Source organism: Ewingella allii, from assembly GCF_044430645.1.
Taxonomy (GTDB): Bacteria; Pseudomonadota; Gammaproteobacteria; order Enterobacterales; family Enterobacteriaceae; genus Ewingella; species Ewingella allii.
This window is the reverse complement of sequence record NZ_JAWUDN010000001.1, coordinates 346,029-458,369: the sequence shown is the minus strand read 5'-3', so window position 1 is coordinate 458,369 and position 112,341 is coordinate 346,029. Positions and strand designations below refer to the sequence as shown.

At 53.9% G+C, this 112,341-nt stretch carries 113 protein-coding genes, 4 tRNA genes and 1 riboswitch (1 of these 118 cut by a window edge); of the genes, 56 read left to right on the top strand and 61 right to left on the bottom strand.

The features are described from left to right. Window positions 1-1,000, top strand: the 3' portion of a protein-coding gene (gene mdoC / locus SBO83_RS02235) for a glucans biosynthesis protein MdoC (protein WP_396130320.1). Its footprint begins 185 nt before the window's first position; 1,000 of the gene's 1,185 nt are visible here — the last part of the coding sequence; the start codon falls outside the window, past its left edge; it ends in the stop codon at window positions 998-1,000. 92 nt (window positions 1,001-1,092) lie between these two features. Here mdoC and SBO83_RS02230 read toward each other — a convergent pair whose 3' ends face one another. Next, window positions 1,093-2,130: an efflux RND transporter periplasmic adaptor subunit gene (locus SBO83_RS02230; RefSeq protein ID WP_396130319.1), complete on the bottom strand. Its 1,038-nt coding sequence runs from the start codon at window positions 2,128-2,130 to the stop codon at window positions 1,093-1,095. 61 nt (window positions 2,131-2,191) lie between these two features. Then, complete coding sequence (locus tag SBO83_RS02225) at window positions 2,192-3,814, bottom strand: MFS transporter (RefSeq protein WP_396130318.1); 1,623 nt, start codon at window positions 3,812-3,814, stop codon at window positions 2,192-2,194. 288 nt (window positions 3,815-4,102) lie between these two features. Here SBO83_RS02225 and SBO83_RS02220 point away from each other — a divergent pair, with 288 nt between their 5' ends. Beyond that, window positions 4,103-4,867 (top strand): IclR family transcriptional regulator domain-containing protein, encoded by a 765-nt coding sequence (locus SBO83_RS02220; RefSeq protein WP_396130317.1) that lies wholly within the window; start codon window positions 4,103-4,105, stop codon window positions 4,865-4,867. A gap of 39 nt (window positions 4,868-4,906) precedes the next feature. Next, a complete protein-coding gene (locus SBO83_RS02215; protein WP_396130316.1) occupies window positions 4,907-5,359 on the top strand; it encodes a universal stress protein in 453 nt (150 codons plus the stop codon). A gap of 64 nt (window positions 5,360-5,423) precedes the next feature. Here SBO83_RS02215 and SBO83_RS02210 read toward each other — a convergent pair whose 3' ends face one another. The 3 genes from SBO83_RS02210 to SBO83_RS02200 form a co-directional block, all read right to left on the bottom strand. Further along, complete coding sequence (locus SBO83_RS02210; RefSeq protein ID WP_396130315.1) at window positions 5,424-5,681, bottom strand: hypothetical protein; 258 nt, start codon at window positions 5,679-5,681, stop codon at window positions 5,424-5,426. A gap of 359 nt (window positions 5,682-6,040) precedes the next feature. Next, entirely contained in the window at window positions 6,041-6,382 is a 342-nt protein-coding gene (locus tag SBO83_RS02205) for a DUF2502 domain-containing protein (RefSeq protein WP_396130314.1), read from the bottom strand. Window positions 6,383-6,642: 260 nt separating this feature from the next. Continuing rightward, the gene (locus SBO83_RS02200; protein ID WP_256594519.1) at window positions 6,643-6,774 is read right to left on the bottom strand and encodes a hypothetical protein; all 132 of its coding nucleotides are present in this window, start codon (window positions 6,772-6,774) and stop codon (window positions 6,643-6,645) included. Window positions 6,775-7,002: 228 nt separating this feature from the next. Between SBO83_RS02200 and SBO83_RS02195 the strand changes: the two genes are divergently transcribed. Beyond that, window positions 7,003-7,215 (top strand): YccJ family protein, encoded by a 213-nt coding sequence (locus SBO83_RS02195; protein ID WP_034791438.1) that lies wholly within the window; start codon window positions 7,003-7,005, stop codon window positions 7,213-7,215. 59 nt (window positions 7,216-7,274) lie between these two features. Here the strand turns inward: SBO83_RS02195 and SBO83_RS02190 are convergent, their stop codons facing one another. Together SBO83_RS02190 and SBO83_RS02185 are read right to left on the bottom strand one after the other, a co-directional pair. After that, window positions 7,275-7,538 carry a hypothetical protein gene (locus tag SBO83_RS02190; protein WP_353502579.1) on the bottom strand — a complete coding sequence of 88 codons (264 nt, stop codon included), beginning with the start codon at window positions 7,536-7,538 and terminating at the stop codon, window positions 7,275-7,277. 228 nt (window positions 7,539-7,766) lie between these two features. Next, window positions 7,767-8,273 carry a YlaC family protein gene (locus SBO83_RS02185; protein WP_353502580.1) on the bottom strand — a complete coding sequence of 169 codons (507 nt, stop codon included), beginning with the start codon at window positions 8,271-8,273 and terminating at the stop codon, window positions 7,767-7,769. Window positions 8,274-8,443: 170 nt separating this feature from the next. Between SBO83_RS02185 and SBO83_RS02180 the strand changes: the two genes are divergently transcribed. Beyond that, entirely contained in the window at window positions 8,444-8,920 is a 477-nt protein-coding gene (locus SBO83_RS02180) for a GyrI-like domain-containing protein (RefSeq protein WP_353502581.1), read from the top strand. A 6-nt stretch (window positions 8,921-8,926) separates the two neighbouring features. Here the strand turns inward: SBO83_RS02180 and deoR are convergent, their stop codons facing one another. Together deoR and SBO83_RS02170 are read right to left on the bottom strand one after the other, a co-directional pair. Next, entirely contained in the window at window positions 8,927-9,691 is a 765-nt protein-coding gene (deoR, locus tag SBO83_RS02175; RefSeq protein ID WP_396130313.1) for a DNA-binding transcriptional repressor DeoR, read from the bottom strand. Between the two features lie 95 nt (window positions 9,692-9,786). Further along, window positions 9,787-10,443, bottom strand: a complete 657-nt coding sequence (locus tag SBO83_RS02170) for a metallophosphoesterase (protein WP_396130917.1) — start codon at window positions 10,441-10,443, stop codon at window positions 9,787-9,789. A 283-nt stretch (window positions 10,444-10,726) separates the two neighbouring features. On the opposite strand from SBO83_RS02170, the gene SBO83_RS02165 reads away from it, so the two are divergent. The 3 genes from SBO83_RS02165 to SBO83_RS02155 all read left to right on the top strand — a co-directional run bounded on the left by SBO83_RS02165 (window position 10,727) and on the right by SBO83_RS02155 (window position 13,067). After that, window positions 10,727-10,993 carry a hypothetical protein gene (locus tag SBO83_RS02165; RefSeq protein ID WP_396130312.1) on the top strand — a complete coding sequence of 89 codons (267 nt, stop codon included), beginning with the start codon at window positions 10,727-10,729 and terminating at the stop codon, window positions 10,991-10,993. A gap of 222 nt (window positions 10,994-11,215) precedes the next feature. Next, entirely contained in the window at window positions 11,216-12,718 is a 1,503-nt protein-coding gene (proP, locus tag SBO83_RS02160) for a glycine betaine/L-proline transporter ProP (protein ID WP_353502583.1), read from the top strand. A gap of 169 nt (window positions 12,719-12,887) precedes the next feature. Then, the gene (locus SBO83_RS02155; protein WP_353502584.1) at window positions 12,888-13,067 is read left to right on the top strand and encodes a DUF2158 domain-containing protein; all 180 of its coding nucleotides are present in this window, start codon (window positions 12,888-12,890) and stop codon (window positions 13,065-13,067) included. 149 nt (window positions 13,068-13,216) lie between these two features. On the opposite strand, the gene SBO83_RS02150 is transcribed toward SBO83_RS02155, so the two are convergent. From SBO83_RS02150 to uvrY, 6 genes are all read right to left on the bottom strand, one after another. Continuing rightward, a tRNA-Leu gene (locus SBO83_RS02150) sits at window positions 13,217-13,302 on the bottom strand. Between the two features lie 11 nt (window positions 13,303-13,313). Further along, window positions 13,314-13,387: transfer RNA gene (locus SBO83_RS02145), tRNA-Cys, on the bottom strand. 58 nt (window positions 13,388-13,445) lie between these two features. Further along, window positions 13,446-13,521 (bottom strand) — tRNA-Gly (locus SBO83_RS02140). Window positions 13,522-13,668: 147 nt separating this feature from the next. Then, window positions 13,669-14,217 carry a CDP-diacylglycerol--glycerol-3-phosphate 3-phosphatidyltransferase gene (gene pgsA / locus SBO83_RS02135; protein WP_353502585.1) on the bottom strand — a complete coding sequence of 183 codons (549 nt, stop codon included), beginning with the start codon at window positions 14,215-14,217 and terminating at the stop codon, window positions 13,669-13,671. Window positions 14,218-14,273: 56 nt separating this feature from the next. Then, the gene (gene uvrC, locus SBO83_RS02130; protein ID WP_353502586.1) at window positions 14,274-16,109 is read right to left on the bottom strand and encodes an excinuclease ABC subunit UvrC; all 1,836 of its coding nucleotides are present in this window, start codon (window positions 16,107-16,109) and stop codon (window positions 14,274-14,276) included. Next, a complete protein-coding gene (uvrY, locus tag SBO83_RS02125) occupies window positions 16,102-16,758 on the bottom strand; it encodes a UvrY/SirA/GacA family response regulator transcription factor (RefSeq protein ID WP_034791453.1) in 657 nt (218 codons plus the stop codon). The genes uvrC and uvrY overlap by 8 nt, the downstream gene beginning before the upstream one ends. A gap of 749 nt (window positions 16,759-17,507) precedes the next feature. On the opposite strand from uvrY, the gene SBO83_RS02120 reads away from it, so the two are divergent. From SBO83_RS02120 to SBO83_RS02110, 3 genes are all read left to right on the top strand, one after another. After that, window positions 17,508-17,732 carry a DUF2594 family protein gene (locus tag SBO83_RS02120; protein ID WP_034791456.1) on the top strand — a complete coding sequence of 75 codons (225 nt, stop codon included), beginning with the start codon at window positions 17,508-17,510 and terminating at the stop codon, window positions 17,730-17,732. Window positions 17,733-17,891: 159 nt separating this feature from the next. Then, window positions 17,892-18,062: a hypothetical protein gene (locus tag SBO83_RS02115; RefSeq protein ID WP_353502587.1), complete on the top strand. Its 171-nt coding sequence runs from the start codon at window positions 17,892-17,894 to the stop codon at window positions 18,060-18,062. A gap of 112 nt (window positions 18,063-18,174) precedes the next feature. Beyond that, entirely contained in the window at window positions 18,175-18,954 is a 780-nt protein-coding gene (locus tag SBO83_RS02110) for a helix-turn-helix domain-containing protein (RefSeq protein WP_396130311.1), read from the top strand. On the opposite strand, the gene leuA is transcribed toward SBO83_RS02110, so the two are convergent. Both leuA and iraP read right to left on the bottom strand, forming a co-directional pair. Continuing rightward, window positions 18,951-20,618: a 2-isopropylmalate synthase gene (leuA, locus tag SBO83_RS02105; protein WP_396130310.1), complete on the bottom strand. Its 1,668-nt coding sequence runs from the start codon at window positions 20,616-20,618 to the stop codon at window positions 18,951-18,953. The genes SBO83_RS02110 and leuA overlap by 4 nt on opposite strands. 184 nt (window positions 20,619-20,802) lie before the next feature. Continuing rightward, window positions 20,803-21,087 carry an anti-adapter protein IraP gene (iraP, locus tag SBO83_RS02100; protein WP_396130309.1) on the bottom strand — a complete coding sequence of 95 codons (285 nt, stop codon included), beginning with the start codon at window positions 21,085-21,087 and terminating at the stop codon, window positions 20,803-20,805. 182 nt (window positions 21,088-21,269) lie between these two features. Between iraP and SBO83_RS02095 the strand changes: the two genes are divergently transcribed. Together SBO83_RS02095 and fabV are read left to right on the top strand one after the other, a co-directional pair. Next, the gene (locus tag SBO83_RS02095) at window positions 21,270-21,506 is read left to right on the top strand and encodes a hypothetical protein (protein WP_396130308.1); all 237 of its coding nucleotides are present in this window, start codon (window positions 21,270-21,272) and stop codon (window positions 21,504-21,506) included. A 56-nt stretch (window positions 21,507-21,562) separates the two neighbouring features. After that, window positions 21,563-22,762, top strand: a complete 1,200-nt coding sequence (gene fabV / locus SBO83_RS02090; protein WP_396130307.1) for an enoyl-ACP reductase FabV — start codon at window positions 21,563-21,565, stop codon at window positions 22,760-22,762. A 132-nt stretch (window positions 22,763-22,894) separates the two neighbouring features. Here the strand turns inward: fabV and SBO83_RS02085 are convergent, their stop codons facing one another. Continuing rightward, window positions 22,895-23,278 carry a hypothetical protein gene (locus SBO83_RS02085; protein ID WP_396130306.1) on the bottom strand — a complete coding sequence of 128 codons (384 nt, stop codon included), beginning with the start codon at window positions 23,276-23,278 and terminating at the stop codon, window positions 22,895-22,897. 788 nt (window positions 23,279-24,066) lie between these two features. Here SBO83_RS02085 and SBO83_RS02080 point away from each other — a divergent pair. Together SBO83_RS02080 and cycA are read left to right on the top strand one after the other, a co-directional pair. After that, window positions 24,067-25,104, top strand: coding sequence for an acyltransferase family protein (locus SBO83_RS02080; RefSeq protein WP_396130305.1), 1,038 nt, complete (start codon window positions 24,067-24,069; stop codon window positions 25,102-25,104). 470 nt (window positions 25,105-25,574) lie between these two features. Next, window positions 25,575-26,975, top strand: coding sequence for a D-serine/D-alanine/glycine transporter (gene cycA, locus SBO83_RS02075; protein ID WP_396130304.1), 1,401 nt, complete (start codon window positions 25,575-25,577; stop codon window positions 26,973-26,975). 104 nt (window positions 26,976-27,079) lie between these two features. Here the strand turns inward: cycA and rutR are convergent, their stop codons facing one another. Beyond that, the gene (rutR, locus tag SBO83_RS02070; RefSeq protein ID WP_396130303.1) at window positions 27,080-27,724 is read right to left on the bottom strand and encodes an HTH-type transcriptional regulator RutR; all 645 of its coding nucleotides are present in this window, start codon (window positions 27,722-27,724) and stop codon (window positions 27,080-27,082) included. A 373-nt stretch (window positions 27,725-28,097) separates the two neighbouring features. Here rutR and rutA point away from each other — a divergent pair, with 373 nt between their 5' ends. The 7 genes from rutA to rutG all read left to right on the top strand — a co-directional run bounded on the left by rutA (window position 28,098) and on the right by rutG (window position 33,762). Beyond that, the gene (rutA, locus tag SBO83_RS02065; protein ID WP_396130302.1) at window positions 28,098-29,198 is read left to right on the top strand and encodes a pyrimidine utilization protein A; all 1,101 of its coding nucleotides are present in this window, start codon (window positions 28,098-28,100) and stop codon (window positions 29,196-29,198) included. After that, a complete protein-coding gene (rutB, locus tag SBO83_RS02060) occupies window positions 29,198-29,962 on the top strand; it encodes a pyrimidine utilization protein B (RefSeq protein ID WP_396130301.1) in 765 nt (254 codons plus the stop codon). Before rutA ends, rutB begins: the two co-directional genes overlap by 1 nt. A gap of 20 nt (window positions 29,963-29,982) precedes the next feature. Next, window positions 29,983-30,369, top strand: a complete 387-nt coding sequence (gene rutC, locus SBO83_RS02055) for a pyrimidine utilization protein C (protein ID WP_353502598.1) — start codon at window positions 29,983-29,985, stop codon at window positions 30,367-30,369. Between the two features lie 29 nt (window positions 30,370-30,398). Beyond that, window positions 30,399-31,238 carry a pyrimidine utilization protein D gene (gene rutD / locus SBO83_RS02050; protein ID WP_396130300.1) on the top strand — a complete coding sequence of 280 codons (840 nt, stop codon included), beginning with the start codon at window positions 30,399-30,401 and terminating at the stop codon, window positions 31,236-31,238. Beyond that, window positions 31,223-31,813 (top strand): malonic semialdehyde reductase, encoded by a 591-nt coding sequence (locus SBO83_RS02045; protein WP_396130299.1) that lies wholly within the window; start codon window positions 31,223-31,225, stop codon window positions 31,811-31,813. Before rutD ends, SBO83_RS02045 begins: the two co-directional genes overlap by 16 nt. A gap of 15 nt (window positions 31,814-31,828) precedes the next feature. Next, entirely contained in the window at window positions 31,829-32,359 is a 531-nt protein-coding gene (gene rutF / locus SBO83_RS02040) for an NADH-dependent FMN reductase RutF (RefSeq protein WP_396130298.1), read from the top strand. A 74-nt stretch (window positions 32,360-32,433) separates the two neighbouring features. Beyond that, window positions 32,434-33,762 (top strand): pyrimidine utilization transport protein G, encoded by a 1,329-nt coding sequence (rutG, locus tag SBO83_RS02035; protein ID WP_396130297.1) that lies wholly within the window; start codon window positions 32,434-32,436, stop codon window positions 33,760-33,762. A gap of 94 nt (window positions 33,763-33,856) precedes the next feature. Here the strand turns inward: rutG and SBO83_RS02030 are convergent, their stop codons facing one another. Together SBO83_RS02030 and SBO83_RS02025 are read right to left on the bottom strand one after the other, a co-directional pair. Then, complete coding sequence (locus SBO83_RS02030) at window positions 33,857-34,159, bottom strand: helix-turn-helix domain-containing protein (protein ID WP_034791537.1); 303 nt, start codon at window positions 34,157-34,159, stop codon at window positions 33,857-33,859. An 11-nt stretch (window positions 34,160-34,170) separates the two neighbouring features. Beyond that, the gene (locus tag SBO83_RS02025) at window positions 34,171-34,512 is read right to left on the bottom strand and encodes a type II toxin-antitoxin system RelE/ParE family toxin (protein ID WP_353502603.1); all 342 of its coding nucleotides are present in this window, start codon (window positions 34,510-34,512) and stop codon (window positions 34,171-34,173) included. A 231-nt stretch (window positions 34,513-34,743) separates the two neighbouring features. On the opposite strand from SBO83_RS02025, the gene SBO83_RS02020 reads away from it, so the two are divergent. After that, window positions 34,744-34,819: transfer RNA gene (locus tag SBO83_RS02020), tRNA-Asn, on the top strand. Window positions 34,820-34,941: 122 nt separating this feature from the next. Continuing rightward, a complete protein-coding gene (locus SBO83_RS02015; protein ID WP_396130296.1) occupies window positions 34,942-35,640 on the top strand; it encodes a pseudouridine synthase in 699 nt (232 codons plus the stop codon). A 27-nt stretch (window positions 35,641-35,667) separates the two neighbouring features. Here the strand turns inward: SBO83_RS02015 and SBO83_RS02010 are convergent, their stop codons facing one another. After that, window positions 35,668-36,207, bottom strand: coding sequence for a DUF2058 domain-containing protein (locus SBO83_RS02010; RefSeq protein WP_396130295.1), 540 nt, complete (start codon window positions 36,205-36,207; stop codon window positions 35,668-35,670). 130 nt (window positions 36,208-36,337) lie between these two features. On the opposite strand from SBO83_RS02010, the gene SBO83_RS02005 reads away from it, so the two are divergent. Then, entirely contained in the window at window positions 36,338-38,803 is a 2,466-nt protein-coding gene (locus tag SBO83_RS02005; RefSeq protein ID WP_396130294.1) for a type III effector HrpK domain-containing protein, read from the top strand. A gap of 63 nt (window positions 38,804-38,866) precedes the next feature. On the opposite strand, the gene SBO83_RS02000 is transcribed toward SBO83_RS02005, so the two are convergent. After that, entirely contained in the window at window positions 38,867-39,340 is a 474-nt protein-coding gene (locus SBO83_RS02000) for a DUF805 domain-containing protein (protein ID WP_353502609.1), read from the bottom strand. 219 nt (window positions 39,341-39,559) lie between these two features. Here SBO83_RS02000 and SBO83_RS01995 point away from each other — a divergent pair, with 219 nt between their 5' ends. The 9 genes from SBO83_RS01995 (at window position 39,560) to SBO83_RS01955 (ending at window position 51,405) form a co-directional block, all read left to right on the top strand. Next, window positions 39,560-40,528 (top strand): D-2-hydroxyacid dehydrogenase family protein, encoded by a 969-nt coding sequence (locus SBO83_RS01995; protein WP_396130293.1) that lies wholly within the window; start codon window positions 39,560-39,562, stop codon window positions 40,526-40,528. A 79-nt stretch (window positions 40,529-40,607) separates the two neighbouring features. Beyond that, window positions 40,608-41,705: a hypothetical protein gene (locus tag SBO83_RS01990; protein WP_396130292.1), complete on the top strand. Its 1,098-nt coding sequence runs from the start codon at window positions 40,608-40,610 to the stop codon at window positions 41,703-41,705. A 136-nt stretch (window positions 41,706-41,841) separates the two neighbouring features. Then, the gene (locus SBO83_RS01985) at window positions 41,842-42,465 is read left to right on the top strand and encodes a response regulator transcription factor (protein ID WP_353503995.1); all 624 of its coding nucleotides are present in this window, start codon (window positions 41,842-41,844) and stop codon (window positions 42,463-42,465) included. Next, window positions 42,465-43,994 carry an MASE1 domain-containing sensor histidine kinase gene (locus SBO83_RS01980; RefSeq protein ID WP_396130291.1) on the top strand — a complete coding sequence of 510 codons (1,530 nt, stop codon included), beginning with the start codon at window positions 42,465-42,467 and terminating at the stop codon, window positions 43,992-43,994. The genes SBO83_RS01985 and SBO83_RS01980 overlap by 1 nt, the downstream gene beginning before the upstream one ends. Before the next feature lie 90 nt (window positions 43,995-44,084). Then, window positions 44,085-45,395, top strand: a complete 1,311-nt coding sequence (uhpC, locus tag SBO83_RS01975; protein ID WP_034791557.1) for an MFS transporter family glucose-6-phosphate receptor UhpC — start codon at window positions 44,085-44,087, stop codon at window positions 45,393-45,395. Between the two features lie 42 nt (window positions 45,396-45,437). After that, window positions 45,438-46,493, top strand: a complete 1,056-nt coding sequence (locus tag SBO83_RS01970; RefSeq protein WP_396130290.1) for an ABC transporter substrate-binding protein — start codon at window positions 45,438-45,440, stop codon at window positions 46,491-46,493. Between the two features lie 205 nt (window positions 46,494-46,698). Then, a complete protein-coding gene (locus SBO83_RS01965; RefSeq protein ID WP_396130289.1) occupies window positions 46,699-48,777 on the top strand; it encodes an ABC transporter permease subunit in 2,079 nt (692 codons plus the stop codon). Window positions 48,778-48,794: 17 nt separating this feature from the next. Continuing rightward, window positions 48,795-49,874, top strand: a complete 1,080-nt coding sequence (gene fbpC / locus SBO83_RS01960; protein WP_396130288.1) for a ferric ABC transporter ATP-binding protein — start codon at window positions 48,795-48,797, stop codon at window positions 49,872-49,874. A gap of 265 nt (window positions 49,875-50,139) precedes the next feature. Next, on the top strand, window positions 50,140-51,405 hold the full coding sequence (locus SBO83_RS01955; RefSeq protein ID WP_396130287.1) for an MFS transporter: 1,266 nt from the start codon (window positions 50,140-50,142) through the stop codon (window positions 51,403-51,405). A 73-nt stretch (window positions 51,406-51,478) separates the two neighbouring features. Here the strand turns inward: SBO83_RS01955 and tmaR are convergent, their stop codons facing one another. Further along, window positions 51,479-51,811 carry a PTS system regulator TmaR gene (tmaR, locus tag SBO83_RS01950; protein ID WP_034791570.1) on the bottom strand — a complete coding sequence of 111 codons (333 nt, stop codon included), beginning with the start codon at window positions 51,809-51,811 and terminating at the stop codon, window positions 51,479-51,481. 144 nt (window positions 51,812-51,955) lie between these two features. Then, window positions 51,956-53,053 (bottom strand): FUSC family protein, encoded by a 1,098-nt coding sequence (locus SBO83_RS01945; RefSeq protein WP_034791571.1) that lies wholly within the window; start codon window positions 53,051-53,053, stop codon window positions 51,956-51,958. 228 nt (window positions 53,054-53,281) lie between these two features. Here SBO83_RS01945 and sbcB point away from each other — a divergent pair, with 228 nt between their 5' ends. Then, entirely contained in the window at window positions 53,282-54,709 is a 1,428-nt protein-coding gene (gene sbcB, locus SBO83_RS01940; protein ID WP_396130286.1) for an exodeoxyribonuclease I, read from the top strand. 728 nt (window positions 54,710-55,437) lie between these two features. On the opposite strand, the gene SBO83_RS01935 is transcribed toward sbcB, so the two are convergent. Next, window positions 55,438-56,817, bottom strand: a complete 1,380-nt coding sequence (locus tag SBO83_RS01935; RefSeq protein ID WP_353502691.1) for an APC family permease — start codon at window positions 56,815-56,817, stop codon at window positions 55,438-55,440. 484 nt (window positions 56,818-57,301) lie between these two features. Then, a complete protein-coding gene (locus SBO83_RS01930; protein ID WP_353502692.1) occupies window positions 57,302-58,735 on the bottom strand; it encodes a glutamine synthetase family protein in 1,434 nt (477 codons plus the stop codon). 338 nt (window positions 58,736-59,073) lie between these two features. Between SBO83_RS01930 and puuD the strand changes: the two genes are divergently transcribed. Continuing rightward, window positions 59,074-59,859, top strand: coding sequence for a gamma-glutamyl-gamma-aminobutyrate hydrolase (gene puuD / locus SBO83_RS01925; protein ID WP_396130285.1), 786 nt, complete (start codon window positions 59,074-59,076; stop codon window positions 59,857-59,859). A gap of 473 nt (window positions 59,860-60,332) precedes the next feature. Here the strand turns inward: puuD and yedA are convergent, their stop codons facing one another. Further along, entirely contained in the window at window positions 60,333-61,256 is a 924-nt protein-coding gene (gene yedA / locus SBO83_RS01920) for a drug/metabolite exporter YedA (protein WP_396130284.1), read from the bottom strand. A gap of 224 nt (window positions 61,257-61,480) precedes the next feature. Between yedA and SBO83_RS01915 the strand changes: the two genes are divergently transcribed. After that, a complete protein-coding gene (locus SBO83_RS01915) occupies window positions 61,481-61,654 on the top strand; it encodes a hypothetical protein (protein ID WP_185688239.1) in 174 nt (57 codons plus the stop codon). 40 nt (window positions 61,655-61,694) lie between these two features. Here the strand turns inward: SBO83_RS01915 and SBO83_RS01910 are convergent, their stop codons facing one another. The 4 genes from SBO83_RS01910 to osmF all read right to left on the bottom strand — a co-directional run bounded on the left by SBO83_RS01910 (window position 61,695) and on the right by osmF (window position 65,578). Then, a complete protein-coding gene (locus SBO83_RS01910) occupies window positions 61,695-62,447 on the bottom strand; it encodes an ABC transporter permease subunit (protein WP_396130283.1) in 753 nt (250 codons plus the stop codon). Beyond that, a complete protein-coding gene (locus SBO83_RS01905) occupies window positions 62,444-63,388 on the bottom strand; it encodes an ATP-binding cassette domain-containing protein (RefSeq protein WP_396130282.1) in 945 nt (314 codons plus the stop codon). Before SBO83_RS01905 ends, SBO83_RS01910 begins: the two co-directional genes overlap by 4 nt. Next, window positions 63,385-64,551: an ABC transporter permease subunit gene (locus tag SBO83_RS01900; RefSeq protein ID WP_396130281.1), complete on the bottom strand. Its 1,167-nt coding sequence runs from the start codon at window positions 64,549-64,551 to the stop codon at window positions 63,385-63,387. The genes SBO83_RS01905 and SBO83_RS01900 overlap by 4 nt, the downstream gene beginning before the upstream one ends. Before the next feature lie 82 nt (window positions 64,552-64,633). Further along, window positions 64,634-65,578 (bottom strand): glycine betaine ABC transporter substrate-binding protein OsmF, encoded by a 945-nt coding sequence (gene osmF, locus SBO83_RS01895; RefSeq protein ID WP_396130280.1) that lies wholly within the window; start codon window positions 65,576-65,578, stop codon window positions 64,634-64,636. A 346-nt stretch (window positions 65,579-65,924) separates the two neighbouring features. Between osmF and SBO83_RS01890 the strand changes: the two genes are divergently transcribed. Further along, window positions 65,925-67,403: an MFS transporter gene (locus SBO83_RS01890; RefSeq protein WP_396130279.1), complete on the top strand. Its 1,479-nt coding sequence runs from the start codon at window positions 65,925-65,927 to the stop codon at window positions 67,401-67,403. Between the two features lie 247 nt (window positions 67,404-67,650). On the opposite strand, the gene SBO83_RS01885 is transcribed toward SBO83_RS01890, so the two are convergent. From SBO83_RS01885 to SBO83_RS01875, 3 genes are all read right to left on the bottom strand, one after another. Further along, window positions 67,651-68,571, bottom strand: coding sequence for a chitinase (locus SBO83_RS01885; protein WP_353501436.1), 921 nt, complete (start codon window positions 68,569-68,571; stop codon window positions 67,651-67,653). A 171-nt stretch (window positions 68,572-68,742) separates the two neighbouring features. Beyond that, the gene (locus SBO83_RS01880) at window positions 68,743-69,852 is read right to left on the bottom strand and encodes a suppressor of fused domain protein (protein ID WP_353501435.1); all 1,110 of its coding nucleotides are present in this window, start codon (window positions 69,850-69,852) and stop codon (window positions 68,743-68,745) included. Between the two features lie 235 nt (window positions 69,853-70,087). Continuing rightward, on the bottom strand, window positions 70,088-70,747 hold the full coding sequence (locus tag SBO83_RS01875) for a TetR family transcriptional regulator (RefSeq protein WP_396130278.1): 660 nt from the start codon (window positions 70,745-70,747) through the stop codon (window positions 70,088-70,090). A 156-nt stretch (window positions 70,748-70,903) separates the two neighbouring features. On the opposite strand from SBO83_RS01875, the gene SBO83_RS01870 reads away from it, so the two are divergent. The 6 genes from SBO83_RS01870 (at window position 70,904) to SBO83_RS01845 (ending at window position 73,378) form a co-directional block, all read left to right on the top strand. Next, window positions 70,904-71,158, top strand: a complete 255-nt coding sequence (locus tag SBO83_RS01870) for a hypothetical protein (protein WP_353501433.1) — start codon at window positions 70,904-70,906, stop codon at window positions 71,156-71,158. A 454-nt stretch (window positions 71,159-71,612) separates the two neighbouring features. Continuing rightward, a complete protein-coding gene (bhsA, locus tag SBO83_RS01865) occupies window positions 71,613-71,870 on the top strand; it encodes a multiple stress resistance protein BhsA (protein WP_353501432.1) in 258 nt (85 codons plus the stop codon). 80 nt (window positions 71,871-71,950) lie between these two features. After that, entirely contained in the window at window positions 71,951-72,208 is a 258-nt protein-coding gene (gene bhsA / locus SBO83_RS01860; RefSeq protein WP_353501431.1) for a multiple stress resistance protein BhsA, read from the top strand. A gap of 128 nt (window positions 72,209-72,336) precedes the next feature. Continuing rightward, window positions 72,337-72,594: a multiple stress resistance protein BhsA gene (bhsA, locus tag SBO83_RS01855; RefSeq protein WP_353501430.1), complete on the top strand. Its 258-nt coding sequence runs from the start codon at window positions 72,337-72,339 to the stop codon at window positions 72,592-72,594. 37 nt (window positions 72,595-72,631) lie between these two features. Beyond that, complete coding sequence (bhsA, locus tag SBO83_RS01850; RefSeq protein WP_396130277.1) at window positions 72,632-72,895, top strand: multiple stress resistance protein BhsA; 264 nt, start codon at window positions 72,632-72,634, stop codon at window positions 72,893-72,895. Between the two features lie 186 nt (window positions 72,896-73,081). Further along, window positions 73,082-73,378, top strand: a complete 297-nt coding sequence (locus SBO83_RS01845) for a TM2 domain-containing protein (protein ID WP_396130276.1) — start codon at window positions 73,082-73,084, stop codon at window positions 73,376-73,378. Window positions 73,379-73,573: 195 nt separating this feature from the next. Here the strand turns inward: SBO83_RS01845 and ddlA are convergent, their stop codons facing one another. Both ddlA and SBO83_RS01835 read right to left on the bottom strand, forming a co-directional pair. Beyond that, window positions 73,574-74,671: a D-alanine--D-alanine ligase gene (ddlA, locus tag SBO83_RS01840; protein WP_396130275.1), complete on the bottom strand. Its 1,098-nt coding sequence runs from the start codon at window positions 74,669-74,671 to the stop codon at window positions 73,574-73,576. A 47-nt stretch (window positions 74,672-74,718) separates the two neighbouring features. Continuing rightward, on the bottom strand, window positions 74,719-75,048 hold the full coding sequence (locus tag SBO83_RS01835; protein ID WP_100937941.1) for a DHCW motif cupin fold protein: 330 nt from the start codon (window positions 75,046-75,048) through the stop codon (window positions 74,719-74,721). Between the two features lie 320 nt (window positions 75,049-75,368). Here SBO83_RS01835 and SBO83_RS01830 point away from each other — a divergent pair, with 320 nt between their 5' ends. Further along, entirely contained in the window at window positions 75,369-76,748 is a 1,380-nt protein-coding gene (locus SBO83_RS01830) for an NAD-dependent succinate-semialdehyde dehydrogenase (protein WP_353501425.1), read from the top strand. A gap of 82 nt (window positions 76,749-76,830) precedes the next feature. On the opposite strand, the gene phnE (SBO83_RS01825) is transcribed toward SBO83_RS01830, so the two are convergent. The 4 genes from phnE (SBO83_RS01825) to phnC all read right to left on the bottom strand — a co-directional run bounded on the left by phnE (SBO83_RS01825) (window position 76,831) and on the right by phnC (window position 80,634). Next, window positions 76,831-77,751 carry a phosphonate ABC transporter, permease protein PhnE gene (gene phnE, locus SBO83_RS01825; RefSeq protein WP_396130274.1) on the bottom strand — a complete coding sequence of 307 codons (921 nt, stop codon included), beginning with the start codon at window positions 77,749-77,751 and terminating at the stop codon, window positions 76,831-76,833. Further along, window positions 77,751-78,614, bottom strand: coding sequence for a phosphonate ABC transporter, permease protein PhnE (gene phnE, locus SBO83_RS01820; protein ID WP_100937705.1), 864 nt, complete (start codon window positions 78,612-78,614; stop codon window positions 77,751-77,753). The genes phnE (SBO83_RS01825) and phnE (SBO83_RS01820) overlap by 1 nt, the downstream gene beginning before the upstream one ends. A gap of 163 nt (window positions 78,615-78,777) precedes the next feature. After that, on the bottom strand, window positions 78,778-79,710 hold the full coding sequence (gene phnD / locus SBO83_RS01815) for a phosphonate ABC transporter substrate-binding protein (protein ID WP_396130273.1): 933 nt from the start codon (window positions 79,708-79,710) through the stop codon (window positions 78,778-78,780). Window positions 79,711-79,800: 90 nt separating this feature from the next. Further along, window positions 79,801-80,634 carry a phosphonate ABC transporter ATP-binding protein gene (phnC, locus tag SBO83_RS01810; protein WP_034788717.1) on the bottom strand — a complete coding sequence of 278 codons (834 nt, stop codon included), beginning with the start codon at window positions 80,632-80,634 and terminating at the stop codon, window positions 79,801-79,803. Window positions 80,635-80,819: 185 nt separating this feature from the next. Here phnC and dld point away from each other — a divergent pair, with 185 nt between their 5' ends. Then, entirely contained in the window at window positions 80,820-82,523 is a 1,704-nt protein-coding gene (dld, locus tag SBO83_RS01805; RefSeq protein ID WP_396130272.1) for a D-lactate dehydrogenase, read from the top strand. Between the two features lie 69 nt (window positions 82,524-82,592). On the opposite strand, the gene SBO83_RS01800 is transcribed toward dld, so the two are convergent. Continuing rightward, a complete protein-coding gene (locus tag SBO83_RS01800) occupies window positions 82,593-83,183 on the bottom strand; it encodes a YIP1 family protein (protein WP_396130271.1) in 591 nt (196 codons plus the stop codon). Between the two features lie 288 nt (window positions 83,184-83,471). On the opposite strand from SBO83_RS01800, the gene SBO83_RS01795 reads away from it, so the two are divergent. The 3 genes from SBO83_RS01795 to SBO83_RS21410 all read left to right on the top strand — a co-directional run bounded on the left by SBO83_RS01795 (window position 83,472) and on the right by SBO83_RS21410 (window position 85,408). Next, window positions 83,472-84,512, top strand: coding sequence for an aldo/keto reductase (locus SBO83_RS01795; protein WP_396130270.1), 1,041 nt, complete (start codon window positions 83,472-83,474; stop codon window positions 84,510-84,512). Between the two features lie 73 nt (window positions 84,513-84,585). Beyond that, the gene (locus tag SBO83_RS01790; protein ID WP_396130269.1) at window positions 84,586-85,248 is read left to right on the top strand and encodes an aspartate/glutamate racemase family protein; all 663 of its coding nucleotides are present in this window, start codon (window positions 84,586-84,588) and stop codon (window positions 85,246-85,248) included. 76 nt (window positions 85,249-85,324) lie between these two features. Continuing rightward, window positions 85,325-85,408: a small membrane protein YohP gene (locus SBO83_RS21410; protein ID WP_019105993.1), complete on the top strand. Its 84-nt coding sequence runs from the start codon at window positions 85,325-85,327 to the stop codon at window positions 85,406-85,408. A 90-nt stretch (window positions 85,409-85,498) separates the two neighbouring features. On the opposite strand, the gene pbpG is transcribed toward SBO83_RS21410, so the two are convergent. From pbpG to SBO83_RS01770, 4 genes are all read right to left on the bottom strand, one after another. Further along, on the bottom strand, window positions 85,499-86,440 hold the full coding sequence (gene pbpG / locus SBO83_RS01785; protein WP_353501418.1) for a D-alanyl-D-alanine endopeptidase: 942 nt from the start codon (window positions 86,438-86,440) through the stop codon (window positions 85,499-85,501). A gap of 268 nt (window positions 86,441-86,708) precedes the next feature. Beyond that, window positions 86,709-87,134, bottom strand: coding sequence for a VOC family protein (locus SBO83_RS01780; protein WP_396130268.1), 426 nt, complete (start codon window positions 87,132-87,134; stop codon window positions 86,709-86,711). A 60-nt stretch (window positions 87,135-87,194) separates the two neighbouring features. Continuing rightward, a complete protein-coding gene (gene dusC, locus SBO83_RS01775; protein WP_396130267.1) occupies window positions 87,195-88,124 on the bottom strand; it encodes a tRNA dihydrouridine(16) synthase DusC in 930 nt (309 codons plus the stop codon). Window positions 88,125-88,188: 64 nt separating this feature from the next. Further along, window positions 88,189-89,619 (bottom strand): MFS transporter, encoded by a 1,431-nt coding sequence (locus SBO83_RS01770; RefSeq protein ID WP_396130266.1) that lies wholly within the window; start codon window positions 89,617-89,619, stop codon window positions 88,189-88,191. A 107-nt stretch (window positions 89,620-89,726) separates the two neighbouring features. Here SBO83_RS01770 and SBO83_RS01765 point away from each other — a divergent pair, with 107 nt between their 5' ends. Then, window positions 89,727-90,377 (top strand): helix-turn-helix transcriptional regulator, encoded by a 651-nt coding sequence (locus SBO83_RS01765; RefSeq protein ID WP_396130265.1) that lies wholly within the window; start codon window positions 89,727-89,729, stop codon window positions 90,375-90,377. A gap of 70 nt (window positions 90,378-90,447) precedes the next feature. On the opposite strand, the gene rhlE is transcribed toward SBO83_RS01765, so the two are convergent. Next, window positions 90,448-91,878, bottom strand: a complete 1,431-nt coding sequence (gene rhlE, locus SBO83_RS01760) for an ATP-dependent RNA helicase RhlE (RefSeq protein WP_353501414.1) — start codon at window positions 91,876-91,878, stop codon at window positions 90,448-90,450. Between the two features lie 393 nt (window positions 91,879-92,271). On the opposite strand from rhlE, the gene SBO83_RS01755 reads away from it, so the two are divergent. Next, complete coding sequence (locus tag SBO83_RS01755) at window positions 92,272-93,474, top strand: multidrug efflux MFS transporter (protein ID WP_396130264.1); 1,203 nt, start codon at window positions 92,272-92,274, stop codon at window positions 93,472-93,474. 339 nt (window positions 93,475-93,813) lie between these two features. Here the strand turns inward: SBO83_RS01755 and SBO83_RS01750 are convergent, their stop codons facing one another. From SBO83_RS01750 to moaA, 6 genes are all read right to left on the bottom strand, one after another. After that, window positions 93,814-94,524 carry a Bax inhibitor-1 family protein gene (locus SBO83_RS01750; RefSeq protein WP_396130263.1) on the bottom strand — a complete coding sequence of 237 codons (711 nt, stop codon included), beginning with the start codon at window positions 94,522-94,524 and terminating at the stop codon, window positions 93,814-93,816. 119 nt (window positions 94,525-94,643) lie between these two features. Next, window positions 94,644-95,096, bottom strand: a complete 453-nt coding sequence (moaE, locus tag SBO83_RS01745; RefSeq protein ID WP_353501411.1) for a molybdopterin synthase catalytic subunit MoaE — start codon at window positions 95,094-95,096, stop codon at window positions 94,644-94,646. 1 nt (window position 95,097) lies between these two features. Continuing rightward, complete coding sequence (gene moaD / locus SBO83_RS01740) at window positions 95,098-95,343, bottom strand: molybdopterin synthase sulfur carrier subunit (protein ID WP_396130262.1); 246 nt, start codon at window positions 95,341-95,343, stop codon at window positions 95,098-95,100. Beyond that, window positions 95,340-95,819 (bottom strand): cyclic pyranopterin monophosphate synthase MoaC, encoded by a 480-nt coding sequence (gene moaC, locus SBO83_RS01735; RefSeq protein ID WP_034788614.1) that lies wholly within the window; start codon window positions 95,817-95,819, stop codon window positions 95,340-95,342. Before moaC ends, moaD begins: the two co-directional genes overlap by 4 nt. A 7-nt stretch (window positions 95,820-95,826) precedes the next feature. After that, window positions 95,827-96,339, bottom strand: a complete 513-nt coding sequence (moaB, locus tag SBO83_RS01730) for a molybdenum cofactor biosynthesis protein B (RefSeq protein WP_396130261.1) — start codon at window positions 96,337-96,339, stop codon at window positions 95,827-95,829. A 21-nt stretch (window positions 96,340-96,360) separates the two neighbouring features. Next, window positions 96,361-97,347 carry a GTP 3',8-cyclase MoaA gene (gene moaA, locus SBO83_RS01725; RefSeq protein ID WP_396130260.1) on the bottom strand — a complete coding sequence of 329 codons (987 nt, stop codon included), beginning with the start codon at window positions 97,345-97,347 and terminating at the stop codon, window positions 96,361-96,363. After that, window positions 97,337-97,506: riboswitch (molybdenum cofactor riboswitch) on the bottom strand. It overlaps the preceding gene by 11 nt. A 302-nt stretch (window positions 97,507-97,808) precedes the next feature. Between moaA and yvcK the strand changes: the two genes are divergently transcribed. Then, window positions 97,809-98,717, top strand: a complete 909-nt coding sequence (gene yvcK, locus SBO83_RS01720; RefSeq protein WP_353501406.1) for a uridine diphosphate-N-acetylglucosamine-binding protein YvcK — start codon at window positions 97,809-97,811, stop codon at window positions 98,715-98,717. On the opposite strand, the gene SBO83_RS01715 is transcribed toward yvcK, so the two are convergent. Both SBO83_RS01715 and uvrB read right to left on the bottom strand, forming a co-directional pair. Next, window positions 98,714-99,091, bottom strand: coding sequence for a VF530 family protein (locus SBO83_RS01715; protein WP_353501405.1), 378 nt, complete (start codon window positions 99,089-99,091; stop codon window positions 98,714-98,716). The genes yvcK and SBO83_RS01715 overlap by 4 nt on opposite strands. Window positions 99,092-99,174: 83 nt before the next feature. Continuing rightward, entirely contained in the window at window positions 99,175-101,181 is a 2,007-nt protein-coding gene (uvrB, locus tag SBO83_RS01710) for an excinuclease ABC subunit UvrB (RefSeq protein WP_396130259.1), read from the bottom strand. Between the two features lie 1,149 nt (window positions 101,182-102,330). On the opposite strand from uvrB, the gene SBO83_RS01705 reads away from it, so the two are divergent. Continuing rightward, window positions 102,331-103,041 carry an ABC transporter ATP-binding protein gene (locus SBO83_RS01705; RefSeq protein WP_353501403.1) on the top strand — a complete coding sequence of 237 codons (711 nt, stop codon included), beginning with the start codon at window positions 102,331-102,333 and terminating at the stop codon, window positions 103,039-103,041. Here the strand turns inward: SBO83_RS01705 and bioD are convergent. The 4 genes from bioD to bioB all read right to left on the bottom strand — a co-directional run bounded on the left by bioD (window position 103,031) and on the right by bioB (window position 106,838). Then, complete coding sequence (bioD, locus tag SBO83_RS01700) at window positions 103,031-103,711, bottom strand: dethiobiotin synthase (RefSeq protein WP_396130258.1); 681 nt, start codon at window positions 103,709-103,711, stop codon at window positions 103,031-103,033. The two genes, SBO83_RS01705 and bioD, sit on opposite strands and share 11 nt — an antisense overlap. Before the next feature lie 159 nt (window positions 103,712-103,870). After that, complete coding sequence (gene bioC / locus SBO83_RS01695) at window positions 103,871-104,662, bottom strand: malonyl-ACP O-methyltransferase BioC (RefSeq protein ID WP_396130257.1); 792 nt, start codon at window positions 104,660-104,662, stop codon at window positions 103,871-103,873. Beyond that, window positions 104,646-105,797 (bottom strand): 8-amino-7-oxononanoate synthase, encoded by a 1,152-nt coding sequence (gene bioF, locus SBO83_RS01690; RefSeq protein WP_396130256.1) that lies wholly within the window; start codon window positions 105,795-105,797, stop codon window positions 104,646-104,648. The genes bioC and bioF overlap by 17 nt, the downstream gene beginning before the upstream one ends. A 3-nt stretch (window positions 105,798-105,800) precedes the next feature. Next, a complete protein-coding gene (bioB, locus tag SBO83_RS01685) occupies window positions 105,801-106,838 on the bottom strand; it encodes a biotin synthase BioB (RefSeq protein WP_185690230.1) in 1,038 nt (345 codons plus the stop codon). A gap of 129 nt (window positions 106,839-106,967) precedes the next feature. Here bioB and bioA point away from each other — a divergent pair, with 129 nt between their 5' ends. Continuing rightward, a complete protein-coding gene (gene bioA, locus SBO83_RS01680) occupies window positions 106,968-108,245 on the top strand; it encodes an adenosylmethionine--8-amino-7-oxononanoate transaminase (protein ID WP_396130255.1) in 1,278 nt (425 codons plus the stop codon). 9 nt (window positions 108,246-108,254) lie between these two features. Here bioA and SBO83_RS01675 read toward each other — a convergent pair whose 3' ends face one another. After that, window positions 108,255-109,217 carry a LysR substrate-binding domain-containing protein gene (locus SBO83_RS01675; protein WP_353501398.1) on the bottom strand — a complete coding sequence of 321 codons (963 nt, stop codon included), beginning with the start codon at window positions 109,215-109,217 and terminating at the stop codon, window positions 108,255-108,257. A gap of 135 nt (window positions 109,218-109,352) precedes the next feature. Here SBO83_RS01675 and SBO83_RS01670 point away from each other — a divergent pair, with 135 nt between their 5' ends. Together SBO83_RS01670 and SBO83_RS01665 are read left to right on the top strand one after the other, a co-directional pair. Beyond that, window positions 109,353-110,507, top strand: a complete 1,155-nt coding sequence (locus SBO83_RS01670) for a methionine aminotransferase (RefSeq protein ID WP_396130254.1) — start codon at window positions 109,353-109,355, stop codon at window positions 110,505-110,507. A gap of 18 nt (window positions 110,508-110,525) precedes the next feature. Continuing rightward, window positions 110,526-111,305, top strand: a complete 780-nt coding sequence (locus tag SBO83_RS01665; protein WP_396130253.1) for a transporter substrate-binding domain-containing protein — start codon at window positions 110,526-110,528, stop codon at window positions 111,303-111,305. Between the two features lie 141 nt (window positions 111,306-111,446). On the opposite strand, the gene aphA is transcribed toward SBO83_RS01665, so the two are convergent. Then, a complete protein-coding gene (gene aphA / locus SBO83_RS01660; protein ID WP_396130252.1) occupies window positions 111,447-112,160 on the bottom strand; it encodes an acid phosphatase AphA in 714 nt (237 codons plus the stop codon). Window positions 112,161-112,341 lie beyond the last annotated feature (181 nt).

Below are 112,341 nucleotides of genomic sequence, written 5' to 3'. Positions count from 1 at the left end.
GTTCTTTGTCATTTCGGGCTATTTCTCCTACATGCTCTACGAGCGCTATGACTCGCAGAAGTGGCTGAAGGTCCGCCTTGAGCGCGTGGCAATCCCGCTGGCCGCGGCTTTCCCGCTGATCACCCTGCCGCAGCTCTACTTCCTGATGAAATTTACCGACAAGTTCTCTAACTGGGATCAGTTGGGTCTGTACCAGAAAATTAATATCACGGTATGGGAAATGGTTTCTCATTTGTGGTTCTTATTGACGCTGGTAATACTGACCAGCATCTGCTTTTACTTATTTAAATCGATTAAACAAATTAAGAATAATCGTATTTCCGCCATTAAAAACAAAACCAATAGTTTAGGAAAACTCTCAATTATATTTTTAATTATTGGCTTTATTTACGCGGCTTTTAATCGTGCAATTTATATTTTCGCCCCGGACCTGCTCTCTAATGGCGCATTCAATTTCGTGGTGATGCAAACACTGTTCTATCTGCCATTTTTCGTGATCGGCGCCTTTGCCTTCAAGTTTACCTGGCTAAAAGAGTTGTTCATCAAGCCGTCGGGATGGGCCGGCGTGGTCAGCCTGTTCCTGTTTGTGGCCTACATGTTTAACCAACACGTCAACACGCCGCAGCTTTACTCGATGGAACTTGATGCCATTATCACCTCACTGCTGGGCATTTTGATGGTCAACGTGGTGTTCTCCTTCAGCCACTATGTCCTGAACTTCCAGTCGCCGTGGATAACCTATTTGGTGAACTCTTCCCTGTTCATCTATCTGGTTCACCACCCGCTGACGCTGATTTATGGCGCATTTATCACGCCGAAAATCAATAACGACTGGGTAGGCTTCCTGCTGGGGCTGGTGTTTGTCTTCGGTATCGCCTTTATGCTGTATGAGATCCACAAACGCATTCCGATCCTGCGTTTCTTGTTCTCCGGCAAGCCGCAGACCATGCATGAGAAAAGTGGCCATGGCCCCACCCCGCCGCAGAAACAGCATTCGTAATCACTCAGTTGACTAAGTGACGCCACAAAAAAGGCGGCAGTGAAATGAATTCGCTGCCGCCTTTTTCTGAGGGATCTTTAAGATAAAACCTGTTAGCCCTTTGCCGCCGTATTGATGGTTGGTATCACTGACATACCAACCTTAAGCCGCTCTAAATCCTTTTGGCCCTGATCTAACAGGATTTTCACCGCCACCCGCTGAACCACTTTGGTGTAATTTCCCGTGGCGTTATCTGGCGCTATCGGCGAGAAAGTCACGCCGGTTGCCGGAGAGATGCTATCAACCTTGCCGGAAAACACCACGCCCGGCAGTGCATCCACCTTGATACTGACCCTCTGATTTGGCATAACGTCGGCTAACTGCGTTTCAAGGTAGTTGGCAATAACAAAGGCCTGATGCAGCGGGACCACCGCCAGCACGCGCGTCCCGGCACTGACATAGCCACCCACCCGCACTGAACGCTGGCCGACGGTGCCGTCAATCGGCGCTTTAATTTGGGTATAGCTTAGATTCAACTTGGCCTGCGCCAACTGGCTTTTGGCGGAATCAATCGCGGCCTGAGCCTGCGCCTGTCCGGCCTTTAATACGTCAATCTGCTTTTCCGCCGCCTGAGACGCCGCTACGTCGCTCTGCTGCTGGGCGACTTTAGCGCGATAATTGGCATCCGACTGGTCACGCTGATCGGCCGTGCCTGAGCCATTTTGCAGCAATCGCTGGTAGCGTTCAGCGCTTTGGCGGGCATACACCAGATTGGCGTTATCCGCATTCACCTGCGCCTTGGTTTGCAGGATGGTTTGCTGCTGCTGGGCCAGTTGCGCGGTAAAACTCAGCAGCTGGGCGCTGGCCGTTTCTAGATTAGCCTGAGCACTGAGCACAGCATTGCGATAGTCGCCGTCGTCAATCACCGCCAGCACCTGTCCGGCTTTTACCTGCTGGTTATCCGCCACCAGCACCTGCGAAATGGTGCCAGAGATGCGCGGCGCGACCAGCGTGGAGTCTGCCGAGACAAAGGCGTCATCGGTTTCTGGCTCGCCCTGACGGCTCAATACCCAGAATGCGGCGATCACCACCAGCACGATGATGGCGAAGGCCAGCAGCCAAACGGGGCGAATTGCAGATTTCTTGATCATTTTAATTTCTCTCGCGCATAATTTTTTGCAATAAATCAGTCATTTAATAATTTCTTCGGCCTTACGTCTGCTTCATCACTGACTGTGGCGGATAAGTTCGCTTAGCAACCACAAACGTCAGCAGGGCTAGCCCTACAGCGACCGCAATAAAGGCCAGATAGGTGTCAGACAAGGCCAGCACTTGGGTTTGGTGCCTGACCTGTACGGCAAACTGCTGCATGAGTTCAGGTGACACCGCCGAACCGTCTTGATTCAGCGGCGCGAGGTGGCTGCCCGCCCCGTCATAAGGCTGGGAGAGTAAATAGCTATTGCTGCCGACGTGGTTGAGCAAAATATTGGAGTGCAGCTGTTGGCGATGGCTGAGGAAGGTTTCCATCATGGCGCCGGCAAAAATACTGCCCATGGCGCGGGTGACGTTGAACATCGCCGAGGCAAATGGCCCTTCCATCGGCTGCACCACGCTGGTCGCCCCCATCAGGATCGGCATGACCGCCATCGGCTGACCAAAGGCCTGCATCGCCTGAATGAGATAGAAGTTGTCGCGCGACCAGTCCGACGTCAGTTGGCTTCCCCAGTAGCAAGAAACCGCGAGCAGCGTCAGGCCGGCGGCCAAAATCCAGCGGCTATCAACCCAGCGCATGTTCAAAACGGCGGCGACAAGAGGGGCAAGTAACAGCTGGGGCAGGCCCACGCTGAGAGCCAAAGGCCCAAACTGCACTGCGCGGAAACCCTCAACCTGCGCCATATAGCCAGACGGAATAGCCGAGCCGGACAAAAACAGCAGCATCAGGCCAAACAGCGTCAGCAGACCGTGGGAAAGATTGTGGCGACGCAGCATCTGCAATTTGAATAGTGGCAGCGGGTGATACCACTCGTTAGCCGCGAACAGCGTCAACAGGACCACTGCTGAGAAAAACATCAGGGTAATCAACGGGGAATTGAACCAGTCCAGCCGCTCTCCCTGTTGCAGAGTCAGTACTAGCAAGGCCAGCCCGCTGCATCCAGTTAGCATGCCGATGGCATCAATCTGCTTGAATCTTTCCAGACGGATCGGGTCCTGCGGCAGTCCATAGCCAATCATAAAAATACCCAGCACGCAGGGTGGAACGATCTGCCAGAAAACAAATTGCCAACCCACGGAGTCCGTCCACAGCGCCGCTAACGACGTGGCGACATTCGGCCCGAAGGTGGCGGTCAGGGCATAGGCGCTCAGGCCATATAATTTAAAGTGTGGCGGCAGAAAACGCAGTGCGACGGTCATCAGCAAAGGCGGCAAAGCCCCGCCAAAGGCGCCTTGGACCACGCGCAGTGCAATGAAAATCGGCAAATTCGGGGCAAAAGGGATGATAATCGCGATCAGCACAAAGCCCGCGGTGGTCGCCATTGCAAAGCGGCGAATGGAAAAGGTCATCGCCAGCCAGGGGGCTACCAGCATGGCCGCGACCTCGGCCGCCTGATAGCTGCCAATCAGCCACGAGCCCTGATCGCTGCTGATGCTCAATGCGCCGCGCACGTCTGCCAGCGCGATATCCGTCACGCGATCGTTCAATCCTGAACATAGTGACGCAATCAGCACGCCTACCATTCCAATGATCAGACGCAGGGTAAAAGGTTGGGCAACGGGAGGCGCAGGTGGCGGCGACACGCCGGGCACAGGCCCGTTCATTAACATCGTCTGACTCATGTTTACGCGTTTACTCCGCGATGTGATCCATCGGTAAGGGATTAATTTTTCTGTAAAATACCCTGACTGATGGGAAGTGTTGGCAGGTGAAAAGTTATATTTATCACAGCGCGTTATAGGTGCTGCGCTTTTTAATGATGCACTGCATCGCAATGTGATACAGCGAGAAAATACTATAATACGGGACACTGTATTGCAATGTGATTAACGTTGTTTTCTCCGCGCCCAGCCATTACATTGGCAAAACTCGGCACGGCAAAAATTCGCCATGGATGAAAAGGACAAGTTATGAGTGATGACCATTCGGTCGATGAAGAGCGCAGTGGCGGTATTCAGGTCATTTCGCGCGCAGCAAAAATCCTTAATGCCTTAGGCAAGAACCCGCAGGGAATGAGCCTCGGCACCATCGCCAACGAAGTGCAGCTCCCCCGCTCGACGGTGCAACGCATTGTAGCGGCGCTGGCCGAAGAAGGTCTGGTGCGCTCGGAGGGCATGGCCGGTGTACGATTAGGCCCGACCCTGTTGCGGCTGGTGTCCACCGTGCATACGGATGTCATAGCTATCGCCTCCCCTTACCTCAAGCAGCTTAGCGACGATATTAATGAAACCGTCGCCCTGAGCCGCACCAGCGGCACCAAAATTGCCAATATTTACAACGTGGTGGCAGAGCGAGAACTGCGCGTGTCGCCGCGCGTAGGGCTGAACTTGCCTATCTACGGCACCTCGGCGGGCCGCGCCCTGCTGGCTTTGAAGACCGATGAGGAAATTCATAGCCTGCTCGGCGACACCTTTGAACCCGCCACTGAAAATACCGTACGCGACATTAAAAGCTTGTTAGCCAAGGTGGCCCGAGTGCGGGAAACCGGCGTTTCGACTGAAACCGGCGAAACGGTCGAGGGGATTTCCACTATGGCGGTTTCACTCGACACCATCCTTGGCCGCTACGCGGTATCCGTTATCTTGCCCACCGCGCGGTTGAGCAGCAAAGAAGACGAAATGCGCCAAGCCCTGCTGAATTGCAAAGCCGCGCTGCTCTGTGAAATCGGCAAGTAATTAGGCTATTTGGAAGGCAGTAGCAGAAGGAGAAATCAAATGTTTGACACCATTTTGCTGGCCATAGATGGCTCGAGGCAGACAGAGTATCTGGTGGAATTGGCCTGCACATTGGCGGCGGGCACGGCGGCAACGGTGTATGTCACCTGCTGTGTTGATGAGGCCTACGCGCTAAATAATCATCCACTGGCTGACCAACTGGCCGCCGACTACGCCCCGGCGAACTATGAAGAAGGCAGCGCGCAGGCGTTGGTCCAACACACCTTAGCCAAACTTCGGGCGCGGTCGGTCAACGCGGTGAGTAATATCATTGTCGGCACGCCGGAGGTGGCTCTGGTGGAAGAAGCGCGGATTAAAAATGCCTCAGTTATCTTGATGGGCCATCGCCATCAGTCGCTGTTTGGTCGATTACTCACGGGTTCGGTGAGTGCCGAAGTGATAGCCCATTCCCCCTGTCCGGTATTGGTGGAAGTTCGCGGCAATAAAGACTAACGCCAAAACTAAAAAAGCGCTCGGATGAGCGCTTTAGCATGGTAATCAATAGGTTAATTTGTTCTCAACACTTCAACACGCCCATCTCTCTAGCCCATAGGCTGATCTGCTCCCGGTAGATATAGGAAATTTCATTCTCTAATGGCTGAGTGCTAGAAGGAGTGATCATCGCCAGACACGGGTAGGCTACCGGTTTGCTCTCAAACAAGAAATCTTCCAGTTCTTCATCGGTCAACAGGCTTTCGCCATGTATGCCATCAAGACGGAAATAGGTTTTCATCATCCAGTTGCGGTATTCAAAATCGCTTTTAATCATAAACATGAGGATGTTCTCAATGTTGGGAATATCACCTACATGCCTCTTTCATTAGAGCAAATCATGAGGTGAGAAATAATCGAGCCATCCGTTGCTGATCTGTGCAACAGAAAATTAACAATATAGCGACCAACTAGCAAGCAACATTTACGCCCGAAATGAAAAATAAATTCTTTATATAACAAAGAATTATGCACACACATCAATTAATAAACAGCATGAATTATTGAAAGAGAAACATATCGATTATGTTGCAAAGTAGATCTAAAGCGCCAAAAGAAGAAGAACAGAATTGACGTTACAAATGCCGCAGCATTCCCACCGCCAACCCTGTTCTCAAATTCTTGAATGACAAAGAGATAATATTACCAGCGTCCTGGAGGCGGCCCTTCATGCCAGTAACCCGGAGGAGGCCCACGGTGCCAATAACCAGGAGGAGGCCCCTCACGCCAATAGTGATCGTGATGCCAATAACGCGTCGGCGGCGCTGGCTCGTAGTACACCCAGTGACCATAGCCATTGTCGCGATAGTGGTGGTCCCACCAGCCTGGATCACGCCAGCCACCGCCGTCCCAGTAATAACCCCGGTTATCACGATCGCCAATGTGCAAAGAGACGCCTGGAACATTTATGCCTATCTCAACGTTGGCATGAGCGAGAGCCGGTAAACTCAGCATGACAGCGAGAACTAACACTATTTTTTTCATTCGAAACCTCACGACCTGCTTATCAGGTAGGTTCAAATTACTGCCAGCTATCTTACTGTTCTATAGGAATTTATCCCATTTACTCAGCCCTCACACTCTCCTTACATTTGCATCAAAAACGACATAAAAAGCCTTTTCGCAAGGCTATAACACACAAGGGATATTTCACTTTCTGCTGTAAATTTCAGCCATAAAAAAAACCGCCGAGGCGGTTCTTTTATTGATATGTAAAGCAGATGTTTTGCGGCTTGGGGCTGAAATTAAATCTTGCAGCCTTCGCAGTCACTTTCATCCTGAACCACTTCAGGCACGGCAGAGGCCTTTTCGGCTGCTTTCTCTTCCGCTTTTTCTAATGCTGCATCAATGTCAAAATCAAAAATATCGTCGCTCATTCTCTTCACCTTAAATTATCAAAAGCCCGTTGAGTATAAACCACGGCCATAAATGACGCTCCTCTTTCTCAGCTCGCGGGCACATTTTGTCACCACATATAGTGCCTACCGACGGCAAAAACACCATGATGGACGTTTTGTGAGCGAACAGGTTTGCTTACCCCGCCATCGCCTACCATAGTTAAAGGGAGAGCTATTTTTAGTTTAAGCAAACCACGGGAGTGACAAATGACCACATCAAATATCAAAGCCTGGGCCAACACGCGTGAAACGTCACATGAGATTGCTGAAGCCATTTTCGAGCTAGCGGACAACGATGAAGTGCTGGCACAGAAGATTTGGGAAGAAGGTAATGATGAAGTTCTGCCTATCGCTTTCGCAAAAACCAAGGAAGATCACTTGTTCTGGGGAGAGGAGAAGATTGATCGTAAAAACGTCTAACTGGCGTTGAAAAGCTGGAGACATCACCCTGAGCTTTGCGCTCAGGGTTAAAGCATAGCTTAGCTGTCGAAGCCAAACCCCATCTGGTGCGCCCACTCAAACACCTGCTCCTTATAGACGAAGCGAGGCTCGCAAACGCCCGGCTGGCCCGGCGTTTGGATCATGACGGCGATACAGGGATAAGCCACCGGGCGCGCGTCGAAGATAAAATCATCAACTTCTTGATCAGCGAATTCAGAGGCTTCGCTCACCGCACTGACCTGAAAGATTTCTTCGATGATCCAGTTACGATATTCAAATTCATTGTTGATAAACGTCATCATACGCCCCCTTAAATGTCGATCTCTGCTTATTCTACCCGTGATCTCGCCATAACTCACCCCGGTGAGGCGATCAGGGCACATTTGGACACGCCATTCGGGCGTAAAAAGCAGCGCGCCAGACAGCAAAAAGCTGAGCTAACCTGCCTGAATACCCAGTGGGTAATTATCTAAGACAGGTAAAACTCAGCTTATCAGAACCGCAGCAATGAGGTCAGAAGCAGTAAAAATTTAATGTGCGGCCTGCGCCGTGGTCGTGCCAGCAAACTGTAACTTGTCCTGACGCGCCAGGTCGTAAACGTCGTAGAAATCTATTGCCCCTTTATTACGCACGATAGCTTCGATCCGGTTTTTAATTCGCGCACTCACCTCGTTAGACGCCAGCAACTGCTGAACCGCATCCTCTGAAATTTCGCGGCTGAAATACCATTCACCGTTATAGCAAACCCGCAGGTCAAGCACGCCGATATCTTCGTAACGATAAGTGGGTTTGATTTCCATCAGCAGCATTGCTGACATAAAGAGTAAAAATGCGGTGAAACCGATAAACCAACCGAGGCCCATATAGGGTGAAACGTACATCACCACCCCTACCAGAATATAACCAGCGAGCATAGCAAGGCACAGCCACGGGTGGTTGACGAAGAACTCGCTGTTGATTCTTGGCTTGCCGTCGCGACCTTCCAGACGGTTGATGCGCTCGATTTCACTATTTAATACATTTTTGATCACGTCCATCTCATAACCTCACGACAGGTACGACTATAATGCAAACTGATGACCTGATTTTATCATGGTCACTGTTATAGCACGTAGAGCAGTTATCTTCTGTTCCGGTTGAAACTGTTATACCCCAACCCCCTTCTAAAAGGACTCAACTCACTGGCATGTAACACAAGGAGTCAATCATGGCATTTATGATAGTCGAAAGACCGGCTAAAAAATTGGTTAGTTATCGGGTTATTGGCCCGTACGAAAAGTCTATTAAGGAAGGGTTTCGCCACTTAATGGACTGGACGGAACGCCATCATCAGAAGCATCTTGAGTGGTTAACCCTGTTCCATGACGACCCGGAGAAGACGCCGGCAGAGCAGCTTCGCGCAGACCCTTCAGTCTGCGTGGCGGATAATTTTATTCTTGATGATGCCGAAGGGCTTTGCCTGCAAACCTTGCCGGGCGGCACTTACGCGGCTTATCACACCACCATTGTGGACGGCAATTTCGCCAAAGCGTGGCAGGACTTCTATTACCACCACATTGCCGAAAGCGGCTACCGCGCCGATGGTAAAGCCTGTTTTGAGCACTACTTAAACGACGGCACGGCAAACGGAATTTGGGAGGTGGTATTTTACCAGCACGTCGAGAAGATCCCGACCATTCGCTGATCCCCCTTAAACCACCAGCTCAACGTCTGCGTCATGGCAAAAATCGATGAAAGCCTGGGAAGGCAGAGCATCGGTAATTAACATATTGAATCGAGCTAAAGGTGCGATCGCCGCAGGTCGCACCCGATCAAACTTACTGCTATCCGCTACCAGAATGTTCTGTTCGGACTTCTCCATCGCCTGATGTTTCATCAGCAACTCATCGAAGTTAAAACAGCTCACGCCATGTTGAATGCTGACCCCTGCCGCCGAGATAAAGGCCTTGTTCGGGCGAATATAGTCCAGCTCGTTGCTGCGGCCAATAGGCGTATAAATGCTGTTGCTGGCTTTAAACACTCCGCCGCATAAAATCACTTCGCAATGGGGCTTCTCCTGCAATGCCAAAAAGGTATTGAGAGAGTAACAAACGGCGGTAAAAACGCGCTCTTCGGGAATACTTTCAATGATATAGGGCGTGGTGGTGCCACAATCAAAAAACACCGTATCGTCGTTCTCCACCAAGGCCGCCGCCAGCTCGCCCAAACGACGCTTCTCCTCAACCTGACGCATCTTTTGTTCACTAACGAAGTAGTGCGTCGCCGGGCTATTCTTCGGATCAATCACGATATAGCCGCCCAACAGGATGACTGGCGCAGGCGCGGAGTTCAGGTCGCGGCGGATAGTCATTTCTGACACATCCAGCAACCGTGCGGCCTCTTTCAGATGAATTTTGTCGGCTTTTTTTAACGCCAGCAACAGGCGGTGGATACGGTCTTCGCGCTTATTTTCCATGATGTAATTTTATTTGTTCCCCTGCTCAGGCTGGCAGCCACTATACCGTTGCCCCGTGTTCACGGCAAACCACCGCCCCGCGCGGCGCCTGATCGCTATTGGATTTGTTGCAGCGTGAGGTATCCGCCGAAGACCGCGCCCGTGTCAATATAATGCTGGTTGGCATACACCATAGGGTGCTCCACCGGCGTGTGGCCGAAATAGAACGCCTTGGCGCCCGTGATTTCAGTAAAACGCCCGGCAAGGGCATGGTTTATGCGATCGCGATTCCAGATAACCTCGTAACCATCCATCGGCTTGCCAAATTCATAGCGATCGGAAAGATAATCCGCGTGGGCCACAACGATATTGCCTGACTCCGTATTCACTTCCAGCACGTGAGGCAGCTCATCGGTCAGCTTGATGAGACGCCGGGCCTCCTGCTCTTGCGCACCTTCCAGCGCGTAAAACCACTCACCGCCGTTTCTCAACCAGCGCTCTATATTGGTTTCATGCAGAGCATCAATGGCCATTTGCTCATGATTGCCGCGCACGCAGGCAAACCAAGGCTCTTCGATCAGTTTTAAGCACCCCATAATGTCAGGACCGCGATCCACCAGATCCCCCACGGAAAGCAGCAGATCGCTGGCAGCGTCAAAGCGCACGCGGGCAAGCTGATCCTCCAACATTGAGAGACAGCCATGCAGATCGCCCACCACATAAATGTGGCGATACTCGGCACCTTCAATGCGCTGATAAATAATCGGGGTCATAGTTTTCAAGGCCAATCCATTATTATGGGTAATCTTTGAGTGTAACTGATCGGCATGTAACTGATGAATAGCCCAGCGATAGGAAATATTTTCACGCGTTTATTGGCCTTTTTTAACAACGCTGGAAACAGCCAAATGGCGCTGTATCAAGGCATACGGCTGAAACTCAGAATTGCCCTACACGTTGTCGCGCCGAAAATCCACTAATAAAAAAATTTCCGTGAAGTAATTGACGCCTTTTCGCGCTATACTGTGGCCCGCTCGGAGTAAAACCGGAGGTTTTATGAGTTCCACAGAAACAAACACTCGTGATGAGTGCCCTTTGTGCCAAAGCACCAATAAGACGTCGGTTAACCTGTCGGCGAAAATCGTTACCGTGACCTGCACCTCTTGTGGCCGCTACAGTATTTTCCGCAAGACCATGGAAGAGATCTCGATAGACCGTAAGAAACGCGTAGCGTTACAGGCTTTCTTTACCAGCCAGCCTAACTACCATCTGCCTTTGTCCATCAGAGCGCTGAGCAATACTGATACATCGGGTGAAATCTAACCCTAAAAACGCCCCTCGGGGCTGTTTTGACCCTCTTCTGCTGCCCTTCCCCTGCAATACTTAACTCAAATTCATTTTGTGCTGCGACTGTTCACAAAATAGTCGCTCTTTGCACAAGCTTACAAAAGCGTCCTATAATGATTTGAAAAATCTAAAAAGTAGTTAGCAGCTCAATATCTCACGCTTTGCACCGTGGAGTTATTTGAACAAAGGACGTAATAAATGAGATTAAGAAAAAAACGCGTTAAACCGATGCAAATCAATGATATTACTATCATTGACGATACAAAATTGAAAAAAGCCATCACCGCCGCTGCGTTGGGTAACGCGATGGAATGGTTCGATTTCGGTGTTTATGGCTTTGTTGCTTTCGCATTAGGACAGGTGTTCTTCCCTGGTGCAGATCCCGGCATTCAGATGATCGCGGCATTGGCCACGTTCTCGGTTCCTTTCCTTGTTAGACCTCTGGGCGGTCTTTTCTTTGGGGCTTTAGGTGATAAGTTTGGTCGCCAGAAAGTCCTGTCGATCACCATTATCATCATGTCGGTCAGTACCTTCTGTATCGGCTTAATACCGGGCTACGCCACTATTGGTATCTGGGCGCCGATTCTGCTGCTATTAGCAAAACTGGCACAGGGCTTCTCGGTGGGTGGTGAATACACCGGCGCAGCTATCTTTGTTTCCGAATACTCTCCAGACAGAAAGCGTGGCTTCCTGGGCAGCTGGCTGGACTTCGGTTCCATCGCCGGTTTCGTCTTAGGTGCCGGTGTCGTTATCCTGATTTCCAGCATCGTCGGCGAGCAGAACTTCCTCGACTGGGGCTGGCGTATTCCGTTCTTCATCGCCGCACCGCTGGGCCTGATTGGTATCTACTTGCGCCACGCTTTGGAAGAAACCCCAACCTTCCAGCAGCACGTTGATAAGATGGATACCGACTCGCGCAACAACATTGCCGAGCCGCCGAAGGTCTCTTTCCGTGAAATCTTCACCAAGCAGTGGAAAAGCCTGATTGTCTGCGTAGGTATCGTTATTACCACCAACGTCACCTACTATATGCTGTTGACCTACATGCCGAGCTATCTGTCACACAGCCTGCACTACTCTGAAGACCACGGCGTATTGATCATCATCGCTATCATGGTCGGGATGCTGTTTGTGCAGCCGTTCATCGGTATGCTGAGTGATAAAATTGGTCGTAAACCCTTTATCATCACCGGCAGTATTGGCCTGTTTATTCTGGCGATCCCAAGCTTCATTTTGATTAACAGTGGCGTGATTGGCCTGATTTTCTGTGGTTTGCTGATGTTGGCGGTGCTGCTGAACTGTTTCATCGGCGTCATGGCGTCCACGCTGCCAGCGATGTTCCCAACCAATATTCGCTATAGCGCACTGGCCATCGCCTTTAATATTTCCATTATGGTAGCGGGTATCACTCCAACCTTCGCAGCATGGCTGGTAGAGTCCACTCAGAACCTCTATATGCCTGCCTACTACCTGATGACGGTGTCGGTGATTGGTCTGGTTACGGGCGTGTTCATGAAGGAAACGGCTAACCGCCCACTAAAAGGGGCAACGCCTGCGGCGTCTGACAAAGCAGAGGCTAAAGAGATCCTGCAAGAACACCACGACAATATTGAGCAGAAAATCGAAGATATTGATGCTCAGATTGCCGAACTCGAGACTAAGCGTAAAAATCTTATCGCACAGCACCCTGAGATTAATTAATCCCACGACGGGTTGATGTGTACTCCAAGCCGGTCAGTGTAAGCTGACCGGCTTTTCTATGGCTGCTCCCCTTCCCCACTCCATCTCAGTTAAAGATTCAGCGCTGGTAGGCGTGGATTGTCCTATGATAAATCCTGATATTGTGAAGAGCTATAACCAAGGAGACACCATGTTTAAGCCACAAGACGTTGTGCAATCAAAGACCGGCGGGCCAAAAATGATCGTGACCGCGGTTGAGGGAAATACGCTGCTTTGCGTGCGAGCAGACGACAGCGCCAAGAAAGAGATCAGCGTGCAGGCTGACTCCGTCAACCTGTACCACGAAGACGGCGATTTTGGCGTGTGCTGATTACCCATGAAGAAGCGCATTGGATCTCTTGTCGATTCAATGCGTTATTTGCAGATGATTAGGTGAATTTTAGGCATAAAAAAACCACCCGAAGGTGGCTATAACGACATTACTACATATTGCTTTTGATTATTCAGCTAATTTTCCCATGGTACCCGGGACGAGACTTGAACTCGTACAGCCTAAGGCCGAGGGATTTTAAATCCCTTGTGTCTACCGATTCCACCACCCGGGCTCCGGGAAAATTGGAGGCGCGTTCCGGAGTCGAACCGGACTAGACGGATTTGCAATCCGCTACATAACCGCTTTGTTAACGCGCCTTTAATTCTTACTACTAATCTTGCACTTAAACAGATATCTGAACCTGTTTAATAAATTTGGAGCGGGAAACGAGACTCGAACTCGCGACCCCGACCTTGGCAAGGTCGTGCTCTACCAACTGAGCTATTCCCGCAATAATCAGAACTTGCTGATTTTTTTAGCTATCTTCAGGCTTGCACTTGGCTGCCGTCTGATGCGATGCATTCTACTTACCTGACGCAATGAGTCAATAAAATTATCCACACATAACGATCGTTTGACGTTTTTTAACTCAGTTTGATCAGGGTTCCAGCAAATCGTGGCGCGCAGCGTTCAAATATTGGAACATTGACCAGAAAGTCAGCACCGCGGCAATGTACAAAGCACCGACGCCAACCCAAATAACGATGGCATCAGGACGCCAAAGCAGCGCCACCAGCGATAACATCTGCGCGGTAGTTTTCACTTTGCCAATCCAAGAAACCGCCACGCTGCTGCGTTTACCAATTTCAGCCATCCACTCGCGCAGCGCCGAAATGATGATCTCACGAGCAATCATGGTTGCCGCAGGCAGGGTTATCCACCAGGCGTGGAAGTATTCGGCCACCAGCACCAGCGCCATCGCCACCATGACTTTATCAGCCACAGGGTCGAGGAAGGCACCAAAACGCGTGGTCTGCTTCCAGCGGCGAGCCAGATAACCATCAAACCAGTCGGTGATGGCCGCAAAAACGAAGATCAGCGCGCAGGCCATAGGTGCCCAGACATAGGGCAAATAGAACGCCAGCACGAAAAACGGGATAAGTACAACGCGAAACAGGGTGAGGCACGTCGGTATATTAAATTGCATGGCGTAGGTAACTGTCTGTCTTGTGTGGTTATTATGAGTATGTTGCTACATCGCTCTTAGGGTTTCAACGCATTATGGATCTTTTCTGCCAATGCGTGAGAAATACCCGGCACCTGTGCAATTTCCTCAATACTGGCATTCAACAATGGCTGAATGCCCCCCATGTATTTCAGTAAAACTTGCCGACGTTTCGGGCCGACGCCTTCTATCTCTTCTAATGCACTGGTATTGCGGACTTTAGCCCGTTTCTGCCGGTGGCCGGTGATCGCATGATTATGAGAATCATCGCGAATATGTTGAATAAGGTGCAGCGCCGGCGAGTCAGAAGGCAGTGAAATCCCCTCGCCTTCTGGCACAAAGAACAGCGTCTCTAAGCCCGCTTTACGGTCAGCGCCTTTGGCGATACCAATCAGCAGCGGCTTGGATTTATCCCAGTCCACGTCGAGAGAAGCAAAAACGTCTTTTGCCATGCCCAACTGGCCTTTACCGCCATCGATAAAGATCACGTCAGGAATTTTTTTCTCTTCGAGCGATTTGCCATAACGGCGGCTCAGTACCTGCGCCATCGCCGCGTAATCATCGCCCGGCGTGATGCCGGTAATGTTATAGCGGCGATATTCGGAGCGTAATGGGCCATTAGCATCGAAAACGACACAAGACGCCACGGTCTGCTCGCCCATAGTATGGCTGATATCGAAGCATTCCATACGGTTAATTTCCGACAGATGCAGCGTTTTGGCCAATTCAGCCATGCGCTGATGGATAGTCGACTGTTGGGCTAATTTGGTGGTGAGCGCGGTCGAAGCGTTGGTACGGGCCAATTTCAAATAGCGCGCGCGGTCGCCGCGCGGTTTGCTCTGAATCTGCACCTTGCGGCCAGCAAGCTCGCTGAGCGACTCCGCCAACAAATCTTTTTCCGGCAGAGTGAAGTCGAGCAGGATTTCCCCCGGCAGAGTGCGCGACTGGCTGCCCTGCAGATAGAACTGGCCGACGAAGGTTTGCACCACTTCGGCTAAATCGGTGCCGCCCGGCACTTTCGGGTAGTAACTGCGGCTACCCAATACTTTGCCTTGGCGAATAAACAGCACGTGCAGACAGGCCATGCCGGACTCGAAGGAGACACCGATGACGTCCAAATCTTCGCTGTTACCCGACACAAATTGCCGTTCAGTCACGCGACGCACTGCCTGAATCTGGTCGCGAATGCGCCCAGCTTCTTCAAAATGTAATGCCTTGCTGGCCTCTTCCATTCTGGCAATCAGCTGGGTTAACACTTGCTGATCTTTGCCAGCCAAGAATAAACGCACGTATTCGACCTGTGCTTTGTACTCTTCTTCGCTGACCAAGCCTTTGACGCAAGGGCCAAGGCAGCGGCCAATTTGATATTGCAAACAGGGGCGCGAACGGTTGCGATAAACGCTGTTTTCACATTGGCGAATTGGGAAAAGTTTTTGTAGCAGAGCCAAAGACTCGCGCACGGCGTAGGAGTTGGGGAAAGGACCAAAATACTCGCCCTTGGCGTGCTTAGCTCCGCGATGAATGGAGAGGCGCGGATGATTATCAGCACTTAAGAAAATTAGCGGATAAGATTTATCATCGCGTAGCAGCACGTTGTAGCGAGGCTGATAGAGCTTGATGTAGTTATGCTCGAGCAGCAGCGCTTCGGTTTCGGTATGGGTGACGGTGACGTCAATTTGGGCGATATTTTTGACCAGAGTTTCGGTTTTGCGACTGGAAACCTGGACGCGGAAGTAGCTGGAAAGACGTTTTTTCAGGTCTTTTGCTTTGCCGACATAAATAACGGTGCCGCTGGCGTCGTACATCCTGTAGACGCCCGGTTGGCTGGTGACCGTTTTTAGAAAGGCTTTTGGGTCGAATCGCTCATCACTCACTGCCAGACAAAGTCTCCGCGTTAAACAAACCGTGCCGGATAGCAAGGTGGGTCAATTCAACATCACCGCTGATATTCAATTTACTAAACATCCGATAACGATAACTGTTAACGGTCTTCGGACTCAAGCTAAGTTGCTCCGAAATTTCATTCACCTTCTGACCCTTGGTGATCATCAACATAATCTGCAACTCACGCTCGGAAAGGCTGTCGAACGGCGTTTCTGACTGAGGTTCAATCTGGCTAAGGGCCATCTGCTGAGCGATATCAGAGGCGATGTAACGTTGGCCGGAATCAACTAAGCGAATCGCATTCACCACTTCTTGTGGCGCAGCGCCTTTGCTCAGATAGCCGGAAGCCCCCGCCTGCATCACTTTGGCTGGCAGTGGATTCTCAGTGTAGATAGTCAACATGATTATCTTAATATCTGGAGAAAAGCGGACGATTTTTTTGGTCGCTTCTAACCCGCCGATCCCCGGCATATTCATATCCATCAAAACAATATCAACATCATTGCTGCGACACCACTTCACGGCGTCCTCGCCACACTGGGCTTCACCCACAACTTTGATGCCTTTGATGTCTTCCAGAATGCGTCGGATCCCTGCGCGCACCAATTCGTGGTCATCAACAAGAAGAACGCTAATCAAAGAGAATTCTCCAAAAATAAAGGCGACACACAGTCATGTTTCATGGCTTGTCGGCAGGCGATATTACGTTATGCACGTCAATAAAGAACTTTGGACAGCTTGTAAACCAAGAGAGTGCAGCATTAACAGGTCTAATATGGAGCTGCTGACCTGGCTGTCAGACATTGACAGCGGATATAAATAAAACCTCAGAAATGTATGCTAATTTAATTAACAGCGACATTTTACTCCATACACCTGCGCTTGACCACGGAATGTCTGTAAAAAAATGCGAGATAGCATGTAAAAACAAGATGCCATCTTCGCCAGCAACATTTCAACAAAAAATCGATAAAAATCAACAAGAAAAAATCCACCCTCACCATTAAAACAATAAGGTGTAAAACATTAACCAGCCATAGACAGTGAATCTAAGTGCGGTAAAAATTAACGCTCAATTAAACAACATGGCTTACTGCTTCTATATCTATCTTATGAAGATTTATTATTATTTTCCTCAGTAAATTCTTATGAATGCTAAATGAATAAAAATCCGTTTAGACATGAAAAATACTCAATCTCAAAATCAGGTTGAGTCTCTTTACCATCCTCACTCACTCTCGCCTGTCTGTTTCTGCTGTCCTGCTCCAAACACGCCCGTAACGAGCAGGGAATGAATGTGGTAGAATGGCCGCACTTTCTTTCAGGCTGCTGAAAACTGTCTGAAATATCATTATCTGATTGAGCTGGAAAACAGCTTTGGAGCCCAAATGAGTCAATGTGATTTTACCACTGAAGCCAACGTCGAAACTCTGGCCACGGAAGTTGCCTGTTTAAAAGCCACTTTAACGTTGATCCTCAAAGCCATTGGCCAGGCGGACGCGGGCAAAGTGATGCTTAACATGGAAAGATTTGCCGCTCAAATGGAAGATGAAAAGCAGGCTGAGATCTTCAGAAACTCCCTGCAACAGATTAAGTTCGCTTACCGCCAGTAAGCCGTAACTGTCAGGCCCGCCGCGCTGCGGGCCTTAGCCTTCGCGGCTTCTAGCACACTTCCCTCCCTCACCTTCCCCCGCTTTCTGCTAAAATCTAACTTCAACTTTCTCTACCAGACCGTTTCTCCCGAGAGATGTCTTACAAATAGGATAAAAACGATGAGCGAGAATAAGAGCGAAAATAAAACCAAGGCTGATGAAGTTCATATCAGCGACGGATTGGCGAAATTGCACGAAGTTGCCGAGCAAATGACTGAAGAAGAGCTTCAGCAAAAAGCCGAAGAGGCCAAACAAGCTGTTGAAGAAGCGAAGAAAAACCGCCATAAATAAGTCCTTCAGTCACGGATAAAGCGCGATGCTATCGTTGGGCAGGGAGAGCGTCCCTGCCATTTCAGCCTGTTTAGCCCCAACGCGCTTTATTTTTAGCCCGGATAATCGACCGATGCAGCACACCTCCCCACTTTCACCTTTTCAATCCCTTGCTTCACGCGCGGTAGAATATCAACACGGCGAGTGCGAAACCCCTCATAGCCACAGCTGCTCGCAGCTCATTCACACTCTGAGCGGCGTGGTGGAAGTCAGTACCGAAATGGGGATTTGGATGGTACCGCCGGGGCGCGGGGTGTGGCTTCCGGCCCATGTCCGCCACGGGTTGCGCTTTATCGGCGGCGTCAAAGCCAGAACGGTGTTTGTTGACTCTCTGGCCCGCGCGGACCTTCCTTCGCAATGTCAGGTAGTTCAAATATCGCCTTTGCTGCGCGAGCTGATCTCCTCCTCTTTGGCAATTCCCGCAGACTATCTGGTTGGCGGGCGCGAGGAGCGTGTGATGGAGTTGCTGCTCGATGAGCTGCGGCTGCTGCCGGTGCTGCCTTTACACCTGCCGGAGCCAAGAGATGCCGCACTGTTGGCGGTTTGCCGTGAAATTCAGCAGGCACTCTCTTCCCCGTGGGAGTTAGAAGATGTGGCTGCACAACTGCAAATCAGCGGGCGCACCCTGTCGCGCCGATTTCAGCGTGAAACCGGACTGCGGTTTAGTGATTGGGTTAGGCGAGCAAGACTACTGGCGGGAATTAACGCCTTGGCGGCGGGGACCTCAGTCTTAGATGTGGCGCTAGAGCTGGGCTATGACAGCCCCAGCGCCTTTAGTGCGATGTTTAAACGCGCGCTGGGCGTATCGCCCAGCGACTATTTCTCTCTCGATTTCCCTCTGCCCGTCGCTTAATTCAAAAATTGAGCGACGGCGTTAAACAGGGCCTGCAACGAGGCGCTGGACACATCGCTATCAATCCCTACGCCGTAGAAGGTTTCCCCCTGCTTGCGCTGGCAACTGACGTACGCCACCGCGCGGCTGTGGCTCTGATGCCCCAGCGTGTGCTCGTGGTAATCGCCAATGTCGAGTTGTAAGTCAAAGTGCCCGCTCAGAGCATCCACCGCGCCGGACAACAGGCCGTTGCCGCTGCCTGACAATGACAGATCCTGCCCCTGATATTTCACTCGGGCGCTGAAGTGGTACTGGTTTCGCTCATCGCTGCGGATGTCATAACCCAGCAGTTGCAGCACCGGCTGATCCACCAAGCCATAGCGCTGGCGGAACAGACGCCATATATCGCTGGTGCTCATCTCTTTGCCGGTGGTATCGGTTTCACGCTGGACGGCTTTACTGAAGGCTATCTGCAAGCCGCGCGGCAATTTCAGACCATGATTTTGCTCGAGCAGCCATGCCGCGCCGCTTTTCCCTGACTGGCTGTTGACGCGGATCACCGCCTCATAGCTGCAGCCCACGTCGGCAGGGTCCAGCGGCAAGTAAGGGACTTGCCAGTAAGCATCGCCACGGCTGGCCTGAGCTGCGAAGCCTTTTTTGATTGCATCCTGATGAGAACCGGAGAAAGCGGTAAACACCAGCTCACCTGCATACGGGTGGCGCGGATGTACCGGCAGCTGGTTGCACTGCTCTACAATCTCCACCAGGCTCTGCAAGTTGCTGAAATCTAAGCCAGGCGAAATACCCTGCGTGTAGAAATTCAGCGCCAGGGTGACCAAATCCACATTGCCCGTGCGCTCGCCGTTGCCAAACAAGCAACCTTCGACCCGGTCGGCCCCTGCCAGCATTGCCAGTTCGGCACAGGCTACGCCAGTGCCTCGGTCATTGTGCGGATGCACACTGATAGACACCCGATCGCGACGGCTAAAGTGACGACAGAACCACTCAATCTGATCGGCATAGATGTTCGGCGTGCTGACCTCCACGGTGGCGGGCAGGTTGATGATCATCGGGCGCTGGGCGTTGGGTTGCCACACTTCGGCCACGGCTTCGCAAATCTCTAAAGAGAATTCCAGCTCGGTAAAACAGAAGGTTTCCGGCGAATATTCGAAGGTCCACTGGGTTTGCGGATACTGTTCGCACAGTTGGCGAATCTGCTTAGCGCCGCGCACCGCCAGTTCGCGCGTTGCCGCTTTATCCTGATTGAAAACCACTTCGCGGAAAATCGGTGCCGTGGCGTTATAAAGGTGGACGATAGCGCGCGGCACGTCCTTTAACGCATCAAAAGTACGCTCGATCAGGTCCGGGCGTGATGGCGTAAGCACCTGAATATAGACATCTTCCGGGATCGCGTTGTCTTCAATCAGCCCACGCACGAAATCAAAATCGGTTTGCGACGCCGAGGGGAAAGCCACTTCTATCTGCTTGAAACCACAGCGCACCAACACATCAAAGAACTGGCGTTTGCGCTCGTTATCCATTGGCTCGGCGAGTGACTGGTTGCCATCGCGTAGATCGCTTGAACACCACTGCGGCACCTTATTCAGCACTTTTCCCGGCCATTGACGATCGGCCAGATTGACTGGCGGAAAGGAACGATATTTCTGAGAAGGGTCGACTAACATGGTAATTCTCCATTCAACACTGCTGGCCTCATGCCGCAGCCTGAAAAGAGTATGCCGCAAGCCGCCCGACGGCGCGCCTCGCTAACTGACAGTGACCCGTGAGAAACGGACAACCGGAAAAGGGAGAGATGGGAGGGGGTTGGACAAACGAATTGGGCTACAGAATTCTGTAGCCCAAAGCGATTTACTCTTCTGCGTTTTCAGCCACAAAGCGTGTGACTTTTAATAAGCGATCAAAGTGGGAAAGAATGAGTTCCACGTCTGATTGTAGAATCTCATCCGACGATTTCGCCGCCGCTAAAACCGCATTGTGGATATTGGTTGAAATATCGTCCTTTGATTCTTGACTCACCGAAAGAACCAGCGCAGCAATAAGCAAGGATTGCGCTTCAACCTGAGCCACCAGCTCTTTAGCCTCTACTTCGACTTTGGACAGTTTGATCAGCACATCGATCATTAAATTTTTCATTTTGGCACCCTTGGTTAATTCTGCACAATCGAAATTAGCACCGAATCTTGCGCAGCGGAAGTTAGCACTATCACACCATAATGATATAACTTTTTCCTGCGCTATTTATGCCAGAAGCCGTCTAAATTCGCCACATTCTCCCCCGCTCACTTTGCGCTATGCTAAGTTGGAATTATGCTGGCATGAAACATCGCGGTCGTGCCAAGGGAGGCGGTATGATTTTCCAGAAAGGCAGCATCGTTAAGCATCAATCCGGCGAAATTAAGGGTGTTGTCACCAACATCTTTGAACCGCTATCGGGGGATGTTTCTTACTACATTGCGTGGGGCGATGGCACCATCAGCCTGCACCCTGAGAGTGAAATACGCTGGGCCAGCGTGGACACGCTAAAGACCTTCAGAAATTTCTACGAGAAATAAGAGCCAATATTAAGTAATATTGTCTTCCTTTTATAAGCAACCAAGATAAACCATTCATGATAATCAAACCTAAAATTCGCGGCTTTATCTGTACGACCACTCATCCGGTAGGCTGTGAAGCCAACGTGCGTGAGCAAATTGCCTACGTGAAAGCGCAAGGCAAACTGAAAGACGGACCAAAACGCGTCCTGGTCATCGGTGCCTCTACGGGTTATGGGCTTGCCTCAAGAATTAATGCTGCTTTCGGTTCAGACGCAGCCACCATCGGCGTGTTCTTCGAAAAACCGGGTAGCGAAGCGAAAACCGGTTCTGCTGGCTGGTACAACGCCGCGGCATTCGATAAAGCAGCCAAAGAAGAAGGCCTGTACTCTAAAAGCGTCAACGGCGATGCATTCTCTAACGAATGCCGCGACACCGTGATCAAGCTGATTAAAGAAGATCTCGGCCAAATCGATCTGGTGGTTTACTCACTGGCTTCTCCAGTGCGCAAAATGCCAGATAGCGGCGAGCTGGTGCGTTCAGCCCTGAAACCTATCGGCGAACCGTATCAATCTACCGCGCTGGACACCAACAAAGACAAGCTGGTTTCTGCCGTAGTTGAACCTGCAAACGAGCAAGAAATCGCTGATACCATCAAAGTGATGGGCGGCCAGGACTGGGAGCTGTGGATCAACGCTCTGGCAGACGCTGGCGTGTTGGCGGACAACGCCAAGTCCGTGGCTTACTCCTACATCGGTACTGAGCTGACCTGGCCAATCTACTGGCACGGTACGTTGGGCAAGGCGAAAGAAGACTTGGATCGCGCAGCCCAGGCTATCGATACCAAACTGAAAGCCAAAGGCGGCTCGGCTAACGTTGCAGTACTGAAATCTGTCGTGACTCAGGCTTCTGCTGCGATTCCGGTTATGCCTCTGTACATCTCTATCGTGTTCAAAATCATGAAAGAGCAAGGTATCCACGAAGGCTGTATTGAGCAGATCCAACGCCTGTTTGCGACCAAAATGTACAATGACCAGACGCCAACCACCGACGACAAAAACCGTCTGCGCCTGGATGACTGGGAACTACGTGACGAAGTGCAGAAAACCTGTGGCGAGATCTGGAAGCAACTGAACGATGACAATATCTATCAGCTGACTGATTACCAGAGCTACAAAGAAGAGTTCCTGCGCCTGTTCGGCTTCGGCCTGAAAGGCGTGGATTACGACGCTGACGTCAGCGCCGAAGTGAACTTCGACGTCATCGAATTAGTTTAAATCTTAATCGTTCAAACGCTGAAAACAAAAAGCCTGCTTAATTGCAGGCTTTTTTTTGGCTTTTATAAAGCGAAAAACCTCGCAATAGCGAGGCTTATTTTTCACTTTAATTCTATTTATATATCAAAAACGTTAAATCTTATGTTCTTTTTTATCAACGTCGATCATTAAATAGCTTAAAAGACCTTTGTCGGCATTTTTTCTAGCCATATCGTTATTGGCAATTAAATAAAATGACGTTGCGACATCATAAGGCGATTTTTCTGCTGGGTAGACAACAAACTGAAGAGGCTCCCCACCCTTAATTGGCGAGCATTGAATTTGCCATGAACCGTCTTTTTCAGCAGCAGGCAGGCATTTACTCATACCAAAGCTATATGACATTTTAGAACTTACAGAGGCAACTGCTTCCTTTACATAAATTGGGGTTTTGGCACTTCCATAATTCCCATATGCAAATGAAGCAATTAGTGCAAGTGGAATCACGCACAAAAACAATGGCTTAATTTTCATCATCCTGATACCTGTAGAAAACACAAATAAGTGAAAGCGCGTACAGAATAATCCTAAATTTTCAAAATTTCCATTGAAAATATAAAGAATTCTTAGGAATTATCACACAACATGTACGATAAATGTACTTAGAGTGAATAATTCTTAGATATGGAAATAAATAGCCATTTATACTGACAAATACTCATTAAAATTGATTAATAAGAACAAATCACTAATAAGATATTTAAAGATTATATCTCACATCAATTTAAGCCTAATTTATAGATAGTTACCCTTACCTACAGAGCTTGGCTCCCCATACCTCTTTTGTACGCAAGGTAAAACTGATTCAGTTCTTTAACATGACCTCACACCGCTCATAACAATTCTAACGAAAAGTCAATATTTTTTATCATTGGCATATCTCATAGTGCCATTAGGTAAGACATGAAGACTCGCCTTCTTAGTTATTGGTCCATTAGGTAACAAGTCGAACCGCCCCCGAACAGGCTCCATAACCATATCTTTATTAATCCTTGTTACAAAAGCACCAAATATAATTATATTTATTTAGCTTGTTGCTATATAAAATATATATAATATGCGAATTTTAATAATTTTTATATTTTATTAAAAAAAGTGAGGTTATAATACAACCTTATATCTAACATACGGCTTAAAAATCAAGAGGGTACATGCTTCAATCAAACTATCACTTACTTTGGGCCGCGTTCTTAATAATCCTCTCTGGGGGAATATTTAGTACGAGATTCTTCAGTTTTATAGATAAAGATATCAAAGAAACCAGAATGCAGAACATTGATGGTTTAAGATATCTATTAGCATCCTTTGTGGCATTGCATCATTTCATTGTTGGTAGAAATTACACCATAACTGGACAATGGAAAGTCCCAGATAACATTTTTGATACTTTTGCAGGACAATTTGGGGTGATCATTTTCTTTATGATTTCAGGATCATTATTTGTCACTTTATGTGACCAAAAAACAGATTGGTTAAAATTCTACATAAAAAGATTTTTCAGACTAGTTCCAATGCTTTCCTTATCTTCGGTACTGTGTATTGGGATCGCAATATTGCTGCAAGTTAGAAGCGGACATTTTGTTTATAACGATAATTTTTTAAATTGGTTTGATGCCGCAGTACTCAATCAACGTCCAGATTTATTTGGATTCATTCATTCATTTACAATTTCCGGTGGGGTAACCTGGACGCTCTATTGGGAGTGGATGTTGTATTTCTCCTTACCTGTATTGTTTATAATTAACATTAAAAAAGAATCATTAAGTCTAATGATTGCTATACTTTTTATCTGTTATTATATTTATAGCAAATATGATTATTCAACATCATTATTTATCTCTTCATTTGCCTTTGGTGGGCTGGTGAGAACTATCAGTAATAAATTAGCGTTTAAACCTACATTATCGTTGAACGTATTGACTATAATTGCCTTTGTAGCAAGTATAATTTTTGGTTGTTATAATACTCCTTACACGCTTACAGCATTGATTATATACGCACTCTTCTTTTTCATGATTTGTGTGGGCGGTAATTTTTTTGGCCTACTTACCAGCGCGGGTTTTAGAAGGTTAGGTGATGCTAGTTTCAGCATTTATCTTCTGCACCCAATTGCATGGTTTATGATGAATAAAATATTGTTGCGGTTTGATCTTTTTGAAAAACCAATGTGGGTTCTTGTCGCTTCGACTATTTCGTGGCTGTTCATATGCTGCATTTCAATTATGTCCTTCCACTACATCGAAACATACTTCATTTCATTGGGAAAAAACATCACAGAGAAAATGAAATCATATACTCTATAAAAAATCCAATAAAAATGAATTAAATATAGATAGCGCATTATGGGTATTGAAATCAGAGGCTAATTTCTCAAATACCCTTGCGCTAGTGTTATTTAGAGCGCAACCACCTGATTAATTACTGACCAGAACTTGTATTAGTTAACATATTGGTATCCACCTTGCAGTCATTCTCATAAATATTTGTGATTACCATCACGGGCAAAACGCGTATTATTCGCGTCTGTCTGATTTTGGATTGTTTAATTAACGGACATTTATCATTCATGTAAAAAATACTATACGTTTATTTCATCCTTATTTTTCATGTTGGTTATAATAAGCTACGTTTTAACATTAGTATTACAGCACTTCTCAGCAACCATCACTGGGGAGTACAAAAAAGAGCCATTCAGAGCTCATAAAATGAGAATAAGCGCGATATAGCGCGACGTTCAGCGCTATTTGGGCGAAAAAACAGGAATCAATACAGTATGCAAGACGAGTCTAAAATCCTCAGTAAGCAGGAAGAGGAAGGCGCCGATAACCTACGGCGCAACCTCAGTAACCGGCATATCCAGCTTATTGCTATCGGTGGCGCTATTGGTACCGGCCTGTTCATGGGGTCGGGGAAAACCATCAGCCTGGCGGGTCCATCCATCATCTTCGTTTATATGATCATCGGCTTTATGCTGTTTTTCGTAATGCGTGCGATGGGCGAACTGCTGCTTTCTAACCTTGAATATAAATCCTTCAGCGACTTCGCCGCTGACCTGCTGGGTCCGTGGGCGGGCTACTTTACGGGCTGGACCTACTGGTTCTGCTGGGTAGTCACCGGCATCGCCGACGTGGTGGCCATTACTGCTTATGCACAATTCTGGTTCCCCGGCTTGTCGCAGTGGATAGCCTCTTTACTCTGCGTTTTACTCTTGCTGAGCCTGAACCTCGCCACCGTTAAAATGTTTGGTGAGATGGAGTTCTGGTTCGCGATGATTAAAATCGTCGCCATCGTCGGCTTAATTATCACCGGCCTGGTGATGGTATTGACTCACTTTGAGACGCCAACCGGCTCGGTTGCCTCGTTCAGTAACCTGTGGAATGACGGTGGCTTCTTCCCCCACGGCATTAGCGGCTTCTTTGCTGGCTTCCAGATAGCGATTTTCGCCTTTGTCGGCATTGAATTAGTCGGGACAACCGCCGCCGAAACCAAAGATCCGGAGAAGTCTCTGCCGCGGGCCATCAATGCCATCCCGCTGCGCATCATCATGTTCTACGTTTTCTCGTTGATTATGATTATGTCAGTCACGCCGTGGAACTCCGTAGTGCCGGATAAGAGCCCGTTCGTCGAGCTGTTCGTGATTGCCGGTTTGCCCGCTGCCGCCAGCATTATTAACTTCGTGGTGCTGACCTCGGCGGCCTCTTCCGCCAACAGCGGCGTGTTCTCCACCAGCCGCATGTTGTTCGGTCTGGCGCAGGAAGGCAATGCGCCGAAAGCCTTTGGTAAATTGTCCTCCCGCGCGGTGCCGTCAAACGGCCTGACCTTCTCCTGTATCTGCCTGCTGGGCGGCGTGGTGCTGATTTATCTGATCCCAGACGTGGTGACGGTATTCACGCTGGTGACAACGGTTTCGGCCATTTTGTTTATGTTCGTTTGGACCATCATCCTCTGCTCATATCTGGTATATCGCCGCCAGCGCCCGCAGTTGCATGAGAAATCCATCTACAAAATGCCGTTAGGCAAGTTGATGTGCTGGGTCTGTATGGCGTTCTTCGCCTGCGTGCTGGTGCTGTTAACCTTGCAGGATGATACCCGCCAGGCCCTGATGGTGACGCCGCTGTGGTTTGTGGTGTTGGCGGTGGGATATTGGATCCGGACGAGAAATCGAAAGGTCTGAATTATTTAACTCAACACTTTGTCTTTTAGATGTTTTGGTTTTGCTCCTTCCCTTTTCAGGAGGGGGAGGAGCAAGACAAAACCACAAAACGTTTCAAAGGGTTTTCAAACCCGAATCCCCCCTATGATGATTCTTTGAATCCCCTGAACTGTTTGTTCAAAGAACGCCTCATCGTTGAGGGTTTTGCCGCTGATGGCTTCGACTTGCACGCTGAAATCCGCGTAATGCTGGGTGGTCGCCCAAAGCATGAATATCAAATGCAGAGGCTCGATGGGGGCTATCAACTCCTGCTTTATCCAGCCGCGAATGACGTCGGACTTATCCTCCACCAGCGTCTTGAGACTGCCGCCCAACTCCTGTTTCAACAACGGTGCGCCCTGCACCATCTCCAGACAGAACAGCCGCGAGGCTTGTGGGTGGTCGCGGGAGACGCAAAGCTTGAGGCGGATATACTCGCTGATGGCAGATAGCGGATGCTGCTCGGCGCGCAGGGCAATCAGCGGCGCGACCCACACGTCCAACAGCCCGCGCAGCACGGCGATATACAAATCCTCTTTTGATGGGAAGTAATACAGCAGGTTGGTTTTGGACACATCGGCGCGCTCGGCGACCTGATCCAGACTGGTACCGTGGATGCCGTACAACGAGAAAAACTCCAGCGCGGCGGCCATAATGGTGCTGCGTTTTGCCGCGACGGCTTTTGAACGCCGGGTCGGCGCTTTCTTCTGATGTTCAATCTGCTGACTCACGACCACTCCCCGCCCCGCTTTCTGCAATATTCCGAGCATAACAAATGACTTTCACTGCGACTATCGTCAATCCCTTACCCCGTGAGCATTTCTGCAATTAACCACAAAGAGGTAATTTTTTAACAAAACCGCACCATTTTTGCCCACCTCTGCCTGTTTTGCGTGCAGTTAATTTTTACCAAATGGTCCGAATTAGACCAATTACTCCAGAAAACATGCTGCGTATTTTTCAACCGACTGAAAAATAAGCCGATTTAAAAACTGGCATTGGCTTTGCAATAGCTTCCTCGTCAATACGTTTTCACACAGCGCTGTCTGCCGTCCAAATGACTCAGGCAAGCCATTGTTAAGATTAACGAAATTGAGGTGAGCTATGAAAATCGGTGTCTTTATTCCTATCGGCAACAACGGCTGGTTGATTTCCTCTACTGCGCCGCAGTACCAGCCTACTTTTGAGCTGAATAAAACCATTGTGCAAAAAGCCGAACACTACAACTTCGACTTCGCGCTATCGATGATCAAGCTGCGCGGCTTCGGCGGCAAAACCGAGTTCTGGGAACACAATATGGAGTCGTTCACCCTGATGGCGGGCCTCGCCGCGGTGACTTCCCGCATTAAACTCTATGCTACCGCCGCCACATTAGTGATGCCACCGGCCATCGTGGCCCGCATGGCCGCGACCATTGACTCCATCTCCAACGGCCGTTTTGGCGTCAACGTGGTCACCGGCTGGCAGAAACCGGAATATGAGCAAATGGGCATGTGGCCGGGCGACGACTACTTCAGCCGCCGCTACGACTACCTGACCGAATACGTCACCGTGCTGCGCGACCTGTGGGGCACCGGCCACTGTGACTTAGACGGCGAGTTCTTCAAGATGGATGACTGCCGCGTCAGCCCACGCCCGCAGGCCGAGATGAAAGTGATCTGCGCCGGGCAGAGTGATGCGGGCATGGCCTTCTCTGCCAAACATGCCGATTTCAACTTCTGCTTCGGCAAAGGCGTCAACACGCCCACCGCCTTCGCCCCGACCGCCGCGCGGATGAAAACCGCGGCAGACGCCGAGCAGCGCGACGTTGCCTCTTATGTCTTATTCATGATCATCGCCGATGAAACCGACGCCGCCGCCCGCGCCAAGTGGGAACTGTACAAATCCGGGGCCGACGCCGACGCGCTGGCGTGGCTCACCGACCAGAGCAGCAAAGACACCAAGTCAGGCAGCGACACCAATGTGCGCCAGATGGCCGACCCAACCTCGGCGGTGAATATCAACATGGGCACGCTGGTCGGCTCCTATGCCAACGTCGCCAAAATGCTGGATGAAATCGCGACCGTACCCGGCACTGAGGGCATCCTGCTGACCTTCGACAACTTCGTAAACGGCATTGAAAACTTCGGCCAGTACATCCAACCGCTGATGAAAACCCGTCAGGACGTGCTGACTCACAACATTGAACAGAAAGAGGTGGCCTGATGACCGTGTTTGATCAATCGAAAGCTGACAACGTTGTTCGCCGCGATACAAAAAGCAGCGGCCAAGAAACGCTATTAAAAGCTCGCCCGGAAACTATTGCGTTTACCCCGCAGCAGGCCGCGCTGATCGTGGTGGATATGCAAAACGCCTACGCCTCACAGGGCGGCTATCTGGATTTGGCGGGCTTTGACGTGTCGGCCACCGGCCCGGTGATTAAAAACATCCAGCGGGCGATTGCCGCGGCGCGCTCGGCGGGCATCAAAGTCATTTTCTTCCAAAACGGCTGGGACAATCAGTATGTCGAAGCGGGCGGCAGCGGCTCGCCAAATTATCACAAGTCCAATGCACTCAAGACCATGCGAAAACGTCCGGAATTGATGGGAAAACTGCTGGCAAAAGGCGACTGGGACTACGACTTAGTGGACCAACTTCAGCCACAGCCGGGTGACATCGTGCTGCCGAAACCGCGCTACAGCGGCTTCTTCAACACCCAGCTCGACAGCCTGTTGCGCAGCTACGGCATTCATCATCTGGTGTTTACCGGCATTGCCACTAACGTTTGCGTGGAATCCACCCTGCGCGACGGCTTCTTCCTCGAATATTTCGGCGTAGTGCTAGAAGACGCGACTCATCAGGCCGGGCCGGACTTCGCGCAAAAAGCCGCGATTTACAACATTGAAACCTTCTTCGGCTGGGTGTCCAACGTCAACAGCTTCTGCGATGCCGTGGGTTATAGCGAGCAGCCGCTGAGTAAATCAGCCTGATAATAAATTGAGGAAAAATAATGCCTAAAAGCGCGATTATTCCAGCAGGCAGCGGCGTTCCGCTGGCCCCATTTGTTCCGGGCACCTTGGCCGACGGCGTGGTTTACGTCTCGGGAACCCTGCCCTTTGATAAAGACAACAATGTGGTGCATATCGGCGATGCCGCTGCGCAAACTCGCCACGTGCTAGAAATCATCAAAAAGGTGATTGAAACGGCGGGCGGCACCATGGATGACGTCACCATGAACTCCATTTTCATTACCGACTGGGCCAATTATGGCGCCGTAAATCAGGTGTATGCCGAATACTTCCCCGGCGAAAAACCCGCGCGCTTCTGCATTCAGTGTGGACTGGTTAAGCCGGACGCACTGATAGAAATCGCCTCAATCGCCCATATCGGCAAGTGATAAACCCAAGTTCACCTAGGAGATTAACCATGTATTACAAAGTATTGGGTAAAGACTCTCCGTCGGTGGATACCGTTGTGCTGTCATCGGGGCTGGGCGGCGTGCACGGCTTTTGGCAGCCACAGCTGGCGATGTTAGCAGAGCACTTTCGCGTGGTGCTGTATGACCAGCAGGGCACCGGCGTTAGTCAGGGCGAGGTGCCTGCGGGTTACAGAATGGAAGATATGGCCGACGAGCTGGCGGGGCTGCTGAATGAACTGCACATCGACCGTTGTCATATTGTCGGACACGCGCTGGGGGGAATTATTGGGCTGCATTTGGCTCTGCGCTACCCTTCCCGGCTGCAAAGTCTGGTGGTGGTTAACGGCTGGGCCAGGCTTGATTCACAAACTCGCCGCTGCTTCGAAGTGCGCCAAAACTTGTTATTAAACAGCGGTGTAGATGCCTATGTGCAGGCCCAACCGCTGTTTCTTTATCCTGCCGATTGGCTTTCTGCTCATCGCGATTTGCTTGAGCAGGAGAGGCAGCATCAGGTTGCGCATTTTCAGGGGATGGAAAACCTGCTGCGGCGGTTAGAAGCGCTGATGACCTCTGACCTGACCGATTCGCTCAGTCAGGTTATCGCGCCTGTGCTGGCTCTAAGCAGTAAAGACGACCTGCTAGTGCCTTGGCACCAGTCGGTTTCGCTGGCGCAGGCCCTGCCCCACGGCGAGCATCAGCAGATGAATTACGGCGGTCATGCCATGAGCGTGACCGACAGTGACACCTTTAACGCCCTTTTATTGGCATGGTTGCAGACCCACGGCCTGCAAAACCAGAACCCCATTTCAAGCCTTAACCCGACGGAGATCCCATGGCCGAAGCATTAACCGCCAGCGCGCTGGCAACCCTATTCACCGAAGCCCGCACCCATAACGGCTGGCTGGAAAAGCCGGTTAGCGATGAACTGCTCCAGCAGGTTTACGAGCTGGCGCGCATGGGGCCAACCTCGGCCAACTGTAGCCCGGCGCGCATTGTGTTTGTGCGCAGTCAAGAGGCTAAGGAGAAGCTGGCTCCGGCGCTTTCCAGCGGCAATCTGGCTAAAACTATGTCCGCGCCGGTGACCGCCATTGTCGGCTGGGACCCCGAGTTTTACGAGGCGCTTCCCGAGCTATTTCCTCACGGCGACGCCCGTTCGTGGTTTACCTCCAGCCCGGAACTGGCCCATGAGACGGCATTTCGTAACAGCAGCTTGCAGGCGGCTTACCTGATCATGGCCTGCCGTTCGCTGGGTTTAGACACCGGGCCGATGTCCGGCTTTGACCCTACTAAAGTGGATGCCGAATTTCTGTCAGAGCTGGGCTGGAAGTCCAACTTCCTGATAAACATCGGCTATGGCGACAGCAGCAAAGTCTACGCCCGTCTGCCGCGCCTTGACTTTAAGCGCGCCTGTAGGCTGGTCTGAAAAGGGAGAAACCTGATGCAAACGGCAACCCCACATCACCCGACCCTGCCGGTGGAAAAGCAGGATTTTCGCGATGCTATGGCGCGGCTCGGCACGGCGGTGAACATCATCACGACAGATGGCCCGGCGGGACGCGCCGGATTTACCGCCTCGGCGGTGTGCAGCGTGACCGACACCCCGCCGACCCTGCTGGTGTGCCTGAATCGCTCGGCCTCGGTCTACCCGATGTTCAAACAGAACCACGTGCTGTGCGTCAACACGCTGGCTCATAACCATGAGTCGCTATCCAACCTGTTTGGCGGTAAAACGACGATGGAACAGCGATTCGAAGCCGCCGAGTGGTCAACGCTGGCCACCGGCTCGCCCATTTTGAGCGGCGCGCTGGTCTCATTCGACTGCAACATCACCCAAATCACCAGCGTCGGCACTCACGACATTCTGATCTGCGAAGCCGTGGCGCTGGTGCGCAACGATGAAAGCCACGGACTGGCCTATTTCGACCGCCGCTATCACTCCTTAATGCGCGCGGCAAATTCAGGTTCTTAATGAGCCCTAACGCGCCTGCCAAAGCAGGCTGTTTTCACCTTTACTCGTGATGTTTTCTCACTGCGGAGCACAATATGGCGAATTCCTGGTTTCCAAAATGGCGTTTACGGCAGGGCAATCTGGATGGCGCCGTTGTCGCGCCGGATGAGCGTCTGCCCTTAGGGCAGACGATGGTGATGGGCATACAGCACACGGTAGCCATGTTTGGCGCGACGGTGCTCATGCCGCTGCTGATGGGATTTGACGCCAACATGGCCATCCTAATGTCAGGGATTGGCACCCTGCTATTCTTTCTGGTGGTTGGTGGGCGAGTGCCTAGCTACCTTGGCTCCAGCGCCTCTTTTGTCGGGCTGGTGATTGCCGTGACGGGCTACAGCGGGCAAGGCGCCAACCCGAATATCGCCTTAGCCCTCGGCGGCATTATCGCCTGTGGCGCTGTGTATATGCTGATAGGTTTTGTGGTGATGGCAGTCGGGACGCGCTGGATTGAAAAGCTGATGCCGCCGGTGGTCACGGGCGCCGTGGTCATGGCGATCGGCCTGAATCTGGCACCCATCGCCATTCACAGCGTGTCCGCCTCTTCATTCGACAGCTGGATGGCGGTGGTCACCGTGCTGTGCATCGGCGCCGTGGCGGTATTTACGCGTGGGCTGGTGCAAAAGCTGTTGCTCTTGCTGGGGCTGGTCGCCGCCTACGCTATTTACGTAGTCGTCACTAACGGCCTGGGGTTAGGCAAACCGGTCGATTTCAGCATCATCTCGCAAGCCGCGTGGTTTGGCCTGCCAACCATTACTACCCCAACGTTTAGCGCTCACGCCATGCTGCTGATCGCGCCGGTCGCGGTGATCCTGGTGGCCGAGAACCTCGGACACATCAAGGCCGTGGCGGGCATGACCGGAAAAAATCTCGACCCGTACATGGGTCGCGCCTTTGTCGGCGACGGATTGGCAACCATGCTCTCCGGCGCGGTCGGCAGCAGCGGCGTGACCACTTATGCAGAAAACATTGGCGTCATGGCGGTCACTAAAATTTATTCCACGCTGATTTTTGTTGCCGCCGCCGCCGTTGCCATAGTTTTGGGCTTCTCTCCCAAATTTGGTGCAGTGATCCACACCATTCCCGGCCCGGTGCTCGGCGGGGCGTCCATCGTGGTCTTTGGTTTAATTGCGGTTTCAGGGGCACGAATCTGGTTGCAGAACAAGGTTGATCTTAATGAGAACGGCAACCTGATTATGGTCGCGGTAACGCTGGTGCTGGGCGCGGGCAACTTCTCGCTGACGCTCGGCGGCTTCACGCTGGGCGGTATCGGCACGGCGACCTTCGGCGCTATCTTGCTCAATGCATTACTTAAAAATCGTCGACTCACCAAAACTGGCACAGAAGCTGCATTAAAAGGTAACTGACGACCTCAGTTTCTCCTTAGCTCATCAATTTTGATGATCACCGGCTGTTATTCGGTCCACCCGTCCGATTTAGCAGCCGGTTTTTTCTTTCTGCTCACACCACAAAGCTTGTATGTTTGCCGTCAGGCAGCTCGACATCAATACGCAGTTTCCCGCCCATCGCTTCAACATAACGTTTCATGGTCGACAGCTTGATATCATTGCCGCGCTGCTCAATCGCCACTACCGAAGGCTGGCTAATTCCCATCGCCTTTGCTACCGCCGCCTGCGACATCGCCAACTGTTCGCGCAGGGCGTAGAGCTTCACCTCAAGCAGCATTTCATCAGCCGCCTCGGAGATGCGCTTTTGGCTTTCACTGCTGCGCGCAGCCAGTAAGTCTTGTAAATTTTTCGCCATTTTAATGCTCCTTATTCTTCCCGTAGATGCCTCAGATACGCCTGATCGGCAATGTGAAGCATCCGTTTGTAGAACTGCTTTTCCTTGCCCTTTTTGCTCCCCGCGCACAGAACAATGGCCTGGCGGAAAGGATCAAAAGCAAAGAAAGCACGAAGTGGCTCCCCTTTGTGCTGTATCCGCAACTCCTTCAAGTGCGGGTAACCCGAGCCACAAACAGTATCGACCAACGGCCTTCCGAGCTGCGGCCCTCCTCGACGAAGAGCTAATAAACCCGCAAGAACTTTCTCCTGAGTTCCATCATTTTGCTGATCAAACCATTGATCAAACAAATCCGTGGTTAGTACCGTCCACATGGCGCCACCTTTTATAGACTATAATCTATATTCAGAGATTAACAAAGCACTAAAATAAGCCAAAGGAGGGGATGAGAAAGGGTTTGTTTTCACGCCATGCGAGGCGTATTCCAAATTACCACGCTATAAAAATCAACAACCTGACCAAAGACTCACCAAACAACATCTATTTTTCGTTAACCCTTTGACATGCCTGCGGGCAGTCGCTATTATTCGCCCCGTTCCAACGATTCCTCTGTAGTTCAGTCGGTAGAACGGCGGACTGTTAATCCGTATGTCACTGGTTCGAGTCCAGTCAGAGGAGCCATATTAGAGACGCCCGCTTAAGGAAACTTAAGCGGGCGTTTTGCTTTGGTGTTTTCGCCGACTGATTCGTCAGTTGGCTCAAAATTGGTTATCATCCGCCCCCCTCTTCCTGCGGAAAGCCTGATGTCTACGATTATCGATACCTTTATCGCCCCGCCGTGCCACGACGAGATCGAGACGCTCTATCAGGACGAGCATCTGCTGCTGATCAATAAGCCTGCCGGGCTGCTGAGCCTGTCGGGTAAAAATCCGCTCAATCTCGATTCGGTCCATCATCGACTGGTGCAGAGCTTCCCCGGCTGTACTCTGGTTCATCGCCTCGATTTCGGTACTTCTGGCCTGATGGTGATCGCCCGCAATAAGCCAATCAATGCCGCACTTTGCCAGCAGTTCAGTCAGCGCAGCGTGACGAAAATCTACAGCGCCCTGCTCTGCGGGCATCTGGATGAAGATGAAGGGGTGATTGATGCGCCCATTGCCAAAGACCCGGCGCTGTTCCCGCTGATGTCAATTTGCGGCATTCACGGCAAGCCCGCGCGCTCCGGCTATCGGGTGATTGAACGCTTCTACCGTGAGTTAGAAAACGGCGCATTGCTGCCCTTGACGCGGGTGGAGCTGACGCCAGAAACCGGGCGCACGCACCAGTTGCGCATTCACTGTCAGCTACTGGGCCACCCCATTTTAGGCTGTGATTTGTATGGCGGCCTGCTGCTGCCGGGGACTGAACAGACACCTCGCCTGATGCTGCACGCCAGCGAGCTGCATTTTGTGCATCCCATCAGCGGGGTGAAAATCGAAGCCCGTCATGCTAGTCCTTTCTAAGCCACAACCTCCATACGCAACCCTTGATCACCACATCAAATCGTCGGGCACTTTAAAGTCAGCATACGGATCTTCTTCATCCTGCTCTTCCTGACTGAGCGCGCTGTTTAAAGCAATGCTGCCCGCGTCTCGCTGGGCAATTTTATCAGCGACGCTTGCAGGAATAATGGCGTACTGACTCTCACTCGCGTTATCGGTAACCCAACGAGCAATGGCGAGACGCCCGCTAATCAACTGGGCCTGAGTGACCTTATCCACCATTATTTTTTTGATAAGATTATTATCGGTGAAGTTAAAACCAATATCGCCTTTTGCAATATCAATTCTATTCATTTCAATCAGTTGTTTAACCTGAGCTTTATGTTCTTTAGATAACACAGCCTGTTTGTGTTGTTCATTTAACTGTTTATCACGCTCAAGCTGCGTTTTTTTATTTTCTTCCACCGCTTCTCTTGCCTCACGCGCCTGAACCCGTGACTTTTTAGCCGTTCTCTGAACTTTAGCCACCTTTTTGCTGGTCACTAATCCGGCTTTTAGCAGTTGCTCTTGTAAGGTCAGTTTTGTCATTTTCGTTTCTAAACTCGTTAAATAATTTCTGCGATTATAGCGATAATTTTTGAAGCAGTGCTAGGTGACGGAACTCCTCCGCCATTTTCACCACTCACTTAGCTTAGGAAGCTAATTGAGGTGAGTTAAAATGCGCGTACTGCCTTCCCAATCTGGTCCGGCCTTCAATGGCTCAATTTCTTCGTCGGCTGATGAAACATCTTTTGGAACCCAGCCGCCTGCCAGCACCTTGAACCGGGCAAGTTCGGGTTCAAATCTGTCGATTCAGTACGGTCAGACCAATAATCAGGCCAACAGCGCGGCGGCCGCCAATGATCCGGGCGACATTATCAACGAGCTGGCATCAATGATTGCCGGTTTATTGCGAAAAATGAGTGACGCGCAAAACGGCGCGGCTTCAGGCACTCCATCTGCACCGACTGGCACCCCAACGCCCGCCAGCTCGGGTGTGAATGCGCCGCAGAGCGCAAGCCCAACTTCGGCTACTTCGGCAACTTCAGCCACCTCCGCCAGTTCGGCTAGCGCTGCAGCCAGTTCTACTGCCTCTTCGGCCGACGCTGACTTTATCGATAACTCGAAATACTCTTCTCCCGAGGAGTTAAAAAAGTATGCCCCGCTGGTGGCGAACCTGCCGCCAGACCAGCAATTGCAAGCTGAGAAAGAGATGAACCGCCCGGCAGCGGCGGCCAAGATGGCGGCGGCGGGTGGCCCTGACGCCGCTCATGCCAAAGCCTTTATCGACGCCAACCCGGCGCTGAAAACCGCCACTGACGTCGGCAAGCACGGCGGCAAGCCTGATGGCAAAACCACCAACGGTGACTATGCCGCCTTCGCCAATAATATGGACAAAGCCCGCGACGCGGCGGTCAAAGACGTCACGGATTACCAGAAGGCTCACCCTAATGCCGATCCGCAGTCCTTGCAGATGGTAACCTCAGCGGCGACGCTGCGCGCCAGCGAACCTCTGGTGAAATGCGCCTCGCTAGACTCCAACGGCAAGGTTGATTCCTACATCACCGCCGACTCGCTGAAGGCCATTCAGCAAAATAATCCGGGCTTGTCCCCTGCTCTGCAGCAAGCGGCCAAAACCTTCTCCCAGCCCGGCTTCTTATACATGCTGGATCAGGGCGGGTTAGAAGGTAAAGATTTGGCGCTGCACAACCCGGATCAGAAAATCAGCGGCAGCAATATCGACAACTGGATCGCCAAGCAGGCGCCGACCAACAGCGGCGAGTTCGCCAGCATGATGAATGACGCGGCGACCCGCAACGCCGTGGCAAACGTGGATATCAGCAATCTCGGGCCCGACGTGTTCCAGAACCCACAAAACTACAGCGGTGCGCAGAAAGCGGCGGTGTTAGTCAAGCTGCAACAGACGCAGGGCCAAGTCGATGGCGGCAGCTCGCTGCGTAAAACCGACAAAACCTCGCAGGCGCTGCAAGACGATATCGCGCAATTGCAGAGCGACCCGGACGTGCAGAAGTTTATGGCGCAGGCCGTGCCTGGGCAGGAAAAGATGATGATTGGCAATGACCCCGGTCTAAGCAAAGCGGTGAATCAAAGCTATCAGGATCTGATTTCAGGCAAAACCATGGACCAAGATATGCAGGCCGCGCGCGACGCCGCCGCCAAGGCCAATGCCGGTAAGAAGCCGGAAGACCAGCAGCCGGTGGATTACAGCGACGCCATTAACAGCCTCAATTCAGAGCTGCAATTGCAGGGCGACCTTCAGGGCAAAGGGGCGAACCTGCCCACCACCGCGCAGGTGATCAACAGCCGCCCTGACCTCAAACAGCAAATTCAGACCTCCTACGAGCAGAACTTTACCCAAGGTCAGGCGGTAGAAAGTGGTCTGAAAAATAACAGCAAGGCCGATGCCAAAGACGTACTGGCGAGTGTCGATCAGAAGAAAGCCGCCTATGAAGATGCTATCCCAGACAGCGTGACGGCAGCCTCGGAAGATGGCTACGCCGAAGCCACTATGAAAGCGCTGAGCACCACCAGCAAAGGCATGAGCTTCCTCAACACGCTGAAGGACGCCGGCACCCTGCCGAAAGATAGCGATTTGACCAAGATGACCGGCAAAGAGATGTACTCGCAGCTGCGCGAAGGGGTAGAGAAGCAAACCAGCGAGATGGGGCTGAGCATGGCGAAAAGAGCCTCACTCAGTGGCAGCGGGATCATGAGCGTCGCGGGTCTGGCGTCGGTGTCTGAGCAGTTGAAATCGGGCGATAAAGCAGGCGCGGCGAAAACCATTTATGACGGCATCAAAGGCAGCTCGGAGCTGGGCAAACTCGGCTTTAACACCGCCGCCGAAGCCTTGGGCAAAGATGCTTCCGTGGGGCTGGGCCGTATCGCAGGCAGCGTGGCCGGTCGCGTGGCTGGCACGGTCGCAGGTGAAGCAGCCGGTGCCGCCGCTGCCGAGGCGCTGGGTGCAGCCGCCGGGCCGGTCGGCTGGATCGTCGACGCGGCGATGGGCTTAGGTTTCGGGATCAAAGCCATTATTGACGCGGTGAAAAAGCACAAAGATCAGAAAACCTTCGACCACAACGTTGACCCCACCCTCAAACAGTTTGGTATTCCAACGCCAAGCTAATGGAGGCAATCAGCACATAAAAAGGGGCCAAATCTGGCCCCTTCGCTTTTGCAAAAACGCGATTTATGGCGTGACCAACGCGGGTTCCGCCAGCGGCGCTGCAGTTTTCTTGCAGCACAAATACAGGACATAAATCAGTGGGATCCACGCCAGCGTGCCCAGCGTCAGCTTGGCGTAGACATACACCTGCGGCGAGGCGAAGTGCTGCAAGATAGTATTAATCAGCCGCAGTGCCAGTTGGATCAGATAAAGCATACCGAACCACCAGCCGGAACGGTTGATGTCATGCATGCGACGGATGCCAACGGCCATAATCGGCACAATCACCGCCAGCAAAAATATCCACTGCGCCAGGCTGCCGTAGAAGATGGCGTTCGTCACCCCCACCAGCGTGGTAATGATGGCAACCGAGAAGCCCAACAGCACGGAAATCAGCATGCTGCCGAGCAAGAATACCCAAAACTCTTTTCTGGTTGAGCGACCACTAAAATCAACGTAGCGCTTCCAACCCTGTAAATAACATTGCCAGACCGTCATTCCTGACTCCTCTCCCCATTAATTATTACTATTATTTATTGATATAAGTGTTAACTCTGTTTTCGCTTCATTCTTTACCGCAACTTCCTCTCTGAGGGAAGCATTGCCTGTAATAACCGGCATTTTTGTGCCCATCCTTAGATGTTGGCTGGAATTATTTGGGTGGGGTGTTATATATCCTTTACTCGCTAATGAATCTTTTCCGCTAAGGATCGTCCGATGTCCGCCAAAATTCGCTGTGCCATTCTTGATGATTACCAAAACGTTGCCCTCACCTACGCCGATTGGTCTTCGCTGGACGATAAAGTCGATACCCAAGTGATTAACCAGCACATTGCTGATGAAGAAACGCTGGTCAAAACCCTCGCCGACGCCGAAATTGTGGTCATCATGCGCGAACGCACGCCTTTTACCGCGCAGCTGTTTGCCCGCCTGCCGAAGTTAAAATTGCTGATCACCTCAGGGATGCGCAATGCCTCCGTTGATCTTGAGGCGGCGAAACTGCACGGCGTCACGGTTTGCGGCACTGGCAGCGGCGGCAGCGCGCCGACGGAGCTGACCTGGGGGCTGATCCTCGGTTTGGCCCGCCATCTGGTCACCGAAAATAACGCCCTGCGCGACAAAGGCACGTGGCAGAGCACCGTCGGACTGGGCCTCAGCGGCAAGCGTCTGGGCCTAATTGGACTGGGTAAAATTGGCCAGCAGATGGCCAAGATAGGCCACGCCTTTGGCATGAAAGTGGTGGCCTGGAGCCAAAACCTCACCGCCGAGCACGCGGCTAAACACAGCGTGGAGCTGGCGGCCAGCAAAGAAGCCCTATTGGCCACCAGCGACGTGGTATCGATTCATCTGGTGCTCAGCGATCGCAGCCGGGGGCTAGTGGATGCCGCCGATCTGGCGCTGATGAAACCTTCCGCCCTGCTGATCAACACCTCGCGCGCCGCCATTGTTGAGCAATCGGCGCTGATTGCCGCACTGCAACAGGGCAAAATCGGCGGCGCGGGACTGGACGTGTTTGACGTCGAGCCACTCCCCGCCGACCACCCTTTCCGCTCGCTGCCCAACGTGCTGGCGACGCCGCATATTGGCTATGTCTCAGACGACAATTACCGCATCTATTTCAGCGAAGCGGTCGAAAATATCGAATCATTCTTAGCGGGAAACCCGGTTAGAGTGCTGTCGGCTTAAAAATATTATCGCTGTGGTTTAAATCAGGCTTCCCGCGCGCCGCTTTATTATAAGGTCACTCTCAACCACGGCGCGTAATATGAATCAGCAAGTGAGCTCCTTCCTGCACCAGTTGGAAACGCTGGCTCAGGAATTGAATATCTATCGGGATATCCGCGCCGTGGAGGCACTGCGCGACCTTATGTGTCAGCACGCGGCACTGCTGGAAAATCGCCCGCAAACCGTGCTGTTTATAGATGAACTCTGCCATGCGTTTGAACAGCGGCTTACCGGCAAAGATCTGCAACCGCTGCTGACTGCTTTGGTGGGCTACTTCCCCACCGTGGGGCTGTTTTTCCGGCTCGAGGTAAGCGAGAATCTCTCTCGCCGAATATGGCTTGAAGAAAAATATCAGCAATTATTTCACGATGGCACAGTGAGCACGCTGATCGCCGGATCATCCTATGCCTTTTGGGGAATACCCGACTTTCTGTTACCACAGAGTTTGAACTTGTCTTTGCCCTGCCTCGACCTCAACCATTCCTTTAGATTGGTGCAGCAAACAGTCGAGATGCCGTCCATTCGCCAATACATCATCACCGTCGGCGTGCACGATTTTTACCGCGACCTAAGTCAGGAAACCAATCAACTCGCCAGCGATATCTATCGCATGATGACGCGCTATTTTAACCCGCCTCAACCAGCCATTAGCCGCCAAGAACACTCTCCCGCGCTGATTGAACAGGTAATAAAAGACCAGCATACGGATTTAATCAGCACCGAAACTCGGCCACGGCATCTCTCGGTAGCAAACGCTATAGATCGCGCCACCCTTCACTCACGCTACGCAAAATATAGCGCTTCGCTGCAAGCCAACCGTCAGGTATTAACCGACATGCTGTCCCTAGCGGAGAAACATCGCAAAAGTGTACTGCTGGTTATCTGCCCCATGCCGCTGGAGTATCGTCAGACTTTTAGCGCTGAAATATGCCAGACCACTCGCCAGCTATTGGCAAGCAGCGTGCTTTCTACTCGCCATCAGTTTATCGATTTATACGATCACCCTGACTTTGATCACGACGACTTTCGCGATGGCTTTCATCTGAATTTCCAGGGAGCCAGCAAGCTGACGCTGAAAGTGGCTAAGGCTTTAAACCACGCCGCCCCTGACATCGATATCATCCATATATCTGCCTAACCCTTGCCCGCGAAAGCAGGTGAGGGAATTCTTAAATCAAATTCCGTTACCCACCCTGCATTTCCACATCTGCCAGTTGCCAGCGGCAAGCATTCATGACCATTATGTAAATTCCATTTACATTCAGTTACTCCAGATGATTAACGTTGCCCTAATTGATGACCACGTGGTGGTGCGCTCCGGCTTTGCTCAGTTGCTGGGGCTGGAATCTGACATCAAAATTGTCGGCCAGTACGCGTCGGCGGCTAACGCCTGGTCGTCGCTACTGAAGATGAACATTGACGTGGCGGTGATGGACATCGCCATGCCGGATGAGAGCGGGCTAAGCCTGCTGAGCCGCCTGCGCCAGCAGCGGCCCAATTTCCGCGCCATTATTTTGAGCATTTACGACACCACCGCCTTCGTGCAAAGCGCGCTGGACGCCGGGGCCAGTGGCTATCTGACCAAGCGCTGCGGGCCAGAGGAGCTGGTGCAAGCGGTGCGCACCGTCCACGCCGGTGGCCGCTATCTGTGCTCCGACGCCCTGCTGGCGCTGCGTCAAAGTCAGCAAACGCCCAAGGCGCTGCAATCCCTCACGCCCCGCGAGCGCGAGATTTTCGACCTGCTGGTTAACGGCCTGAGCGTCAAGGCGATAGCCGAACAGCTGGAGCTAAGCCACAAAACCGTGCACGTTCACCGCGCCAACATCCTCGGCAAACTCCAGTGCGACACCACCATCGAACTGGTGCATTTCGCCATTCAGCACAGCCTGCTTGCCTAATGAGAAAGCTCGGTCTCACCCTTTTTCTGGCGATTTTCTACAGCCTGTGCTGGCTGGCGCTCTGGTCGATCAGCTTCTATCTGACCCAAAACGGCCAGCAGGCGATGTTGTTGCTGCCGCAGGGCTTGCGACTGGCGCTGATGACGCTACTGTCGCGGCGCTACTGGCCCGCCATGCTGCTCTCAGAGGTGGCCATTGGCGTTTGGCTGCACAGCGAACAGCTGCAAACTCATTGGATCATGCTGCTGTCACCCCTGCTCAGCTTAATCCCCGCCGCGCTGGTGCAGCATCTGTGGCGGCGCTTTACCCTCTATTGGCAGCGGCTGTTGCTGCTACTCGGGGCAGTGGCGGGCAATAGCCTGTTGCAGATGGCGGTGCCGGGTTTATGGCTGAGCGCGACGCTGAGCCAAACCCTGCTGGCCTCCTTCACCGGCGGGATTTTGCTGACGCCCTTTATCTATCTGATTTACGAATACCTCAAACAGCAGCATCTACAAAACCTGCTGGCACAAGAGATCCCCGACCCGCCGCTGCGCACCTCGCTGCTGATTTGGTGCTCGTTGTTCTTCGCCCTCGCCGTCTGCCTGCAAATGAGTCTGGCCCCGGAGGTCGAGCGGCTGCTGATCATTTTGGTGTTTCTGCCCAACGTGGTGATGGCCTACGCCTTCGGCTGGCAGGGGGGCGTGCTGGCGGCGGTGCTTGGCAGCCTGATGATCACCGTCACCCGGCAGATGAGCGGCGCGTTTCACGATTTGCTCGAGCTGGAGCTGTTCCTCTCCACCCAGGCGCTGCTCGGCATTGGCTTGGGAATAGCCATCAGCCGCCAGCAGCAGCTGGCGTCGCATCTTAATCGCTACCGTTTGCAGCTAGAACAGGAGCTGGACACCCGCCGCCAGCTCACCGAGCGGCTGGTGCATACCGAAGAGGCGGTGCGCAAAGAGATTGCCCGCGAACTGCATGATGAGATCGGCCAGAACATCACTGCCATTCAGATTCAGGCCATGCTGGTGGACAGAAGCCCGCACGGCCCGGCCACCCACAGCGCGGCGAAACAGATTGGCGAGCTGTCGCAGCGCATTCACCACACCACCCGCCAGCTGCTGCGCCAGCTGCGCCCGCCGGTGCTGGACGAGATGTCGCTGGATAAAGCCCTGCATCATCTGGCCAACGAGTTCGCCTTCTCCGAACAGGGTATCGACTTTCACCTCGACTATCGGCTGCCGGAGCTGCCTCGCGACGAAACCCTAACCTTCACGCTCTATCGGCTGGTGCAGGAGCTGCTCAACAACATCAGCAAACACGCCGAGGCCACGCAGGTGCGCATCTGCCTGACCGAGCAGCACCCAATGCTGGTGCTGGAAGTCAGCGACAACGGCAAGGGTTTTGCTCATCCCGTCAAAGAAGGGTTTGGCCTGCGCGGTATTGAGGAGCGAGTGCGCGCCTTGGGCGGCGAATGGCTGCTCGAACAGCGCAACGGCACCCACATAATTGTTAAGTTGCCCACAGATTTGCAAAGAACTCACCCCTGACTAGGAATAATTCCTAGTCATCTAAAACCTTGTCTCATCCGCTGCAAAAATCACCTGCCTACACTCGGCTCATAAGGTTGGAGTTAAACGATGTCCCAGATGTCAGCCTCACTTGTCGACAAAAACTATCGCTACTGGCGAGTTCACCTGCTGCTGTCGATGGTGATTGGCTATGCCGCGTTCTACCTGACGCGCAAAAGCGTCAATTTCGCGATGCCGGTGATGCAACTGGAACTTGGCCTGACCAAAGGCGACATCGGCCTGCTCGGCACGCTGTTTTATCTGGCTTATGGCAGCTCGAAATTTGTTTCGGGGATTTATAGCGATAAGACCGGCGCGCGCTGGTTTATGGGTGTCGGCCTGCTGATGACCGGGGTGCTGAATATCCTGTTCGCCTTCTGCCATTCGCTGACCGCGCTGCTGGTGGTCTGGACGCTAAACGGGTTCTTTCAAGGCTGGGGCTGGCCACCGTGCGCCCGATTGCTGACCCACTGGTATTCGCGCAATGAGCGCGGTTTCTGGTGGGGATGCTGGAACACCTCGATCAATATCGGCGGCGCGGCGGTGCCCCTGCTGTCTGGCCTTCTGGCCTCGATGTGGGGCTGGCAGGCGGCGCTGCTGGTGCCGGGCGTGGTGGCAATAGTGATTGGATTATGGCTGTGCCGCCAGCTGTGCGGCACGCCGCAACAGCAAGGTTTGCCGACGGTGGGCGCGTGGCGACGCGACCCGCTGGAGCTGCGGCAAGAGCAGCAAAGTCCGCCGATGAGCATGACGCAAATTCTGCGCCAGACCATTTTGCAGAACCGCACCATCTGGCTGCTCGGCGTCTCTTACGTGCTGGTCTACCTGATCCGCATCGCGCTGAATGACTGGGGCAATATCTGGCTGGCGGAGAATCACGGTGTCAATCTGCTGAGCGCCAACGCCACGCTGTCGCTGTTCGAGCTGGGCGGACTGCTCGGCGCGTTGTTCGCCGGATGGGGTTCCGACCTGCTGTTTCGCGGCCAGCGCGCCCCCATGATTTTGCTGTTTTCGCTCGGGCTATTCGTCACGGTCACCGCCCTGTGGCTGGCGCCGGTCCACCACTTCGGCCTGTTGGCCCTGAGCTTTTTCAGTATCGGATTTTTTGTTTTCGGCCCGCAGATGCTGATCGGGCTGGCAGCAACGGAGTATTCACACAAAGACGCGGCGGGCACGGTGACCGGCTTTCTCGGGCTGTTTGCCTACCTCGGCGCGGCGCTGGCGGGTTGGCCGCTGGCGGTGGTGATGCAGCATTACGGTTGGTCCGGCTTCTTCGCCGTGCTGACGCTGGCTTCGGCCTGCGTTGGGTTACTGCTGATGCCGATGATGATGGCGGGTATCAGTAAGCGCGAACTGAGCGCCGCGCCGCCGGACATATAACAAGGTTCTGTCCCACAACATAAGAAGAAAAGGTAAAACACCATGAAAAAACATCTCTCTCCTACCCTCTACAAATACTCGCTTTTGGCCGCCGCCGTGGCCCTCACCGCCTTCACCGGCGCGGCTCAAGCCAAGGGCCGCCTGGTGGTGTATTGCAGCGCCACCAACGCCATGTGTGAAGAAGAAACCAAAGCCTTCGGCGAGAAGTACGACGTGAAGACCTCGTTTATCCGCAACGGCTCCGGCAGCACGCTGGCAAAAGTCGAAGCAGAGAAAAAGAACCCGCAGGCTGACGTCTGGTACGGCGGCACGCTGGATCCGCAATCTCAGGCCGGTGAAATGGACCTGCTGCAAGCCTACAAGTCGCCGAACCTCGAGCAGATCATGCCGAACTTCCGCGATCCGGCGAAGCGCAAAGGCAATTATTCCTCGGCGGTCTACATCGGCATTTTGGGCATAGGGGTCAACACCAATCGCCTGAAAGAGAAAAACCTGCCAGAGCCAAAGTGCTGGAAGGACCTGACCAATCCGATTTACAAAAACGAAATCCAAATCGCCGACCCGCAAAGCTCCGGCACGGCCTACACCGCGCTGGCGACCTTCTCCCAGCTGTGGGGTGAAGATCAGGCTTTCGACTACCTGAAACAGCTCAACGGCAACATCTCCCAATACACCAAGTCGGGCATCGCCCCGGCCCGCAACGCCGCCCGTGGTGAAACCGCGATTGGCATCGGCTTCTTGCACGACTACGCGCAGGAGAAAGAGAGCGGCGCGCCGCTGAAGCTGATCTCTCCGTGCGAAGGTTCCGGCTATGAGATTGGCGGCGTCAGCATCCTGAAAGGCGCGCGCAACCTGGACAACGCCAAGCTGTTTGTTGACTGGGCGCTGTCCAAAGACGCGCAGGAGCTGGCGTGGAAGAAAGGTCAGTCCTACCAAATTCTCACCAACACCACGGCTGAAACCTCGCCAAACTCGCTGAAAATGAGTGACCTTAAGTTGATCAACTACGACATGGACAAGTACGGCGCGTCCGACATGCGTAAGGCGTTGATCACTAAATGGGTTAACGAAGTGAAGATGGGCAAAGCGACACAATAAGGCCCACGCGATTTATTGAGTGCCTAAAGCGCCTTCTCTTTCGGGGGAAGGCTGGGATGAGGCAGGCAACGCCAGAGATGCCATTTATACCCCACCCCAGCCCTCCCCTTACCAGGGGAGGGAGCAAAACTGCTCTTCTTTTAGAACGAGCAGAGTGGTTCTAACTCAGTTTTTTCTTTCAACACCTAAAATGTGAGGGGACAACATGTCTCATACACTCAGCCTGCCTGATATCCAGCGCCGCGACCCGATTTTCGCGTGGCTGGGACTTATCCTGCTGGCCTTTGCACTGCTGCCAGCCTGGAGCCTCGACTATGGCTTGCTGGAGTCCACCGCGGACGAAATTCTGGCGGCTTACGGCTGGTCTGGGCTGAACGTCAGCCTGCTGTGGCTGCTGTTACCTATGGTTCTGCTGTTCCGCCCGCGCCACGCGCAGCGGCTGGAAGCGCGCCGTCGCCACCAGTTCGACGCCGCATGGTCAGTGTTCTGCGCGCTGTTTATGATTGTCAGCGCCACCTTGGTCGGGCGCGGCCTTGGCTACGGCAGCATCGGGATTTTCATCGCCCTCGGCATGGTCTGCACGCTGGCGCTGTCACGCCTTGAGTGGCTGGGCGGCGACCGTTTTGTGCTCGGCTCGCTGATTTGCATCATCGCCATGATTGGCGTGTTTATCATCTTCCCAAGCATTGCGATTTTCATCCCAATGTTCACCAACGACGCCGGAGAATTTGCGCCACTGGCCTTTATGGCCGTGCTCGGCCAGTCGCACATCTTGCAGGTGATTTGGAACTCCTTTCTGCTATCCGTGGCGGTAGGGATTGGCTGTACCTTCTTCGGATTGGTGCTGGCGATTTACACCACGCGCATTGCCAAACGTTCGGCGATCATTGGCCGGGTATTCTCGATTCTGCCGATTGTCACCCCGCCATTTATCGTCGGGCTGGGCGTCACGCTGATGATGGGCCGCTCAGGCTATGTCACTGAATTTATGGCCAACTGGTTCGGGCTGACCAATACCAACTGGCTGTACGGCTTTACCGGAATTTGGCTGGCGCAGGTTCTGGCCTTCACGCCAATGGCCTTTATGATCCTCGACGGCGCGATTAAAACCATTCATCCCTCGCTGGAAGAAGCCTCATACACCTTGCGCGCCAGCCGCTGGCAGACCTTCCACCGCGTCTTCCTGCCGCTGCTGAAACCGGCGCTGGCTAACGCCTTCCTGATTGTTATCGTGCAGTCGCTGGCGGACTTCAGTAACCCACTGGTGCTGGGCGGCAACTTCGACGTGCTGGCGACGCAAATCTACTTCTACATTACCGGCGCGCAGCTCGACTATCAGGCCGCTAGCACCCTCGGGGTGATTTTGCTGGTGTTCTCGCTGCTGGTGTTCTGCGTGCAGTACATGTGGATTGGCAAACGCTCCTACGTCACCATTTCCGGCAAAACCTCCCGTGGCGACGTGCAGCCGCTGCCGGTGACGCTGGTGTGGGGCGTGACGCTGCTGCTGGCCATCTGGGTCGCCTTCAACGCCCTGCTCTACGGCAGCATTTTCTACGGCAGCTTCACCGTCAACTGGGGCGTGGACTACACCCTGACCTTCGCTAACTTCACCAAGCTGTTTGGTCAAGGCTTTAGCGACGGGGCATGGCCTTCGCTGCTCGACACCCTGCTCTACGCCGGTATCGCCGCGCCAATTACCGCGCTGTTCGGCCTGCTCATCGCCTACATCGTGGTGCGCCAGCAGTTCCGCGGCAAAAAGACCATCGAGTTCAGCACCATGCTGTGCTTCGCGGTGCCGGGCACCGTGGCGGGTATCTCCTACATTCTGGCCTTTAACAGCGCGCCGGTTTACCTCACCGGGACCGCCGCCATCGTGATCATTTCGATGGTGATGCGTAACGTGCCGGTGGGCATCCGCGCCGGTATCGCCGGGCTGGGTCAGTTGGACAAATCCCTCGACGAAGCCTCACTCAGCCTGCGCGCTGGCTCGATGCGCACCGTGATGTACATCCTGCTGCCGCTGCTGCGCCCGGCGATTCTGTCGGCGCTGATTTACAGCTTCGTGCGCGCCATTACTACCGTCAGCGCCATTGTTTTCCTCGTGACGCCGGACACCCGCGTCGCCACGGCCTACATCCTTAACCGGGTGGAAGATGGCGAGTACGGGGTGGCTATCGCCTACGGCTCGATTCTTATCGTGGTGATGCTGGCGATCATTTTCATCTTTGACTATCTGGTTGGCGAAGCGCGCATTTCCCGCTCCAAAGCCAAAACCGGCCAATAATTCTGGAGTGAGCTGTTATGACAACGATTCTACAAGCCGAGCGCCGCGCGCCGGTTGAAACCACCAAAAGCTTTGTTGAACTGAAAGGTGTCGCCAAGCGTTTTGGTCACAATACCGTGTTGGAAGGCCTGGATCTGGCGATCCCGAAAGGCAAAATGGTCACCCTGCTCGGCCCGTCCGGCTGCGGCAAGACCACCGTGCTGCGCATGGTCGCCGGGCTGGAGAAGCCGACCGAGGGCCGGATTTTCATTGATGGCGAAGACGTGACCGACCGATCCATCCAGCAGCGTGATATCTGCATGGTGTTCCAGTCTTATGCCCTGTTCCCGCACATGTCGCTGGGCGAGAACATTGGCTATGGGCTGAAAATGCTGGGAAGACCTAAGGCGGAAATTCGCGAGCGAGTGCGCGAGGCGCTCTCTCTGGTGGATTTAGAAGGTTTCGAAGATCGCTACGTGGACCAGATTTCCGGCGGCCAGCAGCAGCGCGTGGCGCTGGCCCGCGCCCTGATCCTCAAACCGAAAGTGCTGTTGTTCGATGAGCCGCTGAGTAACCTCGACGCCAACCTGCGTCGCAGCATGCGCGAGAAAATCCGCGAATTGCAGCAGCAGTTCAACATCACCTCGCTGTACGTCACCCATGACCAGAGCGAGGCGTTTGCGGTGTCCGATACCGTGCTGGTGATGAATAAAGGCAAGATTATGCAGATTGGCGCGCCGCAGGAGCTGTATCGCCAGCCCGCGTCGCGCTTTATGGCCAGTTTTATGGGCGACGCCAACGTCTTCCCGGCCGCCCTGCATCGCGAAACCGTGGAGATCTTTGGCTACCACATTCCGAAACCGGCAGGCTTTGCCGACGGGCTGCAACAATGCACTGTGGGAGTTCGCCCGGAGGCCATCACGCTGGGCTTGCAGGGCGACGACAGCCAGCGCTGCTTCATCACGCACGTCGCCTACATGGGGCCGCAGTATGAAGTGACGGTGGAGTGGAACGGCCAATCGCTGCTGTTGCAGGTCAACGCCACCCAGCTCCAGCCGAGCGCCGGGGACCAGTTCTACCTGCAAATCCACCCTTACGGCATGTTCGTTTTAGTGTAAGAAAGCCGCCGTTAGCCCTCCAGCGCGAGGGCTAGCGGCATGACTTCCCGCCCGTCATGGCCGTTGGCACTCTCGCCCTCCTCATCCCTTTAATAAGTTAAATGCTTTGACGCTTTTTTAGCGCTTCGTGATCTTTCACTATTCGTGATAAAAATAACGATTAAAATAGTTACCCCGCTATTAATACCAATAATTATTGTCTGGTTATCGGCAGGATTTTCCCTTTGCCGCTGTCAGCAACATAGTGACTTTTTAGGAACTGACTATGCCCCCACACCCCGTTAACTCGGCGTCATTACTGCAACACCGCTCATTTGTTGCCTTCTGGATAGCCCGTGCGGGCTCCAGCTTTGGGTTCCAAATCTTATCAATCGTGGTCAGTTGGCAGATCTATTCGATCACCGGCCGGGCTTTGGACCTGGGTCTTATCGGGCTGGCGCAGTTTTTGCCGTCGGTGACACTGGCACTGGTGGCGGGCCACGTGGCGGATCAGTTTGACCGTCGGCGCATTGTGCTGTTGGGGCAGATTGTCGAATGGCTGGCGATTGCCACGCTGGCCGGGCTGGCTATCACCCAGAACATCAATGAAATCAGTATTCTTGGGCTAATTTTTCTTATTTCGACCGCGCGCGCCATGGAAGCGCCGTCAATGCAGTCCATGTTGCCCGCGCTGGTGCCGCCGTCAATGCTGGCTCGCGCCATGGCCGCCAACGCGGTGGCTGGGCAAGCAGCTGCCATGGTTGGCCCGGCAATTGGCGGGTTCTTGTATATTGCCGGTTCGGGTGCCGCCTACGCGGTCTGCGCCGCGCTGTATCTGCTGTCGATTGTGATGGTCAGCCGTTTGCAGTATGAGCAAGCGCAGCCGAAACGTGTTCCGGCCACCTTCGCCACGCTATTTGCCGGTATTCGCTTTATTCGCAATCGCAAAGACGTTTTGGGCGTGATTTCCCTCGACCTGTTTGCCGTACTGCTCGGCGGCGCCACCGCGCTGTTGCCGATCTTCGCCAAAGATATTCTGCACACCGGCCCTTGGGGTCTGGGCCTGCTGCGCGGCGCGCCGGCGGTGGGCGGGCTGCTGGTGGGCTTCTGGCTGAGCCGCCGGGTGATGACCCGCAACGTCGGCATGATCATGTTTATGTCAGTGGCCGGTTTTGGTGTAGCAACCCTGATATTTGCCCTGTCGAGCACCCTGTGGCTGTCAATTATTGCCCTGTTCTTCCTCGGCGGATTTGACATGGTGAGTATGGTGATCCGCGGCGCGCTGGTGCAGCTCGACACGCCCGACGACATGCGCGGGCGCGTCAGCGCGGTAAACTCGATATTTATCAACACCTCGAATCAGCTCGGCGAATTTGAATCCGGGCTGTTGGCCGCCTGGCTGGGGGCCGTTCCCGCCGCCGCGCTCGGCGGCGTGGGCACTATTATCGTGGTCGGCCTGTGGATGGCATGGTTCCCAAGCCTGCGTAAAAGGCAAAAGCTGGAGAATGAGAAGCCAGAAGAAAGCTCGGTAGCCCAGCCTGCCTCGGTCTGACTGAGCGCTATATAAAGTAAAAGGCCCTGTCGTTGCTGACAGGGCCTTATTTATTTGGTGCTTTTACAGCGGCTTATTTGCTTTCGTTGGCTTTGATTTCGCCCATCGCTTTCAGCTTTTTAGACATCTCGCGGCGTTCTTTTGACAGGTCAGCATTACGGATGATGTAGTCATCAACGCGATCTTCATAGTCGCCGCGCATGCTGGCAATAATCGCCTGAATTTCGTCGATGCTCATACCCTGTTTGATGTAATCGCTCAGGTTGTCGAGCAGCAACACACGTTTCTGGTTATCACGGATTTTCTTTTCGTTATCAGCAATTTCGCGTTGCAGTTTGTTCTTGCGGCGGAAAATTCGTACGAACTCCAGTACGTCATGGAAACTCGGCTTGTTGATATTGTCCATTTTAACACCTTCGATTAAGTTACACAGATTCAGTGACTGACTGCCCGGAACGTAGGTTACAGCGTAGCAGGAAAAGCCTGCGCGTTCAGAACGAAAGTCCAATTGCTTTATCTTACCCGTTTTCATGGGCAGACAAAAATGCCATCACGCTTTCTCCAGCGGATTGGCGGGAATTTGCACCTCTTCCTTGCGCATGGTCATGGTTATCAGATCCCCCAAGGCCTGCAATTGCTCGGCAACTTGCATGCTCAGCCACACATAGCCGTAGATGGGCGCTTCCAAGTGCTGGCTGGCGTTCATCTCCTGCATCAGCTGTTTTAGCTCTTCCACTGATTCATTCAACTGATGATTCAGCGCGCCTTCATCACCTTTCGTGCCATTGAGCAGCATATCGCTGAGCTTTTCCAGCGAGTCGAGCATCAACAACTGCGCACTGCGCAAGCTGCGGGCATTGAGCATCAGGTAGTGGCTTTCGCGGGAACTCCAGTAGGCATCTGCCAGTAATTCCAGCGTACACAACAGGTTGCGGCTCAGGGTCTGAATGGCGTCAAAGACTTCGCGCGGGATATGCGACTCTTTGCTGGCTGGCGCAAACAGGGCGCGCATCTTCACCATCTGGTTCATGGATTTTTTCAGCTTGCCTTCCAGATGGGGCCTTTCCAGCATGTTCGGCGACAGCCAGGCGCTGTAAAGCTTATTCAGCGAGGTCAGGTAATCCGCCATCTGCATGCGCCAGTGAATAAAGGCGCGCTGCGGGTAGATACTGGCGAAGAACAGCGCCAGCAAGGAGCCGAACACCACGTCCCCCGAACGCCACAGCGCGGTGTGCATGTCCCCCGGCCCCGCGCCGCAGACCACCGCCAGCGTTACGCCGATCAGCAGCGCCATATAGGGTCGCTTGCCGAGGGTCAGATAGCCACTGACGAACATCACCACGCCGCACCACATCAGCATTAAAGGCAGAGAATAAAGTTCGAGCCAAAGCGCAATCAGCCCGGACGCCGAGCCAAAAACCGTGCCCGCGATACGCTCCGCCACGCGCTGCAACACATTGCCCCAGAAGGAGATCGGCCCCATCACCACCACTAAGGTGATCAGCGGCCAGGTGCCTTCGGGGATCTCCGTCAGACGCACAATCAGGAAGGTCAGAATGAACGCCAGCGCGATCCGCAGTGCGTGAGTGATGCGGTAATTACTATAAATCACGTTATCCAGCGGCGAGATTTTCTTGTCCAGACGCATGCGGTGCCCATTCTTAAAGCGGAAGAATCGATGGCGGGTAGTTTAGCCGAGTTGCGGTGGGGGATCACTGCGGTTTTACTGGGGTTGAATCAAACTTTAGTCGAATATCCAGCACATGCCGAAGCTTGACAGATTTCCCCATGACATCTGGCTGTCGAGTGGTATCCTTAACGGCTGTTTGCTATGCCGCAACATCACATTTCGCCGCGATTAAGGGTCAATTCCGCAATGTCAGACAAGCCGCAAAAAACCTTCTACTTTCATGACTATGAAACCTTCGGTAAGAATCCGGCGCTGGACCGCCCTGCGCAGTTCGCCGGTGTGCGCACCGATGAGGATTTCAACATCATTGAAGAGCCGCTCGTGATTTACTGCCGCCCGTCTGATGACTATTTGCCCGAGCCTGAAGCCGTGATGATAACCGGCATTACGCCACAGCTAGCGCTGGAGAAGGGGCTAAGCGAGGCGGAGTTCAGCGCGCAGATCCACCAAGCCTTTAGCGTGCCGGGCACCTGCATTGTGGGCTATAACAACATCCGATTTGATGATGAAGTCAGCCGCAACATTTTCTACCGTAACTTCTACGATCCTTATGCCTACAGCTGGCAATATGGCAATTCTCGCTGGGATCTGCTCGACGTCATGCGCGCCTGCTACGCCCTGCGACCGGACGGCATTAACTGGCCGGAAAACGACGACGGTTTCCCGAGTTTCCGCCTCGAGCATCTGACCAAAGCCAACGGTATCGAACATGAAAATGCCCACGACGCCATGGCCGACGTTTACGCCACCATTGCCATGGCCAAGTTGGTGAAACAGGCCCAGCCGCGCCTGTTCGCCTTCCTGCTTGAGCATCGTAATAAGCATAAAATCAATGCGTTAATCGACATTCCGGCCATGACGCCGCTGGTTCACGTTTCCGGCATGTTCGGCGCGGCCCGTGGCAACACGGCGTGGATAGCGCCGCTGGCGTGGCATCCGGAGAATAAAAACGCGGTGATTGTCTGTGATTTGGGTGGCGATATGACCCCACTTCTCGAGCTGGACGCCGATGCAATGCGCGAACGGCTGTACACCCGTCGCGAAGCCCTCGAGCCGGGCCAGTCGCCATTGCCGATCAAGCTATTGCACATTAATAAGTGCCCAGTGGTAGCTCCAGCTAAAACGCTATTACCCGAAAATGCTGAGCGTTTGGGCATTGATCGCGAGCGTTGCCTGCAAAATCTGCAACTTTTGCGCCAGAACACCCAAGTGCGCGAAAAAGTGGTGGCCTTGTTCGCCGAGGCCGAGCCGTTTAAAGGCTCCGACGACGTCGATGCCCGCCTGTACGACGGTTTCTTCAGCGACGCCGACCGCGCCGCGATGCGCATTATTCTGGAAACCAAACCGGAAAATCTGCCAGCCCTAGATTTAACTTTTAACGATTCACGCATCGAAACGCTGCTATTTCGCTATCGCGCCCGCAATTTCCCCACCACCCTCACCGACGCCGAGCAGCGCCGCTGGCGTGAGCATCGTCAGGAAAAACTCAACGCCGAACGCGTGCAAGATTACGTGTTGCAGTTAGAGTCGCTGTACAACTTGTACGAGGATGATGCCGAGAAAACCGCCCTGCTGAAGGCGCTATTTGATTATGGGAAGGGGTTGGTGGCGTAACGGTAGGGTTACGCTTTTAACTTCAACTTCAACTTCAACTTCAACTTCAACTTCAACTTCAAAACCGTGGGCTCGCCGCCCACACTGGCCTTTAAGGTCAAAACCGTGCGCTGCCGCCACACCGGCCTTGAAGGGCGCCTATCGCCGCGCCCCTCAAGACTCCCCGGCTCTTTCACTGCGCGCTTCGCTCGTAGAAATGGACATGTTTCAGGGGCTTAGGTTCACACCGCAAAATGTCGCCGCTTAGGCGGTACCTTCGCCACGGGATTCGAGCCTTGGGTCTCGAACCTCTCGCTCAGCGCCATTTTTGACTGCGGTTTTGAGCATCTCGGTCGTGCCGTTTCAGAGGTTTTCAGATTTTTGAAGAGTTTGATGGAAAGGTTCGGTGTAAATGCCAGTAGGTCGCGTTCAGAAGTGACGCCGAATGAATGGTTCGAGACCAAAGGCTCGAAGCCTGAAATTCGGGAACCGCCTAAGCGGCGGCACTTCGCGGCGAACACAGTGGCTGCTGAAACATGTCCATTCCAACCCTGCGCAGCCTCGATCTTCCAGCAATAAAAAGCGCGGGTGTCCAGAGGGCGCGCGCTTACGCGCCTTCTGGGCCAGTTTGCGTGGCAACGCAAGGTTTTGGCGGTGTGGCGGCAGCGCACGACCTTGAGACCTTAAAAGAAAGTTTCCTGCCCTTTCCAAAGGGCAAAAAAAAGGACCCTTGCGGGTCCCTTTTAAACTTATGCTTCTGGAGCGATTTCGCCACTCATCTGCGGCGGCTGCTGGCGGAAGAAATTGGTGATAAAGGCTAAATAACCTAAACCAATTGCGCCCCAAACCAGACCCAGCGTCATTGAGCTGGCTTCGAGGTTCAACCACAGCGCGCCGACGGTCAGGGCACCAATCACTGGCAGAATCAGATAATGCAGGTGATCTTTGAAGGTCTTGTTCTTCTGCTCACGAATGTAGAACTGCGAAATAACCGACAGGTTCACAAAGGTGAAGGCCACCAGCGCACCAAAGTTAATCAACGCCGTTGCAGTCACCAGGTCAAAGGTTACAGCGGACATTGCCACTACGCCGACCAACATCACGTTGAAGGTCGGGGTACGCCATTTTGGATGCACGTAGCCGAACAGTTTTTCCGGGAATACGCCATCACGGCCCATCACGTACAGCAGACGTGAAACACCGGCGTGTGCCGCCATGCCTGACGCCAATACCGTCACGCAGCTAAAGCACAGGATCACTGACTGGAAGAACTTGCCTGCCACATACAGCATGATTTCTGGCTGTGATGCGTCCGGATCGTGGAAACGCGAGATATCCGGGAAGTACAGTTGCAGGAAGTAAGACACCACAACAAAGATGATGCCGCCAATCAGCGCAGTCAGGAAAATCGCTTTCGGAATAACTTTACCGGCGTTCGGCGTCTCTTCAGACAGGGAACTGATGCCGTCAAAGCCCAAGAACGAGAAGCACAGAATCGTTGCCCCGGTGATCATCGGCACCACGTGTGCGTTCTCACTGAAGAATGGTTTCGTACTTGCCAGCGTCCCTGCGCCCTCACCCATGTAAACGCCACGGATAAGCAGACCCATGAACACCACCATAATGGCGACCTGAACCACAACGATGATGCTGTTGAGGTTGGCAACAACCTTGATGCCACGCAGGTTAAAGGCCGTCATCATCGCCACCAGCGCGGTCACGAAAATCCACGACGGTACGCCCGGGAAGATAGCTTCCAGGTAAATTTTCGCCAACAGGATGTTGATCATCGGCATGAACAGGTAGTCCAGCAGGGATGACCAGCCAACCATAAAGCCGACGTGCGGGCTGATGGCTTTCTGTGCGTAAGTATATGCAGAACCCGCAGACGGGAAGCGGCGAACCAGCTTGCCGTAACTTACCGCAGTAAAGAGTACCGCGATCAGCGCGAAGATATACGCCGTTGCCACGTGGCCGTCAGTCAGACCGGACACAATGCCAAAGGTATCGAAAATGGTCATGGGTTGCAGATAGGCGAGACCCATCATCACAACCTGAACCAAAGTCAGGGTTTTACGCAGCTGTACGCGATTGGTTGCCGGAGCGGCAGAAGAGACATTAGCAGACATGGCTCAGCCCTCCCTGATTTGCATGCATAGGACGTGTAAACGTCTCCGTGCGCAAAGTACAGGGAAAACTTCGTGTTGAATAACCAGAGAACGGAGGATTGAGCTTCACATCGTTGTGCACGCAAGTGAAGGCTGAGCGTTGTTGGCCGCAGCTGACAAAGAGACCGGCGGGTACCGGTACTGGTTTAAAGTATTGCCCCATCATGCATTTCCTCATAGTGGCGACCGTTTAGTAATTTGGGGTCGCACACGAACCTGGTTATCTATCCGGATCTAGGTCCGGCCTCTGTTGAATTTAGTTTGTGTAACTCACAATGCAAAAAAAATAACCGGCGCCTTTAAGCGTCGGTTATTCTGCATGTGGCGTATTTTGCACTAAATCGAGGGCCGATGACAAGATTTTGAAGCCCTCAAATGCAATTTCTTTCTACGCGTTAGGTCTGGTCAATAAACAATCGATATTTGTCCCAGCCTCATCAGCACCTTAGGCATTGCGCAGCATCCAATCGATTTCTGTTTCAGTCACTCGACGCTCGAACTGTAACAGTTCATCAGATTTACACGCGTGATAGACCTGCGAGAAACGCTCCCCAAGATATTTCTTCAGCGCGCCCTGCTCGTCAAAGGCTGCCAAGGCATCACTCTGACGAATAGGTAACGGAATACCTTCCTGCTCCAGACCATTACCCGTGACGGGTTCCGGCAGAGGCAGTTCATTGTCAAATCCATGTAACATCCCGGCAAGTACAGTTGCCACTACCAGATACGGGTTGGCATCGGCACCGGCAACGCGATACTCCACGCGGTGGTCAACAGCACCGCTACACGGCACGCGCAGCGCCACGGTACGGTTGTTATGCCCCCACGACGCCTGCGTTGGCACATACATGCCGGGCTGGAATCGGCGGAAAGCATTGACGTTCGGCGCTAAAATCGCCATCGACGCAGGCATCAGCTCAATCAAACCAGCCAACGCGCGTTTCATCAGCGCCGAGTCTTCCGACTCCGTGCCAGCAAACAGGTTCTTGCCGTTATCATCCAGCACGCTGATATGAATGTGCATGCCGCTACCGGCGTAATCATCATAAGGTTTCGCCATAAAAGTGGCTTCCATCCCATGATTTTCGGCCACCAGACGCACTAAACGCTTGAGCGCCAGCGCGTGGTCACAGGCCCGCAGGATGTTGTCGCTGTGGTGCAAGTTGATTTCGAACTGGCCGGGAGATGACTCCGCCACCGCGCCATCGGCCGGCAGACCTTGCATTAGAGCAAGGCGATCGATATCGTTGAGAACGTCGGCGAAATGGTCGAGATTATCTACCGAATAGACCTGAGTATGAATACTTCGCTCAGTGGTCCCCGGGTTACAAGGTGGCTGAATAAACCCTTCCGCATCTCGCTGCTTATCGAGCAGATAGAACTCCAACTCTACCGCTACCACCGGGAATAATCCTCGCTGGCGCAATGTTTGCCATAGGTGATTCAGCACATTGCGGGGTTCAACGTCAAAGGGAGTGCCATCTTCGTCAAGCATGGTCAGCAACAGCTGAGCAATATGCTCTGGGTCCGAAGCGGAGGGGGTTAATGTTCCGGGGATAGGAAGACAAATGCGATCCGGCTCGCCTAGCTCTTGGCCAAGGCCCGCCTCTTCCACCACGTTGCCAAGAATATCCATAGCAAACACGGAGGCAGGGAAGTAACAGCCTTTTTCGACTTTAAGCAGAGTAGAGACGGGAATGCGTTTTCCGCGGAAGGTACCATTTAAATCGGTAAGAAGAACATCGACATGCAGAGTAAGTGGGTGACGTTCCAGGTATTGGTTAACTTCATCCTGGAACGCGCTGCTTCGCTTCTCTTCGCCGTGTGCTGCGAAGTCTTCAACTTCGGAACTATTCGATTCAAGAATTAAGGTTTGCATAAAATTTCCACCGTTTGCCTCAGGTTTGAGGCGGATATTGAGGCGACCACGACACCACCATGATGCCCCGCCTTTACTACTTCACTGCGAACTTCTTAATGCAACGGCACTCTCAGATCATATAAGGGGCACACCTCATTCCTCGAAGACATATTTGTCTCAATATTAACCCTAGACCCATCAGAATTGTTTTGCAATAGCAACAATTCCTTTACATATAGGTTTGAAAAAGCAACTCCCCGCTGCTAATTTTAATGGAATAACAGCCAAAAAATAGGCAACAAAACGCGATAAGGCGCGGATTTCTTTCCCTTTCGACCACTCAACGAGGCGGTAAAATGAGCACCATATTTTCCCAGGCACCAGCCAGAAAAGAAGAGAGCTACAGACCGATCATTGGGGTCGTCATGTGTGCCAATAGCATTGATGAGAACCCGGCACTGACCGTACACGAGAAGTATCTCGACGCGATTTTCAACGCCAACGCCATCCCCGTCTGTTTGCCACACGAATTGGCCTCACGGGAGGGCGCTATCGAGGAAGTGTTAGCACGTCTCGACGGCATTTTCCTCACCGGCAGCCCGAGCAATGTCGAGCCGCACTGGTATAACGAAGACGGTATCGAGGAGCTGGCCGATCCGGGGCGCGACAAGCTAAGTATTGCGCTGATCCGCGCGACCTTAGCCCAAGGCATCCCTCTGCTCGCCGCCTGCCGTGGTATGCAGGAGTTGGTGGTCGCCACCGGCGGCAGCCTGTATCGCAAAGTACAGGAAGAGCCGGGCTATATGGATCACCGCGAGGACACCTCCCTCTCCCACGACGAGCAATTCGCGCTGGTTCACCCCGTTAACATCGAGCCGGGCGGCCTGCTGGCAGAGCTTCTGCCCGATTATCAGTCTTTTCAGGTGAACTCACTGCACGGCCAAGGCGCGAAGCGTCTGGGCGCAGAGCTTAGCGTCGAGGCCCGCGCACCGGACAATCTGGTGGAAGCCGTCAGCGTGCGCAGCCACCCCTTCGCCCTCGGCGTCCAGTGGCACCCCGAGTGGCACAGCTTGACCGACGCCGTGTCGCGTCAGCTGTTCGAATCCTTCGTCTCTGCATGTCGGAAGTATCATAGGGGGTAGAGATATCCCCGGGTTGGGCCCTGCTTAAGTCAACTTCAACTTCAACTTCAAAACCGTGGGCGTCGGCCCACACCGTTTAAGTTCAAAACCGTGCGCTGCCGCCACACCGGCCTCGAGGGGCGCCTATCGCCGCGCCCCTCAAGACTCCCCGGCTCTTTACTGCGCGCTCCGCTCGTTGGGCGGACGTGTTTCAGGTACTTCAATTATCCACCGCAAAATGTCGCCGCTTAGGCGGTGCCTTCGCTTCAGGCTTCGAGCCTTTGGTCTCGAAGCCTGAAATTCGGGAACCGCCTAAGCGGCGGCACTTCGCGACGATCACCGTGGCCGCTGAAACACGTCCATTACAACCCTGCGCAGCCTCGATCTTCCAACAGCAAAGAACGCAGGATTCCAAAGGGTTTCGTTTAAAACCCTTTGGGCCAGTGTGGGCGGCGAGCCCACGGTTTTGAACTAGAATTTGAAGATTTAAAGACTCAAAGATTACTCTTAACCTCCTGAATCACCGCCGGTTTCCTCCCAAACACAAACTTCCCAAGCGTCACCAACAGCACCGCGCATAAAATCACTACCAGCGCGACCCACTCTACTGGGGATAGCCATTCGCCGCCGAACCCGATGCCGATCAGTACGGCGACGATGGGGTTGACGTAGGCGTAACTGGTGGCGATGGCCGGGCGAACGGTTTTCAGCAGGAACATATAGGCGCTAATGGCAATCATCGAGCCGAACACCATCAGGTAGCCCAGCGTTAGAAAACCACTCAGCGACGGCGTGGCAGCGAGTTTTTCGCCATTCAAATAACTGGCGGCCAGCAGCACGACGCCCGCGACAATCATCTCGGCGGCACCGGCCATCAGGCCAGTTGGCAAGGTCAGGCGTGAACTCCATACCGAGCCAAAAGCCCAGCTGATGGAAGCGATCAAAATCAGTACCGCGCCCCAGGGATTTCCGCCGAGGCTGCTGCCGGTATTCAACAACACAATGCCAAACAGGCCGATGGCGACGCCGGTCCACTCCAGACGGCTGTTCGGCATCCCCCACAGGCGGCTGAAACATAAAGTAAAAAGCGGCACGGTGGCGACCATCACGGCGGCAATGCCGGAGGGCACGTCCAAATGCTCGGCGACGGTCACCAGGCCATTGCCCACCGCCAGCAGCAGAATGCCGATGGCCCCCGCCGACAGCCACTGTTTCAGCGTCGGGAACTTATAGCCGCGCAGTAGCAAAAAGGTGAACATCACGCAGCCCGCGATGAAAAAGCGCAGACCGGCCATCATCAGCGGCGGCCAGCTCTCTACGCCGATGCGAATGACAAAATAGGTCGAACCCCAGATAAAATACAACGCGAAAAGTGCACCGATTAAAGGCAGCAGGGAGCGGAAGGCTGTTCGGGTCATGGTAAGTACTTTTTTAGAATTAGTTAGAAGGCGAACAGTTAACGCTATTGCTCGGCAGAGCGGCAAGTAAATATGTGCTATTACGTCCAGATGTTACGAAAAAGTTTCTTTAGCACGCGGTTTGCACCGAAAACCTCTCCGCGAGGTAACAAGCGCATCAATAGACTGTTGCAGGTGGGGGCAAACGACTTATAATTCCGGGCAATTATTTAAGAGGTTCGCAAATGAATACGTTCGGCAAAAAATGTCTTATCGCCCTGTTCGGCCTGATGGCTATTGGCGCAATCGGCGGCGTGATGGTGGCAGGTTACGCAGTGGTGATTCAGGAAGATAAAGCGCCAGATACCAGCTCCGCTCCTTCCGTGGTTCCTGCACCTGCTACACAAAACGCGTCCTAAGACGCGTTTCGATTCAAAACTCCCCTGCTTTTCTGCCGCGCTATTCCTGCGGCGGAGTCACCTGCCAGCGTTGCAGGCGACGGCTCCAGCGTTCGAAAGCCATATCCACAATGATCGCCAGCAAGGCGACAATGATCGCCCCCTGCAACACATAGGCCGTGTTAAATCCACTCAGGCCAATCACGATCGGCGAGCCGAGACTCTGGGTACCGACGCTTGAGGCAATCGCCGCGGTGCCGATATTGATGATCACCGAGGTGCGAATGCCGGAGACAATCACCGGCGCGGCCAGTGGGATCTCCACCTTGCGCAGAATTTGCCAGCGGCTCATGCCGACGCCCTGCGCGATTTCCCGCGCCGAGGCCGGGACTGACTCAATCCCGGCAATGGTCCCTTGCAGGATAGGCAGCAGCCCGTACAGCACCAGCGCGATAATCGCCGGTTTCTCGCTAAAGCCCATCACCGGCACCGCCACGGCTAACACCGCAACCGGCGGGAAAGTCTGACCCATCGCCACAATGGTTTCTACCAACGAGCGGAACTCCTTGCCCGCGTGACGCGTGACGCCAATCCCCGCTGCAACGCCAATCACTACGGCAATCAGGCTGGAGACGCCGACCAGCAGCAGGTGCGCGCGCACCAGCGAGGCAAAGCTCTCTTGCAGATATACCGGACGGTCTAGCGCTGGAAACATCCAGTGGAATAAGCCGCCGAGCGAGGTCATGCCAAACACCAGCACAACCAGCAGCAGGATCACCCATGGCAGCGGATCTTTCAGCCAACGCAAGGTCATGCTTCACTCCTTTCGGCCACCAAATCGCCGAAGTGCAGCACGCCCAGCGGCTGCCCGGCGTCGTCAATCACCGGCAGCTGCTCGACGTGGCGGGCGACAAAGACCGACAGCGCTTCACGCAGCGTCATGGAGGCGGCAATCGGCTCAATGGAAGTTGGCAAGGTTTCGCCGCGACGGGTGCGCTCGCCCACCAGCCCTAAAGAGAGCAGCTTGATGCCCATGTCGCTGCGCCCGAAGAAGTCACGCACAAACGGTGTGGCGGGCTTGGTCAGCATTTCCAGCGGCGTGCCCTGCTGAATTACCTGCCCTTCATTGAGCAACACAATGCGGTCCGCCAGGCTCAGCGCTTCATCAATATCATGCGTCACCAGCACAATGGTGCGATTAGTAAGCTGATGAATTCGCGCCACTTCTTGCTGCAAAGTGGCGCGAGTGACTGGGTCGAGGGCGCCAAAAGGTTCGTCCATTAACAGCACTTCGGGGTCAGAGGCCAGTGCGCGAGCCACGCCCACGCGCTGCTGCTGGCCGCCAGAAAGCTGGTGCGGGTAGCGATGGCGGAACTGGTTTGGGTCGAGATGCAGCAGCTCCATCAGCTCGGTCACGCGGTCGCGAATTTTGGCCTTCGGCCATTTGAGCAGTTGCGGCACGGTGGCGATATTCTCTTCCACCGTCCAGTGCGGGAACAGGCCGATTGACTGAATGGCGTAACCCATGCGGCGGCGCAAATCCTGCGCGCGGAATTGACTGATAGGCTCACCGGCAAAGGTGATCTGTCCCTGATCGTGCTCCACCAGACGGTTAATCATCTTCAGCGTCGTGGATTTGCCCGAGCCGGAGGTGCCAATCAGCACCGTAAACTCGCCCTTGGACATCTCCAGCGTCAGATCCCGAACCACCGCTTTTCCGGCGAAGTGTTTGCTTACCTGATTGAAATGAATCATCTGCGTGAGGTTTCCAACATTGAGACTAAGAATTTAAAGATGCCATCGACGATGACTGCCATTAGAACCACCGGGATCACCCCGAGCAGAACCAGATCCAGCGCGCTGCTCAGCAGCCCCTGGAACATAATGGCGCCGAAGCCGCCTGCGCCAATCAGCGCGGCCACCACCGCCATGCCGACGGTTTGCACCGCGACGATGCGAATACCGGTGAGGATCACCGGCAGCGCGATAGGAATTTGTACTTTGTAAAACACCTGTAGCCGGTTCATCCCCATGCCCCGTGCCGACTCAATCACGCCCGGAGAGACCGAATCCAACCCGGCAATCACGCTACGCACCAGCGGCAACAGCGAATAAAGCACCAGCGCGATAATCGCCGGGGCCAGCCCGATGCCGCTGATACCGTGCTCCGCCAGCCACGGCAGCGCCTTCGCCAGCCCGGCAAGGGGCGCCAGCAGCAGGCCAAACAGCGCAATCGAAGGCACGGTTTGAATGATGTTGAGCACCGAGAGGATTGGCGTCTGCCAGCGAGCCGAGCGATGGCAAATAATGCCCAGCGGCAGGCCGAGTAAAATGGCCGGAACCAGCGTGCCAAACAGAATACCGAGATGCTGCCACAGCGCGTCATTGAACACGTCGGAGCGATTGTCATACTCTTTGAGCAGCGACAGTTCGCTGAGCTGGCCGGTGACAATCAGCGCAATCACCGGAATAACCACCTGCACGTTGAGCAGGATGCGCCACGTCGGGCTTTGCGTAATGCGGGAAATGGCATCAGAGGCGATAAGCAGAGAGAGCGCCGCGCTGGCCCAGAATGCCCCGCCGAACGAGGTTCTCGCCACGCTATCTTCATCTCCGCCGGTCAGCGCAATAGCTGCGTGGCCGGTCAACGCCGTCAGGCCAAACAGCAAGATTTCCGCCAGCAGCATCACCACAATCATGTTGCGGCGCGAAGGGGTAAAGAAGGAGAGCAGCAGCAGGAGCAGCACCGGCAGCAGCAGCCACAGGCTCTGCCCGTCGAGCAGGCTGGCGAGGGAGATCCCTTTGCCAGACACCAGTCGGTTCGGAGCATGGCTCAGAAAGGCCAGGCCGCTTCCGGCGGCAATAATCAGAATAACCAGCGTCAGTAAAACGCGATTTTTAACGAAGTCCCGGGTCAAAAAAGTCACCTAAATCTAAAAAGTTCAGCCCGCGCGGCGAACCGGGCGGGCTTGCGTTATCTCCTCACCGATATGGCAAGGATCATTTTTTGACGAAACCTTTGTCTTGCAGGTATTTCGCGGCCACTTTTTTGGCATCTTGACCGTCAACTGCGATTTTGGCATTCAGCTTTTGCAGCGTCGGGCCATCGAGGGAGGCGAAGACCGGCTTCAACAGTTCTGGAATGTTGGGATGCGCCTTCAGCACGGATTCACGAATTATCGGTGCCGGAGCGTAAATCGGTTGCACCCCTTTCGGGTCAGTCAGCGTTACCAGACCCAATGCCGCAACCGGACCGTCGGTGCCGTACGCCATCGCCGCGTTAACGCCAGAGGTTTTTTCCGCCGCCGCCTTGATGGTCACTGCGGTATCCCCGCCCGCCAGCGAAAGCAGCTGGTTCTGTTTCAGCTTAAAGTCGTAAGCGTTTTCAAACGCCGGTAAAGCATCCGGGCGCTCGATGAACTCGGCAGAGGCCGCCAGTTTGAAGTCGCCGCCGCTTTTAATCCACTTGCCCAAATCCTCAAGGCTTTTCAGGTTATGCGCACTGGCGAGGTCGTCACGCACCGCGATAGTCCAGGTGTTGTTGGCAGGGGAAGCATCCAGCCAGACAATTTTGTTCTGGTCATAGTCGAGCTTTTTCACTTTCTCGAAACCGGCCTTGGCATCTTTCCACGCCGGGTCTTTCTCATCAGAGAAGAAGAACGCGCCGTTGCCGGTGTACTCAGGGTAGATATCGATTTCGCCGGCGGTGATCGCGCCGCGCACCACTTTGGTGGTCCCCAGTTGCAGTTTATTGGTGGTCTTGATGCCGTTGGCTTCCAGCACCTGCACAATCAGATTGCCCAGCAGCGAGCCTTCGGTATCGATTTTCGAGCCAACGCGCACGCTGTCTGCGGCTTGCGCAGAAAGACTAAAAGTAGAAACCATTGCCAACGTCGCTGCTGCCGCTATTGCCCGCACTCGCCCACGTCCTGTCATGAAAGCCATCTTATTTCCTCTTATCGGGTTACTTTTATGTTAAGGCTTTGATATCACCAACAACATTAATTCGTATACACATACGGTGTGATAAAGAATAGTTCAATTTTGCCAATTCGGACAAAATGGCGGGTCATCACACCAAGGCTGGATTTTTGAGTAAAATGCTTATTTGTGAAAAGCTTTGCCACTCAGCGCCTAAAGTAACAGGGCTAGCCTAGCGGACGCGCCCCTCCTCTCAGATGAAAATGTTTTAAGTTATAACTATTTCATTTACCTCATGAATAAAAATCAGTTGTGACTAAGGTCACGCCCCTTCTATGCTGATTTTTTGTCTAAAAGCGTAAAAATAATTATGTCAGATTCATTTGCGGCGGCTCCCGCCGGTTCAGGGAATACAGGTTCAGTCAGTTCATCCTCCAGCGACGCGCCGGTTTTAATCCGCTCCGCCGCCGATATCACCCAGCTCGTCAACCGTGGGGCCGCGAAGCTCAGCGACGCACGCATCGTGATTGCTATCGCACTCGGCGGCGTTTTCCTCGACGCCTATGACCTCGGCGCGCTGGCCTTCGGCATTAAAGACATCACGCGCGAATTTAGCCTGACGCCGTCGGGTACCGGCATGGTGGCTTCCGCAATCACCTTCGGGGCGATCATCGGCGCGCTGTTCGGCGGCTATCTCACCGACAAAATTGGCCGTTACCGGGTGTTTATGGCCGACATGTTCTTCTTCGTCTTTGCCGCGCTGGCCTGTGCATTTGCCCCAAACGAGTGGGTGCTGGGCGGCTCACGCTTTGTGATGGGACTTGGGGTCGGCATTGATTTGCCGGTGGCGATGGCGTTTTTAGCTGAGTTCTCCAAGCTGTCCGGGCGTGGCAATAAAGCCTCGCGCGTGGCGATGTGGTGCCCGACGTGGTACGCCGCCATCAGCATCTCCTATCTGCTCGTACTGCTGCTTTACGCGGTATTGCCTGCCACGCACACCGACTGGTTGTGGCGTTTAATCCTCGGCTTCGGCGCGGTTCCGGCTCTGCTGATCATCGCCATCCGCCATCGTTATATGAATGAGTCGCCGGTGTGGGCCGCCAATCAGGGCGACCTGCAAGGTGCCGCCGCGATTTTGCGTAAGTCATACAATATTAATGCCGTGGTGGCCGACGAGGCCGATCTGAAACCGGCGGTAAAAGTGCGTAAAGCCGCGTGGCGCAACTACGGCACGCTGCTGCAAGGGGTTTATCTGCGCCGTACCGTGCTGGCGACGGTGACCGCCGTGGCCTCCTCCTTCGCCTATAACGCCGTGGCTTTCGGCCTGCCGGTGATCCTGTCGACGTTTTTGGCTCAGTCGATGATCAGCACCATTCTGGTGTCGCTGGCGCTTAACCTGCTGTTTGCCTTTGTCGGCGGGCTGATTGCGGTGCGCTATGTGTCGAAGTTCGGCGCATGGAAGATGACCGTCGCCGGATATGCCTGTCAGCTGATCGCCCTGGTGGTACTCGCCGCCATTGGTCGCCCAACCGGCGGCGCAGAAGCCGCGATTTCCATCGGCATGTTGGCGCTATTCCTGTTCGGCCAAGGTTTCGGCCCCGGCTCCCACACCATGACCTTCGCCTCCTTGAGCTACCCGACCTCGCTGCGCGGCATGGGCGTAGGCTTCAACCAAACGTTAATGCGCGGCAGCTCAACGTTTTCGCTGTTCCTGTTCCCCGTATTAGCCGCCGCCCTCGGCACCGGCGTATTCTGGGTGATCGCGTTAGCGCCGCTGGCAGGGCTTATCGTGTTGACGGCGATTCGCTGGGAACCCTCAGGGTATGATGTTGATGCGGAAGATTTTTAGGGGGCAGCTTTTGGGAAAGCTGAGCAAACCTTTTAAGGTCAAGGTCGTGGGCGTCGGCCCACACCGACCAAGGGAGGCGTAAACGCGCCTCCCTTGGAACCCTGCGAAGCCTCGATCTTACAACAGCAAAAAACGCAGGATTCCAAAGGGTTTCGTTTAAAACCCTTTGGGCCAGTGTGGGCGGCGAGCCCACGGTTTTGAATTTAAAGATCTAAAGGAGCTGTGGGCCTCCCTGCCCACTATTCCCTTAGCGAATACCCGCTAAGAACGTCTTCGCATAATCACCTGAGGCTTTCTGCGCCGGGTTACTGCTGGTCTGCAAATCAACGTAGGTGTAGCTCGATGGGTTGTCGCGGTTAAACGACCAGCTACCGATAAACGCCATGTTCTTCTGCTTGGCGAAAGCGGCAACCGTGGTGGCGTCTGGCAGTTTGAACATCTCGGTGGTGTCGTCGTTTAGACCGATCATCGGGGTGATGGCTACCAGTGGGTAGAGCTGCGCGTCAGTCTGGCCCGGATAGAGTTTGCCCAGCTGAGTTTTGATGCTGGTTGCCGCGTTGGTCGCTGCTTTACCCATATCTTGGCTGGAAACGCCGTCGTTATAGTCCATCGCCATACCGTTTACGCTGAACTTCACACCGGCATTTTTGGCGCTCTGAATGATGTTCAGACCTTCAGTCACCAAACCTGCTGGCATGGTTGGCAGTGTAAAGCTGATGCGAACCGATGGGTTGCTCTTCTGGAAAATCGCCAGGGCTGAGCTGATTTTACCGTAGTCGTATTGACCGTTTTCCAAGTCGAAGTCCAGCTGTTTGGCTTTAAACTTCTGTACCACGTCGGTGTAAGTCTGTACCAGTTGGTCAACAGTGAACTTGGTGGAGATATCGGCGTTGGACGCGCCGCCGAAGGAGACAATTACCTGACGGTTTGCCGCGTTCAGGTCGTTTGCCAGCGGCAGCGCCCATTCCAGCGGCATGGCGTCGGAGGCGGCCCAGCAGGCTTTATTCGACGGGGAAAGTGTCAGGAAGCCCAGCACCAGACCGTCAACGCCGTAAGAAATAGCTTGTTGAGAGTAAAGCGGGTTTGGGCGACCGTTAGGGTAATTCTGCCAGTCACTCCACAGCGCATTCAGGGACACATCAATATAAGGGGTATATAAAGTAGCCATGTTGTATATCCTTTTTTATGTAGGTAAGAACGTTTACGCCGGGGCCTTCTCCGGCGGCAAAGTCATCTTCTCCTACAACCTTTTTTGATGCATTCGATCAGGGTAGTAGCACCGATGGCACAACAGCATCAAAATTAAAACGATATAAAACAGTTAGATAGATTTAAACATTTATCCCATTACCGGTGAACGCGGTGCAAAGACGTGACGTGCCCCCTGCTCAATCATCGCCGCCACCAAATCGTATCCGCCATTGGGGCGGGAAAGCGCAAACTCCCGTTCGGCAGTGAAAATCGGGCTGATCCAGAACTGGTTTACCGGGTCACCATAGTTATCTGGCAGGGTCATTTTGCTGGAAGGCGAACAGAGCGCGGAAGAGACCACGTGTCCCTCATAGCCCAGCGGCGCCATCGGTGAAATCAGCGTATGCCCTTCTCCCAGCCAGCTCAGCGTGGTCCACGGCAGCTGCGCATAGCCAGAAAGCGCGCTGGCCATCTGCACCGCGTTCTCTTCCGTCACATACTCTTTACCGACGGCGAAAGCCAGCTCGATGCGCCGGTGTTCGCGAGCTTCGTCATTAAAAATAATGTCGATTTGCGGCATTGGGCGGATGCTCATGCCCAGCGTGAAGAAGTAGTAATTCTCCTCATCCTCGTGCTGGGAAATGGCCATTGGCGGCCAGTTGCCCTGATCAATGCCGTAATATTTCACCGATGGCCCGAAGCGCTCCTCATAGCTGGCGAGGAATTTACGCTGAATTTTCGGCCACGGGTTGTGCTCTTCCTGCTGCCAGTCGCGCCAGAATTGGCGCGTCTTGTCGGCCAACTCATATTGCGTATTGGTCGACGCCGATCCCAATGGGAAAGTCAGCGGGTTTTGCTTGATGCAGCCCGCTGAATAGCAGACCGAATGGTCGATATACAGGCTCCAGCCGGGGATCACCGCCAGCAGCAACCCTTGATACCAGAGGGCCGCGCCGTCGTCGCTTTCATTCCATAAAATTTGAATTTGTGCCGGATCCAGCGGCGCTTCTGCCTCCAGGCTGCGGCAATACTGCGCGGCGAGCATCGGCGCCTTCCCGCTCTCCATGGCGGCATGGTCGTCGTGCTGCGGGGCGGGAGAAAGATTGCGGATCCAGCAGGCGCGCATGCGCGGGAAGCGATCGCGTAAATCTTCGCGGGCGTAAATATAGAGATAAGCCACGCGGTCATCCTGCTCGACCAGCGCGGTCAGGGTTTGTTTGTCGTTACTGACTTCGACGAGAATGTCTGACTGGCGCATAAAACCTCAACGGTGGGCCTCAATAGGATTTGAAGCGTCTGAGTCACTTTCCAGTCAGTGTAGAACGATTAGCAAGTGAGGATAACGGGCAAAAGTCCCAAAAATCCTTGTGATAGCGGGGAAAACAGAGGCGAAATTGAGTAAACAGCAGGCAACCAGCGGGAAAAAATAACGCCAGACCCGAATCTCGGCGCCTGGCGTGTTGGTTTATAGCATAACGGCGTGGCTATCGAGCTTAATGAGCCAGAGGTTTCGACGCCGTGGCTTTATTCAGCTCTGGCCACAGATGAATGACCAAATCAATCAAGCGATTAAGCTGCTCGGTGCTGGCCCCATCGCGAGCCTGCACTGACATACCCTGAACAGTACATGCCAGATATTTCGCCAACAGCGCGCTGTCAGTCGTTTGTGGAAGCTCGTTGCTGAGTTTTTTCTTTTCGAAGTACTCAAACAAAGTGCGTTCCTGCGACAAGTGGCGGTTGCGCAGCATTTCCGCGATGTCTTGCGAAGAGGAAGACATGCCGGATGAGGCGCTAACCATAAAGCAGCCGCTCGGCGTATCGCAGTCGGTGAACATTTCTGCCGTGGTGCGCAGATACTGTTCGATAGCCTGTTCAACGGACAAATCTGTTCTGCTCAGCAGACAGAAACTCTTTTCGTAAAAGGTTGCCAGATAGTGTTCAACGGCCGCGCGGAATAACCCCTCTTTATTGCCGAACTCGGCATATAAGGTAGGAGCTTTCGCACCCGTGGCTTCGACCAAGTCCGCTAAAGAAGTGGCCTCATAGCCATGACGCCAGAATAAATTCAGGGCCTTGCTCAGAGCAGTTCCACGATCGAACTGTTTTGGGCGACCGCGACTTTTCCGGACCAAAGCCGTGTGTTCAGTGCTCATACACCCTCCTTCCATCACCTTATTGGTTCTGGTTATCAGAATAATTTAACGATCATTATTAAAAATAGTTGCGCACAAGTCCAGCAGAGATTATTATTTAATTATCGAGCGATAAGTAAATCACTCTTAGCATCTAGAATCTCAGGACAAACCATCATGCGTGCTTTAAAAATCCTTCTTGCCGTTATGGCTTTAACCGCTGCCCCGGTTGCCAATGTCGCCGCACAGCAGGTTATCATGATGCCAACACAGAGTCAGGAAGTTGCCATGGTCAATGTGACTGGGGACAGTAACTTTTGTCACCCTGCCCGCTTCGTCAACGGCAAATCGTCACAACAGCGCATTCCAACTTCTCCAACCATGCCACCTGCCCCAGCGGGCTCAGGCAATCACCCTCCCGTTTATTACTAGGTGATCACCTGACCCCTTATTGCACCGTGCTTTAGACGCCAACGCAGAAAGGGGATGTAATAGAAAGGCGACATAAAGGTCGCCTTTCTGATTCTCAGCAGAGCGAGACTTCTGAAAACCACCCAACGGTTTTACCATCCTTCGCCCTTCACTCCAACCATTAAGTTATCACTCATTAAATAATTCTTGCTTGTGTCATCAAAACCCACTAGCATTTAGTTATCGACCGTTAATTAATTAACTTGCCGTGAAGATTTAACAATTGAGATACATATCCCTCTTGTTAACGTGATCTTGCTCACAGCACTTTTAGTTAACGATTATTAAAAAAATAAGTTGCACAAGATTCCGTCAACGACTAATATTTAATTATCGAACGTTAATTAATAACGTTGAGCGAATCATAAAGACTTTCGACAGCACGATAAACGAATAGAGATAAGGAACTAACATCATGAAAAACGTAAAAATGACTATCGCAGCACTGGCTCTGGCTACCGTATCTTTCTCTTCCATGGCGGCAACGCTGGTTGATTCAGCTCCGGCTAACCAAGAAAAAATTGGCGTGATCAGCGCGAACTCAAGCAATGACCTGTCTAGCTTGCAGCGTGAACTGAATGCCAAAGCTACTGAAGCAGGTGCCAGCTCTTACCGCATCATCGGTGCTTCTGGTGACAACTACCTGCACGGTACTGCTGAGCTGTACAAATAACAGCGAGCCGCTTTTAAAGCGTTATCGCACTAAATTAGTTAACGATTAATAATAATGATTCATAATTAAAGGTACTTATCATGAAAAACGTAACAATGACTCTTGCTGCCATCGCACTGGCCACGGCTTCTTTCTCCACTCTGGCTGCGACTCAGGTTCAGTCTGCTCCAACTAACGCCCAGTCAATCGGCGTAGTTAGCGCGCAGGCCGGTACCAACTTGTCTAGCCTGGAACACCAGCTGGCCGCTAAAGCAGAAGCTAATGGTGCAACCTCTTATCGCATCATCTCCGCTTCCGGCGACAACCGCCTGTACGGGACTGCCGAGCTGTACAAATAAGTCCTGAAGTATTGAGTTTTAAAGGGTACCGAACGGACAGAAGAGTGGCTTTGTTGCCCAGAAAGAGCGCGCGAAGAGCGCCCAGCTAACAAAGCCTGATAAACGACGAATCAATAGGACAATATATTATGAAAAACCTGACAATGACCCTCGCAGCCATCGCACTGGCAACGGCTTCTTTCACCACTATGGCCGCCACCCAGGTTCAGTCTGCTCCTGCTAACTCACAGCCAATCGGCGTGATCAGCGCACAGGCCGGCACTAACCTGTCTAGTCTGGAAAATAAACTGGCAGCCAAAGCAGAAGCTAATGGTGCTACCTCTTATCGCATCATCTCCGCATCCGGCGACAACCGCCTGTACGGGACTGCTGAGCTGTATAAATAATCGTCGCATTAATCACGACGACTGAGGGCAAGACATCATGAAAAACCTGACAAAGACTCTCGCAGCCATCGCACTGGCCGGGGCCTCTTTCACCACCTTGGCCGCGACACAGGTCGAGTCTGCACCAGCTAACGCCAAGTCTATTGGGGTGATTAGCGCACAGGCCGGTACTGACTTGTCTGGCCTGAAGAGTGAACTCGCCAATGAAGCACAGGCGAGAGGCGCAAGTGCGTATCGCATCATCTTCACTTCCGGTGACGGCGATAACCACACTTACGGCACGGCTGAGTTGTACAAGTAAGCGTTAAGCAGTAGAAACATGAAGAAGAGGCGGCTTTGGCCGCCTTTTTCATGCCTGCCTCTCGCCCATCCCCCGCTAAAGTAATTATTTTCATCCCTCGTTTAGAGAAAGGCTATATCGCCGCTATCAACAGCCTCTATAATGCTGCTGCACAATTTATAAGAATTTTCATGGGATGAAATAACGATGTCTAATATGGTTTTTTGTAGAGGCTGCGGCAAAGAGATCCACGAAACTGCCAGAAGCTGCCCTCACTGTGGCGCAACCAACAGCGTGCCGGGTTCGAAGAACCGCATCGCGGCGGCCTTGCTGGCCTTTTTCCTCGGTGCCTTTGGGGTACATAAGTTCTATTTGGGTAAAATCGGGCAAGGTTTCCTGTACTTACTCTTCTGCTGGACCTTTATTCCTTCGATCGTCGCATTTGTAGAATTTATTATTTATCTCTGCATGTCGGACGAAGATTTTGCCAGAAAGTATGGCTAAGACCGGCGGTAAAAATGGAAAAGGCAGAATCTGATTTCTGCCTTTTTGCTTTCTGCTGATCCCGCCCATGTCCGCGTGGCCTTTAGCGCCGCTGGTGATGATTAATATTGAGCACCGCGGTTGGCATTTTGTGGAAGTATCGCCGCTAAGTCGGGCAAACCTCCCCGGTCATCAGGGGAGGTTTTTACTGCAAAATTAGTTGGCCGAGCTTTTCAGCTGGCTGTCCTGTTGGTGCTGCTCTAGGGCCAGCTCGAGCAATTTAGTGATCAAATCGCTATAGCCTAAGCCGCTGGCGGCCCAGAGTTTTGGATACATGCTGATATTGGTGAATCCCGGCAAGGTGTTGATTTCGTTAATCACCACCTCGCCCTGCTGGGTGAGGAATACGTCCACGCGCGCCATACCGCGACACTCTAAGACTTCAAACGCCTGCAAAGCGATGGCGCGAATTCGGTTATTGGTTTCAGGGGATAAATCCGCCGGCACCGCCACCGAGGCGCCCTGCTCGTTGATGTATTTGGTGTCGTAAGAGTAGAACTCATCGTGCAGGATAACTTCGCCACAGACGCTGGCCTGCGGCTGCGCGTTACCCAGCACGGCACACTCGATTTCACGCCCGACAATGGCCGACTCCACCAGCACTTTATGGTCGAAATCAAAGGCCAAGTCCAATGCGCGGGCATATCCAGCCTGATCGCTGACCTTGCTGACGCCTACCGAAGAGCCTTGGTTAGCAGGCTTGATGAACAGCGGCAGACCCAGCTCTTGCGCCACTTTTTCAAAGGTCTGCTTGGCGCGGTTACTACGCGTCACGGTGACAAAAGGTGCCACATTGAGGCCCGCGTCGCGCAGCAGGCGCTTGGTCACATCCTTGTCCATACTGACCGCCGACCCCAGCACGCCAGAGCCGACAAAGGGAATATTCGCCATGCGCAGCAGCCCTTGCAGCGAGCCATCTTCACCCAAGGTGCCGTGTACAATCGGGAAAATGACATCCAGTTGGGAAAGCGCGCTGGCGCTGTGGGTTTCAATCAGCTGGTTTTCAGTCTGGCCGGGGATCAGTGCCACCTGATTGTTGGACTTATTCAGCGCAATCATTGACGGATTTTCAGCATTGATCAAGTAGTTACTGGCGTCGTTAATATGCCATTCGCCTGTTTTATCAATGCCTAACAGCGTGACGTCAAAACGCTGCTTATCTATGGCATCCACAATATTCTTTGCCGACTGCAACGAGACTTCGTGCTCTGCCGATTTCCCGCCAAAAATGATGCCTAGGCGTAATTTACTCACCACAGCTCCTCAAAAACAGTATCTAAAGGGGTGTTAGGACTGAAAAATCAGTCAACCACAAACAGCTTTGCGCCCAACGCGGTCGAGGATTGATGCGCCTCTGCGTTATCCGCCACCTGATAGCTCATGCCGGGTGTCAAGGTGAAGGTGCGGCCGTCGTCGAGACGAGTTTGTAATTCGCCCTCGAGACAAAACAGCACGTGCCCCTTGCTACACCAGTGGTCCGCCAAATAGCCCGCCGAATACTCGACGATCCTCACGCGAATATCGCCGAAATGCTGGGTGCGCCACAGGGCTACGCCGGTTTCTCCCGCGTGCTCGGTTGGCTCTATCTGGCTCCAGTCGGTGGTACAAAACGGAATTGCAGCAAGCTTCATCGGCTTCTCGTTATCTGTCAGATCAAAAAGGAAATCCAGCATAAAAGTGAGCGCGGTTTTTATCAATCAATGTTGATTGGCGGGATGAATATGAGCTGAAAAAGAGTTCAGCAGGTCAATGAATGCGTTGGCTGCAAAGTTAAGTAAAGCCGATTTATCCGAAGGACAGCCCTCAGGGCTGGCGCGGCGCGGGCTGTGGGGCTTGGCGCAAAAACCGCCGATTCTAGAGTGTTGCCAAAGGTGACTCCCGTCCCAAAACGCGTTTTTATCGACTAGGCTTAAGTTACGTTCGCAAAAGCGTTATAAACAAGGAGCTATTTATGCCTTATCAAACGATTAATCCTTTCAACAACAAGCTTATCAAAGAATATCAAACACATAATGATCAGCAGGTTGAACAAACGCTGAGTGCAGCTCATGACCTGTATAAGTCCGAATGGGGTCAAGGGGATATGCAGCAACGCCTGAAAGTGCTGCATAAATTATCCGATATTATGTCTTCCCGAGTGGAAGAGCTGGCGAAAATCGTCAGCGTTGAGATGGGTAAACTGATTGAGCAAAGCCGCGATGAAGTGAAGCTCTGCGCGGAGATTGCCAAGTACTACGCCGACAACGCCGAAGAGTTCCTCAAGCCCGTTCCCTACAAGTCCAGCCTGGGCGAAGCCTGGGTCGAGCACAGCCCGATTGGGGTTATCATGGCGGTTGAGCCGTGGAACTTCCCATTCTACCAGCTGATGCGCGTGTTGGCGCCGAACCTGGCCGCCGGTAACAGCGTCATCGTCAAGCATGCCGGTATTGTTCCGCACTGTGCCGAAACCTTTGAGAAATTGGTCAGCGAAGCCGGGGCACCAAAAGGTGCTTACACCAACCTGTTTATTTCTCAGGATCAGGTGGCCGATATCATTGAAGATGACCGCGTGCAGGGCGTTGCCTTGACCGGCTCGGAAAAAGCCGGTGCCGTGGTAGCCGCCAAAGCGGCCAGCAAGCTGAAGAAATCGACCTTGGAGCTGGGCGGTAATGACGTCTTCGCCGTACTGGAAGATGCCGATATCGACCATGCTGCCGAAGCCGGAGCTCAGGCCCGCGTGGCCAATGCCGGGCAGGTGTGTACCGCCGCTAAGCGCTTCATTATTCATGAGAAAGTCGCCGATGAGTTCCTGAAGAAATTCACCGAACATTTCAAGGCGCTGAAGATCGGTGACCCGCTCGACAGCAGCACCACCCTTGGCCCGCTATCTTCAGCCGACGCGCTGAAAACCCTGACCAAGCAGGTGGATCAGGCGGTGAAAAACGGTGCGAAAGTCCACGTCGGCGGTAAAGCCGTGGCTAACAATCCGGGTAACTTCTATGAAGCGACCATTCTGACTCACATCACCCGCGACAATCCGGCCTACTTCGAAGAGTTCTTCGGCCCGGTGGCGCAGATTTACGTGGTGAAAAACGATGAAGAGTTAGTGAAATTGGCGAATGACTCCAACTACGGCCTTGGCGGTTCCCTGTTTACCAAAGACATGAAACGCGCCCGTAAGCTGGCGACGCAAATCGAAACCGGCATGCTGTATGTCAATTCACCATCCAACACCGCGCCAGAACTGCCGTTTGGTGGGGTGAAACGCTCGGGCTTCGGCCGCGAGTTATCAGATTTGGGGATCAAAGAGTTTGTGAACCAGAAACTGGTAGTACTGGCTGCAAAATCCTAGTTTAGTAGTCAGTAAAAAAGCCCTTTCTCCGCGCGGAGAAGGGGCTTTTTTTATGCCTAAGACCTTGATGACGTGGCTTTTATTACGGTTTGTACAGCTCAATTGGCGGCTTAGGCTTCGGCGGCGCTTCGAACAAATCGATATCTTCGCCATGAATATATTTCGCGCGCAGGATGGAGGAAATCTTATCCATCGTCATCACGATCACCACCAAAATCAGGGTGATAAACATCACCACGTCCCAGTTCCATAAACGCATGTTTTCGGCATACACCAGACCAATCCCCCCTGCCCCAACAAAACCCAATACCGCCGCAGAACGGGTGTTGGACTCAATCTGGTACAGCGACAGCGCGAGGAAGGTCGGGAATGACTGGGTGAAAATACCAAAGCGATGGGTTTGCAGCGGATTCGCGCCCAAGGCCCGTAAACCGCGACTTGGCGAGCGCTCCACGGCTTCGTGCCCTTCGGCGTAAAGCTTACCGAGCAGGCCAAGATCTTGCAGAATAATCGCCAGTACCCCGGCCAGCGGACCCATGCCGACGGCGCGGACAAAAATCAGCCCCCAGATAGCCATGTCCAAACCGCGCAGGATGTCCAGAATGCGGCGCACCACCAGCGAAATCGGCCGCAGCACCGGCGTGGACATCACATTTCGCGCCGCCAAAAACGACAGCGGCAGCGCCAGGAAGGAGGCGGTGATGGTCCCGGCGAAGACAATCGCCAGCGTCATCACAATTTGCTCGAAGTAATACATCAGCGGCCATTCGGAGAAGTTATGCCACACAAACATGCGCAGGAAATAACGACCAATCTCCGATGAGCCGTGCACCACGGCGGACCAAGGAATGCCGTAGAAAGTGAAAAAGTAGACGTAATACAGCGTGATAAGCACGGCAAAAGTGCCAAGATAGCGCAGATAGCGGCGCTGGGCGGAAAATAGTGTTGGGTTATCGCGCTTGATAGTGGCGATAGCCGATGGTGCCAGAGCTTCAGTCAGCATCAGAACGTGCCCTCTACCGCGAGTTTACGCAGCTTGCCGGATAAAAAGTCCATGATGGAAACCACCAAAATGATCAGCAGCAGCGTCATACTGACTTGGTCGTAACGGTCAAGTTTGATGGACGTCATCAGCTCTTGGCCGATGCCCCCTGCCCCGACCAGCCCCAGAATGGTTGACTGGCGGAAGTTAATCTCCAGACGCATAAAGCTGTAGGAGAGGAAAATCGGTTTGACCTGCGGCCAGAGAGCAAAGCGCATGCGCTGCAAACGCCCGGCTCCGCAAGACTTCAAGCCGCGAACCGGCTTGTCAGAGGCGGTTTCAATCGACTCATAAAACAGTTTGGTCAGGCTGCCCACGGTGTGCAGGGTCAGGGCGATAAAGCCCGGAATAGCCCCGACGCCGAACGCCATGACGCACATTACCGCCCACGCCAGCTCGGGCATGGTGCGCAGGAAAGCCACAAAAGTGCGGATACTAAATTTGAGCCATTTCGGCGAGTCGGTGTTACTGGCGGCCATAAAAGCCAGCAAGGTGGCGAGCGCGGTGGATAAAATCGTCGATGAGAGCGCCAGTTGAATGGTTTCCCAAATCAGCGGCAGCTGAATATTCAGACGGTATCCCCAATAAGCCAGCGAACCTTCAGTGTGACCATCAGCAAACAGTTTTGACCAGTGCAATACCGGCACGGTTTCGCCAATATAATCGAAGAAGTGTGGAGCAGAGAAAAATACGGTTTTCAGATTGAGTTCAGAAACATTGCCGGACCATAAATAGAGCAGCAGCATTATTCCCGACCATACCAGCGCTTCACGTTTTTGTTTGCCGCGAATTTGCTGATAATAACGATTGAAGTCTTTATTCAAAATAATGATTCCGTATTTCTATCGATATTAAAGAGTAAAATATATGCAGGCGTTATTGTCGCAGGCAATTTGGATGCGGCCAGCGCGCAGGATCCGCAGCGTACATAAAGTACGTGAGCAATCCGAGCACTGCCCGCATTCAAGTGGCAAGTAAAATAGCCTGTTAGCGAGAACCCTTAGTCAATTCACGCTTCATGTCAATAATCTGTTGATATTCGGCCAGTGACGTTTCACCAATATGCATCGTGCCGCCCACTGCTTTAACGAAGCAGGCGTGATCGCTGGTGTCCAATTTCTTAATAGCGGCAACCAGTTTCGCTTTGAAATCAGCTGGCAGGTCGCTACGCACTAAGATTGGGCCGTTTGGAATTAACGGAGATTCCCAAATAATACGGATTTTCTTCATCAGGTCCGGGTGATCCATACGGATCATACGGTTGAACGCGCCAGAGGTGTACCCTGTTTCGCGGTCGCCAATCATCGAAGCCCAGGTTACTGCGCCAGCGAATTGGCCGTTCAGCACGCCCAGAATGTCCTGCTCGTGGCCGCCGGAGAAGGTGACGCTAGAGAAGAAGTTGTTGTATTTGTTATCCGTGTTGCCGCCAAACTCTTTCTTGAAGGCTTGGTTAGGGATCAGGTAACCCGAGGTGGAATCTGGGTCAGCGAACCCAAAGGCCGTGCCTTTCAGGTCAGATAATTTTTTGTACGGGCTGTCGGCTTTTACCACCACGATAGAGTGGTAACCGCGAGATTTGTCGGTGTCATCAATAGTAATACCTACCAGATCGACGGCTTTCGGGTTATTAATATACACCGAAGCGTAAGATGAAGGTGACATGCTTAATACCATGTCAACTTTCCCGCCTAATAATCCCTGAATAACCCCTGAATAGTCAGAAGAGTTACGCAGTTTAGTATCTACATTTAATTCTTTATCAAAGAAATCTTTCACACACTGATTATCGCCAATCTGTTGAGTGGCATTCTGGCCACCCAGGATACCCAGATTTAATTCTTTAGGCGCATCTGCTGCCATGCTGTGCATTACGGTAAAAGTACCTGCCACCAATACCGCCAGACGTAATAACTTCTTCATGTAATAATGACCTTGTGTAGATGGAGAGAAAGTTGAAATAAATAAAAACAATGAATATTACAAACTACTTATTGTGACGAATAAATAAGATCAATGAGATGATTCGCCGTCTTCACCATAAAGTTGATGAAGAATCGAATCATTTAAATCATCAGGATGCCCGTCGAAAATAATCTGCCCTTTGGCAATACCAATCACGCGGGTGCAGAAGTCTTTCACCAGTTCAACCGAGTGCAGGTTGACCATCACGGCGATATTCTCTTCGCTGACCTTTTTCAACGCGTTCATGATGCGCAGCGTGTTTTTTGGGTCCAGCGAGGCCACCGGCTCATCGGCCAGCAGAATTTTGGGGTTTTGCATTAATGCGCGACAGATAGCAACGCGCTGCATCTGTCCACCAGAGAGGTTCTCGGCGCGCTGCAAGGCGTGCGGCAACATATGCAACCACTCCAGCAAGGAGATAGCGCGGGCGCGGTCTTCGTCGTCGAATTGGTTAAAGAAAGATTTGAAAGTAGAAGTCTGGCTGAGGCGGCCCAAGAGTACGTTGGTCAAGACGTCTAGACGAGGTACCAGACAGAAATCCTGAAAAATCATGCCACAGCCTGAACGCCAGCGGCGCAGCGCCTTGCCAGTCAAACCGGCTAACTGCTGCTGTTCGCCATTTTCGTAATGGCAGACAACGCTACCGTCAGACAGAGGGATGGTGCCGTTCAGCACGTGCAGTAAGGTTGATTTACCCGCCCCAGAGCGACCAATCACCGCCACGAACTCACCGGCGTGCAGATCAAAATTGATGTCATTCAGAACGCGCTGTCCTGATTTGTAGGATTTCACTAATCCTTTAACGTCTAAAACTTTGTTCTGTTGCAGCGTGCGGGCCTGTGGATATTCGGCCTGTGCCAGCTTAAGTTGAGCTTGCGCCATGGTGCGTTCTCTCGGTTGCCTACAGATTCTGGCAATCATTAAGCGGGAGATTTGTGACACATTGATGATGCTTTAATAACCATCCCATGACGCTCAAATATGAACCCTTCCTTTAATATCATTTAAGCCTATGATTATTCAGGGCAGCGATTTTGGCCCTCTGGGTAATAAGTGAGGAATAGGACATGAGCATTCATCAGGATAATCAGACGCTGATCACGCGTCTGAAAGAGATCGTCGGCTACCGCCATGTACTCACCGGCGACAGCAATACCGAGCGCTACCGCAAGGGTTTTCGCTCCGGCGGTGGTAAAGCCTTAGCGGTAGTGTTTCCGCAGACCCTGCTCCAGCAGTGGCAACTGCTCAAGGCCTGCGTCGAGGCTGACAAGATTGTCATTATGCAGGCGGCCAACACCGGACTGACCGAAGGCTCGACGCCGAGCGGCGATGATTATGACCGCGATATCGTCATCTTCAGCACCCTCAAGCTCGACCATATTGAACTGCTCGACGGCGGCAATCAGGTGATTGGCTTCCCCGGTAGCACCTTATATAAGCTGGAAAAAATCCTCAAACCTTACGGCCGCGAGCCGCATTCGGTGATTGGCTCCTCCTGTATTGGCGCGTCGGTGGTCGGCGGTATCTGCAATAACTCCGGCGGATCGCTGGTCAAACGCGGCCCGGCTTACACCGAAATGGCGCTCTACGCGCAGATTGACGAACAGGGTCAGCTGCAGCTGATTAACCACTTGGGGATTGAGCTGGGCGACACGCCAGAGCAGATCCTCACCCGGCTGGAGAAAGGCAATTTCAGCGCCAACGAAGTGCATCACGACCAGCGTTTGGCCTCTGACCATGACTACGCCGAGCGCGTGCGCGACGTCGATGCCGACACCCCTTCTCGCTTCAACGCCGACCAGCGCCGCCTTTTTGAAGCCTCCGGCTGCGCGGGCAAGCTGGCGGTCTTTGCCGTGCGTCTGGACACCTTCCCGGCGGAAAGCCAGCAGCAAGTTTTCTATATCGGCACCAACAGCACGGCGGTGTTGACCGAGCTGCGTCGCCAGATTCTGGGTGATTTCAAAAACCTGCCGGTGGCCGGTGAGTACATGCACCGCGACATTTTTGATATCACCGAAGTCTACGGCAAAGACACTTTCATGATGATCGACAAGCTCGGCACCGACAAAATGCCGGACATGTTCAGCGCCAAAGGCAAGTTTGACGCCCACGCCAGCAAAGTGCCTTTCCTGCCGAAGAACTTTAGCGACCGCGTGATGCAGTGCATCAGCAAGGCGCTGCCGAACCACCTGCCGCCGCGCATGAAAAAATACCGTGACCGCTATGAGCATCACCTGTTGTTGAAAATGTCCGGTGACGGCATCGCCGAGGCGCAAAGCTTCCTCACTGAATTCTTTAAACAGCACGAAGGCGACTTCTTTGTCTGTACTGACGAAGAGGGCAAGAAAGCCTTTCTGCATCGCTTCGCCGCCGCCGGGGCCGCCGTGCGCTATCACGCGGTGCACGAAAAAGAAGTGGAAGACATTTTGGCACTGGACATCGCCCTGCGCCGCAACGACCGCGACTGGTTCGAAACGCTGCCTGCTGAAATCGACAATCAGTTAGTCGCCAAGCTCTACTATGGCCACTTTATGTGTCACGTTTTTCATCAGGATTACATTGTCAAGAAAGGGGCTGACAGCAAGAAGCTCAAGCACCAGATGTTGGAAATCCTCGATGCGAAAGGCGCGGAGTACCCCGCCGAGCACAACGTCGGGCATCTCTATATCGCCAAGCCGCATCTGAAAGCCTTCTATCAGCAAGCCGACCCGACCAATAGCTTCAACCCCGGCATTGGCAAAACCAGCAAGCTTAAAGGCTGGCGGGAATAGCCATTTCGCAGGCATAAAAAAGGCAGGGATGAGCCATCGCCTCTCCCTGCCTCAATGCGTTACATCAGGTCAGAACAGTTTCGCGCCATAACCCCACATCAATACGGTCAGGGCCAGCAGCAGCTCTAGCACCAGCACGCCCATCGCCAGCGTCGAGCTGGAAAACAGGAAGCCTTCGCGGTGGTCAATATTGAGGAAGTTAGGGATGCCGAGATAGAGCAAATAGCCGCTATAGCACAGGCCAATTAGCCCGACGAACAGGCACAGCCAGACCATCGGATAGAGCGCCACGATGCCGCTGAGGAACATCGGCGTCGCCACATAACCGGCGAAAACAATACAGCTATTCAGCGTGGGTCGACTGTCATAGCGACGAGCCATCCAGTAGATGATCCGCCCCATCAGCGCCACCGCGCCAAGCATCAATACATAGAAAATCACGGCAATATAAGAGGCGGTGAACAGGGAAACAATCAGTCGCTGACCGTCGCCAAAGTTCCATCCCAACTGGGTGGTCCCGATAAAGGAGCACACCACCGGGATCAGCGCCATAAGCAATACGTGATGAAAATAGACGTGTGAGACGGTTTCCCGCTCGCGCTGGATTTGTTGCAATTCTGGACCGGGACGGGACATCAGTCCCCAGACATGATTGACCATGGTACACCCCCATAAACGCCGGAAACCGCCAACGGCGCGGGTGATAATGACCTTCCGGGATGCAGCGTCACAGGGCGTGTCACACGCATTAAGAAGGTGGCGGCATGAATTAATTATAGTTCGCCCTGTTTTTTCTGCCTGCTGGCCAAACAAATTCTTTTACAAATGCGTAACAATATAAGGCAAAAATATCACGTCCTCGGGTTGCCGTTGTCTTGATGAGCGTTAAGATAGGAACAGTGTTTCAAATCTACCCTACAAAAAAACCTATCAGGATAAGGAGACATCATGCCGTATCAGCCAAGCCCTTCCCGTTACGAGAACATGCAATATCGCTTCTGCGGCCGCAGCGGGCTGCAACTGCCCGCGCTGTCACTCGGCCTGTGGCACAACTTCGGCCATATCAGCGCGCTGGAATCCCAACGCGACCTGCTGCGCAAAGCCTTTGATTTAGGTATCACTCACTTCGACTTAGCCAACAACTATGGCCCGCCTCCGGGGTCTGCCGAAGAGAACTTTGGTCGCCTGCTGCGTGAGGATTTCGCCCCCTATCGCGACGAATTGATCATCTCCACCAAGGCCGGTTATGACATGTGGCCTGGCCCGTACGGCTCCGGCGGCTCGCGTAAATATCTGTTGTCCAGCCTCGACCAAAGCCTGCAACGCATGGGGCTGGAATATGTCGACATCTTCTACTCCCACCGCGTTGATGAAAAAACCCCGATGGAAGAGACGGCGTCGGCTCTGGCCCACGCGGTGCAGAGCGGCAAGGCGCTGTATGTCGGCATCTCCTCTTACTCGCCGGAACGCACGCAGAAAATGACCGAGCTGCTGCGCGAATGGAAAATCCCGCTGCTCATCCATCAGCCTTCTTACAACCTGCTCAACCGCTGGGTGGATAAAAGCGGGCTGCTCGATGTGCTAGAAGAGAACGGCACTGGCTGCATCGCCTTCACCCCGCTGGCGCAAGGGCTGCTGACCGGCAAATATCTCAACGGTATTCCTGACGGTTCGCGGATGCAGACCGAAGGCAAAAAGGCGCGCGGCCTGTCAGAAAAAATGCTGACCGAGGAGAACCTCAACAGCCTGCGCCTGCTCAACGACATGGCGCAAAAACGCGGCCAAAGCATGGCGCAGATGGCCCTGAGCTGGCTGCTGAAAGATGACCGCGTGACTTCGGTGCTGATAGGCGCTAGCCGACCAGAGCAGTTGGAAGAGAACGTGGCGGCGCTCGGCAACCTGCACTTCACCGCCGAGGAGCTCGCCGCTATTGATAAGCATGTGGCCGATGGCGAGCTGAATCTGTGGCAAGCCTCTTCCGATAAATAAGCCCCGCTGCCCCGCTCCGTGGCTTGCCGCGGGTGGGGTTTTCCCTTTTATATTGCCTATCCCGGAGCCACTATTGCGCATCGCCTGCTTACACACTGCCGAAAGTAATATCGCTATTTTTGATGCCGCCGCCGACGCGCTGGGGATCTCACCCGACCAACTCTCACACCACGCACGCCCTGACCTGCTGGCCGCCGCCGGACAAGCCGGTGGGCTGACGCCAGAGATTCAGCAGCAAACCCGCGAGATGCTGCTGAGTTTGGCGGAGGGCGCCGACCTGATCCTGCTCACCTGCTCGACGCTGGGGCCAGCCGCCACCGAGGCCAACGCGTTGCTCGAGATTCCCGTCTGGCGCGTTGATCGCGCCTTGGCAGAGCAATCCATGGCTGCACCGGGCAAAACCCGGGTGCTGTATGCCGCGCCAACTACCCTCGAGCCAACCCAGCGCCTGTTCGAACAGGTGGAGCGTCATCCGCAGGCCGAAGTGGAATTCCAACAGGTGAAAGGTGCGTGGGAAATCTTTTTAGCGGGAAATATTGCCGGGTATTTGCAACGCATTGCGGCACAGGCCGATCTGGCCTTTCAACAGGGCGTGGAGCGCGTGGCGTTGGCGCAGGCTTCCATGGCTGGCGCGGGGAATCTGACTCAACTCGGCGCGCCGCTTTCCAGCCCAATTTGCGCGTTGCGTGATGCAATTCAGTTTTTACGCACCGCGCAAACAGAGCAAAATTCATAATCCTGTCTATACTGAATGAAAGATATCAGCGGTTTAGAGATTTCTTTACATTCATTATTTTTTTGAGGGACTGCGCATGAAAATTATTCTGTGGATCATCGCCATTATCTTTATCGTCGGCTTATTGACCCTAACTGGCGTATTTAAACTGATTTTCTGATCGTCAGTTCTGCTAGACATTCATAACAAAAAAGCGGCGTTGCTGGATGGCAACGCCGCTTTTTTTATGGCTAATCGGGCTTCGGCAACCTTAGTCGTCGGCCTCTTCAACGCTCGGCTGGGTGCGCTGCTGGTCCTTGGCTTTACGGTAAGTTTTGGCGATCTGCGGCACCGGCACGCTCTTGCCGGTTTCCATCCATGTGCGCAGGCGGTTGGCATCCGCAAAGGCAGTGTATTTACCGAACGCGTCCATCACCACCAGCGTCACAGGTTTACCATTGATGGTGGTGCGCATCGCCAGACAGTGGCCCGCCAAATCGGTATAGCCGGTTTTGGTTAGCTGAATGCTCCAGCTCGGGTTCATGACCAGATGATTAGTATTGCGGAACGGCAAGGCGTAGGCCGGGCTGCTGAACACCGCGGTTTTCTCCTGCGTGGTACTCAGCTCGCCAATCAGCGGATATTTCTGCGAAGCCAGCAGCAGGCGGGTTAAATCGCGCGCCGTAGAGACGTTTTGCGGCGACAGGCCGGTCGGCTCAACGTAGCGGGTGTGGGTCATTCCCAGCTGTTTGGCTTTAGCATTCATCGCGCGAATAAAAGCCTCATAGCCGCCCGGATAGTGCGCGGCCAGGCTGGCGGCTGCGCGGTTTTCGGAAGACATCAGCGCCAGTTGAATCATTTGGCGACGATTAATTTCACTGTTCACCTTCACGCGGGAAAACACGCCGCGCATCTCTTTAGTGTTATGAATATCAACCGAAATCACTTCGTCCAGCGGCTGCTTCGCATCGAGCGTCACCATCGCTGTCATTAATTTGGTCAGTGAAGCAATGGGCCGCACTTGGTCTGGATTTCGGGAATAAATCACTTCATGAGATTTAAGATCAACCACCATCGCGCTGCCGGAGGCAATTTGCACGATAGGCGCGACAACCGGCGCATGCTTTTCGCCAGCTACGGCGGAAGTGGCAGACATCATGCCTGCATTAAGAGCCAACAGGCTCACAACCAAAAGACGAATTTTCACATGCATTGCTCTGTATTTAAGAAGGTTGTCATCAATGGAGCATCAAAACTGCCGGCGAATTATAAGTTAGGCTGATGGGCTTGGCACTCGGATTTTTCCTCCCTATTTGTCACAAAGTCTGTCACAACGCCTTTGATGGCAGGGGCTGACGAGTAAGTGAACACTTGCCTGAAAGGCTGAGAAAGAGAGGGGGTGCTGCGAGATGGGAGTGAACAACATCAGCCACGGAGTATGCCGTGGCTGAGTAAACTTGTCTCAGAAAGACAGGCGAACGTTAGGTATTTTCAATCAGGTAACGGATTTCTTGGCCATAAGATAGCTCGAAGGTGTTGCCATCCGGGTCATCGAGAAATGCCCAGTAGCCGACCGGCGCCCCACTCTCTTTTGGCTCGGTGCGCAACACGCCGTCGGCGCGAGCCAGAGCCAGCTTGGCGTCCATCTCCTCTTTACTTTGACAGGCCACGCCGAGGTGGCCGAAAGGGCCAAGCTTGGTGTCGGTAGAGTCAGGATCTTCCGCCAGCACGATAGCAAAAGGCCGCGTCATATCACTCATCCAGGCCACGGGTCGGGCGTCTGTCCCGCGCTCTCCGCGCCGGTGGATCACCTGCATATCCGCAAATTTTTCATAGAAGGCGATGCTGGCGTCAAGATCTTTGACGGAAAAAGCGATGTGGGTCAGACCTTTATCTTTGTTATCCATGATATTTCTCCATTTTGCTTTTGTGCGTAAAGCCGCGCGTGGAGAAATCAGGGAAAACGATCAGCGGTTAATGCGTTCGGCGATCTCTTTCGATGTTTGCAACACGCGCACTTCACTAAATAACTCGGTCGCTTCGTCGTACTCTTTGCGTAAATACCCCAGCCACTGTTTGATGCGCGCGACGTGATACAGCCCGGTGTCGCCCTGCTTCTCCAGATGAGTGTATTTCTGCAACAGCGTCATCACGCCAGACCACGGCATGCGCGGCTCGTTGTACTTCACCACCCGACTGAGGTTTGGCACGTTGAGCGCGCCGCGCCCAATCATTACCGCGTCGCAGCCGGTGGTTTGCATACAGGCTTGGGCACTGGCGTAGTCCCAGATTTCGCCATTGGCGATCACCGGAATGGTCAGCCGCTGGCGGATCTCGCCAATCGCCTGCCAGTTAATGCGCTCGGCCTTATACCCGTCTTCCTTGGTGCGCCCGTGCACCGTCAGTTCGGTAGCTCCGGCCTGCTGAACCGCGTCGGCAATTTCAAAACTTTGCGCCAGCGAATCCCAGCCCAGCCGCACTTTCACCGTCATCGGCAGCTCGGCGGGCACGGCTTCGCGCATCGCCTTGGCTCCCTGATAAATCAGCTCAGGGTCTTTGAGCAGCGTCGCCCCGCCGCCGCTGCCGTTGACCGTTTTCGACGGACAGCCGCAGTTGAGGTCCACCCCGTAAGAGCCAAGTTGCACCGCCAGCGCGGCGTTTTCGGCCAGCCACTGCGGATACTGCCCCAGCAGCTGGACGCGCACCCGCGTGCCCGACGGCGTGCGGCTTTGATTGAGTAATTCAGGGCAGAGTCGATAGAAGGATTTGGCGGGAAGCAGTTGATCAACCACGCGCAAAAACTCGGTGATGCATAAGTCGTAATCGTTCACTTCAGTCAGCAGTTCTCTGACCAAAGGGTCCAGTACGCCTTCCATCGGAGCCAGTAATACACGCATGTGGTTCAACCCTTAAAAAATGACGGGCAATAATACGGTTGAACGATGCGTTAAGGCAATGCCGTTATCCCTTACAGACCAAGGTTTCTGGGTGCGACAACCGGCGTTTTTTCACCGAACGGATGGCGGTTAACACGGCCAGGCCGACGGGAATTAAGAAGAACACGAACAGCCAGAAAGCCACGTTGCTGGCATTTTCCGGCCCGGTGTTCATCCCGGCCAGATTGGCTATCGTCCCCGATAGCGCCGCGCCCAGCGCCGCCGAGAAGGATTGCACTACGGTTATCGAGGCCCCGGCAGTCTCTTTTTCAGCCTCATCCGCCTGCTGTAAAACGCGGGTTAAGATGTGCGGCCAGCCCAGCCCGATACCAAAACCCGCCAGCGTCAGACCAAGCACGATGCCGCTAATATTCAGCGCGTGCAGAGCAAACACCACCGGCACGGAAATCAGCAACAGCAGTAAGCCCGCGCCTAACACCAGTGGGCCAGAGATGATCGCCCGGTTGGCAAGACGCCCGGTCCAACTGGCGCTCACCATTTCGCTCAGGGTCCAACCCGCCGCCGCCGCCGCCGTGATATAACCCGCGGCCAAAGGCGTCTGGCCGTGCAAGTGTTGCAACATATAAGGCACATAGATTTCGCAGCCCATCGCAATCATCAGTGTCGCCATGGTCATGTACAGCCAGCAAATTGGCGAAGAGAGCGACAGCGAGTTGCGCGGCAACAGGCGCACGTTAGAGCTGAACTCGCGCTGGCGCAGGGCAATCACCATCAGCACCGCCAGCACAATCCCGGCGAAGTTAACCCAGCCGTAGGAGGACAGGCTTCCCGCCGATACCACCAGCACGGAGCCGGTAAGCAGCAGAAGTTGATAGAGAGGCAGAGGCTCGACGGCGCGTTTTTCCTTTTGCTGGGCGGGCAGCGTTCGCCAAACCAGCAGGCCAAACAGCAGCGTGACCGGCACCAGCAGGCCGAAGGCCCAGCGCCAGGCGTGCAGTTCAGCAAAGATGCCCCCCACCGCCGGGCCAATCAGCGTGGCGATCCCCCACATCGCGGAGATCAGCGCCATGGCGCGCGGCCAGAGAGATTCTTTGAATACCAGATTGATCATGGCGTAGGAGAGCGCGAACAGGAAGCCACCGCCCAGCCCCTGAATGGCACGGCCCAGCAGCAGAACCGGCATGCTTGGCGCCAAGGCACAGATAGCCGCACCGGCCATAAAGATGCCAGTCGCGGTGAGGTAGCTGCCGCGTGGGCCCGCTTTGCGCATCAGCCGGGCAGACAGCGCCGAGCCGAGAATCGAGAAGACCACGAACAGCGTCATGTTCCACGCATACCACGCCAGCCCGCCAATATCCTGTACCACGGAAGGCAGAATGGTGATGACGATATAGCTGTTGGTCGCGTACAGCGCCACACCCGCGCTGAGGGCAATGGCGCTGCCCCGATTTTCCGTACTAAATAAGCCGCCCCAGCCCGTTTCATTGTCCGACATCGGTATATCCCTTTTGTTTTTAAAGTCTATCGAGGTTGTGATAAGATTAAACAAGAATTAACTTGGAATACTTAACGGTTCCGTAATCTAAGATCTGACGAGGCAATATGTCAAGCAAACACTTGGAAAATACGTCTGAGGTTAAGCAAAGCGTCGCCGAACGCCTGCTCATGCTGCTTAAAACTCGTGGAGAATTGCAGGCCAGCGACGCGGGCCATATTTTGGGCACCACGGGGGAAGCCGCGCGCCAGCAGTTTGTGAAGCTGGCGAAAGAAGGTCTGGTGGAACCGAAATCCGTTTCGCAGGGCGTAGGTCGCCCGTCGCAGTTCTGGCAACTCACGGCACAGGGCCATGCCCGTTTCCCCGACGCCCACGCCGATCTCACCGTACAACTGCTGACACTTATCCGCAGCTCGCTGGGTGAAAATGCGCTGGAACAGCTGATCACCAGCCGTGAAGAACTCACTCGTAATGCCTATCATCTGGCAATGGAAGGGGCAGAAACGCTGGAAGAGCGCCTGCAAAGGCTCACCGCCATTCGCACCCGCGAAGGCTATATGGCGGACTGGCAGCAACAAGAAGATGGCAGCTACCTGCTGGTCGAAAACCACTGCCCTATCTGCGCCGCAGCCACTGCCTGTCAGGGCTTCTGCCGCGCTGAGCGGGAGGTGTTTAGCGCCACGCTGGAGGCGAATGTTGAACGTACCGAGCACATTTTGCAAGGCGCGCGGCGCTGCGCCTATCGCATCTGGCTGTAGAATTTCCTGAACAATAGACATAAAAAAACCGCCTGCGAAGAGGCGGTTTTTGTTTATTCAACCGGAGCGATTATTCGCCTGACGGTTTACGACGCCCTGCGTTAGCCGGGTTTGAACGACGTTGGCCCGCATTGGCTGCGCGCGCCGGACGTGCTGGACGCCCTTCACCCGCGCCTGCGCCACGGCTTTCGCCGCCGCCGTTGCCGCTACGTTGACCATTGCCGCCGGTGCGCGGTGCTGCGCCAGAACGCGGAGCGCTTGAGCGAGGTGCGCCTGAACCAGAACGCTGACCGCCCTGACGTGGAGCACCGCGACCGCCGCTGCCCTGACGACCATTGATGATCGGCTCAGCTTTAATGCTTGGGTCTGGCTCATAGCCTTCCAGCGCGAAGCGTGGGATTTCACGCTTGAGCAGGCGCTCGATGTCACGCAACAGCTTGTGTTCATCCACGCACACCAGAGAAATCGCTTCGCCGGTGGATTCCGCACGGCCGGTACGGCCAATACGGTGAACATAGTCTTCCGGTACGTTTGGCAGCTCGTAGTTAACGACGTGAGGCAGTTGGTCGATGTCCAGACCGCGCGCCGCGATGTCAGTGGCCACCAGCACGCGAATGCCGCCGTCTTTGAAATCTGCCAGTGCGCGAGTACGGGCGCCCTGACTCTTGTTACCGTGAATAGCGGCGGCGGTGATGCCGTCTTTATTCAGCTGCTCGGCCAAATGATTCGCGCCATGTTTAGTACGGGTGAACACCAGCACCTGTTTCCAGTCGCCTTCGCCGATCATCTGTGACAGCAGTTCTCTTTTACGTTTCTTATCAACGAAATGAACGCTCTGTTCGATTTGCTCGGACGCCGTGTTACGACGCGCCACTTCAACCGACGCAGGGTTGGTCAGCAATTTGCTAGCCAGCGCTTTGATTTCGTCAGAGAAGGTCGCGGAGAACAGCAGGTTCTGGCGTTTAGCGGGCAGCTTAGCCAGTACGCGACGGATGTCGTGGATGAAGCCCATGTCCAGCATGCGGTCAGCTTCGTCCAGCACCAGAATTTCTACTTTGGATAAATCCACCGCGTTCTGATGTTCTAAGTCCAGCAGGCGGCCTGGGGTGGCAACCAGCACGTCAACACCGGCGCGCAGTTTCATCATCTGCGGGTTAATGCTCACGCCGCCGAAAACCACCAGCGAGCGCAGGGTCAAATATTTGCTGTAAGACTGCACGTTCTCACCGATCTGTGCTGCCAGCTCACGGGTCGGAGTCAGGATCAGCGCGCGGACCGGGCGACGTCCTTTGAATTGCGGGTTGGAGTGGCTCAGCATGTTCAGCAGCGGCAGAGTAAAACCAGCGGTTTTACCGGTACCAGTCTGCGCACTTGCCATTAAGTCACGGCCTTGCATCACAACAGGAATAGCCTGACGCTGAATAGGCGTAGGTTCACGATAGCCCTGTTCTTCAACAGCACGCAAAATTTCGGCACTTAAGCCGAGAGTATCAAATGACATATAGGGAAAAGCTCCAGTCCACTCTAACCCGAACGGGGTTCGGTGCAGTTTCAAGAGTGGATGATCAGACGAGGCAAATGAGGCATTACCACGAGGATTCGGCACAAACTGCAGTGCGCCAGTTGGCAAGATTTTAACACAAGACGCGTCAAGGCGTTAAATTATCTGCCATCCATCGGTGTAAGCAGGTGTAATAAGAGCATGAAAAGCACATTAACTGTCGAGTTTTCAACGCTGACGACAGATTGTGTGGACTTAGGTAAAAAGGCTAATACAGAGCATCAATTATTGATTTGATGAATACCTTCCCACTTTTTGCCGTCACCTTAACGCCCTGAGTTGCTATGCTTTATGCAGTCAACACACTCATGGTTAAGGTAAACCCGCAGCATAATGGAAACTTGGAAACTCAATTTAATCTCCGTCTGGCTTGGGTGTTTTTTCACCGGAATGGCGATGAGCCAAATCCTGCCTTTCCTGCCACTTTATATTGAACAGCTTGGCGTCACGTCCCACGCATCTCTGAGTTTATGGTCTGGATTAGTCTTCAGCGGCACCTTTTTGGTTTCTGCCATTGTGGCTCCACTGTGGGGGAGTCTCGCCGACCGCAAAGGCCGCAAGTTGATGCTGCTGCGCGCCGCGCTGGGTATGGCGATTGTGATGGTGTTACAGGGTTTCGCCACTAACGTCTGGCAGCTGTTTATCCTGCGCACGCTGATGGGTTTAACCTCAGGCTATATCCCCAATGCCATGGCTTTAGTGGCGTCACAGGTTCCGCGCGATAAAAGCGGCTGGGCGCTCGGCACGCTGTCTACCGGGCAAGTGGCTGGCGTGATTATCGGCCCGCTGCTCGGCGGTTTTATGGCCGACCACCTCGGCCTGCGCACGGTGTTCTTCGTCACCGGCGGCATGTTGTTTACCAGTTTCCTCATCACCCTGTTCTTAATCAAAGAGCGCGTGGTGCCGGTCGCCAAGGCCGATCGCCTGAGCGGCAAAGCGGTCTTCACCGCGCTGCCCTACCCGTGGCTGATTGTCAGCCTGTTCGTCACCACCCTAATGGTGCAATTGGCCAACGGTTCGATCAGCCCCATCTTGACGCTGTTCATCCGCGATCTCTCTTCCGACACCAGCAATATCGCCTTTATCAGCGGGGTGATTGCCGCCGTGCCGGGCGTTTCCGCGCTAATGTCCGCGCCTAAGCTGGGCAAGCTGGGCGACCGAATCGGCGCACACCGTATCCTTATCGCCGCGCTGGTGCTGTGCTTCGTGCTGTTCTGTTTGATGTCGACCATCAGCTCACCCACCCAGCTCGGCATCCTGCGCTTTATGCTTGGCTTCTGCGACGGCGCGCTGATGCCGGCGATTCAGGCATTGTTAGTGAAATACAGCAGCGACCAAACCACCGGCCGCATCTTCGGCTACAACCAATCGTTTATGTATCTCGGCAACGTCATCGGCCCCCTGCTCGGCTCCAGCGTCTCGGCGTTAATGGGCTTCCGGTGGGTGTTCCTCGTGACGGCGATTTTGGTGTTGTTCAACTTAATACAGGTAGCGTGGAGTTTTCGGCGTGTGCCGACACGCCAGACGAGATTTTAAATTCAAATTCAAGGTCAAGGTCGTGCGCTGCCGCCACACCGGCCTTGAGAGGCGCCTATCGCCGCGCCCCTCAAGACTCCCCGGCTCTTTACTACGCGCTTCGCTCCTGAAACACGTCCATTCCAACCCTGCGCAGCCTCGATCTTCCAGCAATAAAAACGCAGGGTTCCAAGGGAGGCGCGTTTACGCCTCCCTTGGTCGGTGTGGGCCGACGCCCACGACCTTGAGTTTGAATTTAAAAGCAGGTTTGGGCGGCAGCCCAAGGTGTCAGCGGGATTGGGCCGCCGCCCAAAAACAAAAAAGGGGCCTTTCGGCCCCCTCAATTTGAAATCAAAAACCCTACCGGCGGTTGCCAAAAATGCGTAACAGCATCAAGAACAGGTTGATGAAATCCAAATACAGCGTCAGCGCGCCCACGATAGAGTACTTGCGGAAGCTGTCTTTATCGTTAACATCCAGCTGCTCACCCATGTTTTTCAACTTCTGGGTGTCATAAGCTGTCAGGCCAACGAAGATAACCACGCCGATGTAGGTCACCGCCCACATCAATGCCGGGCTTTTCAGCCAGATATTGACCAGCGACGCCAGCACGATACCAATCAACCCCATGAACAGCAGGCTGCCCATACGGCTTAGGTCGCGCTTGGTGGTATAACCAAATACGCTCATCGCCCCGAACATCCCCCCGGCAACCACGAAGGTGCTGGCAATAGAAGAGCCGGTGTAAACGATGAAAATACTGGAGAGCGTCAGCCCGGTTAGGGCCGAATACAGCATGAACAAGCCGGTAGCGACGGTGCCGCTCAGACGATTCACCATGCCGGAAATTACGAAGACCAGCGCCAGCTGGGCGATGATCAGACCAAAGAAGGTTATTTGGCTGGAGAAAATAAAACCGAGAATGGCTGCTGAGCGAGATGCGTACCAGGCGACAAATGCGGTTAATAGCAGACCACAGGTCATCCAACCATAGACCTGCGCCATGTAGGCTTGAATGCCGGAGTTAGCGCGTTCAACAATCGAGCCGTTACTGCGTGGATATCGATCCATGATGATTACCTCTTGCATGGAGGACAAAATTTAGGCCGTAAACACAGCCCGCCTGTGGGATAACAGTATCACAAAACCACGGCTTTGCGCGGTTGCTAAGCGTAAGGTTTAGTTGCAGTTTACCAGCGCATGGCGGCTTCTTTGTCGCTGTCGCGGGCATCTACCCAGCGGTCGCCTTGCTCGGTGGCTTCACGCTTCCAAAACGGGGCGCGGGTTTTGAGATAATCCATAATAAATTCGGTGGCTTCAAAGGCCATGCCGCGATGGGCGCTGGTCACGCCAACGAACACAATTTCATCGCCGGGATACATCGCTCCGACGCGGTGATACACCGACACCCGTTGCAGCGGCCAGCGCTGGCGGGCGTCGGCGACAATTTCCGCCAAGGCTTTTTCGGTCATGCCCGGATAGTGTTCGAGGGTCAACGCACTGACGTTGTCGCCCAAATTGTGATTGCGTACCTTGCCAGTGAAAGTCACCACCGCGCCGTCGGCGTCTGACTGGGCCAGCCACTGGTATTCGTCGCCAACGCTAAACGCCGCGCTGTCGACCACGATCCGTGTGTTTTCCATATCAGCCTCCTGTCACCGGTGGGAAGAAGGCCACTTCGTCCCCGGCTTTCACCGGATGGTCGATGTCGACCAGAGTTTGATTCACCGCCACCAACAGCTTGCCGGACTCTAACGCCAGCGCCCAGCGATCGCCGCGCTGGCACAATGACTGGCGCAGCGCTTCAACATTGATGAATTCAGCAGGCAGTTGCAGCGCCCCGACGCCGATAATTTCACGCACCTGCGCGAAGAAGAGAATGTCGATCATGGCTCCACCTTGAAATCACCGGACTTGCCGCCGGTTTTCTCCAGCAGGCGAATCGGGCCGATCACCATATCTTTCTGCACGGCTTTACACATGTCGTAAATGGTCAAAGCAGCGACGGACGCCGCCGTCAGGGCTTCCATTTCAACGCCGGTTTTGCCGCTCAGGCGACAGCGCGACTCAATGCGCACGCGATTGTGCTCCGGCTGGGCTTCCAGATTGACTTCAACCTTGGTGAGCAGCAGCGGATGGCAAAGGGGGATCAAATCCCAGGTTTTTTTCGCCGCCTGAATCCCCGCGATACGCGCCGTGGCGAACACGTCGCCCTTGTGGTGATTGCCGTTAACAATCATCGCCAGCGTCTCGGCGGCCATGGTGACAAAGGATTCGGCGCGGGCTTCGCGCACGGTTTCAGCTTTGGCGGAGACATCCACCATATGAGCGTCGCCGGAGGCGTTAATGTGAGTAAAAGTGGTCATAATGGGCTTATTTCTTGACGTGAGGCGTGAAGTTACACGGGCCGTTGCGCGCGTCTAACTGGGCCTCGATAACGTGTTCCCACGCGGTGCGGCAGGCGCTGGTCGAGCCAGGCACGGCAAAAATTACGGTCTGATTCGCCATACCTGCTAAGGCCCGGGACTGAATGGTCGAAGTGCCAATCTCTTCAAAAGACACCATACGGAACAGCTCGCCGAAGCCTTCGATTTCGCGGTCAAACAGCGGCTTGAGTGCTTCCGGCGTATTGTCGCCCTGCGTGAAGCCCGTGCCGCCGTTGATCAAAATGGCCTGGATCTGCTCATCGGCAATCCATTGCGAGACCACCGCGCGAATTTTATACAGGTTATCTTTGACGATGGTTTGCGCCGCAACGCGGTGCCCTGCCTCTTCGGCCACCTCTTTCAGATAGTGCCCGGAGGTGTTTTCTGCCTCGGTGCGATGGTCAGAAACGGTCAGAATTGCCAAAGAAAGGGGAAGGAAATCTTTGCTGGCCTTGCTCATCTTGTTGCTCCTTGAATGACTTCAACCACCAATAAACGACAGGTTCTGGGTAATACCCGTGTTGCCCTGATGCAAGAAATGGGTCTGCTTTTTCTGCCGCAGGCCGCCTTGAATTCTATCCATTAAGTCATCTTGCTGCATATCGTCCGCCAGCAAATCACGTAGCGGAATGCCCTGCTCGCCGAACAGGCACAGGTGCAGGTTGCCGATGGCAGATACCCGCAGGCGGTTGCAGCTGGCGCAGAAGTCTTTCTCATAAGGCATGATCAGGCCGATTTCGCCGACATAATCTGGATGACTGAACACCTGCGCCGGGCCGTCGCTGCGCGCACGGATTTGTAGCTGCCAGCCCTGCTGCACCAGCTGTTCGCGCAGGACTTCGCCTGAGACGTGGTGTTTGCGGAATAGCTCGCTGCCGTCGCCGGTCTCCATCAGCTCAATAAAGCGTAGCTGGATTGGGCGATGTTTGATCCAGTTGAGGAAAGTATTCAGGCTGGCGTGGTTGACGTCGCGCATTAGTACGGCGTTGACTTTCACCTTGCTGAAACCGGCCTCAAACGCGGCGTCGATGCCGCGCATCACGTCGTTGAATTTGTCCTGCCCGGTAATGGCGTGGAATTGGCGAGCATCGAGGCTGTCGACGCTGACGTTAATCGCGGTCAGGCCCGCGTCGCGCCACTGTTTGGCATCACGCGCCATGCGATAGCCATTGGTGGTGACGGCCAGCGTTTTGATGGTGGGGTTTTCGCGCACGGCGGCAATGATGTCGCAGAAGTCGCGGCGCAGGGACGGCTCGCCCCCGGTCAGACGCACTTTTTCAGTCCCTAGATGGGCAAAAGCGCGGCTGACACGACGGATTTCGTCCAGCGACAGGAAACTTTTATTGCTGTGTCCCTGCGGCTTATAGCCGTCGGGCAGGCAATAGGTGCAACGGAAATTGCACACGTCAGTAATTGATAGCCGCAAGTAATAAAACTTGCGAGCAAAAGCATCGGTAAGTTGAAGCACCTTAACACCTTTCCAAATACGGGAGATGCAGGCATTTCTACCTTGCACCCTGGTGGCTGAGCCACGGCCAGGACGCCGTATTATTGTGCAAAATCAGTGAGAAAGTTCACCAATTCGGGCAGATAACTTAGGCGGCAAGGCTAGGAGTTTGATTTTTTCAGCTGCAAGCGCAGGGGAAAAAACGTGGTTACGAGGGCTATTGTAACGCCGCGCGGGAAGGAACTCCAAGGCGGTTTTCGCTATGTATTTATATATATAGCGGATTTTAAAGGCAATTCTCAGCACGATAACGACAAGAAACCTCATCAATGCTGCGGGTTTACCTCGCATTTCAGACATAAGTTGAATAACACCTTGTTGCAAAATTGGGTAAAATCAACCGAAGAAATGACATCAAAACCCTAATTTGCTGCCGCGCGAGTGGCAGGTTTAATTTTCTCTGGACAGCTTCAAGGATCTTTATGCGCAATCGCACGTTAGCCGATCTCGACCGCGTAGTAGCACTGGGGGGCGGACACGGCCTGGGCCGCGTTATGTCATCCCTCTCCTCCCTTGGATCGCGTTTGACCGGCATTGTCACCACCACCGACAACGGCGGCTCCACCGGGCGCATTCGCAGCGCCGAGGGCGGTATTGCCTGGGGCGATATGCGTAACTGTCTCAATCAGCTGATCACTGAGCCAAGCGTGGCGTCCGCCATGTTCGAATTCCGCTTTGGTGGGCAAGGCGAGCTGGCCGGGCATAACCTCGGCAACTTGATGCTGCGCGCACTGGATCACCTGAGCGTGCGCCCTCTCGAGGCAATCAACTTGGTGCGCAGCCTGCTGAAAGTAGACGCCGAGCTGATCCCGATGTCAGAGCATCCTGTGGATTTGGCGGCGCTGGATGCCAATGGCGAGTGGGTTCATGGCGAAGTGAATGTCGACAAGTTGACGCAAATCCCTCGCGAGCTGATGCTGCAACCCGAGGTGAGTGCCACGCGCGAAGCCATTCTGGCGATTAAAGAAGCGGATTTAGTGCTGATTGGCCCGGGCAGCTTTTACACCAGCCTGATGCCTCTCCTGTTGATGAAAGACTTAACTCAGGCGCTGCGACGCAGCCGCGCGCACATCGTCTACATTGGTAATTTGGGCAAGGAGCTTAGCGTGGCGGCGGCATCGCTGACCCTGCATGACAAGCTTTCGCTAATTGAAAACCAGATTGGCCGCCGCGCGGTGGATGCGGCGATTGTCGGGCCGAAGGTGAATATCGACGATGCCAGCGAGCGGTTGATCATTCAAACCCAGCTCGAAGCCAGCGACATTCCTTATCGCCACGACCGCGAATTACTGCGCAAAGCGCTGGAAGAAGCCCTGCAAAAAATGATTTAAGGTTTTTTGTTCACCAGCGGATGGTTGTTCCACGGGCTGTCCGCTGCCGGTTTGGCGGTGCTGACTTTCGGCTTTTGCGGCTTCTCGGCAGACAGTGGCGTGCGGCGTTTGCTGCGCGTCATGTCAGGACGCAAATGCCCTTCCACGAAATCCAAATACAGCGTTTCCACTTCCTTTCTCGCCCACGGCGTCCGACGCAAAAACTTCAAACTGGACTTGATGCTCGGGTCACTTTTGAAGCAGTTGATGTTCACCTGCGCCGCCAGCGCCGGCCAGCCAAAACTGTCCACCAGCTTAGTCAGCAATGCTTCCAGCGTCACGCCGTGCAGAGGATCTTTCGCCGCAGCGGGTTTCGGTGAAGGTGTGTCAGTCATGGTTCGCTCGCAAGTCGATTTTACAGGGCGCGCAGTCTAGCATCTTTTCACCGCGCGCGACCATGTTGGATGGGCGGGAAGGATTAGGACAAGGCGATAAATTGATCTCGCAGAGACTGCAACTCATCACGGGTTCTCGCCGCGTCTTCAAACTCCAGATTCTGCGCGTGGGAGTACATTTTACTTTCCAATTCGCGAATACGCTGCTCCAGCGCTTTTGGCGTAAGCAGCTTGGCGGTTTCGAAGGCTTCGGCATCGCGCTTGTCTTTGTTCTTCTTGGTCTTAGGCTGGCCCAGTTGAAGAATGTCAGAGATTTTCTTATTCAGGCCCATCGGCGTGATGCCGTGCTCGGTGTTGTAAGCCTCTTGCTTGGCGCGACGGCGCTCGGTTTCGTCGATAGCCCTACGCATCGAGTTAGTGATTTTGTCGCCGTAAAGAATGGCTTTGCCGTTGAGGTTACGGGCCGCACGGCCGATGGTCTGGATCAGTGAACGCTCGGAGCGCAGGAAGCCCTCTTTGTCGGCGTCCAGAATCGCCACCAGCGACACTTCAGGCATGTCCAAACCTTCTCGCAGTAAGTTGATGCCCACCAGCACGTCAAACTCGCCTAAGCGCAAATCACGAATGATTTCGACGCGCTCGACGGTGTCGATGTCAGAGTGGAGATAACGCACGCGCTCGCCGTGCTCTTCCAGATACTCCGTCAAGTCCTCGGCCATGCGCTTGGTCAGCGTGGTCACCAGCACGCGCTCGTTAATCTCTACGCGTTTGCGGATTTCCGACAGCAGGTCATCGACCTGGGTCGCCACCGGGCGCACTTCAATCAATGGATCAAGCAGGCCCGTTGGGCGCACTACTTGCTCCACTACGTCGCCGCCAGATTTTTCCATTTCATAGGTGCCTGGCGTGGCGGACACATAGATGCTTTGCGGCGCGGCGGCTTCAAACTCTTCGAAACGCATTGGACGGTTATCCAGCGCGGAAGGCAGGCGGAAACCATACTCCACCAGCGTCTCTTTGCGCGAACGGTCGCCTTTGTACATGCCGCCGATTTGCGGGATGGTGACGTGGGATTCGTCGACAATCAGCAGGCCATCGGCGGGTAAATAGTCGAACAGCGTCGGTGGCGGCTCGCCCGGCCCGCGCCCTGACAGGTAGCGCGAGTAGTTTTCGATCCCCGAGCAGTAGCCCAGCTCATTCATCATCTCCAGATCAAACTGGGTGCGCTGGCTGATGCGCTGCTCTTCCAGCAGTTTGTTGTTGTCGAGCAGGTTTTTGCGACGATCCGCCAGCTCGACTTTGATCTCTTCCATCGCCTGCACGATTCGCTCGCGTGGCGTCACGTAGTGGGTTTTCGGGTAGATGGTGAAGCGCGGAACCTCTTGCTGAATCTGCCCGGTCAGCGGGTCAAACAGCGACAGGCGCTCCACTTCTTGGTCAAACAGTTCGATGCGCAACGCCATGTCGTCGGACTCTGCGGGGAACACGTCGATCACCTCGCCGCGCACGCGGAAGGTACTGCGCTGGAAGGCCTGATCGTTGCGGGCATATTGCAGTTCGGCCAGTCGGCGCAGGATCGCACGCTGGTCGATGATCATCCCTTTGGTCAGGTGCAGCATCATCTTCAGGTAGAGATCTGGGTCACCCAGACCATAGATTGCCGAAACCGAAGCCACCACCACCACGTCGCGGCGCTCAAGCAGGGCTTTGGTGGCGGAAAGACGCATCTGCTCGATGTGTTCGTTCACCGAGGCGTCTTTTTCGATAAAGGTATCAGAGCTGGGCACATAGGCTTCAGGCTGATAGTAGTCGTAGTAAGAGACAAAATATTCGACGGCGTTTTCCGGGAAAAACTCTTTCATCTCGCCATACAACTGGGCAGCCAGCGTCTTGTTAGGCGCCAGCACCATGGTTGGGCGATTCAGGTCGGCAATCACGTTGGCGACGGTAAAGGTTTTCCCCGAGCCGGTCACCCCCAGCAGCGTTTGGTGCGCCAGACCATTCTCCAGCCCTTCTTCCAAAGCGCGTATGGCCTCAGGCTGATCGCCTGACGGTTTAAAGTCGGAATGCAGTTTGAATACTTTGCTCATGAACGGGCTACCTGACAGAAGAGAAGAATCGCATAACACGGGCTGCGGAGACTCAGTATGGAAGACTCCATGAATTTTGCCAGCTATATAGTACTGGATATAAAACCAGCTTCCAATGGCGATGTGATGTTGATTTGTTCGTAGGCCATAGCGTGGTTTCTAAGATGCGAAGAAAGCTGCACTTTTTTAGGTTATTCCATTAACCCACTTTTCCCCATGAGAGAACATTTATCCCCAATTATTTTTACGAATTAACTTTTTGACCACAGACTGACGAAAATTGACACAAGCGCCAGATCACAATTTGACAACGCTTGATTTATCATAACTCATTGAAAAATATAATTATGATTAAAAAGGTGGGATTAACGACAAACCGAGCGCAGGCCGCGTCCAGACTCGCTTGTAGCAACTTTTCTTACTCTCATGCACATGGTTATCCACAGGAATGGTGGATAACTCACAGCACGCCCCACCCAGCGCGACCTGTCAAAAAAGGCAGTTTCACCCGCGATGGGTTTCGGGCTAAGGTTTTTAGTTATTTTTTGCCTTTTTTACTTCTTTATATATGCCGATTTTGCCTAGATATGCTGTGCCATAGATATTGCAAAATGAAAAAATTTGTATATTGGCAGTCGGATTTGTCTTATCCACACACCAGTGTTGCACCACAAACTCTCTGTTCAGCACTGGTAAAGTGCACTATTTCGCCACTTCCCCGTCACACTGATTGCCCAATTTAATGATTTTGCCTCTTTGGCACTCTTTCAAACCATTAACAGTCTGGTTACAACCTCTTTAGGAGTTATCCCGCCAAACTTGGCCTAAGAGTTGCAATATTATTCATACCGGTCGTTTACAGCGCATCGCGCTAAAAACGTAGCTTTTACGAAAACGCTATTTTTAGGTCGCTCTCGCTAGCTTAAGCCGTAAGAAACCGCCGTTTCAGCCTTTTATCACTGGCTAATGGCTATTTATTGCCAATTGATGCTGTTAGCAAACTCGCTAACCTGCCGCATAAAATTCTGTGAAATTACGGAAATTGCGAAACATAAATGTCAGAAATATGACAGTGACGGTCAGTTAAACAGTGACTCCGCCAAGCTAAAGCCATGAGGCCAGCCAGCGGCAGGAGTTTAGGGAGGTCTGATGTTGAGTATAAAGTCGGTAAATCAGTATTACGGCCAGAAGCATATTCTGTGGGATATCAATCTGGAGCTGTATCGCGGCCAGTGCACTTTCCTGATTGGCCGCAACGGCGTCGGCAAAACCACGCTGATTAACTGCATCATGGGGCACCTGCCGGTAAAGAGCGGCAGCATCTCCTGGCAGTCGGCGAATGCTGAGCCACAGAACCTGCTGGATTTGCCCGTAGAGGGCCGCGCAATGGTCGGCATTGGCTATGTGCCTGAAGGTCGGCAGATTTTTTCACAAATGAGTGTGGATGAAAACCTGCAAATTGCCATGATGGCCGGGCGCAACAAGAATCGCCGCATCCCCGAGCAGGTCTACGAACTTTTCCCTGCATTAAAGGAGATGGGGTCACACAAGGCCGGAGAGCTGGATGAAAGCGAGCAGCAGCAGCTGGCGATCAGCCGCGCGCTGGTGCTGGAGCCGGAGTTATTGATCCTTGATGAGCCGACCGAGCACACCAGCCCGGCGATGGCGGCCAACATGGGCAATATCATTCACCGCCTCAACCGCGATTTAGGCCTGACGCTGCTGCTGGTCGGTCACCGACTGCCCTTTATTCGCAGCGTCGCGGACCGCTTCTGCCTGCTCGATAGCGGCCGCAACGTGGCACAGGGCACGCTGGCCCAGCTTAACGACGATTTAGTGAAAGACTATCTCAGCGTGTGAGAGGCGAAAGGTCGAGATACTGCCCCAAATTGGCGTCGCTGGTGTTATTCAGGAACGGTATCTCGCCCAGCATGGGCGCAGGCAGCATACGCGCGAGCGTGGCAAGATAGGCCTGATGATGCTTCCCCGTTTCCTGTACGTCATTGGCAATCCATCCCACCAATTTCAGGCCGCTTTGCGCCACCGCCTGCGCGGTGAGCAGCGCATGGTTGATGCAGCCCAGACGCATTCCCACCACCAGAACCACCGGCAGCTGTTCGCGCACCACCCAGTCGGCAAACGTGTGCTGCTCGCTGAGCGGCGTAAACCAGCCCCCCGCCCCTTCAACCACCGTCCAGTCAGCTTTCGGCTGTAGATGGCGTAACCCCGCCGACAGAGTTTCCAGCGCGATAGGTCGCTGTTCCAGTTGGCTGACGATGTGTGGCGAAGTCGGCTCAAGGAAGGTGCACGGATTCACTTCGTCATAACTCAGGGCCAGCGAGCTATTGGCCTGCAAGGCCAGCGCGTCGCTATTTCGCGCACCCTCGGCGGTCATTTCGCTGCCTGACGCCACCGGCTTATAGCCCGCCGTAGAAAATCCAGCCTGCGCCGCAGCTTGCAAAAAAGCCGTGGTCGCCACGGTTTTACCGACTTCAGTGTCCGTGCCGGTAATGAAGAATGTTTTTTTCATTTTTGAATAGCCAATGTCTTTATCGAACAAAATCTAAATCCAAAGTCATTGGCGCTGTATCAAGGCTGCAAGCGGGTTCAGCCCGATGAGCTGAGATAGGTCAGTGATTCGGGTGAGCACGCGCAGCCAACGCAGAGACAGCGTCAAGGACGACGGATTTTAGCGTGGAATTAATTCTTCGACCTGAAGCACCCCATACACCAACTTATAGGTCAGCGGCAGCATGCCGTCTTGACGGGCGTAGTGCTTTTCCAGCAGGGCGAGGCGTTCACGACCGCCTAAGCCGCCAAGGCGACCGTTTTTGATGTGAGTCGCGCCGATGCCTTTCAGCGAACGCATCAGGCTCATGACGTCGGGAAACAGCAGGGTTTGCTGGCTGAACTGCACATCGTGGCGATAAGGCGCACAGGCTTCGGCGATTTTGTCCGGGGTGAGGAACTGATTGACGTGGCGACGCCCGTCGACCTTCATCCATGCCGCAGCCAGCTCGCCGAGCGAGCCTTCGGCCAGCGTGGAAAACACCACCAGCCCGCCAATGCGCGTCACGCGGTGCATCTCTTCCAGCGCGCGCGGCAGCGCGTTGCACCACTGTACCGCCAGATTGCTGTAGCAGATGTCCACTGACTGATCCGCCAGCGGCAGGCGTTCAATGTCGCCAGGAATATAGCTTTCGGCGGAATTCAGCGCGCTGGCCACGTCCAGCATGCCTTGCGACAAATCCAGCGCCGTCACCTGTTTGCCCATATCGCGCCAGCGGCGGCTGAAATAGCCGGTGCCGCAGCCCGCGTCGAGTACGCGATTACCGGCGTTTTGATGCTGCTCTGCCACCATGCTGAGCAGGTATTCGCCCACGTCACGCTGTAACTGTGCGGCGTTTTCGTAATGACCGGCAGCGCGGCTAAAGGCGTCGGCTACCGCTTGTTTGTTCACTAATTCAGTGACTGCACCCATGAAGGGACTCCAGCAAAAAATCGATATCTTCCGGCTGATGAGCAGCCGTGAGGGTAATGCGCAGTCTTGCGCTGCCCGGCGGTACGGTCGGCGGGCGAATGGCGCTCACCCACAGGCCGCTGTCGCGCAGACGCTGAGCTAAGTCGAGCGTCGGCTGGTTTTCACCGACAATTAGCGGCTGAATGGCGGTCGCTGACGAAGTAAGCTGATAAGGCAACTCCGCCGCGCCAGCGCGAAAACGGGCAATATTGGCCGCCAGTTTATCACGCAGCGCATCCCCTTGCTGAATACAGCGCAGGCTGGCCTGAAGGGCGCAGACCTGCGCGGCGGGCATGGCGGTGCTATAAATCAGATGACGAGCGAACTGCAACAGATAGTCCGCCGTGTCGTCGTCACACAGCACGGCGGCGCCGCTACAGCCAAACGCCTTGCCGAAGGTGACCACCAGCAGTTTGGGGCGCACCCCTTGCTGCCAGCAACTACCCCGCCCCTGCTCGCCAATTACCCCGACACCGTGGGCATCGTCCACCAGCAGCCACGCGCGATTATCGCGGGCCAGTTGTTGAATGTCGACCAGCGGCGCGGCATCGCCGTCCATGCTGAACACTCCTTCGGTCACCACCAGGGTTTCGCCGTCGCAAGGGGATTGCAACAGGCGATGCAGGGAATCCGGCTGATTATGGGCGAAGCGCCGCAGCTGGGCCGGAGACTGAGACGCCGCCTCGAGCAGCGAAGCATGGCTGAGTTTGTCTGCCAGCGCTCGGTCGTTTTTCTGCAATAAGGCCATCAAAATGGCCTGATTGGCCGCAAAACCGGAGATAAACAGCAGCGCACGCGGGTAGCCTTGCCACTGCGCCAGCTGCTGTTCGAACCCGGCGTGGGCATCACTATAGCCGGTGACGTGCCCCGAGCCGCCGCTGCCGACGCCAAACCGCGACGCGCCCTGCCGCCAAGCGGCAACAATCTCCTCGTGCTGGCTCAGCCCAAGATAGTCATTACCGGAGAAATTCAGCCAACTCCGCTCACCCTGTGTCAGCCAGCGGGCGCTGCCCCCGCCGTTCGGCTGGCGCACGCGAAACGCCGCCGCCTCGCGCCGCGCCCGCAGAGCATCCTGAATTCGGCTTTCCCAACTCATGGTTTAGACGGCTGCGTTGTAGAACTGGTCGGTATCGGCGTGAACCAACTGCTCGGCCAGCGCCTCTTGCTGCTGGTTGTCGCCCATTTCGGTTTCGAAAACCTGTGGGTTGAGGCCCAGCTTGCCAAACAGGATCAGGTCTTTGTCTTCCGCCGGGTTTGGCGTAGTCAGCAGCTTGCAGCCGTAGAAAATCGAGTTAGCACCGGCCATAAAGCACATCGCCTGCGTCTGCTCGCTCATCTGCTCACGACCGGCAGACAGGCGCACATAGGAGCTTGGCATCATGATGCGCGCCACGGCGATGGTGCGAATAAAATCGAAAGGATCGACGTCGTCGTTGTTAGCCAGCGGCGTGCCTTTCACTTTGACCAGCATGTTGATTGGTACGCTCTCTGGCGCGACCGGCAGGTTGGCTAATTGCATCAGCAATCCGGCGCGGTCTTTGACCGTTTCGCCCAGACCCACGATGCCGCCGGAGCAGACTTTAATCCCCGCGTTGCGCACTTCTGACAGGGTATCCAGACGCTCTTGATAGCTTCGAGTGGTGATGATGCTGCCGTAGAATTCTGGCGAGGTGTCGAGGTTATGGTTGTAGAAATCCAGACCCGCCGTCGCCAGTCGCTGCGCCTGCGAGGTGTCCAGCGTGCCGAGCGTCATGCAGGTTTCCATCCCCAGCTCTTTCACGCCCTGCACCATCTGCTCAAGGTAAGGCATGTCGCGCTCGTGCGGGTTTTTCCACGCCGCGCCCATGCAGAAGCGAGTGGAACCGGCGGCCTTGGCCTGACGGGCAGACTCCAGTACCTGCTTCACTTCCATCAGGCGTTCAGTTTCCAGCCCGGTTTTGTAACGCGAGCTTTGCGGGCAGTATTTACAGTCTTCCGGGCAAGCACCGGTTTTGATCGACAGCAAGGTGCTGACCTGAACCTGACGCGGATCGAAGTGTTGGCGGTGGACCTGCTGGGCTTCGAACATCAGCTCGAGGAAGGGTTTATCGAACAAAGCTTGGGTTTTTTCCAGCGTCCAGTGGGTGCGGGTCGACATCGTTGCCATCTCCAAAATATTCTGAGTTTTGTTTTTTACCTATTCTGTAAACCATTTTTCATTTGTTTTGGTTTACCGTCAACGTTAAAATTATTTTTTGGTTTACAAGTTAGCTTTCAGGATATCGCAATGACCCCTGCCGATCTCGATTTCGACCAGCGCCACATCTGGCACCCTTACACCTCTATGACTCACCCGCTGCCGTGCTATCCGGTGGAATCAGCCCAGGGCGTGGAGCTACAACTGGCCGACGGGCGGCAGCTTATCGACGGCATGTCGTCATGGTGGGCGGCGATCCACGGCTACAACCATCCGGTGCTGAATCAGGCGGCGATTGATCAGATTGGCAAGATGTCCCACGTGATGTTTGGCGGCATAACCCATCCGTCGGCGGTGGCGCTGTCGCGGCGTTTAGTCGAGATGACGCCCGCCGGGCTGGAGTGCGTATTTCTGGCCGACTCGGGTTCGGTGGCGGTGGAAGTGGCGCTGAAGATGGCGATGCAGTACTGGCAGGCGCGCGGCGAGAAGCGCCAGACCCTGTTGACGCTGCGCAACGGCTATCACGGTGACACCTTCGGCGCGATGTCGGTGTGCGATCCGCAAAACTCGATGCACAGTCTGTATCAGGGCTATTTGCCGCAGCACCTGTTTGCCGATGCGCCGCAGTCGCGCTTCGGCGAGGCGTGGAATGAAGAAGATATCGCGCCGTTTTCCGCCCTGCTGGAGCAGCATCAATCCGCCATTGCCGCCGTCATTCTCGAGCCGGTGGTGCAAGGCGCGGGGGGAATGCGCATCTATCACCCGACCTATTTGCAACGCGTGCGGCAGCTTTGCGACCAGTACGGCGTGCTGCTGATTGCCGATGAAATTGCCACCGGCTTTGGCCGCACCGGCAAGCCGTTTGCCTGCGACCACGCGGGGATTTCGCCGGACATCATGTGTCTGGGCAAAGCCCTGACCGGCGGCTACATGACCCTCTCGGCCACCCTCACCACTCGCCACGTCGCCGAGGTGATCAGCGACGGTGAGGCGGGCTGCTTTATGCACGGCCCGACCTTTATGGGCAATCCGCTGGCCTGCGCCGTGGCGAACGCCAGCCTGAGTTTACTGGCGGAAAATCGCTGGCAGCAACAGGTTGCTGGCATTGAGCAGCAGTTGAAAAGCGAGCTTACCCCGCTGGCGGCGCACTCTGCCGTGGCCGACGTGCGGGTGCTGGGCGCGATTGGCGTGGTGGAGATGCGCGAGCCGGTAAACATGGCGGCGTTGCAAAAGCACTTCGTCAATCAGGGGGTGTGGATACGGCCCTTCGGCAAGCTGATTTACCTGATGCCGCCTTATGTCATCTCCCCCGCCCAGCTCAGCCAGCTGACCGGTGCGATTGCCAGCGCGCTCGAGTCGCTCTATTAATCTCGGCAATTAATTGCTGGTCACCAGCCGGTGGGAGGTGGAAAGCAGCGTGCTCAGCTTCTTCCGGCTGATTCTGGCCTGCTCGTTCAGATAGTCGATAGCAACTTGTAGCGCCGGGGTCGGATTGTCCGGGTAGAGCAAGGTGTAAGACGCGCCGCTCGCCACGCAGAGTGGGAACGGCGCCATGACGCGCTTGGCCTGTAGGTCATCTTCTATTAGCGTCAAATCCCCAATCGCGATGCCATACCCCTGCAAGGCCGAATTGATGGCCAGATCCAGCGTGTCGAAGTGCTGAGACTTGGCCGACGGCAGCCCTTTGACGCCGGATTCCCGCAGCCACAGCAGCCAGTCGCGGCGGTCGCGCGTCGGGTGCAGCAGGGTTTTCTCCGCCAGATCCTCAAGCGTGGTGCTCTCCGCGCTCTTGCCGAAGAAGTCCGGTGTGCAGATGGGCGTTAAGATCTCATCAAACAGATGATGCGCCCGGCGCGGCGAGTCCGGCGCGCGGCCAAATACCACGGCGGCGTCGAAGTGCTCAGTGCTGAAGTCCACGCCGTGAGCAATGGAGGCTGTCAGCTCGATGCGCAGCTCCGGGCGATCATTCTGCAACTGAATTACCCGTGGCAGCAGCCAGCGCATGGAGCAGGTCGGGCACTTGATGCGCAAGGTATCGGGGTGCGAGCCGACGCGCTTCATCGCCTCGCCCATCTGCTCCAGCGCCTGTTGAATTGGCGGCAGCAACTGCGCGCCGCGTGGGGTCAGGGTTAGCCCTCGCGCCTGACGCAAAAACAGCGGGTAGCCCAGCGTATTCTCTAGCCCGGTGATCTGCCGACTCACCGCCCCTTGGGTGATATGCAACAGCTCCGCCGCGTGGGTCAAGTTAAGGGTTTTCGCCACCACGCTGAAGGTTTTCAACAGGTTAAGCGAAGGAAGATTGAGCGCCGTCAGATAGGAAAGGTCTGGGGGAGTTGCCATGATCACCTCTTGGAATTGCTGCCAGCCATGCATCTAGATCATGGCGAGTATGACAAATTATCCATTGTCTGCACAAATAAACTACTGCTTAATCATTCATAATATATAAATATTTATGCCCTCCCGAGGTGATGCATGAAAAGCCCTTTATCGACTCAATCCAAATTGCCTGATGTCGGCACCACGATTTTCACCGTCATTGGCCAGTTAAGTGCTGAGCATAACGCGCTGAATTTATCTCAGGGCGCCCCTAACTTCTCCTGCCAGCCTTCGCTGATTGACGCCGTAACCAAAGCCATGCGCGATGGTCATAACCAATATGCGCCAATGAGCGGCGTCGCCGCGCTGCGCCACGCGCTGTCGGCCAAGGTCGACGCGCTGTATGGCTGCCACTATGACGCCAATGAAGAAGTGACGGTTACCGCTAGCGCCAGCGAAGGCCTGTACTCGGCCATCAGCGCGCTGGTGCATCCGGGCGATGAAGTGATCTATTTCGAGCCGTCGTTTGACAGCTACGCACCGATTGTCCGTTTGCAGGGCGCGACGCCGGTCGCCATTAGCCTGTCGCTGGAAGATTTCAGCATCGACTGGGATCAGGTCGCCAGCGCCATTAACAGCAAAACGCGGATGATCATCATTAATAGCCCGCACAACCCTACCGGCGCGATTTTCAGCGACGTGGACATTGAGCGCCTGACCGCCCTCACACGCGATACCGATATCGTGATTTTGTCCGATGAGGTCTATGAGCACGTGGTGTTCGACGGCGAGCGCCACCACAGCATGGCCTGCCACCCGCAGCTGGCCGAGCGCAGCGTGATTGTCTCCTCCTTCGGTAAGACCTACCACGTCACCGGCTGGCGCGTGGGCTACTGTCTGGCTCCGGCAGAATTAATGAATGAAATCCGCAAGGTACATCAGTTTATGATGTTCTCCGCCGATACCCCGATGCAGGTGGCTTTCGCCGAAGCCATGGCCGATCCGCAAAGCTATCTGGGGCTGGCAGACTTCTACCAGCACAAACGCGACCTGCTGGCCGATGCCCTGAGCGGCTCGCGTTTTGAGCTGCTGCCAAGCCGTGGCAGCTTCTTTATGTTGGCGCGCTTTAGCCACTTTAGCCCGCTGACCGATGATGAGTTTGTACTGAGTTTGATCCGTGATTATCAGGTCGCCACCATCCCGCTGTCGGCGTTTTACAGCCACAACCAGCCGACCGGGCTTATTCGCCTGAGCTTTGCCAAAGACGATGACACACTGTACGAAGGTGCCCGCCGCCTGAGCCGGGTTTAATCTCTCCGAGGAAATGACATGAAAAAAATGAAGATCGCATTACTGTTGGGTTGCGCACTGGCCTCTTTCTCAACACTGGCAGAGGGCACCGCGTTTAAATTTGGTCTGGAAGCGCAATATCCGCCGTTCGAATCCAAAAGCGCTAGCGGCGAATTGCAGGGTTTTGATATCGACGTCGGCAACGCGGTCTGTGCCGCCGCCAAGCTGAAGTGTGAGTGGTTTGATACCGCCTTTGACGGCCTGATCCCGGCGCTGCAAGCGCGTAAATTCGATGCCATTAACTCGGCGATGAACGTTACCGAAAAGCGCCGTCAGGCCATTGATTTCACAGACGTTATCTACCGCGTACCGAGCCAGCTGATTGCCAAGAAGTCCTCCGGCCTGCTGCCGACGGTTGAGTCGCTGAAGGGCAAGCACGTTGGCGTACTGCAAGGTTCGATTCAGGAGAGCTACGCGCAGGCGCACTGGGCACCGAAAGGGGTCGATGTGGTCTCTTATCAGGATCAGAATCAGGTCTATCTGGACCTCTCCTCCGGCCGCCTCGACGGCACGCTGGTGCTGGCTCCGGCTGGGCAAACCGGCTTCCTTGACCGCCCGGATGGTAAAGATTTCGCCTTCGCCGGTGACGCCGTGCGCGATGACAAAATCCTCGGCAGCGGCATCGCTTTCGGCCTGCGCAAAGGCGACACCGCCAATAAGCAGAAGCTGGACACCGCCATCGCCAAGATTAAGCAAGAAGGCGTGATCCAGCAGCTTTCGAAGAAATATTTCGGCGATATCGATGTGACGGTGAAGTAAGTTTTAATTTTGGTTTTGTCTTTGCGCCCTCTCCTTTTAAGGAGAGGGCTGGGGCGAGGTATGCCGCATTGAGTACAATTCAAACCACTCCTCATCCCAGCCTTCTCCGCTGAGGGGAGAAGGCGCGAAAACTCACACTAATCAATACTCCGAATTCACCACCACCTCTTCACCAAATGCCCCGGCCTGCGGCAATGGCTTGTAGCTGGAGTTAGAAGCGCGCAGAACGCGGATACCACGGGCACTCACGGCCTGCGCGGCGGTAATATCACCGTCGGAATCACCGTAGAAAATCTTAATCTGCTTATCTTTCAGCCACTGGGTTTTGGTGTTCTGACCCGGCTGGTCACCGGCGAAAATCACTGGGTTAACTTTGTCTTGTGGGAGTTGGAAATCGCCCTGCAAGGTCTTGGTGACGGTCTCGGTTTTAGTCTCGCTGCGCCCGGTGACGAAGTAGATGCTGTCGCCGCGTTTGAGATGCATATCAATCAGTTGCTTCGCCACTTCTTTCGGCATACTGAAATCATCCCAGCCGTTGTTCATCTTTTCCCAGAACTGCGGATTTTTCAGATAATCCTGTTTGCCCGGAGAGAACTCTTTCTGCCCATGGTAGAAGCCAGGGCTTGAGAAAAGCACGGTGTCGTCAATATCGAAACCCACGGCAATTGGCGGTCGACCCACCAGGCTGTTCTCAATCTGCGCCACTGACACCCAGTGTACCGGCGACTGCTGCGCCAGCTGCGCGACATTGACGCCCGGATAGAGCGGCGCGGGAGTGGACTCTTTCGCCAACGCGCTCTGGTTCAGACTCAGCAGTACACAAACCGCCCCTAGTGCCAATTTAATCTTCTGCATCTTATTTTCCTTTTATGCTTATTTATCGGTGAGTTAACGCGACATCATCGACTCAAAACATACCCGTGAAAAGCCAAGAGCGGAAGAGCATTGTGACGGTTTTGTGACAGCACATTTTAACAAAGCATAAACCGCTCAGCCTAAGGTTCAGTTAGCTGCCTATACTTATTCCTCATGACCT

Excerpts from the sequence above, each read along its gene's own strand:
- SBO83_RS02230 (WP_396130319.1), bottom strand. The coding sequence starts at position 2,130 with ATGATCAAGAAATCTGCAATTCGCCCCGTTTGGCTGCTGGCCTTCGCC.
- SBO83_RS02225 (WP_396130318.1), bottom strand. The coding sequence starts at position 3,814 with ATGAGTCAGACGATGTTAATGAACGGGCCTGTGCCCGGCGTGTCGCCG.
- SBO83_RS02220 (WP_396130317.1), top strand. The coding sequence starts at position 4,103 with ATGAGTGATGACCATTCGGTCGATGAAGAGCGCAGTGGCGGTATTCAG.
- SBO83_RS02215 (WP_396130316.1), top strand. The coding sequence starts at position 4,907 with ATGTTTGACACCATTTTGCTGGCCATAGATGGCTCGAGGCAGACAGAG.
- SBO83_RS02210 (WP_396130315.1), bottom strand. The coding sequence starts at position 5,681 with ATGTTTATGATTAAAAGCGATTTTGAATACCGCAACTGGATGATGAAA.
- SBO83_RS02205 (WP_396130314.1), bottom strand. The coding sequence starts at position 6,382 with ATGAAAAAAATAGTGTTAGTTCTCGCTGTCATGCTGAGTTTACCGGCT.
- SBO83_RS02200 (WP_256594519.1), bottom strand. The coding sequence starts at position 6,774 with ATGAGCGACGATATTTTTGATTTTGACATTGATGCAGCATTAGAAAAA.
- SBO83_RS02195 (WP_034791438.1), top strand. The coding sequence starts at position 7,003 with ATGACCACATCAAATATCAAAGCCTGGGCCAACACGCGTGAAACGTCA.
- SBO83_RS02190 (WP_353502579.1), bottom strand. The coding sequence starts at position 7,538 with ATGATGACGTTTATCAACAATGAATTTGAATATCGTAACTGGATCATC.
- SBO83_RS02185 (WP_353502580.1), bottom strand. The coding sequence starts at position 8,273 with ATGGACGTGATCAAAAATGTATTAAATAGTGAAATCGAGCGCATCAAC.
- SBO83_RS02180 (WP_353502581.1), top strand. The coding sequence starts at position 8,444 with ATGGCATTTATGATAGTCGAAAGACCGGCTAAAAAATTGGTTAGTTAT.
- deoR (WP_396130313.1), bottom strand. The coding sequence starts at position 9,691 with ATGGAAAATAAGCGCGAAGACCGTATCCACCGCCTGTTGCTGGCGTTA.
- SBO83_RS02170 (WP_396130917.1), bottom strand. The coding sequence starts at position 10,443 with ATGACCCCGATTATTTATCAGCGCATTGAAGGTGCCGAGTATCGCCAC.
- SBO83_RS02165 (WP_396130312.1), top strand. The coding sequence starts at position 10,727 with ATGAGTTCCACAGAAACAAACACTCGTGATGAGTGCCCTTTGTGCCAA.
- proP (WP_353502583.1), top strand. The coding sequence starts at position 11,216 with ATGAGATTAAGAAAAAAACGCGTTAAACCGATGCAAATCAATGATATT.
- SBO83_RS02155 (WP_353502584.1), top strand. The coding sequence starts at position 12,888 with ATGTTTAAGCCACAAGACGTTGTGCAATCAAAGACCGGCGGGCCAAAA.
- pgsA (WP_353502585.1), bottom strand. The coding sequence starts at position 14,217 with ATGCAATTTAATATACCGACGTGCCTCACCCTGTTTCGCGTTGTACTT.
- SBO83_RS02120 (WP_034791456.1), top strand. The coding sequence starts at position 17,508 with ATGAGTCAATGTGATTTTACCACTGAAGCCAACGTCGAAACTCTGGCC.
- SBO83_RS02115 (WP_353502587.1), top strand. The coding sequence starts at position 17,892 with ATGAGCGAGAATAAGAGCGAAAATAAAACCAAGGCTGATGAAGTTCAT.
- SBO83_RS02110 (WP_396130311.1), top strand. The coding sequence starts at position 18,175 with ATGCAGCACACCTCCCCACTTTCACCTTTTCAATCCCTTGCTTCACGC.
- leuA (WP_396130310.1), bottom strand. The coding sequence starts at position 20,618 with ATGTTAGTCGACCCTTCTCAGAAATATCGTTCCTTTCCGCCAGTCAAT.
- iraP (WP_396130309.1), bottom strand. The coding sequence starts at position 21,087 with ATGAAAAATTTAATGATCGATGTGCTGATCAAACTGTCCAAAGTCGAA.
- SBO83_RS02095 (WP_396130308.1), top strand. The coding sequence starts at position 21,270 with ATGAAACATCGCGGTCGTGCCAAGGGAGGCGGTATGATTTTCCAGAAA.
- fabV (WP_396130307.1), top strand. The coding sequence starts at position 21,563 with ATGATAATCAAACCTAAAATTCGCGGCTTTATCTGTACGACCACTCAT.
- SBO83_RS02085 (WP_396130306.1), bottom strand. The coding sequence starts at position 23,278 with ATGATGAAAATTAAGCCATTGTTTTTGTGCGTGATTCCACTTGCACTA.
- SBO83_RS02080 (WP_396130305.1), top strand. The coding sequence starts at position 24,067 with ATGCAGAACATTGATGGTTTAAGATATCTATTAGCATCCTTTGTGGCA.
- cycA (WP_396130304.1), top strand. The coding sequence starts at position 25,575 with ATGCAAGACGAGTCTAAAATCCTCAGTAAGCAGGAAGAGGAAGGCGCC.
- rutA (WP_396130302.1), top strand. The coding sequence starts at position 28,098 with ATGAAAATCGGTGTCTTTATTCCTATCGGCAACAACGGCTGGTTGATT.
- rutB (WP_396130301.1), top strand. The coding sequence starts at position 29,198 with ATGACCGTGTTTGATCAATCGAAAGCTGACAACGTTGTTCGCCGCGAT.
- rutC (WP_353502598.1), top strand. The coding sequence starts at position 29,983 with ATGCCTAAAAGCGCGATTATTCCAGCAGGCAGCGGCGTTCCGCTGGCC.
- rutD (WP_396130300.1), top strand. The coding sequence starts at position 30,399 with ATGTATTACAAAGTATTGGGTAAAGACTCTCCGTCGGTGGATACCGTT.
- SBO83_RS02045 (WP_396130299.1), top strand. The coding sequence starts at position 31,223 with ATGGCCGAAGCATTAACCGCCAGCGCGCTGGCAACCCTATTCACCGAA.
- rutF (WP_396130298.1), top strand. The coding sequence starts at position 31,829 with ATGCAAACGGCAACCCCACATCACCCGACCCTGCCGGTGGAAAAGCAG.
- rutG (WP_396130297.1), top strand. The coding sequence starts at position 32,434 with ATGGCGAATTCCTGGTTTCCAAAATGGCGTTTACGGCAGGGCAATCTG.
- SBO83_RS02030 (WP_034791537.1), bottom strand. The coding sequence starts at position 34,159 with ATGGCGAAAAATTTACAAGACTTACTGGCTGCGCGCAGCAGTGAAAGC.
- SBO83_RS02025 (WP_353502603.1), bottom strand. The coding sequence starts at position 34,512 with ATGTGGACGGTACTAACCACGGATTTGTTTGATCAATGGTTTGATCAG.
- SBO83_RS02015 (WP_396130296.1), top strand. The coding sequence starts at position 34,942 with ATGTCTACGATTATCGATACCTTTATCGCCCCGCCGTGCCACGACGAG.
- SBO83_RS02010 (WP_396130295.1), bottom strand. The coding sequence starts at position 36,207 with ATGACAAAACTGACCTTACAAGAGCAACTGCTAAAAGCCGGATTAGTG.
- SBO83_RS02005 (WP_396130294.1), top strand. The coding sequence starts at position 36,338 with ATGCGCGTACTGCCTTCCCAATCTGGTCCGGCCTTCAATGGCTCAATT.
- SBO83_RS02000 (WP_353502609.1), bottom strand. The coding sequence starts at position 39,340 with ATGACGGTCTGGCAATGTTATTTACAGGGTTGGAAGCGCTACGTTGAT.
- SBO83_RS01995 (WP_396130293.1), top strand. The coding sequence starts at position 39,560 with ATGTCCGCCAAAATTCGCTGTGCCATTCTTGATGATTACCAAAACGTT.
- SBO83_RS01990 (WP_396130292.1), top strand. The coding sequence starts at position 40,608 with ATGAATCAGCAAGTGAGCTCCTTCCTGCACCAGTTGGAAACGCTGGCT.
- SBO83_RS01985 (WP_353503995.1), top strand. The coding sequence starts at position 41,842 with ATGATTAACGTTGCCCTAATTGATGACCACGTGGTGGTGCGCTCCGGC.
- SBO83_RS01980 (WP_396130291.1), top strand. The coding sequence starts at position 42,465 with ATGAGAAAGCTCGGTCTCACCCTTTTTCTGGCGATTTTCTACAGCCTG.
- uhpC (WP_034791557.1), top strand. The coding sequence starts at position 44,085 with ATGTCCCAGATGTCAGCCTCACTTGTCGACAAAAACTATCGCTACTGG.
- SBO83_RS01970 (WP_396130290.1), top strand. The coding sequence starts at position 45,438 with ATGAAAAAACATCTCTCTCCTACCCTCTACAAATACTCGCTTTTGGCC.
- SBO83_RS01965 (WP_396130289.1), top strand. The coding sequence starts at position 46,699 with ATGTCTCATACACTCAGCCTGCCTGATATCCAGCGCCGCGACCCGATT.
- fbpC (WP_396130288.1), top strand. The coding sequence starts at position 48,795 with ATGACAACGATTCTACAAGCCGAGCGCCGCGCGCCGGTTGAAACCACC.
- SBO83_RS01955 (WP_396130287.1), top strand. The coding sequence starts at position 50,140 with ATGCCCCCACACCCCGTTAACTCGGCGTCATTACTGCAACACCGCTCA.
- tmaR (WP_034791570.1), bottom strand. The coding sequence starts at position 51,811 with ATGGACAATATCAACAAGCCGAGTTTCCATGACGTACTGGAGTTCGTA.
- SBO83_RS01945 (WP_034791571.1), bottom strand. The coding sequence starts at position 53,053 with ATGCGTCTGGACAAGAAAATCTCGCCGCTGGATAACGTGATTTATAGT.
- sbcB (WP_396130286.1), top strand. The coding sequence starts at position 53,282 with ATGTCAGACAAGCCGCAAAAAACCTTCTACTTTCATGACTATGAAACC.
- SBO83_RS01935 (WP_353502691.1), bottom strand. The coding sequence starts at position 56,817 with ATGTCTGCTAATGTCTCTTCTGCCGCTCCGGCAACCAATCGCGTACAG.
- SBO83_RS01930 (WP_353502692.1), bottom strand. The coding sequence starts at position 58,735 with ATGCAAACCTTAATTCTTGAATCGAATAGTTCCGAAGTTGAAGACTTC.
- puuD (WP_396130285.1), top strand. The coding sequence starts at position 59,074 with ATGAGCACCATATTTTCCCAGGCACCAGCCAGAAAAGAAGAGAGCTAC.
- yedA (WP_396130284.1), bottom strand. The coding sequence starts at position 61,256 with ATGACCCGAACAGCCTTCCGCTCCCTGCTGCCTTTAATCGGTGCACTT.
- SBO83_RS01915 (WP_185688239.1), top strand. The coding sequence starts at position 61,481 with ATGAATACGTTCGGCAAAAAATGTCTTATCGCCCTGTTCGGCCTGATG.
- SBO83_RS01910 (WP_396130283.1), bottom strand. The coding sequence starts at position 62,447 with ATGACCTTGCGTTGGCTGAAAGATCCGCTGCCATGGGTGATCCTGCTG.
- SBO83_RS01905 (WP_396130282.1), bottom strand. The coding sequence starts at position 63,388 with ATGATTCATTTCAATCAGGTAAGCAAACACTTCGCCGGAAAAGCGGTG.
- osmF (WP_396130280.1), bottom strand. The coding sequence starts at position 65,578 with ATGGCTTTCATGACAGGACGTGGGCGAGTGCGGGCAATAGCGGCAGCA.
- SBO83_RS01890 (WP_396130279.1), top strand. The coding sequence starts at position 65,925 with ATGTCAGATTCATTTGCGGCGGCTCCCGCCGGTTCAGGGAATACAGGT.
- SBO83_RS01885 (WP_353501436.1), bottom strand. The coding sequence starts at position 68,571 with ATGGCTACTTTATATACCCCTTATATTGATGTGTCCCTGAATGCGCTG.
- SBO83_RS01880 (WP_353501435.1), bottom strand. The coding sequence starts at position 69,852 with ATGCGCCAGTCAGACATTCTCGTCGAAGTCAGTAACGACAAACAAACC.
- SBO83_RS01875 (WP_396130278.1), bottom strand. The coding sequence starts at position 70,747 with ATGAGCACTGAACACACGGCTTTGGTCCGGAAAAGTCGCGGTCGCCCA.
- SBO83_RS01870 (WP_353501433.1), top strand. The coding sequence starts at position 70,904 with ATGCGTGCTTTAAAAATCCTTCTTGCCGTTATGGCTTTAACCGCTGCC.
- bhsA (WP_353501432.1), top strand. The coding sequence starts at position 71,613 with ATGAAAAACGTAAAAATGACTATCGCAGCACTGGCTCTGGCTACCGTA.
- bhsA (WP_353501431.1), top strand. The coding sequence starts at position 71,951 with ATGAAAAACGTAACAATGACTCTTGCTGCCATCGCACTGGCCACGGCT.
- bhsA (WP_353501430.1), top strand. The coding sequence starts at position 72,337 with ATGAAAAACCTGACAATGACCCTCGCAGCCATCGCACTGGCAACGGCT.
- bhsA (WP_396130277.1), top strand. The coding sequence starts at position 72,632 with ATGAAAAACCTGACAAAGACTCTCGCAGCCATCGCACTGGCCGGGGCC.
- SBO83_RS01845 (WP_396130276.1), top strand. The coding sequence starts at position 73,082 with ATGTCTAATATGGTTTTTTGTAGAGGCTGCGGCAAAGAGATCCACGAA.
- SBO83_RS01835 (WP_100937941.1), bottom strand. The coding sequence starts at position 75,048 with ATGAAGCTTGCTGCAATTCCGTTTTGTACCACCGACTGGAGCCAGATA.
- SBO83_RS01830 (WP_353501425.1), top strand. The coding sequence starts at position 75,369 with ATGCCTTATCAAACGATTAATCCTTTCAACAACAAGCTTATCAAAGAA.
- phnE (WP_396130274.1), bottom strand. The coding sequence starts at position 77,751 with ATGCTGACTGAAGCTCTGGCACCATCGGCTATCGCCACTATCAAGCGC.
- phnD (WP_396130273.1), bottom strand. The coding sequence starts at position 79,710 with ATGAAGAAGTTATTACGTCTGGCGGTATTGGTGGCAGGTACTTTTACC.
- phnC (WP_034788717.1), bottom strand. The coding sequence starts at position 80,634 with ATGGCGCAAGCTCAACTTAAGCTGGCACAGGCCGAATATCCACAGGCC.
- dld (WP_396130272.1), top strand. The coding sequence starts at position 80,820 with ATGAGCATTCATCAGGATAATCAGACGCTGATCACGCGTCTGAAAGAG.
- SBO83_RS01800 (WP_396130271.1), bottom strand. The coding sequence starts at position 83,183 with ATGGTCAATCATGTCTGGGGACTGATGTCCCGTCCCGGTCCAGAATTG.
- SBO83_RS01795 (WP_396130270.1), top strand. The coding sequence starts at position 83,472 with ATGCCGTATCAGCCAAGCCCTTCCCGTTACGAGAACATGCAATATCGC.
- SBO83_RS21410 (WP_019105993.1), top strand. The coding sequence starts at position 85,325 with ATGAAAATTATTCTGTGGATCATCGCCATTATCTTTATCGTCGGCTTA.
- pbpG (WP_353501418.1), bottom strand. The coding sequence starts at position 86,440 with ATGCATGTGAAAATTCGTCTTTTGGTTGTGAGCCTGTTGGCTCTTAAT.
- SBO83_RS01780 (WP_396130268.1), bottom strand. The coding sequence starts at position 87,134 with ATGGATAACAAAGATAAAGGTCTGACCCACATCGCTTTTTCCGTCAAA.
- dusC (WP_396130267.1), bottom strand. The coding sequence starts at position 88,124 with ATGCGTGTATTACTGGCTCCGATGGAAGGCGTACTGGACCCTTTGGTC.
- SBO83_RS01770 (WP_396130266.1), bottom strand. The coding sequence starts at position 89,619 with ATGTCGGACAATGAAACGGGCTGGGGCGGCTTATTTAGTACGGAAAAT.
- SBO83_RS01765 (WP_396130265.1), top strand. The coding sequence starts at position 89,727 with ATGTCAAGCAAACACTTGGAAAATACGTCTGAGGTTAAGCAAAGCGTC.
- rhlE (WP_353501414.1), bottom strand. The coding sequence starts at position 91,878 with ATGTCATTTGATACTCTCGGCTTAAGTGCCGAAATTTTGCGTGCTGTT.
- SBO83_RS01755 (WP_396130264.1), top strand. The coding sequence starts at position 92,272 with ATGGAAACTTGGAAACTCAATTTAATCTCCGTCTGGCTTGGGTGTTTT.
- SBO83_RS01750 (WP_396130263.1), bottom strand. The coding sequence starts at position 94,524 with ATGGATCGATATCCACGCAGTAACGGCTCGATTGTTGAACGCGCTAAC.
- moaE (WP_353501411.1), bottom strand. The coding sequence starts at position 95,096 with ATGGAAAACACACGGATCGTGGTCGACAGCGCGGCGTTTAGCGTTGGC.
- moaD (WP_396130262.1), bottom strand. The coding sequence starts at position 95,343 with ATGATCGACATTCTCTTCTTCGCGCAGGTGCGTGAAATTATCGGCGTC.
- moaC (WP_034788614.1), bottom strand. The coding sequence starts at position 95,819 with ATGACCACTTTTACTCACATTAACGCCTCCGGCGACGCTCATATGGTG.
- moaB (WP_396130261.1), bottom strand. The coding sequence starts at position 96,339 with ATGAGCAAGGCCAGCAAAGATTTCCTTCCCCTTTCTTTGGCAATTCTG.
- yvcK (WP_353501406.1), top strand. The coding sequence starts at position 97,809 with ATGCGCAATCGCACGTTAGCCGATCTCGACCGCGTAGTAGCACTGGGG.
- SBO83_RS01715 (WP_353501405.1), bottom strand. The coding sequence starts at position 99,091 with ATGACTGACACACCTTCACCGAAACCCGCTGCGGCGAAAGATCCTCTG.
- uvrB (WP_396130259.1), bottom strand. The coding sequence starts at position 101,181 with ATGAGCAAAGTATTCAAACTGCATTCCGACTTTAAACCGTCAGGCGAT.
- SBO83_RS01705 (WP_353501403.1), top strand. The coding sequence starts at position 102,331 with ATGTTGAGTATAAAGTCGGTAAATCAGTATTACGGCCAGAAGCATATT.
- bioD (WP_396130258.1), bottom strand. The coding sequence starts at position 103,711 with ATGAAAAAAACATTCTTCATTACCGGCACGGACACTGAAGTCGGTAAA.
- bioC (WP_396130257.1), bottom strand. The coding sequence starts at position 104,662 with ATGGGTGCAGTCACTGAATTAGTGAACAAACAAGCGGTAGCCGACGCC.
- bioF (WP_396130256.1), bottom strand. The coding sequence starts at position 105,797 with ATGAGTTGGGAAAGCCGAATTCAGGATGCTCTGCGGGCGCGGCGCGAG.
- bioB (WP_185690230.1), bottom strand. The coding sequence starts at position 106,838 with ATGTCGACCCGCACCCACTGGACGCTGGAAAAAACCCAAGCTTTGTTC.
- bioA (WP_396130255.1), top strand. The coding sequence starts at position 106,968 with ATGACCCCTGCCGATCTCGATTTCGACCAGCGCCACATCTGGCACCCT.
- SBO83_RS01675 (WP_353501398.1), bottom strand. The coding sequence starts at position 109,217 with ATGGCAACTCCCCCAGACCTTTCCTATCTGACGGCGCTCAATCTTCCT.
- SBO83_RS01670 (WP_396130254.1), top strand. The coding sequence starts at position 109,353 with ATGAAAAGCCCTTTATCGACTCAATCCAAATTGCCTGATGTCGGCACC.
- SBO83_RS01665 (WP_396130253.1), top strand. The coding sequence starts at position 110,526 with ATGAAAAAAATGAAGATCGCATTACTGTTGGGTTGCGCACTGGCCTCT.
- aphA (WP_396130252.1), bottom strand. The coding sequence starts at position 112,160 with ATGCAGAAGATTAAATTGGCACTAGGGGCGGTTTGTGTACTGCTGAGT.